A 115,343-nucleotide genomic window follows, 5' to 3' on the forward strand; every position below is an offset into this window, starting at 1 on the left:
AGCTCGTCGCTGTCGCGCGAATCGGACTCGTCACGCTGGCCCCCCTGGTTGCCCTGGTTGCCCTGGTTGCCGGAGCCGCCCTGGTTCCCGGAGCTGTTCTGACCACCCTGGTCACCGCGGTCACCACGGTCACCGCGGCCGCGCCGCTTGCGATCGCGGGAGCGGTTGCGGCTGCGCGAACGGCCCCGACGATCATCGTCGTCATCGTCGCCGTGCCCCTGGCCCTGGTCGTCGTTCTCGCCGGAGCGATCGGGCAGCTCGATGTCCTCGAGTCGGCGGCGCTGGCCGCGCCCGCCCTGCCGATCCCGTCCCTGACCGCTGCGATCGCCCTCGCGGTCGTCGTCCTGACGCTCCGAGCTGCCCCGGCGGGAGTCGTCCCGCCGGCCCGAGCCGGTGTCGTCGCGACGGCTCTCCGCACCGCGGCTCTCGTCGCGGCGGTTCTCGTCACGGTGGTCGTCCCCACCGCGGCTCTCGTCGCGGCGGCCCTCATCGCGGCGGTCGTCCCCACCGCGGCTCTGCTCACGACGGTTCTCGGCGCGACCGGTGTCGTCGCTCCGGGGACTGTCCGAGACCTGGTCTGCTCGACGGGACTCGGAGCTGCGGTCGGGCAGCTCGAGGCCGAGGTCGGGCGTGCTGCTGGCGCCCTGCTCACGGGTCGCGGCGCGGGAGCGTCCGCGGGTGCGGGTCCGCTCGCCGTCGGTGGAGGCGGACTGCGTGCGATCGGACGAGGCGCGATCAGACTGCGTGCGCTCTGCCGCAGGAGCCTGCGCTGGTGCGCTGTCCTGCTGCGGGGCCGCGTCCGGGGCCGGGGCCTGTGCCTGGGAGGTCGCCGCGGTGGGAGCCTGCGATGCTCCACCCCCGCGGATGGCCTCGATCAGCTCGCCCTTGCGCAGGCGCCGAGCGCCCTTGATGCCGAGATCGGCCGCGAGGGCCTGCAGCTCGGGAAGCTTCTTCGCCGCGAGATCCGCGCCGGAGGTGGAGTCGTTCACCCGGGTTCCTTCCTGTCGAACCGATCGGAGCCGGTTCTGTTCTGGTCTGGGTGCCGCTGGGGGCAGGGGACCTGGGTCCGGGTGCTTCAGCGGCTTTCCGAGCAAGGTGACGCCATGGTGCAGGGCACCGATGGTCGGCCTGCTGGTGTGCTTCGGGGTGCGTCAGCGTCTCTGCAAGTCCTGCTCGGCACGACGTGCGCGGAGCGCAGGGTCATACGGGACGCTGATCAGGGAGATGCATCGGGACACGGATCCTGCACACACGATCTGCTGCAGAATTCGCCATCGGACGATGTCGCCTGGACGCAGGCTCAACCTACCACAGGGGCGGCAGCGCTCTCACGCAGCGGCACCTGGGCGATCCGCCACTCCGCGGGATCGGACACGATGCGACGCACCAGCGGTGCGACCTCGGAACGTCGGCCGGAGAGCACGAGCAGCGAGGGCCCCGCGCCCGAGATGACCGCCGGGAGGCCCTCCTGGCGCAGCACGCGCATGAGCTCCACGCTCTGGGGCATGCCGGGGGCCCGCTGCTCCTGGTGCAGTCGATCCTCGGTGGCCTCCATGAGCAGCTCCGGCGAGCCGGACAGCGCGTGGACCAGCAGACCCGTCCGCGCCGCATTGAAGACGGCGTCGGCGTGCGGGACCTCCGCGGGCAGCAGGCCGCGCGCGCGGTGGGTGGACAGGGTGGTCGAGGGCAGCAGCACGAGCGGGTCCAGCACGCCGGGGGCGTGGGCGAGCGGGGCCGCGCGGGCCGCCCCGTCCGTCATCCAGGACAGCACCACTCCTCCATACAGGGCGGGCGCGGCGTTGTCCGGGTGCCCCTCGAACTCGGTGGCCAGCTGCAGCACCTGGGTGTCGTCGAGCGCCTCGGGTTCGGAGAGCAGCCCGCGGGCCAGCAGCAGGCCGGCGATCGTCGCCGCAGCGCTGGAGCCCATGCCCCGCCCGTGCGGGATGCGATTCACGGTGCGCAGGCGGATGCCTATCTGCGGTGCCCCGGCGTGATCCAGACCGCGCCGCAGCGCCCGCACCACGAGGTGGTCCTCCCCCGTCGGCACCGAGTCCGCACCCTCGCCCTCGGCGAGCACCTCGATCCCCCCGGTGGTCGCCTCGAGCTCCAGGGAGTCGCAGAGGCCGAGCGCGAGCCCGAGGGTGTCGAAGCCCGGGCCGAGGTTCGCGGACGTCGCCGGCACCTGCACCGAGACCCGGGTGTGCTGGATCCTCACAGGCCGATGGCCTCCGCGGCGGCGGCGATGTCCACGGGGATCACCGTCGGCGTCATGTCCCGCTGGGACAGGGCCGTGTCGATGTCCTTCAGACCGTTCCCGGTCACCGTGATCGAGATGGTGGCTCCGGCGGGGACCAGCCCGCGCTCGGCCTGCTGCAGCAGCCCGGCCACGCCGGCGGCGGAGGCGGGTTCGACGAAGATCCCTACCTCACCGGCGAGCAGGCGCTGGGCATCGAGGATCTGCTGATCCGAGACGGCGTCGATGAGACCGCCGGAGTCGTCGCGCGCGGAGACCGCGAGATGCCAGGAGGCGGGGGCGCCGATCCGGATCGCGGTGGCCACGGTCTCGGGCTCGCTGATCGGGTGGCCGGCCACGAACGGCGCGGCACCGGCGGCCTGGAAGCCCCACATGGCCGGCAGGGAGTCGGTGACCCCGGCCTCGTGGTATTCGCGGTAGCCCATCCAGTAGGCGGAGATGTTCCCGGCGTTGCCGACGGGCAGGATGTGGATGTCCGGTGCCCGCCCGAGGGCGTCGCACACCTCGAAGGCACCGGTCTTCTGGCCCTGCAGGCGGTACGGGTTCACCGAGTTCACGAGTTCGACGGGATGCTCCGCGTCGAGCTTGCGGGCGATCTCGAGGCAGTCGTCGAAGTTGCCCTGCACCTGGATGAGCTGGGCTCCGTGCACCACGGCCTGGGCGAGCTTGCCCGCGGCGATCTTGCCCTCGGGCAGCAGCACGGCGCAGGTCAGGCCCGCCGCGGTGGCGTATGCCGCGGCCGAGGCGCTGGTGTTCCCCGTCGACGCGCAGACCACGGCGGTCGCGCCGTCGTTGACGGCCTTGGACATGGCCGCGACCATGCCGCGGTCCTTGAACGAGCCGGTGGGGTTCTGCCCCTCGACCTTGATGTGGACCTCCGCTCCGACGCGCTCGGAGAGCGCCGGTGCGGCGACCAGCGGAGTGCCGCCCTCCCCCAGCGAGAGCAGGGTGTCGCCCTCGGCGAAGGGAAGATGATCGCGATATTCGGCGAGGACGCCGCGCCACTGATGGGCCATGGGGGTCATTCTCCTTCGATACGGAGGACGGAATCGATGCTCAGCACGGTCGCGGTCGACGAGAACACGTCCAGGGACGCGGTCATCGCGGACTCCAGCGCACGGTGGGTGCTGATGCCGATGTGCGCCAACGACTTCTCCCCACCGTCCTCGGACTGGTCGATCAGCTCCTGATGGATGGTCGAGATGGAGATGCCGTACCCGGAGAGGGTTCCGGCGATCTCGGCGAGCACACCGGGTCGGTCCTGCACGGTGAGCGAGATGTAGAAGGCGTTGCGCAGATCGTCCAGCGGGATCTGCTCCAGCTCGGCGTAGCGCGACTCCCGCGGGCCGACGCCTCCGCGCACCCGCTGGCGCGCGGCGGAGACCAGGTCGCCGAGGATCGCCGAGGCGGTGGGAGCGCCCCCGGCGCCCTGCCCGTAGAACATGAGCGATCCGGCGGCATCCGCCTCGATGAAGACCGCGTTGTAGGCCTCGGAGACCGAGGACAGCGGGTGGCTGTCCGGGATCAGCGCCGGGTAGACACGGGCCGAGATCCGCTCGCCGGTCTCGTCCCGGACGCGCTCGACGATCGAGAGCAGCTTGATCGTGCGCCCCATCCGGCCGGCGGCCGCGATGTCCTGCGCGGAGACCTCGGTGATGCCCTCGCAGTGCACGTCGCCCAGTCGCACGCGGGAGTGGAAGGCGAGGGAGGCCAGGATCGAGGCCTTCGCCGCGGCGTCGTGCCCCTGCACGTCGGCCGTCGGGTCCGCTTCCGCGTAGCCGAGCTCCTGAGCGTCGGCGAGCGCCTCGTCGAAGCTGGCCCCGGTGCGCGTCATCGCGTCGAGGATGTAGTTGGTGGTGCCGTTGACGATGCCCAGCACGCGCTGGATCCGGTCACCGGCGAGGGACTCCCGGACCGGGCGCACCAGCGGGATGGCTCCGGCGACCGCGGCTTCGAAGTACAGGTCCACGCCGTGGGTGTCGGCCGCCTCGTAGAGCGTCGGCCCGTCCTGGGCGAGCAGGGCCTTGTTGGCGGTCACGACGCTCGCGCCGTGCGCCATGGCGTCCAGCAGCAGGGTGCGCGCCGGCTCGATGCCTCCCATCACCTCGATGACCAGGTCCGCTTCGCGCACGAGCGCTGCGGGATCGGTGGTGAGCAGGTCGGCGGGGACGTGCTCGCCGCGGTCGCGGGTGAGGTCCCGGACGGAGACCCCGATCACCTCCAGACGACCGCCGATGCGGTGCGCGAGGTCCTCTCCCTGCTGAGCGATCAGCCGCAGGACCTCGGTGCCGACGGTGCCGGCGCCGAGCACGGCGACGCGCAGCACCGGAAGGTCCGGGGAGGCGGGGGGCAGCGGGCTGCCGGGTGACGACTGTGACATGTGCGAGGTGGTCCTTCCACACGGTCCGACGGGGTGGCCGGGGGCGGGCTCTCGAACTGTATCCGAGGAGCCTCCCCCTTCGTGACCGACGATGAACGTAGATGACCTGCGGTCGCTCAATGCGACGGAGGGGTCGGGCAGGGGGTCATCCCAGGTCGAGACCGAGCAGGTCCTCCTCGGTCTCACGACGCATCAGCGTGCGGATCTCCCCGCCCTGCACCGCGACGACCGGCGGCCGCGGGACGTGGTTGTAGTTCGAGGCCAGCGAGTAGCAGTAGGCACCCGTGACCGGCACCGAGATCAGGTCCCCGCGCTCCACGTCGGAGGGGAGGTACTCGTCCTTGACGACGATGTCCCCGCTCTCGCAGTGCTTGCCGACCACGCGCACCACCTCGGGCGCGGCGTCGGAGACGCGGCCGGTGAGCAGGCACGAGTAGTCCGCGTCGTAGAGCGCGGTGCGGACGTTGTCGCTCATTCCGCCGTCCACCGAGACGTAGACCCGGTGGTGGGGCCCGCCCAACCGCACGTCCTTGACGGTGCCCACGGTGTAGAGCGTCTGGGTGGAGGGGCCGGCGATCGCCCGCCCGGGCTCGAAGGAGACGTGCGGGACCTCGAGGTCGAGCTCGTGGCACTGCTTCTCGACGATGCCGGCGATGCCCGTGGCGAGCGCTTCCGGGGAGGCCGGGGTGTGCTGGGTGTTGTACATGACGCCGAACCCGCCGCCCAGGTCGAGCTGGTCGATGGTGTGGCCGAGTTCGGTCCTCACCTGGGCGACCAGGTCGAGCACACGGCGGGCCGCGACCTCGAAGCCGCCGACGTCGAAGATCTGGGAGCCGATGTGGGAGTGCAGTCCGACCAGCTCCAGGCGGGGCGCCTCGAGCACGCGGCGCACGGCCTCGAAGGCGGCGCCGCCAGTGAGCGAGAGCCCGAACTTCTGGTCCTCGTGGGCGGTGGCGATGAATTCATGGGTGTGGGCCTCGACGCCGGTGGTCACGCGCAGCATGACGGCGGCGCGGGTGCCCAGCTCGGCGGCGACGGCGTCGACCTGGCCGATCTCGTCCAGGGAGTCCACGACGATCCGGCCCACCCCGGCCTCGAGGGCACGGCGGATCTCGGCGTCGGACTTGTTGTTCCCGTGCAGGGCGATGCGCGCGGCCGGGAAGCCGGCGCGCAGGGCGACGGCGAGCTCGCCGCCGGTGCACACGTCCAGTCCGAGCCCGTCCTCCTGGACCCAGCGGGCCACCGCTCCGCAGAGGAAGGCCTTGCCGGCGTAGTAGACGTCGGCCCCCGCGAGTGGGCGGAAGGCGTCGGTGAAGGCGTCCCGGAAGGAGCGGGCACGGGAGCGGAAGTCGTCCTCGTCCAGCACGAAGGCGGGGGTGCCGACCTCCTCGGCGATGCGGCGCACGTCGACGCCGCCCACCTCGACCGCGCCATCGCTGCCGCGCCGGGTCGTGCTCGACCACAGCCCGTCGATGAGGGTGTTGACGTCCTCGGGATACGGGAGCCAGGTGGGGGCGGCGTCGTTTCCGTGGAGGGCTCCGGCCTCATGGGCGCGCATGTCTGCTCCTGGGGGTGGGTTCTCGGGTACGGCGGGGGTCCTGCAGAGTCGTGCGTCGTGCGTCGTCCGTCATGCGCAGTGCGTCGTGCGTCATGCGCAGTGCGCAGTGCGTGCAGCGGTCCTGGGACCCGCCCGGGGATCGCCTCCGGCGGACGGCGCGACCACGACGCCCCACGACCCTAGACGGGGCGCGCCGCCGGCCGGAGCGCCGTCCGCTCCGCGATCAGGGAGCCTCGGGTCCGACCGCCACCGACCGAGCGGCCCGGGCACCGTCGATACTGGTCAGACGGCCTGGTGGGCGCGATGTTCGCGCGCCGCCCCGGACAGCGGGTGATCGATCGCACTTGATAGTCTCGGGATAGTCTCGAGGCTCGGCAGGGAAGCCGTCTGCGGCTGGTCCGACCGTGGCCGGCGCCTCGCCCGACCCTGAGTCCGCCCCTCGTCAAGGAGTTCACGTGCCCGGTTCCGCTGACCGCCCCGCTCATGCCCCTCATCGCCCCGACCACGATCTCGTGGTCGTCGCCAACCGGCTGCCGGTCGATTCCCGCACGCTGCCCGACGGAGCGACCGAGTGGGTCACCAGCCCCGGCGGTCTCGTCACCGCGATGGAGTCCGTGATGAAGGGGGTCGACTCCGGCGCCTGGGTGGGGTGGGCCGGCGCACCGGGCGATGCCCCCGACCCGTTCGAGGCCGACGGGATGAGCCTGTACCCCGTCGCGCTGGATCAGGAGGACATCGAGCGGTACTACGAGGGCTTCTCCAACGGGACGCTGTGGCCGCTCTATCACGACGTCATCGTCGAACCCGCGTTCCATCGCACCTGGTGGGACTCCTACGTGAGCGCGAACCGTCGCTTCGCCCGCGCCGCGGCGGCGGTCGCGAGCCGGACCAGCACGATCTGGGTGCACGACTACCAGCTGCAGCTGGTGCCACGGATGATCCGCGACGACCGGGCCGACGTGCGCATCGGGTTCTTCAACCACATCCCGTTCCCGCCCGTCGAACTGTTCTCCCAGCTGCCCAAGCGCAATCAGATCCTGCGCGGCCTGCTGGGTGCGGACCTCATCGGGTTCCAGCGCGAGAGCGACACCCAGAACTTCCTGGCCGCGGTGCGCAAGCTGCTGGGCCATCACGTGGACGGGCAGACCATCTCGGTGCCCGGTCTGGGCGCCGCACCGATGCGTGAGGTCACCGCCCAGACCTTCCCGATCTCGATCGACTCCGCCTCGGTGTCGGCCCTCACGGAGGATCCGGAGGTGCGCGAGCACGCGGCGCAGCTGCGCCGCGATCTCGGCAACCCGCGCAAGGTCGTGGTCGGTGTGGACCGTCTGGACTACACCAAGGGCATCCGCCATCGGCTCAAGGCCTGGGGCGAGCTCCTCAACGACGGGTCGATCGACCCTCACGACACCGTGATGATCCAGGTCGCCACGCCGTCCCGTGAGCGGGTGGAGGCCTACCGGCAGCTGCGCGACGAGGTCGAGCTGACGGTGGGCCGCATCAACGGCGACCACGCCTCGATCGGGCGCGCTGCCGTCTCCTACCAGCACCGCTCCTTCGACCGGCGCTACATGACCGCGCTGTACATGGCTGCCGACGTCGTGCTCGTCACCGCCCTGCGCGACGGCATGAACCTGGTCGCGAAGGAGTACGTGGCCTCCCGCCCCGACCTGCAGGGCGTGCTCGTGCTCAGCGAGTTCGCGGGCGCGGCCGATGAGCTGCGGGCCGCCGTGATGGTCAACCCCCACGACATCGACGAGCTCAAGGCCGCGATCCTGCGCTCGCTCGCGATGCCCGAGGAGGAGCAGCAGGAGTCGATGCGCTCCCTGCGCCACCAGGTGATGGAGAACGACGTGCAGAGCTGGGCGCACGATTTCCTGGAGCGTCTGGAGCAGTCCGACGATCCCCACGGCGAGGCGAAGCCGGTGGTCCGCCTGAGCGGCGGCGACCCCACGGAGCCCGAGGTGCTCGAGGGGGCTCTGGCGGAGTTCGCGCAGACTCCGAGGATCCTGATCGCCTCGGACTTCGACGGCGTGCTCGCTCCGATCGTCAACGACCGGGACGCGGTCGAGCCCGATCCGGCGGCGCTGGACACGCTGCGGGAGCTCGCCGACATGCCGGGGGTGGCGGTCGCCCTGATCTCCGGACGGTCGCTGGAGGATCTGGACTCCCACACCGGGATGCCCAGCTCCGTGGTGCTGGTGGGATCCCACGGCGCGGAGGTCGGGGCGCTCCCGCCGTGGATGCAGGCCGAGGTGCTCGACTCCGCGGCACTGTCCATGACCCCGGAGAAGGATGAGCTGCTCCAGTCGATCACGGCGACCCTGCACAGAATCGCCCGGGCTCATCCCGGCGTCGAGGTCGAGACCAAGCCGTCGGCCGCTGTGCTGCACACCCGCAACGCCCGTGGGCGCGGCGCCGACAACGCCACCGACTCCGCGCTCGAGTACGCGGTGACGCTGCCCGAGGTCACGGTGACCCCCGGCAAGGAGGTCGTCGAGTTCTCGGTGGTGCACGCCTCCAAGGGCGACGCCATCGACGCGCTGGCCCGCGCCAGTGCGGCCGACGCCTGGCTCTACCTGGGGGACGACGTGACCGACGAGTCGGTCTTCGGACACCTCGGCGAGAGCGACTGCGGCATCAAGGTCGGCGAGGGCGACACGGCGGCGAACTACCGCATCGCCGGCACCCCGGAGGCCGCGGCGGTGCTGGCCCGGCTCAAGGCGCTGCGCCAGGACGGCTGAGCACCGCCGGGCGCCATCCGCGCACGGAGCTCACCACGGCGATCTCGTCGGCTGCGGCCAGCTCCCCGGCGGTGATGCTCCGGAGGGCCGCCTCGCCCCGTTCGAGGGCGAGGCGGCGTCCGATCCCGGGCAGGCAGCCGTCCTCGAGCGGCGGCGTGCACCACCGTCCGTCCAGTCGCACCATGAGCGTCGCGATGCTGGTCTCGGTGACGAGCCCGGTGGGTCCGACGAGCACGACATCGTCCGCCGCACCATCTCGGTCGCGGGCCCGCGCGAGCGCGGCGGTCAGGTGCTCACGGTCGGTGGTCTTGTGCCGCACGGCTGGGGAGGACGGGTCGATCGGGACCGTGTCCAGGACGAGCCGCACCGGCCCCGGCTGCGGCGCATCCAGCGCACGCGTCGTCAGCGTGAGCGTGCCGTCCAGCGCGAGGCGCAGCCGGAGGATCGCCGTGCCGTCCTCGCCCACCAGGTCGGGGATCTGCGCCAGCACCGTCTGCCGGGCGCACGCGCGATCCAGGGTGATGGCGAGCTCCTCGGCGGAGGCCTGCAGCCGATCGAGGTGCTCCTCCAGGTGACGGGGCGCGCCGCGCTCGACCGCGAGAGTCTCCAGCAGGCCGAAGTCCTCCGGGTCGGGCGGGAGATGCACGCCGCCGACCCCGCGGAGCCCTTCGAGCACCCGTGTCTTCGCGGCGAGCTCATCCCACTCCCCCGCGGCGGTCGAGGCCCAGGTGATCCCGCCGCCCACGCCGTAGGTGGCCGAGCCGTCCTGACGATCGACGAGGATCGTGCGGATCGCGACGCTGAAGCGTTCCTCGGCCGGGAGCTCGGTCCCGTCGGCCGCCGTGCGCGACGGGGCGAGCCAGCCGATCGTCCCGCAGTACACGCCGCGCGGCGCGGTCTCCAGCTCGGCGATCAGCGCCATCGTGGAGAGCTTCGGAGCGCCGGTGATCGACCCGCAGGGGAACATCGCGCCGAACCGCTCCTCGAGCGTCACCCCCGGGCGCTGGTCCGCGGTGACGGTGCTGGTCAGCTGCCACACGGTGGGGTATGCGTCGGCGCGCAGCAGATGCGGGACGTCGACGGTGCCCGGGCGGGCGATCCGGGCGAGGTCGTTGCGGATCAGGTCGACGATCATCACATTCTCCGCCCGTTCCTTCTCGCTGCGCAGCAGCGCGGCACGACGCTGCGCATCCTCGGCAGGAGTCGCGCCGCGCAGCGCAGTGCCCTTCATCGGCACCGAGGAGAGCTCCTCGCCCCTCCTGTCCAGGAACTGCTCGGGACTCGCGCTGAGCACGGCCCAGCGGCCGAGGTCGAGATGGGCGCCGAAGGCGGAGTGCTGGGCTCCGATCAGGTCGCGGTAGCAGGCCAGCAGATCGCCCTCGATCCGGCCATCCAGGCGCGTGGTGAGGTTGGCCTGGTATGTCTCGCCCTCGGCGATCGCCTCCTGGACCCGCGCGACCTTCTGCGCATGCCGCTCGCGCGTCCAGGGCATGGTCCATGACCCCACCCGGTACGAGCCGAGGTCGGTCGGGAACGAGGGGTCCTCGTCGGGAGCGCGGCTGAGACCGAACCACAGCAGCGGGAGGTCCGGGAGCGGCTCCTGCACGACGGCAACGGGATCGAGACCGGCCGCGGCTTCGTAGGTGACCATGCCGTACGCCCACCAGCCGGCGTCCACCGCGCGGCGCACCTCCGCGAGCGCCGGGAGCACCTCCACGGGCCGATGCGCGACGATCTCCCTCTCGACGTCGCTGAACTGCAGCTGCGTTCCGCCGAGCAGGTCGTCGAAGCGCGCGGATGGCTGACGAGATGCGAATGGCTGACGAGATCCGGTGGGGATGTGCGGGTCCATGGCGCTGGGCGGCCTCCGTGGGTGGTCCGGGCCCGGCGTGGCAGCGAACCGGCAGCGGCGGGAATGACAGCACCCCGGCCGATGGTCTCCAGGACCGTCGACCGGGGTGCTCTGCGGTGCCCGCGACAGGATTCGAACCTACGACCTTCTGCTCCGGAGGCAGACGCTCTATCCACTGAGCTACGCGGGCTGACCCGAGGAGTCTAGCAACACCACGAGGTGCCCGGCACCATCATCCGCCCTCGTGGACCCGGGTGTGAGGCGGACCTCACCGCGGCAGCGGGAGCTGAGCTCCGTGCAGGACCGCGGAGGGATCCGCCGCGATGCGCAGTCCACTGGGCTCGGCACCGGAGCGCACCAGGAGGTCGCCGACGGCGGCGATCATCGCTCCGTTGTCGGTGCACAGGCTGATCGGCGGGATCCGCAGCTCGATGCCGTCCGTGTCGCAGCGCTGCTGGGCAGCTTCGCGCAGGCGGCGGTTCGCCGCGACTCCGCCGACGATCACGAGGGTGCTCAGGCCCCGCTCGTGCACGGCGCGCATCGCCTTGGTGACCAGGACGTCCACGACAGCCTGCTCGAAGGAGGCCGCGATGTCCGCCACCGGGACCACCTCTCCGGCGCGCTGGATCCGCTCGACGGTGCGGGCGACAGCGGTCTTCAACCCCGAGAAGGAGAAGGTGAAGGGTGCGTCGCCGCCGCGCAGCAGGGCGCGCGGGAAGCGGTAGGCGGTGGGGTCGCCGCCGACGGCTGCACGGGAGATCGCCGGCCCGCCCGGATACCCGAGGCCCAGCAGGCGCGCGACCTTGTCGAACGCCTCACCGGCAGCATCGTCCAGCGTGTCCCCGAGATGCTCGATCGGATCACGGACCAGGTCCCCCACGGCGAGGATCGAGGTATGGCCGCCGGAGACGATCAGCACGATGCTCTGGGCCGGCAGCGGGCCATGCTCGAGGGTGTCGGCCGCGGCGTGGCCGGCGAGGTGATGGACGCCGTAGAGGGGCTTGTCCAGCGCCCAGGCGATGGACTTCGCGGCGGCGAGCCCGACGTGCACGGCGGTCGCGAGGCCGGGCCCCGAGGTGACGGCGACATGGGTGATCTCGTCGAGGCCGACGCCGGCGTCCTGCAGGGCGATCTGCAGGGTGGGGACCGCAGCGTCGAGATGCGCGCGGGCGGCGATCTCGGGGACCACTCCTCCGAACTCGGCGTGCTGGGCCGCGCTGGAGGCGAGGCCCTGGCCCAGCAGGACGCCCTCGGAGACGAGGCCGAAGCCGGTCTCGTCGCAGGAGGACTCGACCCCCAGGACGACCGGAGCGACGGAACCGGTCACCGCAGGAGCGACATCGGGTTCGAGTAGGTGCCCGCCTCGTCCATCTTCGCGAAGTGCAGGTGGCAGCCGGTAGAGCGGCCGGTCGAGCCGACGTAGCCGACGATGTCGCCCTGCTGGACGGTCGCGCCGACGGAGGTGTTGAAGCCCTGGAGGTGGTAGTAGCCGGTGATGACGCCGTCGCCGTGGTCGACCTTCACGCGGTTGCCGGAGGAGCTGTTGTACTCCACGGCCACGACCTCGCCGGCCTTCGAGGCCTTCACGGGGGTGCCGCAGGCAGCGCCGAAGTCCACGCCGTTATGGCCCTTGAAGTAGCCCAGCACCGGGTGCACGCGGCCTCCGAAGCCGGAGGTGATGGGGCCGGAGACCGGCTGGATGTAGCCGCCGGTGGAGGCGGCGGCGGTCCCGGCGTCCTCGCCCTCGGCCGCAGCGGCGTCCACCTCGGGCTCGGGCTCAGGCTCGGGCTCGGGAGCCGAGACCTCGATGCCGGTGCTCTCGGCCTCGGCGCCGTCGGACTTCTCGGAGTCCTCGGCCTTGTCGGAATCGTCGGTCTCGTCGGAGGTGGAGGCGCGCTCGGTGCTGCGGTTCGCCTCGGCGCCGGATTCGCGGGTCTCGGTCGCGGACTGCGCACTCGAGGCGACGTCTGCGACGGGCAGCGCAACGGGGGCTGCGGCGGCGGCAGCGGGCTCGGACGCGGCGTCGGGGAGCTCGGAGGCGACCGTGTCGCCCTGCGTGGCGGTCTCGTCGATGCCGGCTGCGGCGGCGGCCAGCGGGGCGGCGATCGTGGCGGTCGCGAGGACCGAGAGCACGCCGACCTTCATCGCACCGGCGGGGAGCGCTGCGTCCCGATGGGTTCCCCCGATGGCACGGTGCTTGCGCACGGTGGCGCGTCCGTCAGCGCGATGATTCGCCACGAGATGACCTGCTTCCAGTTCGACTGCGTTTCCACGTATGTACGTCTGTCCGATCGCGACGCCGGACAGGGAAGGACGCGTCGCCGAACAACCTGGAACAATCTACGGCCGCACGCGCCACCGAGACGAGCAGGTCAGCAGGGTCATTGCCAAGTTTTTGCCATAGTGGCCCAAAGCTTGCTCGGTCTTGACGACAGCGCCCCGCAACCCTCCCCCGGCCGTGCCTTATGCCACGTGCACCGGCTCCCCACACGCCCGTCGGCGGCTCCCCACACGCCCGTCGGCGACACGTCGTCGAGACATCGGCGACAGGGATGCGGCCTCGGCACGACGTCCAGGAGCACGTCGGCGCCTCCGGGAGGACAAGCCCTCGCGCTCCGCCTTCAGGGCGTGCGCATCTCGCGCGGTCTAGAGTGGCGGCATGTCGACTCCCGACCAGGCACAGTCCTCCGCCCCGCCCGTGCGCGTCGTGGTGATCGAGGACGAACCGACGATCACCCATGCCATCGCTGATCGCCTCACGGCCGAGGGATGGGAGGTCACCACCGCCTACGACGGCCCCTCGGGGGTGCGCACCGTCGCCGAGGTGCGGCCCGACGCCGTCGTGCTCGACGTGATGCTCCCGGGCTTCGACGGCCTCGAGGTCTGTCGGCGCATCCAGGCCGACGAGCCGGTCCCCGTGCTCATGCTCACCGCACGTGACGACGAGACCGACATGCTCGTCGGCCTCGGGGTCGGGGCCGACGACTACATGACCAAGCCCTTCTCGATGCGGGAGCTGGCCGCCCGTCTGAAGGCCCTGCTGCGTCGGGTCCGCCGTACCGGCGCCCCGGCACCCAGCGACGCCGAGCAGAACGTCGCCCTCCAGTTCGGCGATCTCGTGATCGACCGGGCCGGCCGCCGCGTGATGCGCGCCGGGGTGCCCGCCCACCTCACTCCCACCGAGTTCGACCTCCTGCTGTGCCTCGCCAACGCGCCCGGCACGGTCCTGACCCGCGAGCAACTCCTGGCGGATGTCTGGGACTGGATCGACGCCACCGGCACCCGGACCGTCGACTCCCACGTGAAGGCGCTGCGACGCAAGCTGGGCGCCGATCTGGTGCGCACCGTGCACGGTGTGGGCTACGCGCTGGAGATCCCCTCGGAGGACGAGGAGGCGCCGGTGGCCGACGGGCCCACCGACATCCATTCGATGCCCACGCCGAACGATCCGTCGTCGGACGCGTGACCTCGCAGCGCCCCGCGACGAGCACGGAGACCGCTCCCGTCGCGCCGGACCCGTCGGCCGCCGCCTCGTCGGCGCGCCGCCGTGTCCCCGACCGCCTCGACGTGCGCCCGCTGGACCGCTTCCGCTCCTTCAAGGTCAAGCTCGGCGTGCTGGTGGGCGTGGTCGTCACCGTCGCCGCCCTGCTCACCCAGGTGAGCATCCGCGCCGGCATCGAACCTCTGCTGGCCATCCCCCTCGTGGTGCTCGCGGCGCTCGTGTCCACCCAGCTCCTGGCCCGCGGCATGACCTCCCCGCTGCGCGAGATGACCGGCGCCGCCCAGGCCATGGCCCGCGGCGACTACACCCGGCCCATCCGCGCCACCAGCCATGACGAGGTGGGACAGCTCGCCGCCGCGTTCTCCACCATGGCCTCGGAGCTCGAGCAGACGGACAGCATGCGTCGAGACCTGGTCGCGAACGTCTCCCACGAGCTGCGGACCCCTGTCGCGGGGCTGCGCGCCCAGCTGGAGAACCTCGTGGACGGCGTCACCGAGCCCGACCCGGCCGCGCTCGAGGTGGCCCTGACGGAGACCGAGCGGCTCTCGCTGCTGGTCAGCCATCTGCTGGACCTCTCGCGGCTGGACGCCGGGGTGGTCGAGCTGGACCGCGAACCGATCGAACTCACCCCGTTCCTCCACGAGGTGGTCGACGCGGCGGCCCTCGCCGCCGGCGGTCGCCACGTGCGCTGGATCGTCGACGTCGAGCCGGCCGATCTCACGATCACCGCGGACGCGGCCCGCATCCACCAGGTCATCCACAACCTGCTCGAGAACGCCGCCCGGCACTCCCCCGCCGGCGGCAGGATCCGGATCGGCGCCGCGCGCACCGACGACGGGCAGGGGGTGCGGCTGGACGTGCACGATGAGGGACCCGGCATCGCCCTGGAGGACCGCTCGCGCGTGTTCGAGCGCTTCCAGCGCGGCGGCTATGCCGACAACTCCGGAGGCACGGGCCTCGGCCTCGCGATCGCCCGCTGGGCCGTCGGGCTCCACGGCGGGACCATCGAGGTGCTCGACGATCCCCGCAGCGAGCTCGCCCGCGACGGTCGGTCCTCGCTCATCCGAGTGGTCCTCCCGGATCCAGGCACGTCCGTGTGACGTGACGTCCCACACCACAGGGCACGCAATCGCCGCCAGAGGGCCCGAGAGGCACCGGGAGCGCGCGATGCTCCGTTAGGCTGTCGGTATCCGTATCACTCGACCGTGAGAAGGCTGGCGATCTCAGAGTGTCACAGCAGACACAGGGCTCCGAGACCTCGGAATTCGGCCCTAATCAGTGGCTCGTGGACGCGCTCCGCGAGCAGTGGCAACAGGATCCCTCGAGCGTCGACCCCAGTTGGGCGGAGTACTTCTCCGCCCACCGCGAGCAGACGCCCGCATCCCGTGCTGCCGACGACCCCACCCCGGACTCCCCTCCCGCTACGACGGAGCAGCGCGATCAGGACGATCCCGGGGCTCAGGACGCCTCGTCCGCGGCGCCCCCGCCCCAGAGCGCCCCTGACGCTCCCTCATCTCACGCCGCGTCCTCCGCGGCATCCTCTCAGCCCGTGAAGGAATCCGCCCCTGTGAACGACGACAAGGCGAAGAGCGACTCCACGAAGACGCCCACCGTCTCCACCACCTCGGACCGTCCGGCGAAGATCCCCACGACGACCTCGCAGATCCCGGTGGTCGAGCTCAGCGAGCCCGAGCGCGTCAAGCTGCGCGGCCCGGCCGCCGCCGTGGTGCGCAACATGAAGGAGTCGCTCGAGGTCCCCACCGCGACCTCGGTGCGCGACGTGCCGGTGAAGCTGCTCTTCGACAACCGCATCGTCATCAACAACCACCTCAAGCGCAATCGTGCCGGCAAGGTGTCCTTCACCCACCTCATCGGGTGGGCGATGATCGAGGCGATCACCGAGATCAACGACATGAACAACGGCTTCGACGTCGACGAGAAGGGCAAGCCGATCCTCCTCAAGCGCGAGGACATCAACTTCGGCCTCGCCATCGACATGCCGCGTCCCGACGGGTCCCGCGGCCTGGTCGTGCCCAGCATCAAGGGCGCCCAGCGCTTCGACTTCCACGGCTTCTGGAAGGCCTACGAGGAGGTTGTGCGCAAGGCCCGCGCCGGCAAGCTGACGATGGACGACTTCGCGCACACCACGGTGTCGCTGACGAACCCCGGCGGCATCGGCACCGTCCACTCGATCCCCCGCCTCATGGAGGGCCAGGGCACGATCGTGGGCGTCGGCGCGATGGACTACCCGGCGCAGTTCCAGGGCGCGAGCCCCGCGACTCTCGCCGACCTCGCGGTCTCGAAGGTCATGACGCTGACCTCGACCTACGATCACCGCATCATCCAGGGCGCGGCCTCCGGCGAGTTCCTCAAGCGCATGGGCGACAAGCTCCTGGGCAAGGAGGGCTTCTACGATCGCGTGTTCGCGTCGCTGCGGATCCCGTACCAGCCGATCCGCTGGGTGCCGGACAACCCCTTCAAGGATTCCAAGTCCGAGCGTCTCGCTCGGGTCATGGACCTGATCCACGCCTTCCGTGTGCGCGGCCACCTGATCGCGGACACCGATCCGCTGCAGTACCGCGTGCGCAACCACCCCGACCTGGACGTCGAGACCTACGGGCTCACCCTCTGGGACCTCGACCGCATCTTCCCGACGCGCGGCCTGGGCGGCAAGGATGAGATGCCGCTGCGGGACATCCTCGGGGTGCTGCGCGACTCCTACAGCCGCACCATCGGCGTGGAGTACATGCATATCTCCGATCCGGAGGAGCGGGACTGGATCCAGAATCAGATGGAGACCCCGCGCCGCCCGTTCGACAAGGTCGAGCACACGCACATCATGGATCGCCTCAACGCCGCCGAGGCGTTCGAGACCTTCCTGCAGACGAAGTTCGTCGGCCAGAAGCGCTTCTCCCTCGAGGGAGGCGAATCGGTGATCCCGATGCTCGACACCGTGCTCCACGGCGCCGCCCATGGGGGTGTCGACGAGGTCTGCATCGGCATGTCCCACCGCGGCCGCCTGAACGTCCTGTCGAACCTCGCGGGGAAGAGCTACGGGCAGATCTTCCAGGAGTTCGAGGGCAACTTCGGCAACAACCTGGGCTCGGGCGACGTCAAGTACCACCTGGGCACGGAAGGCACCTACACCTCGCACGACGGCGAGTCCACCAAGGTGTACCTCGCCGCGAACCCCTCGCATCTCGAGGCCGTGAACCCCGTCCTCGAGGGCATCACCCGCGCCAAGCAGGACCGCCTCGAGCGTCCCGAGGAGTTCCCGGTGCTGCCGGTGCTCGTGCACGGCGACGCGGCCTTCGCCGGTCAGGGCGTGGTCACCGAGACCCTCAACCTCTCGGAGCTGCGCGGCTACCGCACCGGCGGCACGATCCACGTGATCATCAACAACCAGATCGGCTTCACGACCCTGCCGGACTCCTCGCGCTCGTCGTTCTACTCGACCGACGTCGCCAAGTCGACGCAGCTGCCGATCTTCCACGTCAACGGCGACGATCCGGAGGCCTGCGTGCGGGTCGCCGAGATCGCGTTCCAGTACCGCCAGAAGTTCCGCCGCGACGTGGTCATCGACATGGTCTGCTACCGCCGCCGTGGCCACAACGAGGGCGACGACCCGTCGATGACGCAGCCGCAGATGTACTCGCTGATCAAGGACAAGCCCTCGACCCGCAAGCTGTACATGGAGGCGCTCATCGAGCGCGGCGACCTCACCGAGGACGAGACCGAGGGCCTGGTCCGCAACTTCCAGGAGCATCTCGACGAGGCCTTCGCCGCGACCCGCGACGGCAGCCCCGGCGTGGATCCGCAGTCGAGCGTCCAGGGCCTGGAGCTGCCGGCATCCCAGCGCACCGCGAACGCGGACGACTCCACCAACACCGCCGTGAGCGCCGAGGTGCTCGAGCGCATCGGTGAGGCGCACCGAGCGATCCCCGAGTCGTTCACCGTGCACCCGAAGCTCGAGGCGGTCCTGAAGCGACGTCACCAGATGTCGACCCAGGGCGGGGTGGACTGGTCCTACGGCGAGCTGCTCGCCTTCGGCTCCCTGCTGATGGAGGGCCGACGGGTGCGCCTGAGCGGTCAGGACTCCCGTCGCGGCACCTTCGTGCAGCGCCACAGCGTGATGATCGATCACGAGAACGGCGACACCTGGACCCCGCTGTCCTATCTCTCGGACGACCAGGCGCGGTTCAACGTCTACGACTCCTCGCTCTCGGAGTTCGCAGCGCTCGGCTTCGAGTACGGCTACTCGGTGGAGAACCCCGAGTCCCTCGTGCTGTGGGAGGCCCAGTTCGGCGACTTCGTCAACGGTGCGCAGACCATCATCGACGAGTTCATCTCGGCCTCCGAGCAGAAGTGGGGCCAGAACTCGAGCGTGGTGCTCCTGCTGCCCCACGGCTACGAGGGTCAGGGGCCCGACCACTCCTCCGCCCGCATCGAGCGCTTCCTGCAGCTGTGCGCCGAGGACAACATGCGGGTCGCGGCCCCCTCGACCCCGGCGAGCTACTTCCACCTGCTGCGTCGCCAGGCCAAGACCGAGCCGAAGAAGCCGCTGATCGTCTTCACCCCGAAGTCGATGCTCCGCAACAAGGCGGCGGTCAGCCCGGTCGAGGACTTCACCGGCGGCGGCTTCTTCCCGGTGCTTCCTGACACCACCGTGGACCCCTCGCAGGTGAAGCGCGTGCTGCTGACCTCCGGCAAGGTGTACTGGGATCTCGTGGCGCGCCGCGACAAGCTCGAGGCCACCGACACGGCGATCATCCGGCTCGAGCAGCTCTACCCGCTGCCCACCGAGGAGATCCTCGAGGCCCTGGAGGCCTACCCCGATGCGACCCTGACCTGGGTCCAGGAGGAGCCGCAGAACCAGGGTGCATGGACCTTCATGGCCGTGAACTTCGCCGTCGAGGTGGGGCGCACGCTGAAGGTGGTCGCGCGAGCCGCGTCGGCCTCCCCCGCCACGGGTTCCAACGCCACCCACAAGATCGAGCAGGAAGACCTGCTCGTGCGAGCTTTCGAGTCCTGAGCGCCCGGTGGGGGTCGCGGGTTCGCCCGCGACCCCCACCGTCGTTACAGTTGACGTCCCCGTCCCTGGCCCAGGAGGTCCCGGTGCAGAGTGTGTCCACGTCATCCGCTACGGATCCGGCCTCCCGGATCCGGATCATCGCGCTCGGAGACGAGCTCCTCGCCGGTGTCGGGGACGCCCGCGCCCTCGGCTGGCTCGGCCGAGCCGTCGCCAGCGAGCAGGGCGCCGAGAACCGTGTGGACGTGTTCACCTCGGCGCTTCCCGGCGAGACCTCCGGCGGCCTCGCCGAGCGGTGGGACCAGGATGTCCACCTGCGGATGGACCGCTCCGCCCAGGCCGACGGCAGCATCGACCACCGGGTCGTGCTCGCCATGGGGCGCGCGGACGTCTACACCGACATCTCCCTGGCGCGCTCCCGCCTCAATCTCGCCAAGGTGCTCGACGGGCTGGAGCGGCTGCGCATCCCCGCCTTCGTCGTCGGGCCCCCGCCCAGTCGCGATCCGGGGACCACGCAGGGTGTCCGGGAGCTCTCCGGGGCCTTCGAGGACGTCTGCTCCCGCCGGCGCATCCCGTACGTCGACACCGTCGGCGGGCTGGTCGGCCACGAGCAGTGGGAGTCCGACCTCTCCCGCTCCCCCGGCGATCATCCGGGGCAGACGGGATACGGCCTGATGGCCTGGCTCGTGCTCCACGGCGGCTTCGGCTCCTGGCTGGGCACCTCGTCCTGACAGCGCGGGACCCTGACGGCGCAGGCCGGAGGTCTGGACGACGCAGGCCGGCAGTCAGGGCAGTTCAGTCCGGCGGTCGGGATGGCGCAGACCGGCGGGCATCGTCGGCAGCACCGTCCCCGGCGGGCCCTCCGGCTCGTGCCGGGGCACGTGACCTCCACCTCAGCCCGCCGTCCGGACCGCCTGCGAAGGAGGAGCCTCCGCTTCCCTGTGGCACAATCGTCTGGTTACCGGGCGAAGGAAGGAGAACGTGATGAGCAAGCGAGGACGCAAGCGCAAGGCTCGCCGCAAGAACGGCGCCAATCACGGCAAGCGCCCCAACTGCTGACCGTGATGCCGCGATGCGCGGCATGACTGAGGGCCCCTCCCGTCTCGGGAGGGGCCCTCAGTCATGCTCAGGCGCCGGGCAGCTCGCGTCGGGAGCTCGTGGCGGAGATGTGCACGCTGGTCGTGCCGTCGACCTCGGTGGTGCGGGTGACCGACACGGACTGGCACTCCACCGTGATCCGCTCACGCAGCGACGATGGCGCACGGTCGGCGCAGCTGCGCCGTACGAGCTCCTTGATCCGCCGCACGCGCTCCCACTCCTCGGCGCACTCGGGGCAGTCCTCGGTGTGACGCTCCATGCGCTCCACCGTCTCGCGCGGCAGCTCGCCGTCGAGGGCCTCCTCGAGGCGGTAGCGCGCATCCCGGGGCGCGCTGTCCGCCGCGTCGGTGTCCCGTCGGGCCCTCATGTCGTCCTGGTTCATCGTTCCTCCTCCCGTGGCATCGAGCCGGACTTCCGCGTGGTCGTCTCCGAGGAGCCGTCGCCCGGCGGCGTCGGGTCCTCCCGCAGGAAACCGCTGCGGTAGGCGTAGTCGGAGAGCATGTCCCGCAGCTGACGACGGCCCCGGTGCAGCCGTGACATCACAGTGCCGATCGGGGTGTCCATGATCTCGGCGATCTCCTTGTACGCGAAGCCCTCGACATCCGCGTAGTAGACCGCCATGCGGTAGTCCTCGCGCAGCTGGCCCAGGGCGTCCTTGACGGCGGAATCCGGCAGCCGGTCCAGCGCCTCGGTCTCCGCGGAGCGCAGACCGGAGCTGGTGTGCGAGCCGACCTCGGCGAGCTGCCAGTCCTCGACCGTGTCGGACCACGCCTCCTTGGGCCGACGCTGCTTCTGCCGGTAGGTCGTGATGTAGCTGTTGGTCATGATCCGGTACAGCCAGGCACGCATGTTGGTGCCCGGCGTGAACCGGTCGCGGGCACGGAAGGCCTTCATGAAGGTCTCCTGGACGAGATCCTCGGCATCGTGCGGGTTGCGGGTCATCCGCAGCGCACCGCCATAGAGAGAGTCCAGGTGCGAGAGCGCTTCGGTCTCGAAGTCGAACGCGTCGCCCGAGGCGTCGTCGACCTCCGGATGGCCCGCATCGGGGCTCTGGGCAGGATCTGTCTGGGTCATTGCGGCCCAACCTACGCCAGAAGAGCGTTCCGCACCGTGCGTGAGCACCGCAGTGGCCATCAGGTCTCCTTCTCCGTGCCCTACCGATCTGTCGGCCCGGTGTGTCCTCGTGTCCCCGTCTGCCCGCGCGAGGCCGCTGAGCGCTGTCGAGCATCTCCACCGACCGCGGTCGAACGCCTCCACGCGAGGTCCGGATCCGCTCCGGATCCACGCAGTGCAACGCGTCCGGCGCTCTCCTTGTTCCCTGGGCGGTAGTCTGGACGCTGGCGACCTGTCGCACAGACGGTCGTCGGATCTGCTCGTACCCGTGAAGAACGTGAGGACACCATGGCCCTGGTCCGCCGCATCGCACGTCCGCTGCTCGCAGCCCCCTTCATCGCCGAGGGTGTGCGCACCGCTCTGCGTCCGGAGCGCGAGATCGACGTCTACCCCCAGGCTTTCGACGCCGTCGACTCCACCCTGTCGAAGTCCTCGGCCCCCGGTTTCCTCGATGCGCGCACCATCGTCCGCGCCACCGGCGTCATCGCCGCCGGAGCCGGTCTGATGTACGCCACCAACCGGCGCCCGCGCGCGGCCGCCGCGGCCCTGCTGCTGACCACGTCGGTCGGTTGGGCCGGCCGCAAGAAGGTCTGGGAGCTGCGCGGCGAGGAGCGTGCGCGTGAGATCCAGGCGATCCTCACCGACGCCGGTCTGCTCGGCGGCGTGCTGCTCGCCGTGGTCGACCACGACGGCCGCCCGTCGCTCGGCTACCAGGTGAACGACTTCGTCGAGCGCAGCCAGAAGAAGGCCGCCGCGAAGCAGCGCGAGCTCGAGAAGAAGGCCTCGAAGATCGACAAGAAGGCGCACGACGCGGTGGGCACCGCGCAGAAGCAGCTCGCCGCTCAGCGGGGCTGACGCCAGTGGTCTCCGAGGTGCTCTGGAACGCCCCCGTCGCCGACAGGCCTGTCGACGCTCTGGTGCGAGTGCCGGGATCGAAGTCCCTGACCGCTCGATGGATGCTGCTGGCCGCCGCCGCGCAGCGGCCGTCCGAGCTGCGTGGAGCATTGGTCTCCCGCGACACCCGTCTGATGCGGGACGCCCTCGAGCGTCTGGGAGCGATCCTGGAGGCGCGTGACGACGCGCTGCTCGTCACGCCGATCCCGCCCCCGCCGGAGCATCCCGCCGCACCGCTCGAGATCCATACCGGTCTGGCCGGCACGGTGATGCGCTTCGGCCCGATGCTCGCCGCCCTCCACCACGGAGACGTGCGCTTCACCGGGGACGAGCCCGCGCTGGCGCGCCCGATGGATCCCGTCATCGACGCTCTGCGGCAGCAGGGCGTCGAGGTCACCGAGCACGGCGCGCCCGGGCGTCTGCCGATCACGGTGCACGGCACCGGCCGGCTGCGCGGCGGACGGATCGAGGTCGACTCCTCGGCCTCCAGCCAGTTCATCTCCAACGTGCTGCTGGTCGCGGCCCGTGCCGACGACGCTCTCGAGCTCGTCCACGTGGGCGACAAGCTGCCGTCGCTGCCGCACATCGACATGACCGCCGAGACGCTGCGCGAGGTGGGCATCGAGTGCACGCACGACACGGATGAGCAGGGAAGGCATCGCTGGCGCGTCACGCCCGGCGAGATCCGCCCGGTGAGCATCGTCGTCGAGCCGGATCTGTCCAACGCGGGCCCCTTCCTCGCGGCCGCGGTGGCCACCGAGGGCACGATCGCGGTGGACGACTGGCCCGAGGTCACCACCCAGCCCGGCGACGCCTATCGCGAGCTGCTGACGCGGATGGGCGCCGAGGTGTGGCGCGAGGGCCGCACGCTGTGCGTGCGGGGCACGGGCCGGATCCGCGGGATCGACGCCGACCTCTCCGCCGTCGGCGAGCTGACGCCGACGATCGCCGCTCTCGCGGCGCTGGCGGATTCCCCCTCGACCCTGCGGGGCGTGGGGCATCTGCGGGGGCATGAGACGGATCGGCTGAAGGCGCTGGCCACGGAGCTCACCAAGCTCGGTGCCCGCACCCTCGAGCTCGAGGACGGGCTGGAGATCCACCCCGGCCCGCTGCACGGCGAGGTCTTCGAGACGTATGAGGACCATCGCCTGGCCACGGCCGCCGCGATCATCGGGCTGCGGGTCCCTGATCTGCAGGTGATCGACATCGGCACCACGCAGAAGACCCTCCCGGACTTCGTGGGGATGTGGCTGTCCATGCTGCACACCGACCCCCTCGAGGACGGCGAGGCGTGAGCCGGTCGCTCCGCGACTACGACGAGGCCGACGTGCGCGTCCGGCCCAACCGTCGGGGCTCGAGGCCGCGCACCAAGGACCGTCCCAAGCACGAGGACGCGATCACGGGGCGGGTGATCTCGGTGGACCGCGGCCGGTGGCGCACCGTCGTCGCGGCCGGGACCCCGCACGAGCGCACCGTCACGGCGATGCGCGCCCGGGAGCTCGGCCGCTCCCCCGTCGTGCCCGGCGACCTGGTCGGTCTGGTCGGCGACACGACGGGGCGCGACGGCTCCCTGGCCCGGATCGTCCGGATCCAGGAGCGCAGCTCCTTCCTGCGGCGCAGCGCCGACGACGACGACTCCACCGAACGCCCCCTGGTCGCGAACGTCGACCTCATGGTGATGGTGACCGCCGTCGCCGATCCGGAGCCCCGCGGCGGCATGATCGATCGCTGCCTGGTGGCGGCCTACGTGGCCGGGATCGACGCCCTGCTCGTGCTCACGAAGGCCGATCTGCGATCGCCGGAGGAGTTCCTGCGCTCGTACGCTCCACTGGGCCTGGAGCACGTGATCACCCGACAGGACGCCGACGGCAGCATCGTCGGCCTCCAGGAGCTCCAGGAGCGCCTCTCCGGCCGCGTCAGCGTGCTCATCGGGCACTCCGGGGTCGGCAAGTCGACCCTGCTCAACGCTCTCGTGCCGGGCACCGACCGCGCGATCGGCGATGTCAACGACGTCACCGGGCGCGGCCGGCACACCTCGTCCTCCGCACTGGCGATGCAGCTGCCGGACGGCGGGGGCTGGGCGATCGACACCCCGGGCGTGCGCTCCTTCGGACTCGGCCACGTCGACCCCGACGAGCTCCTCGACGCCTTCGCCGATCTCGCCGTCCTCGCAGAGTCCTGCCCGCGCGGGTGCACGCATCTCGAGGATGCTCCGGACTGCGCCTTGGACGGTCTGGTCGAGGCCGGTGAAGCCGGCAGCGCGGGCCCGGCCCGGCTGCTCTCGTACCGGCGCCTCGCCGTCACCCTGCGACGCAACGACCCCTGGGATCTCTGAGCAGTCCGGCGGAGCCGACGGGCGCTTCGAGCAGGCCGTGGCCGGTGCCCACCACTCCGGGACCAGCCTCTGACCGGCGCGAACCCTCCGCACTGTGGAGACATTCCGGCGTGGATCCGCACCGCGTCGCTGCGCGCACCGGGTCCGTGAGCGCTCTAGGGTGGGCCCATGTCCAGCCGCTATGCCGATGATCTGCGCCTCGCCCATGTTCTCGCCGACGCCGTGGATCAGCTGACCATGTCCCGGTTCAAAGCCCAGGACCTCGAGGTCTCCACGAAGCCCGATCTCACGGAGGTCACCGATGCCGACCAGGCCGCCGAGAAGATCGTGCGCTCGCAGCTGGCGCGCTCCCGCTCCCGGGACCAGGTGATCGGCGAGGAGTACGGCACCACCGGATCGGCCTCCCGGCAGTGGGTGATCGACCCGATCGACGGCACCAGCAACTTCGTGCGCGGCGTGCCCGTGTGGGCCACCCTGATCGGCCTGATCGAGGACGGCCGACCCGTCGTGGGCCTGGTCTCCGCACCGTCCCTCTCCCGCCGCTGGTGGGGCGGACTGGACGTCGGCTCCTGGACCGGTTCGCGGATCACCAACGCCAGCCGCCTGCAGGTCTCCCAGGTCGACCGGCTCGAAGAGGCCTCGCTGTCCTATTCCTCGCTGCACGGCTGGGCGGACCACGACCGGCTCCCCCAGATGCTCAACCTCATGCAGCGTTTCTGGCGCACGCGCGCCTACGGTGACTTCTGGTCGTACATGCTCGTCGCGGAGGGCGCCGTCGATGCCGCGTGCGAGCCCGAGCTGGCGCTGCACGACATGGCCGCGCTGGTCCCGATCCTCACCGAGGCCGGAGGGCGCTTCACGTCTCTGGAGGGTGAGGACGGGCCGTTCGGCGGCAGCGCGATCGCCACCAACTCCCTGCTGCACGAGGAGATCCTCACGGCGCTCGCTCTGCGCGACTCCTGATCGCCCGGGCGGAAGGCCCGCAGTGTGACAGGGTGGCAGGGCGGAAGCATGGCAGGCCGGAGACGCAGCGGAACGAGAGCGCGGCCGATCGAGAGGGCGGCGGGACGAGAGGGCGCCGGGACGGACGGCTCAGGAACGCGGCCCGGGGATCGGTAGACTCGATGCGTCGAGACCCCGAACCACGAAGGGACCCCCATCCTCATGACCGTCAAGCGCGTCGCCCTGCTGACCGCAGGTGGCTATGCCCCCTGCCTGTCCTCCGCCGTCGGCGGCCTCATCGAGCGGTACACCGAGCTGGTGCCCGACGTCGAGATCATCGCCTACAAGCACGGCTACTGGGGCCTGCTCTCCGGCGAGAAGATCGTCATCGACGACGAGGTGCGCGCAGGTGCCCACGTGCTGCACAACTACGGCGGCTCCCCCATCGGGAACTCGCGCGTGAAGCTCACCAACACCGCTGACCTCGTCGCCCGTGGTCTGATCGAGGAGGGCCAGAACGCTCTCGAGGTCGCCGCGAACAAGCTCAAGGAGGACGGTGTCGACGTCCTGCACACGATCGGCGGCGACGACACCAACACCACTGCGGCGGATCTCGCGCAGTACCTGCAGGACAACGACTACGACCTGCACGTCGTGGGCCTGCCCAAGACGATCGACAACGACATCGTGCCGATCCGCCAGTCCCTCGGCGCGATGACCGCCGCCGAGCAGACCAGCGTCTTCGCGCAGAACGTCATCGCCGAGCACGGCTCGAACCCGCGCATGCTGATCGTGCACGAGATCATGGGTCGCGCCTGCGGGTACCTCACCGCCCAGGCCGCCGAGTACTACCAGCAGTGGCATGCCCAGCAGAGCTGGCTGCCCGGCATCGGCCACTCGCCCGAGCGCTGGGACGTGCACGCGGTGTTCCTGCCCGAGCTCGCGCTGGACATCGACGCCGAGGCCGAGCGTCTCAAGAAGGTCATGGACGAAGTGGGCTGCGTGAACATCTTCCTGTCCGAGGGCGCCGGCATCCCGGAGATCATCGCCGAGATGCAGGCCCGCGGCGAGGAGCCGGAGAAGGATCCCTTCGGCCACGTGAAGATCGACAAGATCAACCCCGGCCAGTGGTTCGCCAACCAGTTCTCCGAGAAGCTGGGCGCGGAGAAGTCCATGGTCCAGAAGTCGGGTTACTTCTCGCGCTCCGCGAAGGCCAACGCCGACGATCTGCGCCTGATCAAGTCGATGACCGACCTCGCCGTGCAGGTCTCGCTCGAGGGCGCCTCCGGCGTCATCGGCCATGACGAGGAGCAGGGCGGCGTGCTGCGCGCCATCGAGTTCTCGCGCATCGCCGGCCACAAGTCCTTCGACATCTCCCAGCCCTGGTTCCATGAGGTCATGGAACGCACCGGCCAGAAGATCGTCCCCGCCGAGTCGCACTGACCCGGCACCGGACCTCAGCATGACGGCCGTCCCGGAGCGCATCGGACGACGGCCCCGCGTGCGCACCTGGCGGCGCACCCTTCGCGCGCTCGTCCCGTCGGGGCGGGCGCGCGACGTGTTCCCGGACGCGGTCGACGACACGGTGCTCGCAGACGGCACCGTGCTCGCTGACTCGGTCGCCGGTGCGGGCACCGACGCTGGCGGGTTCGACGGCTCATGGGCCGCGCAGGGCGTCCTGCAGATCTCCGCGGCCCCGGCCGGCTCCGGATGGGTCATGGACGATGGCCCCCTGCAGACGACAGGCTCTCGGCGCCCGCAGCAGGGCCGGCTCGGCGACTGCTGGGTGATCGCCGCGATGCTCGCGATCCACGAGACCGCCCCCGAGCGCCTCGGCGCGCTGCTCACGGAGCTTCCCGGCGGAGTCGTCGAGGTCGCTCTGCCTGCCCTCGCCGAACCGATCAGGGTGGATCGACAGATGCCCGTGACCGAGCGCGGGCGACCCGTGTACGCCCGCCTCGAGGGCACGAACCCGGGATGGGCCGGCGTGCTCGAGAAGGCGCTGGCCGCCCATGTCGCGGGCGGCTACGACGTTCTGGCCCGCGGATTCGCCCGTTTCGGTCTCGAGCTGCTGCTGGGCATGAGAGTGCGCACGATGCTGCGACTGCCTGATGCTCGGCAGATCGTCCGGTGGCGCGAGGAGGGACGCGCGATCGCCGCGTCCACCCATCCGCTCAGCAGGCGCGTCACCACCGCTCACGGTCCCCTGCCGTCCAGTCATGTCTTCGCCGCGGTGGGAGGAGACCCGGTCACCGGGCATGTGCACCTGCGCAACCCCACGCGGCCGAGCCGACTGCTCACGATCGACGCGCGCACCTTCCGGCGGGGCTTCCTCTCGGTCGACGTGACGCCGCCGCTGCGCTGAGCACTGCGGCTGGCCTGGTCAGGAGGTGGTCCTGGTCAACGAGTCGGGTCGGCGTCGGCGAACGTCTCGAGCCAGGCGTCGGCGATCAGCCGATGCCCGGCGATCGTCGGATGCACGCCGTCCTCGGCGAGACCTGCGGGTGAGTGCCCGACGTCCCATGCGCGCGTCAGCACCTGCTCGAGATCCACCAGCGGGTGCCCGAACTCCCGGGCGAGGTCGCGGATGATCTGCACCTTGGGGTCGAGATCCTCGTGGATGCGCGCCATCTCGTCATCGACGTCGGCGACGAACGGCACGATCATCAGCACCGGAGCAGCCGGACGGGTCGCCGAGAGCTGGTCGAGCAGGTACCGGTAGCCCTGCTCGAAGTCCTCGTCCGAGACGTGCTCTCCGCGGGTGTAGCGGTGCCAGGAGTCATTGACGCCCACGTAGATGGTGACCACCTGGGGATCCTGTTCGAGGCAGTCCGGGCCGAAGCGGGCCACGAGATCGGCGACCTTGTCGCCGCCGATGCCGCGGTTGATCACCGTCGCCGACGGCTCATGGGCGGCGAAGTGCTCGGCGAGCAGCCGCACATATCCGTATCCGAGGGCGTCGGGATCCTCGCGACGCCCGCAGTCGGTGATGGAGTCCCCGATGAAGAGCAGGGTGCGGGGTTCGGGGAGGGCAGCCGGTGTCATACCGCAATCCTGCCAGAGCAGAGGTTCCGGCCCGCGGAAGGACACATGACGATGCAGATCAGGCACGAAGCCTCCGCGCGAGGCACGGTCGCACAGGTCCTCGAGCCATAGGAGGTCTCAGGACGCAGAGCAGCTCTGGTCGATGCGCGCCGACCGCTGATCGGCCGCGGGTGCAACGGATGACGATTCGGTGGGCCGCCGACCGGAGTGTCGGCCGGACAAGGAGCCGACCGGGCGCACCAGACCGACGCGGATCTCGGCGTGTCCAAAGTCCCGCTCGATCTCCGGGGATCCCGGTAGCTTCGGGATATGAGAACAGTGAGCAAGTTGACCGTCGTCGGAGCCGGAGCTGTCGGATCGAGCGTTGCCTACGCTGCGATGATCCGTGGGACGGCACGCCAGATCGCTCTCTACGACATCGCACCCGAGAAGACTCGTGCAGAGGTTCTGGACCTCTGCCACGGCGCCACGTTCGTCGGGGCGACCGAGATCAGCGGGGGCAGCGACATCGCCGTCACCGCCGACTCCGACGTCGTGGTCATCACCGCCGGTGCCAAGCAGAAGCCCGGCCAGAACCGCATCGAGCTCGCCGCCACGAACGCCCGCATCATGAGCTCGCTGATGGTGCAGCTGCTGGAGCTCTCGCCCTATGCCATCTACGTGATCGTCTCCAACCCGTGCGATGTCCTCACCATGCTCGCCAAGGAGGCGAGCGGGTTGCCGGCCGAACGGATCTTCGCCTCCGGCACGACCCTGGATTCGTCCCGCCTGCGGTGGGAGATTGCGCGCCGTGCTCAAGTCTCCGCCTCCAGCGTGCACGCCATGATCGTCGGAGAGCACGGGGACACCGAGTTCCCCCTATGGTCCAGCGCGAGCGTCGGTACGGTTCCCCTACTGGACTGGACAGTCGGAGGGGCGCGAGTATTCGAACAGTCGACTCTCGATCAGATCGCGGTGGACGTCCGCGACGCCGCCTATACCGTCATTCAGGGAAAGGGGGCGACGAATTACGCGATCGGTCTGTCGAGCACCAGGATCGTCGAGGCGATCGTGAACGACGAGAACGCGGTTCTCCCTGTCGCACCGGTGCTCTCGGGCATCCAGGGGCTGCATGGCGTCGCTCTGTCCGTGCCCTGCGTGGTCAACCGCACGGGCGCCCATCCCATTGCGGAGACGCCGTTCTCCGACCACGAGCGGGAGCTCCTCCAGCGTTCCGCTGCGTCGTTGCACGAGGTCGCCGCCGGCCTGCGTACCTGACCGCTCAGCGGGGCGTCCGACGGTGCGCACCGGGTCGACCGGCGCTGCCGGTCACCTAGCGTGCAGTGCCCGCCGCGTCTGGACGAGAACAAGGGCCCCTGATCAGTGTTTCCACTGATCAGGGGCCCTTCGTCTCGTAGCGGGGGCAGGATTTGAACCTACGACCTCCGGGTTATGAGCCCGGCGAGCTACCGAACTGCTCCACCCCGCGTCGACATGAGTAACTCTACGGCTCCTCCACCCGCGCGTCCAACCGAACCCCCACAAACGTGCGCCATGCCACGTCAAGCACCCGTTCACCTATGTGGACGCCGGAATCTGCGCCTGCGGGCGCCATGCAGAACGCCCGTCCTCCCCGGCAGAACCAGGAGGGACGGGCGTGCTGTCAGCGACTCAGGAGCCTGACGGGTCAGCCTTCTCCGCCGTCGGACGGAGCCGGTGTGCCGGTTCCGCCGAGCTCCTCGTTGGCTGCCACGGCCCGGTTCAGCGCGTCGGCGATACGCTCCTGGGCCTCGCCGTAAGCGGCCCAGTCCCCATTGGCCATCGCCTTCTCGGAATCGGCCACGGCCTCATCCATGTCCGTGAGGGCGGAGTCGAGCTTCTCCTGCGAGGTGCCCGAGTCGTCGGCCGGAGCCTCCTCCCCGTCGTCCTCGGACTCGCCGCCTGCGGGGGTGTCCACGGAGCCCTCACCGGTCTCGGTATCCGCCGTGCCGGCGACGCCGTCGGGGTCGGTGACCGCGGCGTCACCGGCACTCGCGCCGGAGTCACCGCCGAAGACGAGGTCCAGGGCTTCGTCGAGCGTCGGTGCGAATCCGATCTTCTCGCCGAAGGAGACCAGCACCATCTGCAGCAGCGGGTACTGGGTACCGCCGCCTGATGCGGAGGACTGCAGGTAGACGGGCTGCACGTACAGCAGTCCCTCGCCCACGGGCAACGTGAGCAGGTTGCCGTTGATGACTTCGGAGTTGCCGGACTTCAGCAGGTTCAGGGCCTGCGACACGTTCGGCTCCGCGTTGAACGTCGCCTGCACCTGTCCGGGCCCGTTCACCGGGTTCGACGCCGGTAGCACCAGCAGGGTCATGTCACCGAAGGAATCGGCCGGATTGCCGGCCTTGCCCCCGGTCTCCGAGTCCACCGCGAGGAAGCCGGTGAGCACGTTCTGCCCCTGGGTGGGGATATAGCTGGAGGAGAGCGTGAACCGCGGGGATTCCATCTCCGGCACCTGCATCGTCAGGTACAACGGCGGCTGAGCCGGCTGTTCGCCGGAGGAGCCGTCCGGGTTCTCCGGCGCAGGGACCGTGGGGTCCGGGGAGACCTGCCAGAAGTCCTGCTGGCCGAAGAAGTCGTCCGCGTCAGCCACGTGGTACGTCGAGAGGATCTCACGCTGCGCCTTGAAGTAGTCCGCCGGATAGCGCAGGTGGCTCATCAGCTCGCCGCTGATCTCCGAGGCCGGCTGCACCGCGTCGGGGAACACCTCGTTCCACGCCTTGAGGATCGGATCCTCGGTGTCCCAGGCGTACAGGTTCACAGAGCCGTCGAAGGCGTTGACGGTGGCCTTGACGCCGTTGCGCATGTAGTTGGCCGAGCGCTCACGGTTGACGGCCGTGGCCGACGTGTTCGTCTGGGAGTCGTCCACGACGCTGTCCAGCTCGACGGACTGGGAGTACGGGTACTTGTCCGACGTCGTGTAGCCGTCGATCACCCACACCATCTCGCCGTCCACGACAGCCGGGTACATCTGGGAGTCCAGTGACAGGAACGGCGCCACCTCGCGCACACGCTCCTGCGGGTCGCGGTCGTAGAGGATCTGCGACTCGTCGTTGAGGTAACCCGAGATCACGATGTTCGGATCACGGAACTTGATGGCGTACAGCAGCTGGTTGATGAAGCTGCCGACGGCCGGGCCGCCATCGCCCTGGAAGGTGTTGTATACCTGGTCCCCGCCCTCTTCGTCATCGGTGCCCGACTGGTAGTCGAACTCCTCGGCGGTGTGGCCCTCGGGGGCGCCGACGATCGAGTAGTCCGGGGAGTGGCGTCCGAAGTAGACCCTCTCCTCGTAGTCGCCGAAGGCACCGTCGCCGGGCACGCCCGACTGCAGGAAGCTGGGTTCGCCGTCCGCATTGCGACGGTTGCCGTACGCGGCCGCGCTGCCATAGCCGTGCGTGTAGATGATGTGCTGATCCACCCACGAGCGATCGTTCAGCCCGAACTTATCCGGGCGGAGCTCGCGCACGCCGAGAACGGTGTCCTGGAGGTCTCCATCGATCTCGTAGCGGTCCACGCTGAGCACATCGTCGAAGCCCCAGTAGCGGCGGTTCGCCTCTCGCTGCTCGAACGTCGGCGAGATGATGTTGGGATCCATCAGACGGATCTGCGCCGTGGTCGAGGCGTCCTCGCGCAGAGCGCCCGAGGTCGCATCGGTGGTCGCCGTATAGGCGACCTCGTTGACGTCGTCGACATCGAACGCCGCACGCGTGGCGTCGATGTTGCGCTGGATGTAGGTCTGCTCGAGCGCACGCTCGTTGGGCTGGACCTTGAACTGCTGGATGGCCCACGGATACAGGTTGCCCACGGCGAGGGTGGACAGGATCATCAGGCCTGCGCCGATCGCCGGGATCCGCCAGTCCGAGCGGAAGATCCACAGCACGAACAGCGCCGCGACCACCACAGCGGCGATCGCGAGGATCGTCTGCGCCGGAAGGATCGCGTGGACGTCGGTGTACGCAGCACCCTCGAACCGGGAGTGCTCAGCGGTCAGCAGGTCATAGCGCTGGAACCAGTGGCCTGCGCCGAGCAGCAGCACGTAGATCGCGGCCAGCACGCCGAGATGACGGCGTGCGGAGCGCGTGACCTCGAGGCCCGTCTCCTGGCCCCACGCCACCCCTCCGTAGATGAAGTGGCCGATGAGCGCACCGACGATCGCCACCAGCAGGATGAACTGGCCGAAGGAGATGATCAGACTGATCGCCGGGAGCGAGAAGACGTAGAAGCCGATGTCGTTGCCGAACACCGCGTCGGTCTCCCCGAACGACTGCGAGTGCAGGAACATCTGCACGTCCTGCCAGCGCCGCGCGAGCGCGAGACCGCCGAAGGCACCGATGATCAAGGGCGCCGCGATGGTCACTCCCCTGCGCAGCGGATCGACCGCGGCACGGAACTGCTCGAGCGCCTCCTGCTCCCGAGTGACGGGCGGGTAGACGGGACGCTTGACGTACGCGATACGCAGGCTGAAGAACAGGGGCACTGCGAACAGGATGAATCCGATGACGAACAGGATGCCCTGCGTGCCCCAGCGGACTGCCAGCACGTCGGTGAAATCGAGCTGGTTCATCCACAGATACTTCGTCCACACCTCCGAGGCGATGACGAGCAGGATGACCACCGCCGCGATGACGATCGCGGTGATGGCGAGCGGGGAGATCCGTCGAGAGTCCTTTCCACTGCTGGAATCTGGTGCTGGCCGCGGTCGCGGCCGGGGTGCGTCGCCGAACGGGGCGGAGAAACTCACGGATACCTCGGGTGCCTCGGTGTCGGAGCCGACGGACCCCTGCGCCAGCGCAGATATGGTCCCCGTGTCTCCGGGTACAGTGTGGTGCCGCCACGCGACGCGGCGACACCCCTATTCTGTCAGGCCTTAGCTGCAAGGGACCTCTCGATCCGATGACGACTCCCGAAACGGACCCCCTCGACGCCCCGACGGCGGCTCTGGCCGCCGCTGTTCTCGAGATCTCCCGGCATGTCGACGGGCAGCCGCTGACCGTGCCGCGCCTGTACGCGCTGGCCCGCAGCGCCGAGCTGATGAGCGCGTCCCCGTCGCTCGCCGCCCTGCTGGGCGTCGAGGGCGAGGGCGCCGAGGCGCTCGATGAGCTGCACCTGACCCCGATCGATCTCGACGACGGCTCCTCGGCGGCCGACGCCACGGGCGACGCGGTCGATCCGTTGGCCGCGCTGCAGGTCGTGCAGTGGCCCGATCTCGCCGCCGGGGCCGCGATCGCCTGCGAGCTCGCGCCGTCGGCGTGGTCACTGCGTACAGAGGACACCGAGGCGGACCTGTCTACCGGGCGTGCGCTGCGGGTGGTCGTGGCCGCGCTGGCGGACGGCACCACCTGGTCGGCGGTGCACCGCGGCGACGAGAACGGCTATGTCCTCGGCGCCGCGCTGCTGCCCGATATCTCCGCTGCCCTGCTGCAGACGCTGCAGCCCGAGGCCTGATCCCCTCAGAACGCGGGTTCCAGCTCAGCGCCCTCGCTCTGCGCGGCCGCGAGCGATGACTCCTCCTCCTCGTCGCCGCCCGATCCCTGCACCTCACCGGTCTGCGGATCGTGATCCGGGACGTCGTCCTCCTTCAGCGGGCGCAGGAACGTCGCGGTCCCGAACGTGAGGTCAGGACCGATGGCCTCGGCCTGCAGGGTCAGCGAATGGCGTATCACGCCGCCCTCGGTCTCCCATTCGGAGCTCCCCAGCCGACCGGTGACCACCAGCGGGTTCCCCTTCTTCACCGAGCTCAGCAGATTGCGGGCCAGCGCCCGCCGTGCGAAGACCGTGATGAATTCGGTCTTCCGATCGGTGAAATCGTTCTTGGAGGAGTCGTAGTACCGCGAGGTGACGGCGATCCGCACGCTCGCGGAGAGAGTGCCGTCCTCCTGCGGGCGGGACTTCGGGTCGGCGGTCGCATTGCCCATCAAAGTGGTTTGGATGTCGCGCATGGTGTTGCCCTTCCTCAGGTGCCGGAGAGTCCGGCATCGGCTCCGTGCCGATGAGTCCAGAGTCGCCAGTCCCCGCCCCCTCCTCCAGGACCACACGGCTGCTGTGGACGACGGGGGTCTGGGGAGGAAAGGTCAACGAGTCGCCCGGCGTCGCCGGGCGGTGGGTCATGCTCGCTCTGCTGCTCCTGCGGGCCCAGCTCGGCCGGTCGGCGTCGTCGCCCCGGCGCGCGCGGTCGGCGTCGTCGCCCCGGCTCGTGCGGTGGGCGTTGTCGCCCCGCCTGGCGCTGCCGGCCCGGTTCGCCCGGTCACCCCACAGACGAAAGACGGCCGGTCCCCATTGGGGAGCCGGCCGTCCATCACTGTGTCCGTCCCGGAGGGATCAGGCCTGGGGAATGACCAGACCGGAGCCCGTCGCGCGAGCCGCCTCGAACCGTGCCTGGACATCCGCCCAGTTCACGATGTTCCAGATCGCCTTCACGTAATCGGCCTTCACGTTCTGGTAGTCCAGGTAGAACGCGTGCTCCCACATGTCCAGCTGGAACAGCGGGATCGTCGCCACCGGCACACCGTTCTGCTGATCGTAGAACTGCTCGATCACCAGGTTGCCACCGATGGGCTCGTACGCCAGCACGGCCCAGCCCGAACCCTGGATGCCCAGCGCCGCCGCGGTGAAGTGATCACGGAACGCATCGAACGACCCGAAGAACTCATCGATCGCCTGTGCCAGCTCGCCGGTGGGCTTGTCGCCACCCTCGGGCGAGAGGTTCTTCCAGAAGATCGAGTGGTTCGTGTGGCCACCGAGGTTGAACGCCAGATCCTTCGAGAACTGGTTCACCGTCGAGAAGTCACCGGCCTCACGAGCCGCCGCGAGCTTCTCCAGCGCCGTGTTCGCGCCCTTCACATAGGTCGCGTGGTGCTTGGAGTGGTGCAGCTCCATGATCTTGCCGGAGATCGAGGGATCCAGCGCGCCGTAATCGTAATCGAGATCAGGAAGCGTGAACTCCGCCATGAGGATCATCCCTTCGTCGTGTGATGCGCGGGACCAGCAGTCGCGTGTCCCGCCGTGCCTCCATCCTGCCACGATGGCTCGGGAGTTGGCAGGGGCTGCTGCCCGTCGGCGCCGATCCGGGGCCGAAGAGGCCCACTGTCGGAGCTGCGGTCCACAATGGTGCGATGGTCGCGCCCCGCCTGGACCTCCCGTCGTCCTTCTCCCCCGCCATCGCGACGTGGTTCGCGGAATCCTTCGACGCCCCCACCCCAGCGCAGGCCGGGGCCTGGAACGCCATCGAGCGCGGGGACGACACCCTGGTGGTGGCCCCCACGGGATCCGGCAAGACCCTCGCCGCCTTCCTCACGGCGATCGATCGGCTCGCGGCGAAGGAGCCCCCGGCAGATCGACCGACGGGTCGGTCGGCCGCGCGCTCGGACGGGAGCCGGGCCGCCGGGAGCGATCGCGGGGCCGTCAGCGTCCTGTACATCTCGCCGCTCAAGGCCCTCGGGGTCGATGTCGAGCGCAACCTGACCTCCCCACTGGTCGGCACGGCGCGCACCGCCGAGCGGCTCGGGCTGAGCCGTGCGCCGATCAGCGTGGGCGTGCGCACCGGAGACACTCCGCCGGCCGAGCGGCGCCGGCTCGCCACCCATCCGCCGGACATCCTCATCACCACCCCGGAATCGCTGTTCCTCCTGCTCACCTCACAGGCACGGGAGATCCTCCGCGGCGTGGAGACGGTGATCCTCGACGAGGTGCACGCCGTGGCAGGGACCAAGCGCGGCGTGCACCTGGCCCTGTCCCTGGCGCGTCTGGACGCGATGCTCGAGACGCCGGCGCAGAGGATCGGTCTCTCCGCGACCGTCGAGCCCGTGGACGAGGTCGCCGCCTTCCTCACCGGGTCGGGGCGCTCCCGGGAGGTGACCGTGGTCCAGCCCGAGTCGACCAAGGAATGGGAGATCACGGTGTCGCTCCCGGTGCCGGATCTGCAGGCCATCGAGCCGCCTCCCGATGCGATCGATGACGAGGACGTCTCGGGCACAATCTGGCCGCATGTCGAACGGGCCGTGCTCGCGAAGGTCCTCGCGCATCGCTCCACGATCGTCTTCACGAACTCCCGCAGCCAGGCCGAGCGTCTGACCGGGAAGCTGAACCGGCTGCACGCCCGTCGCCGGGCCCCTGACGCGGATCGCTCGGCGGACGGACCGTCGAGCGGATCGCCGCACGCCGAGGGCTCCGGGATCTCTGGGGGCTCCCGGGCCTCCGTGGGATCAGTGGCCTCCGTGGCCTCCGTGGGATCAGTGGCCTCCGTGGCCTCCGTGGGATCAGTGGCCTCCGAGGGCTCCGGCGAGGTGGACGAGAGCGACGGGGTCGAGGACATCGCCCGGGCCCACCACGGATCGATGTCCAAGGAGGTCCGTGCCCAGATCGAGGACCAGCTGAAGTCCGGGACCCTGCGCTGCGTGGTCGCGACCTCCTCCCTGGAGCTGGGGATCGACATGGGCGCGGTGGATCTCGTGCTGCAGGTCGCGGCACCGATGTCGGTCTCGAGCCTGCTGCAGCGGGTGGGCCGCTCGGGGCACGACGTCGGAGCCGTCTCCACGGGGTCCCTGCATCCGCTGCATGCGGCGGACGTGCTGCGCTCCGCGGTCGCCGTGCAGGAGGCGGTCGCCGGACGCATCGAACCGCTCACGGTGCCCCGCAACGCCCTCGACGTGCTCGCCCAGCACACCGTCTCCGCCGCGGCGATGGACGATCTGCAGGTCGAGGACTGGTTCGACCTGGTCCGCACCGCGCACCCCTATCGTGCTCTCCCCCGCTCGGCCTTCGACCAGACCATCGATCTGCTCGCCGGGCGCTATCCGTCCACCGCTTTCTCCGAGCTGCGACCGCGCCTGGTCCACGACCACGACACCGGCGTGCTCTCGGCCCGGCCCGGCGCGCAGCGCCTCGCGGTCACCAGCGGCGGCACGATCCCCGATCGCGGCCTCTATCCCGTGCACCTGGTCACGGGCGACGACGACACCCAGCCCCGACGGGTCGGGGAGCTCGACGAGGAGATGGTCTACGAGTCGCGTCGCGGGGACGTGATCACGCTGGGCACCAGCAGCTGGCGGATCGAGGAGATCACCGCTTCCCGGGTCACCGTCTCCCCCGCCTTCGGGCTCACCGGCCGCATCCCCTTCTGGCACGGCGACGGCGACGGTCGCCCGGCGAGCCTCGGCCGGGCGATCGCCACGGCGCAGAGCGAGCTCGCCTCCCTGGACCGCAGCGAGGCCGATTCCCGTCTCATGGGCTTAGGGCTCGAGGCCAACGCGCGCACCGTGCTGCTGGATCATCTCGCCGAGCAGCAGCAGGCCACCGGGGCGGTGCCGGGTCCGGAGCAGCTGGTCGTCGAGCGGTTCCTCGATGAGCTCGGCGATTGGCGGGTGGTGCTGCACTGCGCCTACGGCCAGCGGATCACCGGGCCCTGGGCCCTCGCGGTCGGCGCACGGGTGGAGGAGCGCTACGGTCTGGATGGTCAGGTCATGGCGGCCGATGACGGCATCGTGCTGCGGATCCCCCACGGCGAGGACCCGCCGGGCGCGGATCTCTTCGTCTTCACCCCCGAGGAGATCGACGAGGAGGTGCGGCGGCTCGTCGGATCCTCCGCCCTGTTCGCGGCGAGGTTCCGCGAGTGCTCGGCACGCGCCCTGCTGCTGCCTCGTCGTGATCCGCAGCAGCGTGCTCCCCTGTGGCAGCAGCGTCAGCGCTCCTCGAGCCTCTTGGAGGTGGCGCGTCCCTATCCGGATTTCCCGATCATGCTCGAGGCGGCGCGCGAGTGCCTGCAGGACGTCTACGACCTGCCTGCACTGATCGATCTCATGACGCAGATCGGTCGGCGCCGCGTCCAGGTGCGCGAGATCGAGACCCCCTCCCCCTCCCCGTTCGCCCGCTCGCTCCTGTTCGGCTATCTCGCCCAGTTCATCTACGACGCCGACGCCCCGCTCGCCGAACGGCGCACCGCCGCGCTCGCGCTGGACCAGTCGCTGCTCGCCGAGCTGCTGGGTGCGGTGAGCCTGCGCGAGCTGCTGGATGCCGAGGTGATCGCGGAGGTCGAGAGCCGTCTGCAAGGGCTCACCGCCGAGCGGGCCCTGCGCGGCGCCGAGCAGATCGCGGATGTGCTCCGGCGCCTGGGCCCACTGACCCCCGAGGACCTCGCACTGCGCACGGCGGAGGGGGTCGAGCTGAACACCGAGCTCGCCCGGCTCCACGACTCGCGGCGGATCCTGACCGTGCGCATCGCGGGCCGCGAGCACGTCGCCGCGATCGAGGACGCCGGGCTGCTGCGCGACGCGCTCGGGGTCGCGCTCCCGCCCGGGGTGCCGGACGCGCATCTGGCCGAAGTGGATCGGGCGGTCGCCCAGCTGCTCTCCCGTTGGGCGCGCGGACGAGGGCCGTTCCCCGCCTCCTCGCCGGTCGAGGCCTTCGGTCTCGCGCCCGGGGTCGCCCGGGGCGCGCTCGAGCAGCTCACCGCAGAACGGGTGCTTCAGCAGGGCGAGTTCACGCCGGGCCGCGAGGGCGAGGAGTGGGTCGACGCGGAGGTGCTGCGGCGCATCCGCCGCGCGAGCCTGGCCGCCTCCCGCCGCGAGATCGCCCCGGTCCCCGGCCCGGTCTACGCCCGCTTCCTCGGGCAGTGGCAGCATCTGGTGGGACGTCGCCGCGACGGCCGACGGGAACGTGCGGCGTGGACGGGACGCGACGGACTGCTGTCCGTGGTCGACCAGCTCGCCGGGGTCTCGCTGCCGCTGTCGGCCTGGGAGTCCCAGGTGCTGCCGGTCCGGCTGCCGGACCTGACCTCGGCGACCGTGGATGCGGCGTTCGCGGCCGGCGAGCTGGTCTGGACCGGTCACGGCCGGCTCGGAGCGGACGACGGCTGGATCCGGCTCCACCTCGCCGACGCCCTGCCTCTGGGGCTCGACATCGAGATGCTCGAGGAGTCCGCCGCGGCCCTGGCCGAGGGGTCGCTGCCCTCCCGGATCCTCGCCCTGCTGCGCGCGATGCCCGGAGCACTCCGGCACGGCGAGATCCTCACCGCACTCGCGGATGACGGCGGCGCGGTGCACCCACCCGACCTGCACGAGGCCTTGTGGGATCTCGCGTTCCAGGGGCTGATCACCAACGATTCCTTCGACGCCCTGCGCAGCTACGGCCGTGGTCCGGCCACCCAGCGGTCCACCCGGTCCTCCGGGCGGTCCCGCTCGCTGAGTCGGCGGGGCGCGGCACGACTGTCGGCGGCGATGATGCGCCAAGGGGTCTCGTCGGCCTCCGAGGTCGTCTCCGGGCCCGTCGGCGCGGGGCGCTGGAGCGCTGTCCGCGTCGAGGGAGTGGACCCCGCCGCCCGCGCCGCGGCGGTGGCGACGCTGCTGCTGGACCGTCACGGCGTGGTCACCCGGGGCGCCATGGACGTCGAGGACATCCCCGGGAGCTTCGCCGCCGTGTACCGGGTGCTCGCGGTGCTCGAGGAGAACGGCAGCTGCCGCCGGGGCTACTTCGTCGAGGGGCTCGGTGCCTCGCAGTTCGCCCCGGTGGAGGCCGTGGACCTCCTGCGCGACCGGGAACGGGAGGCGGACTCCGGGGACAGCACGGAGGACTCGGGCGGCACCGAAGGTCCCTCGTCGTCCACCTCCGTCGTGGCGCTCGCGGCCACGGATCCCGCGAACCCCTACGGCGCCGCGCTCCCCTGGCCCTCGTTGGAGATCACGCCTCCCGAGGGTACGACCGTGCGGCCCGCACGCCGTGCCGGAGCCCTCGTGCTGCTGAGGGACGGCCAGGTGGCCGCGGTGGTCGACAAGGGCGCCAAGCACCTGCTGTGGTGGACGGATCCGTCGGCGACAGAGCTCATCTCCCAGCAGCTCGTGCGGGCGATCGCCGAGGACTCGCGCCTGCCCCAGCTGCGCATCGAACGGGTCAACGGTCATCCGATCGACAGCGAACCGGTCGCGGCCATCAGCGAAGCGCTCGTCGCGGCCGGCTGCTATCGCTCCCCGAAGTCGATCCGTCTGCGCGCAGGAGGTCGCTGATGCCCGAGGGGGACACCGTCGCCCGGCAGTGCCGGATCCTGCACGAGGCCCTCGCCGGAGCGACCCTGACCGAGTCGGGTCTGCGCGTACCCCGCCTCGCCACCTCGGACCTCGTCGGGTGGACCGTGATCGAGGTGCGGCCCCGCGGTAAGCACCTCATGATGCGCCTGGCACCGCCGGCCGCGAGGCTCGCCCCGCTCACGCTGCACACCCACCTCATGATGGACGGGATCTGGCGGGTGAACGGCAAGGCCCTCCGCTCGAGCGACACCAGCGCCGCGCCGCGGCCTGCGGAGACGATCCGCATCGTGCTGAGAGCCCGCCACGAGGACGGCCACGAATCCCTCGCGATCGCGTACGACGTGAAGCAGGTGCGGATCGTGCGCACCGCCGACGAGAACGAGCTCGTCGGCCATCTCGGCCCCGACCTGCTGGATCCTGACTGGGGCGAGGAGCAACGCGCCCGAGCCGTGCTGAACCTCTCGGCGGAGCCGGAGCGGGCCATCGGCCTCGCCCTCCTGGACCAGCGCAATCTCGCCGGCATCGGCAACATCTACCGCAGCGAGCTGTGCTTCCTGCGCCGAGTGCACCCGGCCGCTCCGACCGCTGCCGCGGGAGATCTCGGTGAGCTCGTGGACCTCGCCCGTCGCCTGCTGGTGCTGAATCAGGACCGCACGGTGCGCGTGACCACCGGGGGAATGCTCGGGCGCGACGGTGATCTGTGGGTCTACGGCCGGGGCGGCCGACAGTGCCGTCGCTGCCGCACCCGGATCGAGCGCGACGAGATCGCCGACCCCCGCCAGGAGGGCACCGAACCGCGAGTGCTGTGGTTCTGCCCGCACTGCCAGGCCGGCGCCGGCGCCCCGTCCCGGAACGCACCGCCGCGCGGTCCACGGACATCGCGCGATGCACGCAGTCGCTGGGCAGGTCGGTAGACTCATCCGCGCCCGGGGCCGCGCCCACCGTCGGCCCGGGCCCACGCCTCCATAGCTCAATGGATAGAGCAACGGCCTTCTAATCCGTAGGTTGCAGGTTCGAGTCCTGCTGGGGGCACTGCCATCGCTCGCCCCGCCGTCGTCAGGAGCTCCACATGCTGCTGAAGGTCCTCACTCTCGGCGGCATCGCTCTGCTCCTTGTGCTGCGTCTTCTGCGGGGACGATTCGGGGCCACGCTCCTGGGCGTCTCCGTGCGGGCGCTGAACATCGTCTACCTGCTCGCGCTGGTGGTGACGGGCATCGTCGCCGGTCTGCTCGAGCAGTGGGTCCTGCTGGGGGTCGTGGCGGTGCTGCTGGCGATCAGCGGGATCGAGGAGATCCGTCGGCGTCGGTCGCAGCAGACCGCTCCCCCGCGGACGTTCAGCTGACCACACGACGTGCTCAGGACGGGACGCCCGGCGCACGCTCCGTACAGTTCCGCAGTTCCGCGCACTACCTCGCCGCTCACGTGCAGCAGGAGGCCTCGCGCCTCAGAGCTCCCGGCTGTGCTGGGAGGCGGACTCGTTCCAGTCGATGACCCACTCGGGCACCTGCACGTCCTCCGGGACAGGGCCGGCCAGGGCGAGGATCTCGTCGATGTCGACCGAGCCTCCGCTGCGCCGCAGGAAACGGGCGCGGATCACAGCGTCGGCGTAGACCTTCTCCCCTACCCGGAACACCTGCTCCATGTAGATCCAGCGCTCATCATGACCGATCACGCGTGAGGACAGCTCGAACTTCTGCCACAGCGTCAGGGAGCGACGGTAGGTGATGGACTGTCCGGCGATGACCGGGTACCAGCCCTGGTCAGTGACCTTCTTCCAGAAACCCGAGCGCAGCATCAGGTCCATCCGGCCCAGGTCCATGAGCGTGAGATACCGGCCGTTGTTCATGTGCCGCTGCACGTCGAGATCGGCCGGGTTCACCCGGAACGAGACCGTCGAGGTGTCCCACATGCTCAGGCGGCTGCGGAAGCGCACTCGGATCATGAACACCAGCAGGCGGAAGTACAGATTCACGTCGGACTCCTCGGACGGCTCACGGCGCGGTCGGCGGCGACCTCGCGATGACTACATGGTAACCACGAGGTGCGCACCTCGTCTGCGCCGACGGCTTCGGTACGAGGTGCCCGCTCGCGCTACTGTTGTCGGGTGACTTCCAGCTCCTCCCGCTCCATCAACGACCGCATCATCTGGGTCGACTGCGAGATGACCGGCCTCGACAAGCAGCGCGATGCGCTGGTCGAGATCGCCGTCCTCGTGACCGACGCCGATCTGAACATCCTCGGTGACGGCATCGACGTCGTCATCAAGCCGCCGGCCGAATCACTCACCGGCATGGACCCCTTCGTGGTGAACATGCACACCGTCTCCGGCCTGCTCGACGAGCTCGACGGCGGGATGACGCTCGAAGAGGCGCAGGCCCAGTGCCTCGCCTACGTGCAGCAGTTCTGCCCCGAGCCCGGCAAGGCGCCGCTGGCCGGCAACAGCGTGGGCACCGACCGCGTGTTCCTGGACCGCGACGTGCCGGAGTTCGCCCAGTGGCTGTCCTACCGCACCATCGACGTCTCCAGCCTCAAGGAGCTCGCCAAGCGCTGGTTCCCCCGCGTCTACTACAACATCCCCGCCAAGCACGGCGGCCACCGCGCCCTCGCGGACATCCGCGAGTCCATCCAGGAGCTCAAGTACTACCGCGAGGTCCTGCTGGTGGACGAGCCCGGACCCACGACGGCGCAGGCCCAGGTCGCCTCCCGGGCGTTCGAGCTCACCGATGCCGCGCCGCAGCCCGTCGACGCTCCACCCGCCCCGCACGTGCCGTGGATCGATCGTGCCTCGCACCGCTCCTGGCTCGAGGGCGAGGGCGATGAGCTGCTCGTGTTCGGGTCGGAGTCCGTGCGGGAGGACGGCGGCTTCGCCTGGCTGGACGAGCACGGTCAGGCAGATCTGTCACGCCCCTCGGAGCTGTGGCTGACCTGCCGCATGACCCACTGCTTCGCCCTCGGCCACCTGCTAGGACGCCCCGATTTCGGCCGCTTCGCCGATCACGGCATCGCCTCCCTGCGCGGGGTCTTCCAGGACGCCGAGCACGGCGGCTGGTTCTCGGCCGTCGCCGACGGCGAACCGGTCGACGACTCCAAGCAGGCCTACGCCCACGCCTTCGTGGTGCTCGCGGCGTCCTCCGCACTGGCCGCCGGACGACCGGGCGCCGAGGAGCTGCTCGAGGACGCCCTCGCGGTGCTCGATGCGAAGTTCTTCGACGAGGCCGCCGGCATGAGCGTGGACACCTTCGACCGGAGCTTCTCGCACTGCGAGGAGTACCGCGGGATCAACGCGAACATGCACACGGTCGAAGCCCTGCTCGCCGCGGCCGATGTCACCGGTCAGCGACGCTGGCTGGATCGCGCGGTGGGCATCATGACCCGCGCGATCGACGAGTTCGCCCGCGCCAACGACTGGGCGCTGCCCGAGCACTTCGACACGGACTGGAACCCGCTGCTGGAGTACAACCGCGACGAGCCCAATCACCCGTTCCGTCCCTACGGGGCCACGATCGGGCACTGGATCGAATGGGCCCGCCTGGTCCTGCACGCCCGGGCCGCATTGATCGCGGCCGACGGCGACGCCCCGGAGTGGATGCTCGAGGCCGCCACCGCGCTGATGGAGAAGTCCGCGGCGAGCTTCGGGATCGACGGGGCACCCGGCTTCGTGTACACCGTGGACTGGGACGGCACGCCCGTGGCCCGCGAGCGCATGCACTGGGTCGCGGCCGAGGCCGTCGGCGCCGCTGCGGCGATGCACCAGGTGACCGGCGATCGCGTGTGGGCCGAGCGTTATGAGCAGTGGTGGGAGTACATCTCCACCTACCTGCTGGATCCCGAGAACGGCTCCTGGTTCCACGAGCTCGACGGCGACAATCAGGTCCAGGGCGTGACCTGGCCGGGCAAGCCAGACGTCTACCACGCCTTCCAGGCCACGCTGATCCCGCGCCTGCCGGTGACGCCCACCCTGGCTGCTGCGCTGCGCGACGACCTGCTGGACCACGACCTGCACAGCTGAGCGCCCGCGCCGACGGCGCATCGTCCCGGAGCCCCGGCCCGACCTCCTTACGGAGACGGGGCCGGGGCTCCGTCGTGCGGGTAGCCGTGAGCGATCGCGGCGGGCCGAGCGCGATCCCGGTCTCGAGCGGCCTATGCTCCTCGGGTGCCCCGCTCCCCGTCCGCGTTCCTCGACCTGAGGCCGTTCCGCACCAGCCGCGCGTTCACGAAGCTGTGGATCGGCTCCACCCTCGCGGGACTCGGCGGTCAGCTCACGATCGTCACGGTGATGCTGCACGTGTTCACGCTGACCGGCAGCACCTTCGCGGTCTCGATGGTGGCGGTGGCGGGCCTGGTCCCGATGATCATCGCCGGGCTCTACGGCGGGATGCTCGCCGATGCCTTCGACCGCCGTCGCGTCGCGCTCGCCGCCGCGATGATCACCTTCGTCTCCACCGCGCTGCTGGCCTCCCTGACCTGGGCCGGGCTGGAGACGATCGGCTGGCTGTACCTGCTCAGCGTGCTCAACGCGGCCGCGAACTCGGTGGGCATGGCCACTCGCACCGCGATCGTGCCGCGGCTGCTGCCCACGGAGCTGCTGGCGGCAGCCTCCGCGCTCAACGGCATCACCATCGGCGTGATGGTCATGGTGGGCCCGGCGCTCGCCGGCGTCCTCGTGGCACTGACCGGCTACGGACTCACCTACAGCATCGACGTCGTGCTCATGCTGGCGATGTTCCTGGGCCTGTGGAGCCTGCCGCCCCTGCGTCCCGAGGGCGAGATCGTGCGCCCTGGGCTCGCCTCCCTCGTGGACGGCTGGCGGTACCTGCGCCGTTCGGCGAACATCCGCACCCAGTACCTCATGGACCTCATCGCGATGACCTTGGGACAGCCGCTGACGCTGTTCCCGGCGCTGGGCACGGTGCTGCTGGGCGGTGGGGCGATCACCACCGGTGCACTGACGGCCGCGGTCGCCGCCGGGACCTTCCTCTCGAGCCTGTTCTCCGGGCGGGCTGCGCGGTACCGCTGGCACGGACGCGGGATCGCCCGCGCGATCCAGGTGTACGGCGCGGCGATCGCGCTCTTCGGCGCGGTGCTGCTGGTAGCAGTGTGCTTCCCAGGGGCCGACGAGGAGAACCCTCACCTGGTGCTGATCGCGGCGGCCTGCGTGGCGCTCGCCGTCTCCGGCGGGGCGGACAACATCTCCTCGATCTATCGCAACACGATGATGCAGGCCGCAGTGCCCGATGCGATGCGCGGCCGGCTCCAGGGCGTCTTCATCGTGGTGGTCGCAGGCGGTCCACGGCTCGGCGCGCTCTACGCGGGCACCCTCGCCTCCATCACCGCGCTGTGGTTCCCGCCGCTGCTGGGCGGGATCGTGGTGATCGTGCTGATCACGCTGCTGCTGCGCCGCGTTCCGCGATTCCGCGAGTACGACGCGATGGCGCCGGTGGCCTGACGCGGTCGCACGCCCTGTCCCCGCCCCCGTCCCTGCGCACAGGAGCCGGTCGGGCTTCAGCCGTCGAGCTCGCCCAGCGCCTGCTCCATGCGGTGGATCTTCCCGTCGAGCTCTCCCTCGTGGCCAGGGCGGATGTCGGCCTTCAGCACGAGGGAGACCCGGGATCCGTAGCGCCCGGCTTCCTCCGTCGCGCGGCGGACCACGTCCATCACGTCGTCCCACTCCCCCTCGATCTCGGTGAACATCGAGCTGGTGCGGGTGGGCAGGCCCGAGTCCCGTACGACGCGCACCGCAGCGGCGACCGCGTCGTGCACGCTCGCGCCGTCGGCCCCCTCCCCGAGATGGCGGGCAAGAGCCGGGTCGGAGGGCTCACCGGTGGGCTGGACGGAGAAGGCGACGATCATTCCCCCAGTCTCCCCCTGCGCCATGGACCGTGCAACGCGCGGAGGACGCGGACGCCGTCGCGGCCCGGGGCCTGAGGCACCGGGCACGAGGCGCCGGGCACGGAACGCCAGGCACCAGGCACCAGGCACCAGGCACCAGGCACCGGGCACCGGGCACCGGGCACCGGAAACGGGATACGAGCTGCGGGATGCGAGCCGACGGCGCGTCCGCCGCTCACGGCTCACGTGCCGTCCTCCAGTAGGATCGGGCACGGCGTCCCTGGTCTGGGCCGCGCTCCGCATCGAGAAGAACGAGGACCATGACTGCACTCCGGATCGGCATCGTCGGCTACGGGAACCTGGGACGAGGTGTCGAGATCGCCGTCTCCCTCCAGGAGGACATGGAGCTGGTGGGCGTGTTCACGCGCCGTGACCCGGCCACGGTGAGCACCGTGCACGAGCAGACTCCTGTGCGGTCGATCGACGCGCTCGAATCGATGCAGGACGAGGTCGATGTGCTCCTGCTCTGCGGCGGCTCGAAGACCGACCTCCCCGAACAGACCCCGCTGCTCGCCGAGCGCTTCACCGTCGTGGACAGCTTCGACACGCACGCCCGTATCCCCGAGCACTTCGCACGGGTCGACGCCGCCGCCCGCGTGGCGGGCACCACGGCGCTCATCTCCACCGGATGGGACCCCGGCCTGTTCTCCATCAACCGCGTGTACGGGGAGGCCATCCTCGCGACGGGCTGCACCTACACCTTCTGGGGCCGCGGCCTGTCGCAGGGGCACTCCGACGCGCTGCGCCGCCTCGACGGGGTCGCCGCCGCCGTCCAGTACACGATCCCCTCCCAGGACGCGATCGCCCGAGTCCGCGCAGGCGAGCAGCCCGCCCTGAGCACCCGTGAGAAGCACACCCGTGAATGCTTCGTGGTGCTCGAGGACGGGGCCGACGCCGACGCCGTGCGCGAGGAGATCGTGACAATGCCGCACTACTTCGAGCCCTACGACACGACGGTGACCTTCCTCAGCGCCGAGGAGCTCGCCCGCGACCACCAGGGCATGCCCCACGGCGGTTTCGTGATCCGCGCCGGCGAATCCTCCCCCGGCACCAACCAGACGATCGAGTACCGCCTGCAGGAGGACTCGAACCCCGAGTTCACCGCGAGCGTGCTCGTCGCCTACGCCCGCGCCGCGGGCCGACTGGCCGCCGCCGGGGAGCACGGGGCGAGGACTCCCTTCGACGTGGCACCGGGCCTGCTCTCCCCGAAGTCCCCCGAGCAGCTGCGCGCCGAGCTGCTCTGAGCCGGGGACGCGCACCGGTTCGCTGCCGGCCCGGCACCCGATCCTCGGGCGGCCGGGGCCCGGGCAGCCGATGCAATGCGTCTCACACTCCCGGAGGGCTGTTCGAGGAGGAGAACGCTGCTGAGAGACGGTATGCTTATCTCTCGTTGCGGGTTTCGATCCGCACATGGTGGTCGTAGCTCAGTTGGTAGAGCTCCTGGTTGTGGTCCAGGCGGTCGCGGGTTCAAATCCCGTCGATCACCCCAGTTCGACCTGAGTCGCGTCATCGTTCACGAACGGTGACGCGACTCAGGTTTTTTCGTGGTTCGCGGCCCGTGGGGCCGGGGCCGCCAGCTCCGGGTGCGGACCGGTTGCATGCGCTCGTGATGGCCCGCTCGGATGACGACGACCAACGAGCTCGGCCCACAGCTGACCGGCGAGCTCTCGGCCCCGCCGACAGTGCCAGACCTGGATGTCACTGATCAGGCACGAGTGACGGTGGTCGTGACCGGGGTCGGATTCTGGAAGATGTCGAGCACGGGGCAATGCGCATCGACGGCCTCTCGCAGCTCGTCGTAGCGCTCGTTCGACTCCGGTCCCGAGAGCTCGATGTCGAGCCGCACCGCGGAGAACCCGGCGCGCACGGACTCGTCGGCGCCGAACAGTCGCGCCGCGTCCAGATCCGCCTCGGCCCTGATGACGATGTCATCGAAGGGGATGGCGAGCTGCTGCGCGTAGAGCCGGTAGACGACGACCTGGCAGCCAGCCAACGCGCTGAGAGCGTACTCGACCGGGCTGGTCCCGGTGTCGTCGCCGGCCAGCGCCGCAGGCTCGTCGACGATGAAGGAGTGCTTGCCGGCGCGCACGGTCGTAGCCACTGATCCGGCGCCGGTGCCTTCGACCGCATAGTTCAGGTGGGCGTTCGAACGATCGGCCTCGATGCGCCCGGCCCACGCGCTTCCCGCATTCGTGAGGCGAGCGGCGCGATCATCGGCGGTGATCTCGGGGACGGCGGACTGGATGCGTGCTGTGCTAGTCATGACGGCGACGATAGAAGCGCCCGCCGTGGGCACCAAGACTCAGCGACATCTTCCGTCATCGAGCGTCACGTCGTGGCATAGGTACGGCGGCGCCAGACGTCGTTGCGTCGGTGCAGAGGCGCCAGGCGTCGTTGCGTCGGTGCAGAGACGGCGGCTCGGTGCAGCCGCCACGTCGCAGACGCTCACACCCGCGAGCCGATGCCGACGTGCATGCCCGGGCGGGCGCCGCTGCTACTCCCCGCCGATGGCGTAGGTGACGACGACCGGCTTGTGGTCCGACGGCGCCAGGTCACCGCGGAAGTACTCTCCGACGTGGCTGGTCATCGCGCGGATCGGTCCGCGATGGAACTGCCAGTCCAGCACCTGCGGCGTACCGTCGGCGGTCGGACGCGCCGGGTGGGTCGGAACCAGTGGGGAGCCGCTGGCCGTGAAGCTGTCGACGAACCCTCCTGCCCGCAGGATGCGGATCGCGTTCACGGTGTCGTTCAGGTCGCCCATGAACAGGACCGGCTCGCGCTCCTCGCGCTCTCCGTCGTCGTCGGCGTCGGCGTCGGGTGCCGGGGCGAGGCGCTCGAGCGCTTCGACGGTACGGCGCGCTTCCGCCACTCGCGGGGACACGCCCTCCTCCCGCTCACGCGGATTCCCCTGCCAGGTGAAGTGCGCGGTCGACACCAGCACCGTCGATCCCGTCGGCCGATGTCTCAGCCGCACCCAGAACAGGCGCCGCTCCGGGCTGAGCTGCCCCAGATGCTCCGCGCCGTGCTCGACCAGGTCGAACAGCGCACGCCGCCAATAGATGGTCCCCTCGCAGGCCCATCCCGGCAGTTCATCCTCCACTCGGTCATGGGTGGGCAGGGCGGCGTCGATGACCTCACGACTCGCGGGTCGCAGCTCCTGGATGCACAGCACATCGGGCCCGGTCAGCTCCAGAACGGCGCGCAGGGCGTCAGCCCGCTCCGGCCACCGCGCGCTCTCCCAGACGTTGTAGGTCATGGCGACGAAGCGATGCGGCGTGCTCATGCATGCCACCGTACGTCGGCGACCGGTCCCTGCCCAGGGCCCGCGTTGACTCACGAGAAATGCCCGCGAAACGGTTTCGTTGCCTCATGAGAGGGATGCCCGCGTAGGTCGGCGTGTCCTGGGCCGTGGCAGCGTCCGGCGGGCCGAGCGTGAGGCATGGGACTGACAATGGCGCAGAGGCAGGCGGTCACCCGGCAGGTCGCGATCCGGTATCGGGCGGCGTCCAAGACCGCGAAAACGGTGATCTTGGACGAGTTGTGCGCGACGACGGGCTGGCATCGTGATCACGCCCGTAAGGCGCTGCGGCGGGCGTTGGGGCCGCGCCCTGCAGGGCGCACGAGACGGAGGCTGGCGACGCCCCGGCCGCCGAAGTACGGCCCTGACGTGATGGCAGCGCTGCGGAAGGTGTGGGCGGTGATGGGCGCTCCGGCGGGCAAGCGGATGGCGCCGTTCATGGGCGAGATCGTGGAGCGGCTGCGGGCGTGCGGCGAGCTCGACCTCAGCGACGAGACCGCTGCGCTGCTGTGTTCGATGTCGGCAGCCACGATGGATCGCCGGCTCGCCCCGGACCGGAAGAAGCTCCAGATCAGGGGCCGTTCGGGTACGAAGCCCGGCACGTTGCTGAAGTCGCAGATCCCGATCCGGACCTGGGCGGAGTGGAACGAGGCCGAGCCCGGGTTCGTCGAGATCGACTGCGTCGGCCACGAGGGCGGAGACCCCTCTGGGGACTTCTGCCAGACCCTGACGGTCACCGATATCCACACCGGCTGGACAGAGACCGCGGCAGTGCGGAACAAGGCCCAGAAGTGGGTGTTCGCGGCGCTGGTCGAGCTTTCCGCGAGGTTCCCGTTTACGGTCAAGGGGATCGACTCGGACAACGGGTCGGAGTTCATCAACAGCCATCTGCTGCGCTACTGCCAGGGGCAGAAGATCACCTTCACTCGGTCGCGGTCGGGCAACAAGAACGACGGCGCGCACGTGGAGGAGAAGAACTGGTCGGTGGTCCGCAAGACCGTCGGCTACTACCGCTACGACACCGCTGCCGAGCTCGAGCTGCTCGGGCAGATCTACGAGGTGCTGCGGTGGCAGACGAACTTCTTCTCGCCCAGCCAGAAGCTGATCTCCAAGACCAGATACGGCGCGAAAGTCACCAAGCGCTACGACCCCGCGCAGACGCCCTACCAGCGGGTTCTGTCCAGCGAGAAGGTCTCGAAGAAGTCCAAGACCACGCTGACGCGTCAGTACCGCACGCTGAACCCGGCCCAGCTGCGCCGCGATCTGCTCGACCTCCAAGACCAGCTCCTAGACCTCGTCCGCGCCAAGCACCAACCGACCCGCCTGCCGGTCACCCCGCCGACCGCTTCGCGGGCAAAAACGAGTGAGGCAACGAAGAAGACCAAGCGGGCATCTTGACATGAGGCAACAGGGGGCCCGCGCCAGCCCCGTGCCGCCCAGCCGAGCCGGGCCGAGCCAAGCCGAGAAGCATGTCGTCGGACGCCAGCAGAGCGTGCGCGACCGACCATGGTCAAACCCCGCACGCGAGGCTAGTGTGAGGGGGCCCACGGTCAGTTCGGGAGGACGCCATGGCACAGCAGCCGGACCGCGCAGACATCGTCGTCATCGGAGCGGGGGTGGTAGGCAATTCCGCCGTCAGCCACCTGGCCGAGCTCGGATGGCGCAGCATCGTGCAGATCGACAAAGGTCCCCTGCCGGATCCCGGGGGCTCGACCGGTCACGCCTCGAACTTCGTGTTCCCGGTCGATCATTCGAAGGAGATCACCGACCTCACGGTGGACTCGCTGCGCCAGTACTCCGCACTCGACGCGCTCCTCACCTGCGGCGGCATCGAGGTCGCACGCAGCCCTGAACGGATGCAGGAGCTCACGCGACGCATGAGCTCCGCCCGCGCCTGGGGCGTCGAGGCCCATCTGATCTCCCCCGCCGAGATCCAGGAGCTCGTCCCGTACTGCGACGCGAGTCTGCTGATCGGAGGCTTCCATACGCCCACGGGGGCGATCGTCGATCCGATCCGGGCGGGAGAGCTGATGCGCGAGCGCGCGGAACGGCTCGGTGCGCTCACCACGTGCCCGGAGACCGAGGTGCTCGACATCGAGGTCGAAGGTGGCCGTGTCTCCCGCGTGGTCACCGATCACGGGACGATCGAGGCAGAGATCGTGGTGGTCGCCTGCGGCGTGTGGAGCCCCCGGGTGGCCGCCCTCGTAGACGCTGCGATCCCGCTGACGCCCGCGGTGCACCAGATGATCGACGTGGGCCCGATCCCGCAGCTCGAGCAGTCCGGCGAGTGGATCAGCTTCCCGCTGCTGCGCGACATGGACTGCCTGATGTACGAGCGCCAGCGGGGGTCCGACCTCGAGATCGGCTCCTATGCGCACCGTCCCCTGCTGCACCGCCCGGAGGAGATCCCGCCGGTCGGAGACCACCCCGGACAGGCCACCCCGACCAGCTTCCCCTTCACGGAGGACGACTTCACGCTCCAGATGCAGCAGGCGGAGCAGATGTTCCCCGAGCTCCTGACCAATCCGACCCCGCCCCGCAGGACCGCGCTGAACGGACTGCTCTCCATGACTCCGGATGGCGGAGCTCTGGTGGGCGAGACGCCGGAGGCCGCCGGGCTGTGGTCCGCAGCTGCGGTGTGGATCAAGGAAGCTGCGGGAGTGGGCCGGATGCTGGCCGAGCTGATCACGGACGGGACCAGCGAGATCGATCCCCACGGCTCGGACATCGCGCGCTTCCATCCTGCCCAGCGCAGCGCCTCCCGTGTGCGGGCGCGTGCGGCCGAGGGATTCCCGAAGGTCTACGGGATCAGCCATCCGCGCGAGCAATGGCTCTCCGACCGCCCGCTGCGCACCAGTCCGTTCCATCCCCGCACCGAAGCCCTCGGGGCGCAGTACTTCGAGGCCGCCGGCTGGGAGCGCCCGCAATGGTACGAGTCCAATACCGGACTGCTCGAGGAGTACGGCGACCGCATCCCCGAACGCTCGGCCGAATGGGATCGCCGCTGGTGGTCGCCGATCATCGAGGCCGAGCACCTGGCCATGCGCGAGCGCGTCGCCCTGGTCGATCTCGGCGCATTCGCGATCTTCGACGTGCGTGGGCCAGGAGCCCTGCGCTACCTCGAGCAGCTGGCCGTGGCCCGTATCGACGTGGGCGTCGGCCGCGTGGTCTACACCCCGCTGCTGACCCCCGCCGGAACGTTCCGCTCGGATCTGACCATCGTGCGGCGCGGTCCCGACGACTTCCGGGTGATCACCGGCGGAGCCGAGGGCGCACGGGACCTGTTCTGGCTCCGCGCCCACCTGCCTGCCGACGGGTCGGTGCAGCTGGTCGACTCCACCTCCGCCGTCTCGACCCTCGGGGTCTGGGGGCCGAGAGCCCGCGACCTGGTCTCGCGCATCACGGAGCACGACCTCTCGGACGCAGCCTTCGGCTTCGGGTCCGCCCAGGACGTGCTGCTGGGCTCGGTCCCCGCCTCGCTGCTGCGGATCTCCTACGTGGGCGAGCTCGGCTGGGAGATCCATATGCCTGCCGAGTGCGGGCCGCGGGTCTGGGACGTGCTGTGGGGAAGCGGCCAGGATCTCGGCCCGGTCACCGCCGGGATCGGCGTCTACGGCACGACGGGCCGGCTCGAGAAGGGCTATCGGCTGATGGGCGCCGAGCTCACCGCCGAGTACGACCCCGTCGAGGCGGACCTCGCCCTGCCGAAGGTCAAGAAGCACGGCTTCGTGGGCAAGCAGGCCTACCTCGCCGCGCGCAGGGCGGAGCCCGCCGCTCTGCTGTGCACGCTCGCGCTCGATCCGCCCGCCGAGGGCCGCGCCGCACGCTTCCCGACCGGCGGCGAGCCGGTCCTCTCCCCCGAGGGCGCAGCGCTCATCGATGCCAAGGGGCGGCGCTCCGTCGTCACCTCCGCCGGCCCGGCGCCCTCGGTGGGGCGCTATCTGCTCATGGCGTACCTGCCCCGCGACCTGGCAGTACTGGGCACCGACGTGCTGGTGGAGTACCTCGGACAGCGACTCCCCGCGACCGTGCTGGCCACCGGGCGCACTCCGGCCTTCGATCCGCAGGACACCCGCATGAAGAGCTGACGGGCCGACGGGTCAACAGGTCAACGGGTCAACAGGTCAACAGGTCAACGAGCCGACGAGCCGACGAGCCGACGAGCCGACGGTGCGACGACTCGACCGCTCGACGTGGTGACAGGCTGTACAGCGCAGTGGGTCAACCGGTGGGGAAAGAGGGTCAGCCGGTGATGTCCGCGCGGTGCCCGAACCGACGCGAGATCTCCTCGCCGGCTCGGATCAACGCGCCGGCGGCCGTCGGCAGGTCCTCTCGGCCCAGCCGATAGGCAGGGCCGGCCACGGACAGCGCCGCGACCACTGTTCCCTCCGGGCCGCGAACCGGTGCCGCGACCGCGTTCAGCCCCTCCTCGAACTCCTCGATCGCGCTCGCCCATCCGCGCTCGCGCGCGTCGTCGAGCTCTCGCCGCAGGACCGCGGCAGCCGTCACCGTCGCGTCCGTGAACGTCTCGCGCGGCGCTGCCAGCAGGCTCTCCCGCTCCTCCGGGGGCAGATGCGCCATGAGCATCTTCCCGCTCGAGGTCGCGTGCAGAACGGTGCGGTCCCCCACCCAGTTGTGCAGAGCGACCGTCCGGGTCCCCTGCGCCTGGTAGAGGTTCACCGCCGCCCCGGAGCGGTAGACGGCCAGGTTGACGGTCTCGCCGAGCTGCTCGGCGAGCCGGTCGCACACCGGGCCGGCCTGCGCGGTCAGATCGAGGCGGGATCGGGTGGCTGCGGCCAGCCGCAGCACGCCCACGCCGAGCCGCACCGGGCCGCCGTCGCTCTGCCGTTCGAGGAGTTCATGGCGCTCCAGGGCGGCGACCAGACGTGACGCCGTGGATTGATGGACCCCCAGCTCCGCCGCGATCCGCCCCACGCCGGATTCTCCATCACGGGCGAGGATCTCGAGCACCTGCGCCGCACGGTCGACGGACTGCACCGCCCCCACTCCTGCCATCTCCAGCTCCTCTCGGCCACCACATCATCTCACCTTATGCGCACTACGCATAGTATTGCGTATAACGCATGTTCATGCCACAGTGGATCACGGACACGATTCCTGGAGGCCACGATGACCGTGAACCCGAATCCCCACATGCTGCTGTACCCCCGCATCCGCAAGTCCCCGTTCTTCTACGCCTCACGGCGTCACGGGGTGCAGATGTACAGCGTCTACAACCACACGTACCACCCCCGTCACTACGGCGACCCCATCGCGGAGTACTGGGCGCTCCTGGAGGGCGTCACCCTGTGGGACGTCGGCGTCGAGCGCCAGATCGAGATCTCCGGCCCCGACGCCTTCGACTTCACGAATCTGCTGGTCACTCGCGACCTCTCGACGTGCAAGGTCGGCCAGTGCAAATACGTCTTCCTCACCGACCAGCACGGCGGGATCCTCAACGACCCGGTCCTGCTGCGCCTCGAGGAGAACCGCTTCTGGCTCTCCCTCGCCGACAGCGACATCCTGCTGTGGGCCCGCGGGGTCGCGAGTCATGCCGGGATGGACGTGCGGATCGAGGAGGCCGACGTCGGCCCCGTCCAGGTGCAGGGCCCGAAGTCCTACGCTCTGATGCGGGACCTGCTGGGCGATTCGGTGGCGGACATCCGCTACTACTACCTGCACGACTACACGATCGACGGCATCGACATCACCGTCTCCCGCACCGGGTACACCGGCGAGATCGGCTACGAGATCTACGTCCACCACGCCTCCCGCGACGCCGAACGCCTGTGGGACCTCGTCTGGGAAGCCGGAGCACCTCACGGGCTCCAGGTGATCGGCCCCTGCCACATCCGTCGCATCGAGGGCGGCATGCTCGCCCACGGCGCGGACATCACGGTCGACACCAACCCCTTCGAGGTCGGCATGGGCTACGACTGGATGGTGGATCTCGACCAGGAGGCCGACTTCGTGGGCAAGCAGGCCCTGCGACGGATCAAGGCCGAGGGGCCGCGCCGGAAGCTCGTCGGCCTCGAGATCGGCGGTGCCCCGCTGGGCAGCTACAACGACGGCTCGATGATCGACGCGTTCCCCGTCCACCATGACGGCGACGTCGTCGGCAAGGTCACCTCGGCCTGCTGGTCCCCGCGGCTCGAGCAGAACATCGGGCTCGCGCTGGTCCCTGCGGAGCTCGCCGAGCTCGGCACGACCTTCACCGTCGACATCGGCGAGCGCCCGGGCGCCCTGCTCCCCTCGGGCCAGGAGCTCGTGAAGGCCGTCGTCGTACCGAAGCCCTTCATCGATCCGACGAAGGAGCAGCCCAAGAGCGATCCCAGGGCATTCGGAGACGCAAGCGACGGGGCCGCCGCCTCGACGCCGAGCCACTGAGATGCCTGCCGAGCGTGCGCCGTCGGCCGGAGGTGAGAACGCACCTCGACCGTGGTCCCGCGACCCGCAGTTCGAGGTGCTCCCACTGCCGGGCATCTCGGATCTGGCCGGCGCTCACCTTCCCGCCGGGGCCCGGGTGACGGTGACCGCCTCGCCGGCCCAGGGCCTGTCCGCGACGGTCACGACCGCCGGCGAGCTCGCAGGCCGCGGCTTCACGGTGATCCCTCATCTGGCGGCGCGCATGGTGCCCGACGAGCGCACCGCCGACCGAATCGTGGAGCGCCTCGGATCGGCCGGGGTGCGGGAGGTCTTCGTGATCGGCGGGGACGCGCCACAGCCGGCCGGATCCTTCTCCGACGCGCTGGACCTGCTGCGCGTTCTCCCTGCAGATCCTGCCCTCACGATCGGGATCGGCGCACACCCCGAGGGCCACCCCTTCCTGGACGACGAGAGCGCCGACCGGCTGCTGCGCACGAAGGCCGAGCATGCGTCGTACATGGTCACCCAGATGTGCTTCGATGCCACAGCTCTGCTCGACTGGGTGCGCAGGATCCGTGCCCAGGGCATCGTCCTCCCCGTGCGTCCCGGGATCGCCGCCCCGGTCGGTGCCGTCCGGCTGGCGCGCCTCGGGGCGCGCATCGGCGTGGGGAGGTCGCTGCGGCTGCTCACCTCCTCGAGCACGGGAGTGCGGCGGATGATGGGCCCGCGCACCTGGCAGCCGGATGAGCTGCTCGACCAGCTCGCCCCTGCCTACGGCGATCCGGAGCTCGGTCTGGCCGGGCCCCACGTCTACACCTTCAACGCGCTGGCGACGGTCCAGGACTGGTGGCCGACGGAGGCGCCGCACCGTCCCAGCGCCGGCTGATCATCCGGTAGGGACGATGCATCATCACCGCGCCTCCACCATGCCCCCAGTTCGTTCTGGCATGGTCGAGGGGTTCAGATCGTCCCCAGAAGGGCATTTCTCCCATGGAGCATGAGGCACCGGCCGACGGCGACACCCGTTCACGAGTGCGCGCGCTGGTCGCAGCGCAGCAGGATCAGCTCACGCGGCAGGGCGTGGACCAGGAGATGCTGGCGCGTCAGATGCGGCAGGTCTACGAGGAGTTCACACAGCTGAGGATGCACTATCAGTTCGGCATCGACGAAGTGCAGACCAAGGTGAACATCCTGCGCCAGGAGTTCGAGCAGATCCACGACTACAGCCCGATCGAGCACGTGCGCTCGAGGCTGAAGTCCACCGAGTCGCTCATCGAGAAGGCCGTGCGCACCGGAGGCGAGATGACGATCCCGGCGATCAGAGCTCGGATCCACGACATCGCCGGGGTGCGGATCACCTGCAGCTTCGTCTCGGACGTGTACTGGATCGCGGACATGCTCAGCCGCCAGCCCGATCTCGAGGTCCTCACCGTCAAGGACTACATCGCCGCACCGAAGCCCAACGGGTATCGCTCCCTGCACGTGATCGTCCAGGTGCCGGTGTTCCTCTCCCAGCACACCGAGTACGTGCCGGTCGAGTTGCAGCTGCGCACCATCGCCATGGACTTCTGGGCCAGCACCGAGCACAAGCTCAGCTACAAGTACGAGAAGAACCTTCCGGCCTCGCTGCGTGCGGAGCTGGACGATGCCGCGCGGGTGGCCGCAGACCTCGACGAGCGCATGGAGAGGATGCGCGCGGAGATCCGCCCGATGCCCGAGCACTCGGCGCCGGAACCGACCGCGAGCCCCGCCTCGCCGCCGACGACGGCCCCGTCACCGGACTCCGCCGCAGAGGCGCGAGGAGCCTGACGCCCCTGGAGAACCGGAGGAGCGACGCCGCCCCGTCGGCGAATCGACATGTTCCCCACCCGCTGCGCCGGCGCCGCCGCATAATGGCACCATGAGCAACTCGACGAAGCGTGTGCTGATCACCGGAGCGACCGGAGGCGTCGGATCCCGACTGGCCCGTTCCCTGGCGGAGGAGTACGACCTCGTTCTGCACGGCAGGAACGCGAAGAACGCGCCCGCGGGCCAGGAGCTGAAGATCGCGGATCTCGCCTCCTACGACGAGGTCCTGGCCCTGATGGACGGTGTGGACACGGTGGTCCACATGGCCGGCGCCTCCTCGCCCGAATCGACCTGGGAGCAGGTGCTGGAGGCCAACATCATCGGCCAGCGCAACGTGCTCGAAGCCGCTCGGGTGAGCGGGGTGCGCCGCGTCGTGCTCGCCTCCTCGAACCATGCGATGGGCATGTACGACCGCTACGAGCAGTGGCCCGTCTACCCCGATCAGCTCCAGCGGGCCGACTCCCTCTACGGGGTCTCGAAGATCCTCGGCGAGACGCTCGGTCGCTTCTACTTCGACGAGTACGGGCTGGACGTGATCGCCCTTCGCATCGGCTGGGTCAGCGACGATCCGCTCGAGGCCGACGAGGACATCCTGCGGGCGATGTGGCTGAGCCCTGGCGACTGCACCCAGGTGGTCCGCTGCGCGATCGAGGCCGATGTGCGATTCGGCCTGTACTACGCCATCTCCGACAATCCCAACCGTCGCTGGTCCACCACCAACACCACGCTCGAGCTCGGGTACCGCCCGCGCGATTCGTGGACGGACCTCACCGGCGCCGCGGAGACCGTCGTCGAGGGAGGGGCGGACGTGCCCGATGACTGGCCGCGCGGTTCATGACCCGACCGTCCTCCAGCACTCTCGCGAGCCCGCCGACCAGAGCTCGCCGCGGCGCGATCGTTCTGCGGATGCTGCTCGCTCTCCTGATCGTCGCCGCCCTGGTCTGGAGCGGGATCGATGCCGTCCGGGGCGGAGAGCTCTCGCAGTTCGTCTCCTACTTCACCAACCAGTCGAACCTCGCCTTCGCGATCGTGGTGGTGCTCGGCGTCGCCTGGAGCGGACACCGGGCTGCCAGGTGGGACGACCTCCGCGGTGCAGTCACCTTCTACCTGGCGATGACCGGGATCATCTATGCGCTGCTGGTGGCCCCGCTCGATGAGCTGCTGCGGTGGGACATCGGCTGGACCGGGATCGTGCTGCATCGCATCGCACCGGTGGCCGCCGTCGCGGACTGGGTGCTCTCCCCTCGCTCCGACCGTTCCTCGCCCCGCCGGATCCTGTGGTGGCAGGTCTACCCGATCGCGTATCTGCTCGTCACTTGGCTCAGGGGCGCGATCACCGGCTGGTACCCCTACGAGTTCCTCGACCCGACGGCGTCGTCCTGGCCGCAGGTGCTGGCCACCACCGTCCTCGTTCTGGTGGCCTTCCTCGCCGTCGCGACGCTCCTGCATCTGGTGGGCGGCCTCCGACGGACGACGAACGCCGACGACGTCTCGCTCTCAGCGGCCGGCTCACCCTGAGCTCGTCCCGGGCTCGTCCTCAGGTCACCCCGGGGCCACCGCTCACGCGATTCCTGCGGCGAGCAGTGCATCCAGCTCCGAGATCGCGGCACGGTCCCCGATGATCTCCACCTTCTGGTCCTCGCCGTCCAGGCCGCCCAGCGCGGCCGCTCTCCCCCAGGCCCAGAGGTCCACAGCGGCGGGAGGTCCCGAGACGACCGCCCGTGGCAGCTCTCCGACCTCGTCGAGGTCCGTCAGCGGGCGAGCGACGGTGGCACCGAGCTGCTGACCGTCGCGCGGCCGGGTGCCGGACCAGCGGGAGATGAGCAGCTGCCCGCGCTCTGCGCCGTCGAGACGGATCTCGGCGAGCGCGATAGGTCGCACCGTCGCCCATTCGGGGATCCACTCGAACGCGGCCGGCCACATCACCTGCAGCACGTGATCGACGCCTGCGTGGGCGACCTCGCTGTCGATCGGGGTGAGAGTGAGCCCGGCGGTCAGCTCGGCGTCGACGCGGTGGATCGTCGCCTCATGGAGCTGCATGCGCCGGATGACGCCGACGGTCTGCTCCGGCGAGAACCAGAACCACGCGGGCTCGTCATCACCGCGCGAGTCGAGCTGCGCGAGGAGCGCGTCCGTGGCCGCACGGCGCAGCTCCGGCGCCGCGGCAGGGTCGTCGGCAGCTGCGGTGGCGGATCCTTCGATCCGTGCCACGTCGGCCTCGGTGGTGGCCCGCTTCGCCAGGACGCTCGCCCAGAAGTCCTGGACCTCCGTGAGGTGCCGGAGCAGAGCAGCAGCGACCCAGTCCGGGCAGGTGGGGACCTTCCGCTCGGGGTCGGCAACGGCGAGCGCGGCGGCGAGACGCTCCGATTCCTCACGGATGATGTCAGCGGCATGAATGACCATGGAGGCATCAAAGCATCCCGGGTGACGCCTGTCACGCGTTGCTTCGCATACCCCTCGGGGGTATTGTCGTGGTTGCGAGCACCCCAGAGCTCGCACCAGTCGACGATGAAGGAGTTCCCTATGAGCACCACCGCCACCTTCCAGGTCACCGGGATGACCTGCGGCCACTGCGAGATGTCCGTGCGTGAGGAGGTCAGCGAGATCCCCGGGGTCCAGGTCGACGAGGTCGACCACGGGTCCGGCACACTCCGCGTCTCCTCCGAGCAGCCCGTCGACGAGGCCGCCGTGCTCGCCGCCGTGGCCGAGGCCGGTTACAGCGCGCAGCGCGCCTGACCGCTCGGCCGTCTGGCCGTCTGGCCGTCTGGCCGTCTGGCCATCAGACCGCCTGACCGCTCGCTCCCTCACCTCGTCCGTCGTGCCGCACGGCACGAGATCCCCGCCCCGTGCGAAGAAAGTCGTGATCATGTCCAGCTCCCCGTCCCCCATGCCGCCAGGAGCCGATATCGAGCTCGAGATCAGCGGGATGACCTGCGCGTCGTGCGCGAACCGGATCGAGCGCAAGCTGAACAAGCTCGACGGGGTCTCGGCGAGCGTCAACTACGCCACGGAGAAGGCACGCGTCTCGGTCCCGGTCGGATACGACTCCGAGCAGCTGCTCACCACTGTCGAGCAGGCCGGCTACTCCGCGGCCCTGCCCACTCCCCCGGAGGCGCAGAACGAGGCCTCCGAGGGCGAGCCCGCCGACCCGGAGCTCACCTCGCTGAGGCAGCGGCTGATCGGCTCCGCGGTGCTCTCGGTGCCCGTCATCCTGCTCTCGATGATCCCCGCACTGCAGTTCACCTACTGGCAGTGGGCGGTGCTCGCCCTCGCCTCCCCCGTGATCGTCTGGGCAGCATGGCCCTTCCACCGAGCGGCCTGGGTCAACCTGCGCCACGGGGCGACGACGATGGACACCCTGATCTCCGTCGGCACGTCGGCCGCCTACCTGTGGTCGCTCTATGCGCTCTTCCTGGGGCGTGCGGGCATGCCGGGCATGACCCACGAGTTCTCGCTGACGATCGGGCGCTCGGACGGCTCGGCGAACATCTATCTCGAGGTCGCGGCCGGCGTCACGATGTTCATCCTCCTGGGTCGCTATCTGGAGAAGCGTTCCAAGCGCCGAGCGGGCGCCGCCCTGCGCTCGCTGCTGGACATGGGCGCCAAGGACGTCGCCGTGATGCGCGACGGCATAGAAACCCGTCTCCCCGTCGCCGAGCTCGCGGTCGGCGAGGAGTTCGTGGTGCGGCCCGGGGAGAAGATCGCGACCGACGGGCAGATCATCTCCGGCAGCTCCGCCATCGATGCCTCGATGCTCACTGGCGAGTCCGTGCCGGTCGAGGTGGGCGCGGGAGATGCCGTCACCGGTGCGACCGTGAACGCCGGTGGCCGCCTGCTGGTGCGTGCCACACGCGTCGGCGGGGACACCCAGCTCGCCCAGATGGCTCGGATGGTCGAGGACGCCCAGTCCGGGAAGGCCGAGGTGCAGCGCCTGGCCGACCGCATCTCGGGGGTCTTCGTGCCGGTGGTCCTCGTGATCGCCGTGCTGGTGCTGGCGGCGTGGCTGCTCACCGGGCACCCGGTCGAAGCCGCCTTCACCGCCGCCGTGGCGGTGCTGATCATCGCCTGCCCGTGCGCCCTGGGTCTCGCCACGCCGACGGCCCTGCTGGTCGGCACGGGTCGCGGCGCACAGCTGGGGATCCTCATCAAGGGTCCGGAGGTCCTGGAGTCCACCCGCCGGGTCGACACCGTGGTGCTCGACAAGACCGGCACCGTCACCACCGGGACGATGACTCTCACCGGCGCGTTCCCGGCCGTCGGCGTCGACCGCGCGGACCTGCTGCGTCGTGCGGGCGCCCTGGAGGACTCGTCGGAGCACCCGATCGCGCGGGCACTCGCCCGAGGCGCGGCGGACGAGGTCGGCGCACTGCCCGGCGCCGAGGATTTCGAGAACCTCCCCGGTCAGGGCGTGCGCGGCACCGTCGAGGGGCGCGAAGTGCTCGTCGGCCGGGCGAACCTCGCCGGCGAGCAGGCGCTGCCGGAGGAGCTCAGCGCCGCCATGGCGGCGGCGGAGACTCGCGGAGAGACCGCCGTAGTGGTCCTCTGGGACGGAGCGGCGCAGGGCGTGCTCGTCGTCGCGGACACCGTCAAGCCCACCAGTGCCGAGGCCGTCGCCCAGCTCAAGGACCTGGGACTGACCCCGCTCCTGCTCACCGGAGACCATCGCGCCACGGCGCAGCAGATCGCCGCCGAGGTCGGCATCGACGAGGTCCTGGCAGAGGTCATGCCGCAGGACAAGATCGACGTGATCACTCGCCTGCAGGGCGAGGGCAGGGTGGTCGCCATGGTCGGCGACGGCGTCAACGACGCCGCCGCCCTCGCCCAGGCCGATCTGGGCCTGGCGATGGGCACCGGTACGGACGTCGCCATCGAGGCCTCGGACATCACCCTGGTGCGCGGGGACCTGCGCAGCGCGGCCGACGCGATCCGGCTCTCACGGCGCACTCTCGGCACGATCAAGGGCAATCTGTTCTGGGCCTTCGCCTACAACGTCGCGGCGATCCCGCTCGCGGCGCTCGGCCTGCTGAACCCGATGCTCGCCGGCGCCGCGATGGCCTTCTCGAGCGTCTTCGTGGTCGGCAACAGCCTGCGCCTGCGCTCCTTCCGCAGCCGCGCGCGCTGAATCCGCCGCAGCGGTGTGGTCCTGTCCGGCCGCTGAGCGCGCTCGGTCCCCCGACGATCCGAGCGCGCTCAACCTCGCCAACGGTCGACGACCTCCTGGGTCCTCGCGAGGACGGCCTGCCGGTCGGCCACCAGCAAATCGAGCACGGTCTCCTTGTGGTCCGTCCGTTCGTCGGCCACGGCATCGGTGATGATCGTGGCCCGGATGTTGTTCGCGTACGCGTCCCTGGCGGTCTGGGTGATGCACGCGTGGGCAGAGACCCCGGCGATGAGCACCCTTCCCACGGCGAGATTGTGCAGGTGCAGGAGGAGGTCCGTGCCGAACCAGGCGCTGTCACGGGTCTTCTCGATCCGGGTCATGCCCGCGGTGTCGAGCTCGTGGATGGCTGCGGAGCTCGGGTCCCCGTGGAAGAGGTAGCCCTGGTCGTCCTCGAGCATGCTGAGGGTCCAGGTGGAGCGGTCGCGACTGTGCTCCGTGCTGATCAGAAAGATCGGCACCTGCGCGCGCCGTGCGGACGCCGCGAGCGCGTTCACGGCGTCGACCACCTCCGTGCGGGCCTCGGCCAGGGCAGGGGTCTCGAAGAAGGCCTCTTGCAGATCGATCAGCAGCAGGGCCTCGGCGGGGTGCGCGGTCACGGCGTCGGGTTGCCGCCGTTCACGTGCAGGGTCTCCCCCAGCACGTAGCTGGACTCCGGGGACGTGAGGAAGACATACGCCAGGGCGAGTTCGGTGGGCTGGCCCGCACGGCCCAGCGGTGTGCTCTTCCCGAACTCAGGCAGGACCTCCTTCGGCTGGCCGTCGGAGACCTGCAGCGGGGTCCAGATCGGCCCCGGCGCGACGGCGTTCACCCGGATCCCCTTCGGCGCCAGCTGCTGGGCGAGGCCCTTGGAGAAGTTGTTGATCGCGGCCTTCGTGGAGGCGTAGTCGATCAGGGTGGTGGAGGGCTCGTAGGCCTGGATCGACGTGGTGTTGACGATGGTGGAGCCGGCTGGGAGGTGGGCGAGGGCCGCCTTCGTGATCCGGTACATCGCATGGATGTTGACCTCATAGGTCGTGGTCCACTGCTCGTCCTCGAGCTCTTCGAGGCTCTCCACCGCGATCTGCCGGCCGGCATTGTTCACCAGAGCGTCGAGACCGCCCAGCTCGCGCACCGCCTCCTCGACGAGGGAGCGGCAGAAGCTCGCGTCGGTGAGGTCCCCGGGCAGGAGGACGCCCCGTCGGCCGGTGCGACGGATGATCTTGGCGATGTGCTGGGCGTCCTTCTCCTCCTGCGGGAGGTAGTTCAGCGCGACATCCGCCCCTTCGCGGGCGAAGGCGATCGCGACAGCGGCGCCGATTCCGGAATCAGCGCCGGTGATGAGGGCCCTGCGGCCGTCGAGACGGCCGGTGCCCCGGTAGGAGTCCTCGCCGCGGTCGGTTCCGGGGATCAGCTCGGCGTCGAGACCGGGTTCGGGCTGGTCCTGCTTCGGAGGGGTGATGTCGGGGAAGCGGGTGACGGGGTCGGTGAAGGTGAGCTGGTCGTTGCTGGCCATGGGAGTTCTCCTCGGGGTGAGCGGGCTGGCGGGTCAGGTGCGCGGCAAGGACGGACCGTGCCGCGGCCGGGATCTGGGTCGGTCCGACGACGACGGCCGGGCGACGTCGGGAGATGTCGGGCGCTGTCGGGTGGTGCGGGCACTGTCGGGTGGTGCGGGCACTGTCGGGTGGTGCGGGCGCTGTCGGGTGGTGCGGGCGCTGTCGGGCACTGTCGGGCGATGCGGGCGGGCCGCGCGGGGGTCAGACGGAGGGTGCAGGGGCGATCGTGGGATCCAGGACGACCTTGATGCAGCCGTCGTGCTTCTTCTGGAACAGGTCATATCCCACGGCGGCCTCCTCGAGCGGCAGTCGGTGGGTGACGAGGTCCCCGACGCCGAGCGGGTCGGCGGGATCCTCGACCAGGGGCAGCAGGTCGTCGGTCCAGGAGCGCACATTGCACTGGCCCATGCGCAGCTGGATCTGCTTGTCGAACATGGTCAGCAGCGGCATCGGACTGGCAGCGCCGCCGTAGACCCCGGAGAGGGAGATCGTGCCGCCGCGACGGACCAGGTCGATCGCGGAATGCAGCGCTGCGAGGCGGTCGACGCCGGCATTCTCCATGAGCGGCCGGGCGATGGCGTCGGGGAGCTTGCCCGCGACGGTCTGTGCGAGGCCGGCGAACGGGCTGCCGTCGGCCTCCATGCCGACCGCGTCGACCACCGCGTCCGGGCCGCGCCCCTCGGTACGCTCGCGGATCTCGCCGACCGTGTCCTCGGCGAGATCGAACACCTCGATGCCGTGGCGCGCGGCCATCGTGCGGCGCTCGGGCACCGGGTCGATGCCGAGGACCTCCACTCCGCGATGGCGTGCGATCCGGGCGGCCAGCTGACCGACCGGGCCGAGACCGACCACGGCGAGCGTGCCCTGCGTCGGGGCGTCCGCATACTCCACGGCCTGCCACGCAGTGGGGAGGATGTCGCTGAGGAAGAGATAGTTCTCGTCGGGCAGCTCCGTGCCGACCTTGATGAGCCCGTAGTCGGCGTGCGGAACCCGGAGGTACTCGGCCTGACCGCCGGGCACCTGTCCGTAGAGCTTCGAGTAGCCCAGCAGCGCGGCGCCCGAGCCGTACTCGGTCACCTGCGTGGTCTCGCACTGCGACTGCAGGTCGTGCGAGCACATCGCGCAGTCGCCGCACGAGATGGTGAAGGGGACGACGACGCGATCGCCGGGCCGTACGTGGCTGACGCCCGCGCCCACCGCCTCGACGATGCCCATCGGTTCATGGCCGATGACGTCGCCCGCCGTCATGAACGGTCCGAGCACCTCGTACAGGTGGAGGTCGGAGCCACAGATCGCGGTGGAGGTGACGCGGATGATCGCGTCGGAGGGCTGCTGGATCGTGGGATCGGGGACGTCCTCGACGCTCACGTGCCGTGTGCCCTGCCAGGTGACCGCTCTCATGGCCCCGCCTTCCGATCGTGGGTGCGTGCGGGTCACCTCACCGTAGGCGGCCCCTCGGCCCCCGTCACCCGGATCGACCGGAAGGTCTGCGGGAGTCAGTCCAGGTCGACGACCTCGAACTCGAGGATCCCCTCGGCGCGGGAGACCGTCGTCCCGGGGTCCCGCGGCGTGCGCTGCGCCGCCCAGGCGCGGAAGCTGTCCTCGTCGGACCAGCGGGTGATCACGAAGTAGTGGGTCTCCCCGGCGACCGGTCGCAGCAGCTCGAAGCCCTCGAAGCCGGGCGCACCGTCGACGGAGTGCTTGCGGGCGGCGAAGCGCTTCTCGAGCTCTTCCTGCTGGCCGTCGGGCACGGCGAGACGGTTGATCTTGACGACGGTCATCGGGGCCTCCGAGGGCTGGTGGGGAACAGACCTTCCCATCCTCTCCCATCCGCTGAGCACCGGGACGGGACCTTGGTGCCCGCACGACGAACCCGGGTCTGTTCTGCGTCGTTCCGCGTCGTTCCGGGTCGTTCCCAGTCGTTCCCGGTCGTTCCCGGTCGTTCCGCATGTTTGCGCGTCTGTTCCACGTCGTTCCAGGTCTGCTCCGCGTCTGCCGCGGGTCATTCCGGTGGCGACCCGGACGGTCGCAGCAAGACCCCAGCACGCACCGATACTGTGCATGACGTCCCCGCCCCTCGAGAGAGAAGCCCGATGCCCCCTGCGACCATGCTGACCGCCGCCTCCCTGCACGCCGGATATCCCGGCGAGGAGGTCCTGACAGGAGTGGACCTCTCGATCAGCGCGGGGAACGCGCCGCTGGGCCTGCTCGGCCCGTCCGGCGCCGGCAAGACGACGCTCATCCAGTTGCTCAGCGGCGAGCTCCGGCCGAGCTCCGGGCAGGTGACCCTCGACGGACGCAGCGTGCACAAGCTGCGCGGCAAGGACCGCAAGTCGTTCCGTGCGACCGTGCGCTTCGTCTCGCAGTACGCGATGACCATCAGTGATCCCCGCGAGACCGCCGGCTCGCGCCTCCAGCTGGCCGCGAAGGAAGCCCGCAAGGGCGGGCGCACCCACGCCGTCTCCCCCGCCGAGATGCTCTCCGGCGTGGGCCTCGGCGAACACTTCCTCACCCGCCGGATGATGACCCTCTCCGGCGGGGAGAAGCAGCGCGTGGCCCTCGCGACCGCGCTCGCCACCCGTCCCGAGATCCTGGTGCTCGATGAGCCGCTGACCGCAGTGGATCCCGGCATGCGCGGGGAGATCTCCACGGCGCTGCGCGGACTCATCGAGCAGCTCGGTATCGGCGTGCTCATCGCTTCGCACGACACCGAGCTGCTGCAGCGGATGTGTCCGCAGGTCGCCTTTCTCGGCGGCGGGCGCATCCTGGCCCGCGGAACGCTTCCCGAGGTGCTCGCCCACACCGAGCACGACGAGATCCGGGACCTCGCCGAGAGCGCCCCGCAGGCGGTGCAGCGCTTCTTCTGACGGCGACGAGGAGCGCCGGTCACGAACGCGGTGCGACCGCCCCGTCGAACGTAGCTCGCGCCGGACCACCGCGTCTCCGGGCCGCCCGGCGAGGCCGAGGCATCCACCGCTTCTCCCGCCGATCCGGGGAGGCCGTGGCATCTACCGCGCGGCCCGTTCTGTTGCCACTGCCTACCCAGTTGGTTAGCGTGACGAACAGTCCTAGCAGGCCATCGACGTGGAGGAGCTTTCATGAACGACAAGGTCACCGTCCCCGAGCCCGCCGGCGCGAAGTGCACGGCACCGGAGAACGCAGAAGAGGGTTTCCTCGCCCCTGCCGCGCTCGCCAAGAATCTTCAGTCCGTCCTCACCGATCTCACGGCGCTGCACCTGGTGGGCAAGCAGGCGCACTGGAACATCGTCGGCCCCAACTTCCGCGACCTCCACCTGAACCTGGACGAGGTCGTCGACATCGCCCGGGCCAGCAGCGACGACATCGCCGAGCGCATGCGAGCGCTGCATGCCACTCCCGACGGCCGTCCCGCCGTGGTGGCCGAGCAGAGTTCGCTGCCCGAGTTCCCGCAGGGCGAAGTCCTCACCCACGACGCGATCGACCTGATGACCGCAGCGATCGAGCGCACCGTGGGCACTATGCGCACGGTGCACGACGAGGTCGACGAAGCGGACCCGACCTCAGCGGACATTCTGCACGGCATCATCGAGAAACTGGAGCAGCAGGCCTGGTTCATCAGCGCGGAGACCCGCACCCCGCGTCAGCACTGAGAAACCCCGTCTGCCCGGAGAAACCCTGAGCCCAGCGGCGCGGAGGGGCATCTGCCCCTCCGCGCCGCTGGTCGGGACTGCCGTACTGATAGCTGACATATTGACCTGGCCTACGGTCTGGTCTCACGGCAGTCCCGCGCGCTCTTGCGACATATTTGTCGCAAACGCTCGATGTCAAGCTGTGTGGAGTCACGCGGTCTGCTTTAGCGGCTCTTGCTCGGGCAGGTTGATGCCGACTATCTCGGCGGGGGCCGGTGTCCGTGGGCGTGCGCGGAATCGTTCCGGGTGCTTGTGGAAGTAGCGCTGCAGCGCGGTGTCACGGGTCTTCCATGCGTCACGCCAGGTGTCGTCGTGGACCTGCGCGGGTGAGAACAGCGCGATCCCGGAGTGCTTGTGCTGGTGGTTATACCAGGGCACGTAGCCGGCGATGTATTCGCGTGCGGCGGAAAGACTGGTAAACACCTTCGGGTAGCCCGGCCGGTACTTCATCGTCCGGAAACCAGCCTCGGAGAACGGGTTGTCGTTCGACGTATACGGCCGGTTGTGAGAGAGGTTCACACCCTGCTCGTGGAGGGAGTCCCTCAGCAGGTTCGAGGTCATCGCGGCCCCGGAATCGGCGTGCACCACCGTGGGCGGGCCGTGCTCGGTGAACGCGGCGGCGAACATCTCCACGGCGAGGTGGTCAGCCTCGCGATCCTCGACTCGCCAGCCGACAATCTTTCGGGAGTAGATATCGGTGATCTTGTATGCCTTGAACACCTTCCCCCGCCACGGCGAGTACAGGTCGGTAATATCCCATGACCACACTTGCCCGGGGCCAGTCGCTTTCAGCACTGGTTTGTTCCGCGGCTGCCGGCGATCCTTCCGAGTCGGGACCGTCGGCCGGAGCATCTGGTCCTCGATCCGTGCCGCGATCCGCCACCAGGAGCGTCGCGACGCGAGCATCACCCCGTCATCCCACGCGGTCGCAAACGAATGATCGACAGAGTTTTGCTGCGCCCACCCGGCGAGGATCAGGCCGCCGATCCGTTCCTCATCGGCGGTGCTGATCCGTGATTCATAGGCACGCTCAGTCTGCGGGATCGGATCAGCGATCCGCTCTCGCGGACGCTGCCGGTAATGCCACGTCGACCGTGACACGCCCGCGAATTCGAGTGCCTGCCGCTGCGATCCGGTCGCGGCGGTGAGCTCGGCGACGAGGTCGTTCTCCGCGTTCAAGAACCGGGCTGATCGGTCTTCGTCGGGGGCTCGGCGGGCTCTTCCTCGCTCATCGCGTGCAAGAGCCCGATAGCTTTTCCCAGCGCGCTGTTGGTCTCCTCCAACTCCCGCACCCGGGCGCTCAACCGCACAAGCTCGGCCTCATGAGCAGCGCGCTCGACCGCTCGTTGCTTCTCCAGCGCAGTGCGCTTGCCTGGTGGAAGGGTCATAGGACTACCGGCTCTTCAGAGTTGAGTGTGGGGTGAGGCGTCGAGCCCTCCGGTGATGAGGAGCATTCGAAGGCGGTAGTGCTCGAAGTTGCGGAACCCGCGGGCGATGCGGCGGCCGAGTTCGATGACCCCGTTGACGGCCTCCGTGCCGCCGTTGCTCGCCCCGTCGGTGTCGAAGTAGGCCAAGAACGCTGTCTTCCAGCGGCGTAGCGTCTTGCCGAGCCTGGCGATCTCGGGGATCGGGCAGGACGGCAGCTTCTGGATCAGCTGCTCGGCGAGGCGTCGGCCTTGGGCGGGGGTGGGCTGGTGGAACACGTCGCGGAGGTCTTGGGCGCACTGGTAGGCGACTTCGACCGCGACATGATCGGGGTGGGCAGCGAATGCGCTGGCCAGCCGGTTCTGCTGGCGAGACGTGAGGCGTTCGCGCCCCGCGCGGAGAACATGACGGATGCCGTAGAGAGGGTCGCCCTTGCGGCCTCGGTGGCCGAGCGTCTCCTGCTGGATTCGGCGGCGAACGTCATCGACCGCAGCGCCGGCGAGCTTGACGATGTGGAAGGCGTCCAGCACGCAGGTCGCGTCCTCGAGCTGGTCATCGATCGCGTTCTTGTAACCCTGGAACGGGTCCAGCGTCGCGATCTCGACCCGCTTGCGGAACGCCTCGCCCCGTTCGTCGAGCCAGTCTCGGTAGGCGCTGCCGGACCGGCCGGGGACGAGATCCAACAGCCTGGCGGTGGGGTGCGGACCACGGGTCAGATCGACCATCCCGGTGAGCTCCTTCGGGCCGCGCCGGCGCGGGTCACGGTGGTGCCAGATGTGCTCGTCCACGCCTAGGACCTGCACGCCCTCGAACCTGGACGGATCGCCTGCGGCCTGGGCCAGGACGGGCTGGACCTGGGTCCAGAGCGTGTTCCAGGTGGTCCCGAGCTGCCGGGCCAGACCCTGGATCGTCGCACCCTCGCGCCGGAGCTGACCGACCGCCCACCGGATCGCGCGCGTGCTCAGCAGCCCCCTCGGCGCGCAGACCCGGGGGTCCTGCTCGGCGAACGAGACCACCGCGCAAACGTCCTCGAGGCAGATCCAGCGGCGCTTGCGCCACCGGATCCGCACCGGCCTGCCAGCCCAGGGCGCATCGATCATCTCGACCATCACACGGCCGTGACCAGTCGCGACGACCCCGCAGCCAGGACAGCCCGCGACCGGATCGCAGGACTCCACCTCGAGCAACAGGCCCGATGGAGCCTGCGTCACCGCGACCAGGTGAAGCCCGGGGAAGTCGACCAGGACATCACATCGGTCGCAGCGATCAAGCGCGTCAGGGCATACACAACTATGGTTGAGCATCGTCGAGGTCCTTGAGATCAGCGGGGGTAGAAGTCCGCTCATCATCGAGGACCTCGACGTCTATCCCCAGCTATCCCGCGCCACCGGCGCGCCCACACTCAGCTCTGAAGAGCCGGACTACCCTCTCGCGGAATGAGCCCCCGGTCGAGGTCGCCCTCGAATACCGTCCCCCGCCACCGCCGGAGCCGTCTATACGGAACGCCGCGCGCGGCGAGCCACGGTCCCTTCGCCCCGTGCGGCTGCACCTGATACTCATGCACGAACTCGCGGATCTCCGCCGACGTGAATCCCGGGCTGATCGTCATCGCCCTGCTCTCCCAACTGGTCCTGAGGTGACTCACAATCAGCCTGGCAAAGAGGGACAGAGCACTTTCGGGCCCTATTGGGAACCGTAAAAGACCGTCTAGTGGCTGTCCTGCCGGGGTGCCCTAGTTGGGAACTTCCTCGGCGAGGCCGTGCTGATGCGGTTTTCCGGATGCAACGAGGCTGCGGCTGAGCTGGTGGGTCGGCTTAGTCGTCTCGTCTTTCGGTGGGGCGAAGGGTCCGGATGCTTTGGAGTCGAAGGCTGTTGTGGACGACGAACACGGATGAAAGGGACATCGCTGCGGCTGCGATGAGGGGGTTGAGTAGGCCCGCTGCAGCGATGGGGATGGCGGCGATGTTGTAGGCGAAGGCCCAGATGAGGTTGGTGCGGATGGTGCGGTTGGTGGCGCGGGCGAGCGTGATGGCATCGGCGATGGCGTAGAGGTCGTCGCGGACGAGGATGATGTCGGCGGACTTGAGCGCGACGTGTGTTCCGGTGACGATGCCGAGTCCGAGATCGGCGGCTGCGAGAGCTGGGGCGTCGTTGATGCCGTCTCCGACCATCGCGACTCGGTGGCCTTCTCGCTGGAGCTGTTCAATGACGTCGACCTTCTGGGTGGGCAGTACACCGGCGCGGACCTGGGTGATCCCAAGGGATTTTGCGACGCGCTGGGCTGCGGCGGAGGTGTCGCCGGTGAGCAGCACGGTCTGTAGGTCGAGTCTGTGCAGGGCGGCGACGGCGTCAACGGCGTCTGGCTTCATCAGATCGGCGAGTGTGATCGCTCCGATCGCTTTCGTACCTTGCGCGACGAGGACTGTGGACTGTCCGTTGCGGGTGGCAGCGTTGACGATCCCTGTGAGGTCGGGGCAGATGCGGACGCCGAGCTCGTCCATGTAGGCGGGGCTGCCGACGGCGATGATCTCACCGTTGATCGTTGCGCTGATTCCGTGACCGGGGGAGACGGTGTGGTCGGTTGCTGCGGGAATGTCAGCGACCAGAGTTGCGGCGAGGTTGCGGAGTGCTTCGGCGACGGCATGCTCGGAGGATGTTTCAACGCCCGCAGCCAGCCTTATCAGTTGCTCGGCAGTGACGCCGTGAGGGTGGATGTCGACCACGCGCGGTACGCCGAGGGTGAGGGTCCCGGTTTTGTCCAGGACAACGGTGGTGACTTTTCCGCTGGCTTCCAGGGCGTCCTGCCCTTTGACGAGCACACCGAGTAACGCGCCGCGGCCGACGCCGACCATCAGGGCAGTGGGGGTGGCGAGTCCGAGGGCGCAGGGGCAGGCGATGATCAGGACGCTGATCCCGTTAGTCACCGCGGTGGATGCACCGGCTCCTACCAGCAGCCAAATCAGTGCGACGAGCACCGTGAGAGCGAGGACGACGGGAACGAACACGCGCACGACAGCGTCGACGAGGTGCTGGACCTGGGCCTTGCGAATCTGGGCCTGCTCGGCGATGGCGGCCATCTGTGCGAGCTGCGTGTGTGCCCCCACTCGGGTCGCCTCGATGGCGAGGATCCCGTCCGCGGAGATGGAACCGCCGATGACGTCGTCCCCGGGCCCAACGGTCCGGTAGAGCGATTCACCGGTCATGGCGCCTGTGTCGAGGGAAGCAGTGCCTTCGATGACCTGGCCGTCCACGGCGATCGTCTCTCCGGGGCGAACGATGATGATGTCGCCGGCGCGAAGTTCCTCAACCGGGACGATCGCCTCGGTGTCGTCGTGACGTCTGCGGGCTTCTCGAGCTCCGAGTGCGGACAGTGCGCCGAGGACGTCGCCGGCGCGGCGCCGACTGCGGGTCTCGAAGTAGCGACCCGCGAGCTGGAACGTCGTCAACCCAGCAGCGACGTCGAGGTACAGGGCGTTGGCGCCGTCAGGCACCTCTCCGAAACCGAGCCACACGCCGCCGCTGGTCTCGATCCCGGCGGCCATCGAGATCAGGGCCCAGCTGAACGAGGTGATGATCCCGATCGAGACCAGGGTGTCCATGCTGACGGAGCGGTTCTGGAGAGTCCGCCAGGCGGCACGATGGAAAGGCCATGCCGCCCAGGTCGCCACCGGGATCGCGAGGAGCACGCACAGCAGCTCCCATCCGGGGAACCGCCATTGCTCCACGAGCGCCAGCGCGATGGTGACATCCATCAGCGGGACGGTGAGCAGGGCCGCGGTGATGAGTCTGCGCCGCAGGCTCACGATGCGCGTTTCGTTGGCGCGGCGTGCCCTCTGTGTCAGCCTTAGATGAGACACCCGGATGGTCCGGTTTGGTGTCGTAGAGGGCGGGAGGAGGTATCCCCGCGATGAACACAACGATGACAACTCCGATCGAGTCGAGGCATTCTGGGGGTATGGATGAAGTCCCTGACCCGCAGGTCCCGCCCAAGGCCCGCCGGCGTCGCTACAGCGCGAAGTACAAGGCCGAGATCCTGGCAGAGTACGAGAATGCGGACCGCGAAGGCAGAGGCGCGTTGCTGCGCCGGGAGGGCTTGTATACCTCGCTGATCAGCGCCTGGCGAGACCAGCGCGACCGCGGAGCCAAAGAGGCACTGGGTCGCTCCGGGGGCGCGGCACCGGCCACAGCAGCCCAGAATGAAGCCGCGCGGTTGCGGAAGGAAAATGAGCGGTTGCGGTCGGATCTGGACAAGGCCGAGGCGGTGATCGAGGTCCAGGGAAAACTCTCAGCGCTGCTGGACCAGTTCTCGACCAGCAGCAACGACAAGCCCGAGAAGCGATGATCGACGAGACGATCACCGAGCTCACCGAGCTGGTGGGCACCAAAGCAGCCTGCCGGGCGGTGGGACGGTCTCGGGCCACCCACTACCGCCGCCATCGCCAGTCCCCGGCACCGCCGCGTCAGCGCCGCGAGCCGGCCCGGCAGCCGCGGGCCCTGACCGAAGCCGAGGAGGCCGAGGTCTTCGCGGTCTTGTACTCGCAGCGGTTCGTGGACATGGCCCCGGCCGAGATTCACGCGGTCCTGCTCGATGAGGGTGTCTACCTGTGCTCGGTCTCGACGATGTATCGCCTGCTACGCCGCCGCGGCGAGGTCCGTGAGCGACGCCGCCAGGCCACGCACCCGCCCCGGGTCAAGCCCGAACTCGCAGCTGAGGGCCCGAATCAGGTGTGGTCGTGGGATATCACGAAGCTCCACGGTCCGGTGAAGTGGACGTACTACTACCTGTACTCGATCATCGATATCTTCTCCCGCTACACGGTGGGATGGATGGTCGCCCCCGCCGAGTCGGCGGCGCTGGCTGAAAAGCTGCTGGGCGAGACCATCGCCAAGCAGGACGTGGACCGTGATCAGCTGACCATCCACGCGGACAACGGCTCCTCGATGGCCTCGAAACCGGTCGCGTTCCTGCTGGCCGACCTGGGCGTGACCAAGACGCATTCCCGCCCCCCACTGCTCCAACGACAACCCGTACTCAGAGTCGCAGTTCAAGACGTTGAAGTATCGGCCCGAGTTCCCCGAGAAGTTCGGCTCGATCGAGGACGCCAGAGCGTTCTGCAGCGAGTTCTACCGCTGGTACAACACCGTCCACCGCCACTCCGGGATCGGCATGCACACCCCGATCGACGTCCACCACGGCTACGCCGCCGAGATCCGGGACCACCGCGCCAGCGTCCTCGAGAAGGCCTATATGGCCCACCCCGAGCGGTTCGTCCGCCACCACCCAGTCCCGCCGGCATTGCCCACCACAGCCTGGATCAACCCGCCCGACCAGGACGAGAAGACCCCGCCAGCAAACTCAACGACGAAGCTCAGCAAGTGACCCAAAAAGGTTGACAGGTTCCGCCGAGAAGACCGGCAGCTCACAGCATTTGTCGACCCCTACACCGGTGAGGTTACTGGCGTGCTGAACACCTTCGAGGAGTGGCTGCCGCTGCGGACGTGGTGCGACGACCTCCACCGCAACCTCCACCTCGGCGACGCCGGCCGGTGGTACAGCGAGGTCGCCGCCAGCTGGCTGTGGGTCCTCGCCCTCAGCGGACTCATCATCTGGATAACCCGCAAGGTCCGCACCCGCTCTGCCCGCGCCTACCTTCTGCCTCAGCACAAGGGACCACAGCGACAGCGCTCCATTAGCCTCCACGCCACCATCGGCGTCTGGGCCGCGATCGGACTGTTCTTCCTCTCCGCTACAGGACTGACCTGGTCCCAGTTCGCCGGCGGGAACTTCAGCGCGCTGCGCCAGAGCCTGGACTGGTCTACGCCGTACCTCTCCTCCGAGGCGACAACCACCACCCAGGTCGCAGAAGAAGAGGTTCCGGCCACCACGCAGAGCGTGTTCGACGTGGCCCGTGCAGAGGGACTCGGTGATCCGGTGGCGATTACTCCGAGCACTGACGGAGGAGCATGGGTCGTCTCGCAGGTGCAGCGCTCATGGCCCCTGAAACAGGACTCCATGGCGTTCGACCCCGCCTCCGGAGCGGTCGTCGAGAGCGTGCAGTTCGCCGACTGGCCGGTCGCCGGAAAGCTCGCCGAAGCCGGGATCTCCTTCCACATGGGAATCCTCTTCGGCTGGCCCAACCAGCTCCTGCTCATCGCCATCGCAGGAGCCATCATCACGCTCATTGTCATTGGATACCGCATGTGGTGGCGACGTCGCCCCAAGCCGCCGCGCACAGGACTTCCCACCGCTCTCGGTCGCCGGGTCGACACCGCAGCGGCCTACGGCATTCTCATCGCGATAGCCGCGGTCGTCGGCCTCGCCCTTCCCCTGCTCGGAGCAACACTCGTCGCCTTCGTCGCGCTCGACCTCGCCCGTCGACTGCTTGGAACACGGCACAGCACGGACTGATGAGTCACCTGCGGTGCAGCAGCGCCCCCGCGGTGCGCGAGATGATCGACGCTCTCGAGGCAAAGCACCTGTTCATCACGCCTCACTACCCCTGGCAGAACGGCAGGGTCGAGCGGTTCAACCGCACGTTGCAGGTCCAGTGGACCTACTGGCAGGTGCTCGTCTGCAACATCGAGCGCTCCCGCGCCCTTGCGCCATGGCTCGAGCTCTACAACACTCGCCGCCGCCACACCGCGCTCGGAAGACACCCGCCCATCACCCGCCTGTAATCAACCTGCTGGCCGAGTACATCTAGGTGTTGCGGGTCATGACGTTGTGGACGGCGCGTGGGGGATGAAGGAACGGGCCCCTGGACTGCACGATGGGTGGTGTCTAAGCAACCGTCTTGCAGGAGGAGGCCCGTTCCATGCACCACCGTAATGCCCCATTGACCGTCGTCGGAAGACAGCGCGCTGTCGCCCAGGTCGTCGACTCCGGTCGCCCGATCGCCCACGTCGCCGCCGAGTTCCACATCGCCCGCACCACGCTCTCGAAATGGGTCGGCCGCTACCGTGACCAAGGCGAGGGTGGGCTCCAGGATCACTCCAGCGCGCCAGCGAACCGCCCTACCCGTCTCCCGATCTGGGTGCTCGAGCTGATCGAGTCCTGGCGACGGACGAAGAAGTGGTCCGCGCGCCGTATCGCCCGCGAGCTCGCCGACGGGCACGGCTTCGCGTGCTGCGTGCGGACGGTGACGCGCTGGTTGGACCGGCTCGGACTGAATCGGATCCGCGACATCACCCCGGACGGGGAGAACCTTCGCCGACCAGGGAAGGTCATCGCCCGCTATCCCGGCCACATGGTCCACATGGACGTGAAGAAGGTCGGGAAGATCCCCGACGGCGGCGGCTGGTGGGCCCACGGCCGCGGCAGCGAACAGGCCCTCGCCGGCAAACGCGCCCACAAGCAGAAGGTCGGCTACACCTACCTCCACTCGATGGAGGACGGGTTCTCCCGCCTGGCCTACACCGAGGCGCTCGAGGACGAGAAAGCCGCCACCACCATCGCGTTCTTTCACCGCGCACTGGTGTTCTTCGCTGCCCACAACATCACCAGGATCACCCGCCTGATCACGGACAACGGCAGCAACTACACCTCGAAGGCATTCCGCCGTTCGACCTGCGCGTTCATCGGCCGTCACCAGCGCACGAGGATCTACACGCCTCGCCACAACGGGAAGATCGAGCGCTACCAGCGGATCCTTACCGACGAGTGCCTCTACGCCCGCGCCTACGCCTCCGAGAACGAACGGCGAGAGGCCATCGCGGTCTGGGTCCATCACTATGACTACCATCGCCCCCACACCGCCTGCGGCGACCAGCCCCCGGCCTCACGCCTCCACACCGGCGTCGACAACGTCATGACCAACTACATCTAGGCCTCTTCGACCACCGCTTCGTCGACCCCGACCGTGCGCAGGACATCGTAGGAAACGCAGCCTTCACCGCAGAAGGCGCTGACGCTCAGCGCCGCTCCTACACGCTCCTGACCAACCGCGACAACATCCTCCCCCTCACCCCCGGCCGGGCGCATCTACCTCGAAGGAGTCGACCCGCACCTCGCCGCCGCATACGGCACCATCGTCGCCGACCCCGCCGACCCCGCCGATGCCGACATCGCTCTCATCCGCCTCAAAGCACCCTCCGAGCCCCGCCCAGGCGGATTCGAGACCATGTTCCACGCCGGCCCGCTCGAATAGAACCCGGAAGAACGCGCATGCCAAGCTCACCTCTACACGCAGCTGCCCACCATCGTCGACATCTACCTCGACCGCCCCGCGATCATCCCCGACATCATCCACAACGCCGCCGCCGTACTAGCCAGTTACGGAAGCGACGACACCGCATTCCTCGACATCGTCTTCGGACAAGCCTCACCCCACGGAGCCCCCATTCGACCTGCCCTCCTCGACCACCGCCGTCGAGAACAGCCGTGAAGACACCCCGTTCGACACTCAAAGCCCAACCTTCCGATTCGGACACGGCCTGCGCTACGCACCCGAACGGACACCACCCTTACAACAACGCGAATGAATGGCAAGGCAAACCAGACATGAGCCGAATGTAGAAGAAGGCGAGGCGCAGGGAACCGACACACCGCTCGTGCGGGCCCCCATCCCCGTCACCGCGATCGAAAGCATTCGGACGTTGCCGATGGCGTCGTGCGGTCTTCGATTCGGCCAAATTCGTCCAGGTCATGGACGGAGAAGCGAGGGTGGAAACGGCTCTCGGCACGTATTGAACCGCCCGGGGGCTCCCGGAGGGCGCTGATCTAGCGAGGGAGAGCGTTGTCATGGCAGCACCACGGAAGTACGACCAGGAGTTCCGCAAGCGGGCGGTGCGGATGTATCGCGAACGGCTCGCAGAAGGAACAGAGTCCGAGCTCAGCGCGAGACGGCACGTCGGCTCGCTGCTGGACCTCAACCCTGCCACGCTGCGCAACTGGATCGAAGACCTGGAGCGAGAAGAGGGCACCCGTGCCCCGGCCGCATCGCCCCGATCGTCTGATAGCGAGGAGGTGCGGGCGTTGAAGAAGAGGGGCGCGGAGCTCGAACGGGATAATGAGATCCTAAAGACCGCACCCGCGTTTTTCGCGCAGGCAGAGCTCGACCGCCGACTCAAGTAATCGTGACCTTCATCGACACCTACTGGGCCAGGTTCGGCGCCGAGCCGATCTGCGCCGTGCTGTCCGAGCACGGCATCAGCATCGCGCCGTCGACCTACTACGCTCGCCGCTCGATGCCAGTCACTTCCGCGGAGCTGGAGGACACTTACCTAGCAAACTTACTGGTCACCTTGCATCGGGAGATCTGGAGCGCCTACGGGGTGCGCAAGCTGTGGCACGCAGCCCGCCGCCAGGGACTCGAGCTCGGGCGGGTCCAGGTCGACCGGCTGATGGGCATCGCCGGCGTCGTCCGCGGCCGGCACACTACGCGCACCACCCGGCGCGAGGAAAAGGCGGCTCGGCATCCCAACCTGGTCCAGCGGAGCTGGGACGCCCTCACCGGCCCGGACCAGCTGTGGGTAGCGGATTTCTCGTACGTCTGGACGCTGGCGGGGTTCGTCTACGTCGCCTTCGTCGTGGACGCCTTCTCCCGCCGAATACTGGGCTGGCGGGTCGCTACCAGCATGCGCACGTTCCTTGTCACCGACGCGCTGCGGCAGGCCATCGACACCCGCCATCGCAACGGCGCCTACTGGGAAGTCGGCAAGCTGGCCTATCACAGCGACGCCGGCGCTCAGCCAGTACACCTCGCTGGCCGTGACCGCGGAGCTCGCCGTGGCCGGCATCGCCGGCTCGATCGGCACTGTCGGCGACGCGCTGCACAACGCGCTGTGCGAGTCCACCATCCGACTGTTCAAGACCGAAGCGATCCACGACGGCGGCCCGATCTGGAAGAGCCGGGCCGAGGTCGAGTGGCAGGTCTCCGCATGGGTCCGCTGGCACAACCACCACCAGCTGCACTCCGCCGTCGGACACCTGCCGCCCCTTGAGTTCGAGCAGACCCACCGGCAGGCTAAGACCGTGGTCCCCGTCCCGGAGGCCGCGCAACCACCAACCCTCCGGGAAACCCAGGGCGGTTCACTTCGGGCTCATCCAGGCATGCGGGTCGGTTCACGCCTGCGTAGGCCCCCAAGTGATGTCGATGGCGTCGATCCCTCGGAGACCACGGTGGGGTGCATCGATCTCCTCACCGAACCGGCTCTTCGCGGTTCGTGGTGAATGACCCTGCTGTGGCGGGTATTCACGCTACGGTTCTCGCGGCGCTGGCCAGCAGGATACGGGTGCGGTAGTTCTCGGCGTTGCGGAAGCCGCGGCCGGTGCGTTTGATGTTCTTGATGCCGGTGTTCGCGGCCTCGACGCGGGCGGTGGTCGCGCCGGTGACGATGAGGATCTCGATCGCGTCCCACCAGGTCACGATCGTGTCGTAGAGCTTGGTCGCCTCGGGCATGTTCGCGATCTGGGCGAAGTAGCCCATCCGCATCCGTTCGTCCCAGGCCTGGGCGAGGGTGTCGGTGGCCAGCAGACGGCGGAGCTGCTCCTTGATGCCCCAGGCAGCGGAGAGCTCGTCGGTGGGGTCATCGGTGCGGAACACCGTCTCCAGCCGGTTCCACGCTTTCGGGGTGAGGGTGTCAGCTCCACACAGCAGCAGCATCCGGTGCGCCCAGGCCGGGTCGTCCTTCCGGCCCCGACGACCGTGGTGAGCGCGGGCGAGGCGCTGACGAACGGTGGTGACCATGTCGTTTCCGAGCTTGACGAGGTGGAACTTGTCGACCGAGACCGCGGCGCGGGGCAGGTAGGTCCGCAGTGCTTTACGGAAAGCGGCCGAGGGATCGATCGCGACGATCTCTATCCGCTCCCGCCAGGCGTCAGATCGCTGGGCGAGCCAGTGGCCGACGGCGGTGGAGTCCCGGCCGTCGACGATGCCGAGGACCTGCCCGGTGGCGAGGTCGACCAAGGTCGTCATCCATGGCTCGAACCGTTTCCAGGCACCTTCGTCGGTGCGGAACCAGCGCACCGACCGGTAGCGGTGCTCATCGATGCCCAGGCGCGTTACTGGCACGTCGTCGACGGTGGGCAGGACCACTGCGGCAGCCGCCAGCGCGGCCTGGACCAGCCACCACGAGACGCCATGAGCCCGGGCGACTTCTGAGGCTGCCCGGCCCGAGGTGATCACTGCGGAGACAACCTGATCCCGCAACCGGGTCGTCGAGCGCGCACGGTGCGGGACCTGGTCGGTCGCTTCCCAGAACGTGCGCCGGTCGCAGGCCGGCTCGAGACAGAACCAGCGCCGCTTGGCCCACACCACCTCCACAGCCCCGGCCACGGGGACGTCTCGCACCTTCTGTGACCGGCGGGAGTGGACCTTGGTCGCGCGCACCCCGCACGACGGACATCCGGGCGGGACGGTCGAGGCGATCACCACCCGCCGACCTCCGTCGAGCAGGTCGACAGCGTCTGTGACGCGGTAGTTGGGCAGGTTGAAGATCGTGCTCGCAGCATCTCGCTGCGAACCAGTATTCTCGTGCACAGGCTCGTGGTCCTCTGGGATGTGGCTGTCTAGACAACACCCATCACAGCAGGACCACGGGCCGTTCTACGCCAGCGACGCGACGCTCTCCTTCACCACGAGCCGCGAAGAGCCACCGAACCACGCCTCAAGGTTCAAGCCGTAGTCCAGGATCGGGCCGGCTTCCGAGGCCTTCCGGATGCCTCCCGGCGTCGGCTCGTGCCCATGGACCTCCGCGCCCGGCTCCGTCATCGACTCCACCACGGGATGATCGCCGGCAACGTTCTCCGCGATGTCCTCCAACACGGTGAACGTCGTCAGCACCACAGGCTTCTCCCCGTTCGTGGAACTCGCTCCGGATCCACCGGAGCATCCGGTGAGCAGCAGCGCTGCGCCCACTGCGGCTACGCCGAGCGCAGCACTCCATCGCCCTCGCACGCGCCTCGGCGACCTACCTCCTCTCACGACCACGTGCGTGACTAAGTTCGGCTCGACGAACTTTATGGTTCGGCACTGCGAATCTACGACCTCGACATGACGTACACTTGACGGTCGGCGGACCTGATATCGCCACATGTGGCACCACGGAGCTACTTAGACCCGACATCTGGTAGCTCCGGGCTGCCCCGCACACAACGACAACGAAGTAGCGGGCGGTGAAGACGACCATCAAACGTGCAACACCTAGGTTCGAGACACGCGTGCTGACGCGACAGGACTCGGCAGACCTGGCGTTCTTCTTCAGCACCTCGGCGAACACGCTTCGCTTCGCACAGCGGCTCGGGAGACCGGCGACGAGGATCCCATTACGCCCACGTCAGGACGGAAAGATCCGCGCATGCCGACCATTCGCACCGGTGGTCCCGACTTACGGCGGGCGCGAGCAAGCCGGGGCCGTTCCCAAACGGATCATCGCCTTCCTCAACGCCCCCACCAACCGGACCCTGGCGCGCGGAGGCATGACCGCGGGCAACACCAACTTCGGCGAGCACTACTGCCTTGCCGACCCCGTCATCTCGCGCAAGTGCGGCGTCCCAGACCTGTACAGGTTCGATCTGGTGGGCACCCAGTGCGACGTCGATCGGGTGAACGCAGACCTCGATCTCTCCTGGAAGAGGACAGGCGGGCCCGATCGCGTGCCGAATAAACACAGGAGGACAGCATGACCACCGCCGTACCGGCACTCGCGGCGTCCATCACCCCAACCGGATACCGCCACGACCCCACGGCTCGGCTGCGGCCGACCCACTGGAACCGCATCAGCGATGACAAAGTCCTCGAGATGTGGAGCCAGCTAACCGCGCACTTCTGGCCACGCGAAACGGTCCCACTATCCAGCGACGACCAGGAATGGCAGGCACTTGCCCCGCACGAGCGCACCCTGACCATGCGAGCGCTCACCGGGCTCGCCATGCTGGACACCGTGCAGGCAGCCGTCGGGGAGATCTGCCAGATCCAGGGGGCCCGGACAAAGCACGAGGAGGCGGTCTACTTCATGCAGTCCGTCCATGCACGCCCGCACCCTTCCGTGTTCTCGACCCTGACCAGAACCCGGGAGGTCGACGAGCCTTACCAGTGGGCGGTCAGCAACGATCTGCTTCAGCAACGATGCAAGAAGGTGCTCCAGTACTACTACGGACCCGACCCTCCGAAGCGGAAGGTCTTTTCCACCCTGCCCTACAGCCTGCAGCTCTACGCCGGCGTCTATCTGCCGTTGCACCTCTCCGTGCGCGCCTTCCTGACCAACACCGCCGACATGATCCGGCTCATCCTGGGCGACGAAGCTGTCCACGGCTACTACTCGGGTTACAAGTACGAGCGCGGACTGGAGGCCCATTCCGGGCGTCGCGACAAGATGCAAGATTTCATGTGCTGCCTACTCGGAGAGCCCCACGAGTCCCTCCGCCGCATGGAGGATGTCGCAGTCTTCGTGCGCTACAACGCGAGCAAGGACGTCATGAACCTCGGCTACCCGGCGCGATTCAACGGCGACGAGACGGCGGTGAGGCCGGAGAGCCTCGCCGCTCTGGCTCCCAGCGCCGACGAGAACCACGGCCTCTTCAGCAGAAGCGGGTCGTCATACGTCATCGGCAAGGCCGAGCACACCAGCGACGACGACTGGGACTTTTAACCCAACCGCCACTCCCACATATACGCCTCATAGAAAGAGAACAGCCCCTTGAGCAAGAACATCTCCGTCCTCGTAGGCAGCCTGCGCCGCGGCTCCTTTGCACGAAAAATCGCCCACAACGTTATCGGCTACTTTCCCGAAGGCTACAACGCACACATCGTTGAGATCCGCGACCTTCCTCTCTATGACTTCGACTACGACGACCCCGAGGTCACTGACAAACCCACCCCGCCGGAATACATGCAGTACCGAGAGGCCATCAAAGCCTCCGAAGGAGTCTTGTTCGTCACGCCGGAGAACAACCGCACCATCCCAGCCTGCCTGAAAAACGCCATCGACATCGGCTCCAAGCCCAACGGCGATGTCGCCTGGAAGAACCTCCCTGCAGGGATCATCAGCCACTCGGTCGGACGCATGGGCGGGTACAGCTCGCAGAAGAACCTTCGGCTGGCCCTGTCTTACTTCGACATGCCCACACCCGGGCAACCCGAAGTCTTCCTCGGCCGATCCCCGGCCCTGATCGATGAGAACGGGGACATCACCGCCGAGAAGACCATCGGATTCCTCCGCGACTACGTGCATCGGTTCACCCAGCTCGTCGACGCCCATCCGCGCGACTGAACGAGGAGGCCGACCCGGGATGCGCCAGCACGCACTGTCCCCGGGGCGGATTCGACTCTCCCCGACCTGGATTAATTCCCTTTTCCTTGTGGTCAGTTTTGACGTGACGATCAGCATCCCCAACGCTATCGGAAGAGTGAACATGTACGTTGACGATGCAACGACCCCTACTTCGGCTTGCCGCTGGCCGCGGGTGAGAACGCCATCCAGGGGCGGACGCGCTCGATTTCTTGCCAACCGACCCACTCGGCAACGACAATGATCATGGGGCGGAATCGGGGCCCAGCAGTCGTGCCGCGCCCTCTAGGGCCGCACTGTCACCGCCGCCGGCCCCCTTCCCGAACCGGTCCCGCTCTATTAGCTTGCAGATGCCACTTCCACGACGAGCGTAGGCACAGTAGCGGGCGACGATACGGATCCCAGCCCGAACCCGCCCCCAAGATCGACTCCAGCGACGCTTGGCGCGGGCAGGATCGGGCAAACCGCTGAAAACACCCGTTGCGCCGAGCAGCCTCCCCCCTCACTCACTTCAGGACGACACCGCTCATGCCTTTGAAAACAGACCAGATCCGCACCGCCTACCTGCATTACTTCGAGGAACGCGGTCATACCCTTATCCCCCGCGCCGGCCTGATCCCGGAGCGGGATGACACCACCCTGTTCACCGGAAGCGGCATGCAACCGTTGATGCCATACCTTCTGGGGGCGCCGCACCAGGACGGGATGCGGTTGGCGGATAGTCAACCAGCGGTGCGGGCGCAGGACATCGAGGATGTGGGCGACAACCGTCACACGACATTCTTCGAAATGCTCGGCAACTGGAGCCTCGGCGACTACTTCAAAACTGAGCAGATCCGCTGGTTCTTCGACTTCCTCACCCGCATCGTTGGGTTGGACCCGCATCGTTTGTATGTGACCGCGTTCGCCGGCGACGCGCAGGCGGGCATCCCGCGGGATGATGAGGTGGTGCAGATCTGGCAGCAGGTGTTCGCCGAACACGGCATCGATGCCCAGGTCGCGGTGATCGGCAGCCAAGCCGACGGGGACGCCCGTGGCATACAGGCGGGCGAGCGGATCTTCTTCTACGGTGATGAGGAGAACTGGTGGAGTCGTGGCAGAGGGCTGGCTGGCACCCCGATCGGGGACCCATGCGGACCGGACAGCGAAGTGTTCTACGACTTCGGACCCGAGCACCACAACCCGACCTATGGTCTCGCACATCCGGCTAGCGAAAGCGGCCGGTTCATGGAGATCGGTAACCAGGTGTTCATGCAATATCAGCGCCAACCCGGCGGCTCCTTCACCCCGCTGACTCACCGCAACGTGGATTTTGGCGGCGGCCTGGAAAGGATCGCCGCGGCCGCGAACAACGACCCTGACGTGTTCCAGGTCAGTGTGCTGCGCCCTATAATCAACCACCTGGAGAAGCTCAGCGGCCGCTCTTACCAGGACAAGACGGCGAGCATGCGCGTCATCGCCGACCACCTGCGTGCGGCGGTGTTCATGACCGTGGACGGGGTGCGGCCGGGGAACAAGGAACGCGGGTATGTGCTGCGCCGCCTGATGCGCCGGGCGATCCGGTACGCACAGGATCTTGGCATCCAGGGCAGCTTCCTACCCACCACGATCCCGGTGATCACCGCCCTCTACACCCGCGACTACCCGGAGCTCGACGAGCAGTACGAGACAATCGTGACGGTGCTCGAGAAAGAAGAACGCTCATTCCGGCGCACCCTCCGCAAAGGCCTGGAGGAACTGCACCGGCGAGGCCCTGCAGGGATGACCGGGGCAGACGTATTCACCCTGTACGACACTTTCGGGTTCCCCACCGAACTCACTGTGGAGGAAAGCCTCCGGAACGGATACATCCTGTCTCCTAGCTGGTGTGACGAATTTGGCCGGATCATGCAGCAGCAGCGCGCCCGCTCCCGCCCTACCATCACGCACCCCGGCCACACTCGGTAAATCGGCGTTGAACAGGCTGTAGGTGTTTGCCTCGGGCTTTCATCGTTGAGGTGTCCGAGGGGTGGGTCGTGATGGGTGAAGGTGCTCCTGACCTGGAAGAATAGGGCTTGTCTAAGGTCCATTTCACGCCAGTTCAGGGAGCACCTTCAGGGTGAATGCTACCGGGTTGTATCCACGTCCTCATGTTGATGTCGCGCCGGTGTCTGCGGTCGGTCAGGCCGGTGGTGTGTTGCTGACCGAGACCGTCCGCGCGACGGGCCTGGCCGTCGAGCTTTCGAGGGCGCTGGCGCCGTGGCGGAAGCCGTTCTCGCGGCATGATCCGGGGAAGATCCTCACCGATCTCGCGCTCATGTTGGCGGTCGGTGGGGATTGCCTGGCTGACGTCGCCACGCTCCGAGCGGAGCCTGATGTGTATGGGTCCGTGGCCTCGGATCCGACGATCTCTCGCCTGCTGACGACCCTCGCGGCTGACGCCCGGGCGGTCGAGAATGCGATCAGTGCCGCCCGCCGGAAAGCACGCAGTCGAGCCTGGGCCCTGGCCGGCGAGTATGCTCCCAGCGCGGGGGTCACGGCGAAGAGCCCGCTGGTCATCGACCTGGACGCTTCGCTGGTGACCTCTCACAGCGAGAAGGAGTTCGCGCGGCCGACGTTTAAGAAGGGCTTCGGATTCCATCCGTTGCTCGCGTTCGTCGACCACGGCACCGGCGGGTCCGGAGAGATGTTGGCCTGTCTCCTGCGCCCCGGGAACGCCGGCTCGAACACCGCAGCGGACCATAAGAGCGTGATCGCCGATGCGCTGGCCCAAGTCGGGATGGGATCCCGGCCGGGGCGGAAGGTGCTGGTCCGGATCGACGGGGCCGGCGGCACGAAGAAGACGCTGCAGGAGTTGGTGAAGCGGCGGGTCTCGTACTCGGTCGGGTTCACCCTGCCCGCGAATACGCCGGAGCTGTTCGGCCTGATCCCGAAGCACGTCTGGGAACCCGCCTATAACTCTGATGGCGAGGTGCGGGAGGGAGCGGACGTCGCGGAGCTGACGGGGCTGCTCGGCCTCGATGAGGACTGGCCGGACGGGATGCGTGTCATCGTCCGTCGCGAGCGCCCTCATCCCGGTGCGCAACTGCGGTTCGATGACGTCGATGGCTACCGCCTGACGGCGTTCGCGACCAACACCACGCAGGGTCAGCTCGCGGACCTCGAGTTCCGTCACCGTCGCCGTGCTCGCTGCGAGGACCGGATCCGCGTGGCGAAGGACATGGGCCTGCGGAACCTGCCCCTGACGTCGTTCGCGCAGAACCGGATCTGGTGCCAGATCGTGGCCCTGGCCAGCGAGATTACTGCTTGGATGGGGATGCTCGGCTATGCCGGCCAGCCCGCAAGGAGGTGGGAGCCTAAACGCGCCCGGCACCGCTTGTTCCAGATCCCCGCGACTATCGCGCGCCATGCTCGACAGCAGGTCCTGCACTTCTCGGAGCGGTCGATCTGGGCTCGGATCGTCCAGGCCGGCCACGCCCGCCTCGCCCAGTTGCCCGCCCCCGCTGGATAGCCCACGGCCCTGTCACTGACCGCACTCTCTGAAGGACCCACGGCCCTGGACGCCCGACCACCGCGACCGACACGCGGCGGACCGTCACACCCTCATGCCAGAATGAGTCCGCAAAGATCGGCAACGACGCCGACCGAGCGGACCTACCGACCCCATGAAAGATCGAGGTTTGTTGTGGTCGGCCCGGATGAAGCGCCCTGGGTTCCGTTCCGAGTCTCGCGAAAGAGAATCGGAATATGCCCGAAACGGGCTTTTCGCAGGTGAGGGTGTAGCGGCCGGTGGCGGGGTGGGCGCGTCGGTGCGGGGATATGTGTCGAGGTCTCCCGATGATGGAAGTTATGACGCTCGCCATCTGGAAGACCTCGACATGTTCAACGCTACCTTCTCGAGCCCTGCCCTCGATGCCTTCTGCGGCCTGGACGGGCTGGGGCTCACAGTCACCGGTCAGCGCATCGAGCCCGGCACGGCGGTCCTGGAGTGTCGGGTCCTCGAGGATGACCAGTGGTGCCATCGCTGTGGCCAGGCGGGTGTTCCTCGTGGCACAGTGACCAGGACGATCGTGCACACTCCACTGGGCTGGCGGCCAACTCTGCTGCCGGTTGGGGTGCGGCGCTATCGCTGCGTTGACTGCTGCACCATATGGCGGCAGGACACGTCGAAAACTGCAGCGGCCCGGGAGAAGCTCTCCCGGGCCGCGATCTACTGGGCGTTCAAGAGCGTGGTCATCGACCGGATGTCGACCTCCCGGGTCGCCGAGAACCTCGGCACTGCCTGGCATACCGTGAACGACGCTGTCCTCGACGCCGGCTCCGAGCTGCTGATCAATGATCCTGCCCGGCTTCACGGAGTCCGAGTGATCGGCGTCGATGAGCACGTCTGGTCGCACACCAGTGGCGGCAGCAAGTACGTCACCGTGATCATCGACCTCACTCCGATCCGCGATGGCACCGGCCCCTCGAGGCTGCTGGACATGGTCCCGGGCCGCTCGAAGAAGGTCTTCAAGACCTGGCTCCAGGAGCAGAAGCCCGTCTTCCGGGACCGGATCGAGACGGTCGCGATGGACGGGTTCACCGGATTCAAAACCGCCGCTGCGAAAGAGATCCCGCAGGCCGTCGCGGTGATGGATCCTTTCCACGTTGTGGCCCTGGCAGGTGATGCACTGGACCAGTGCCGGCAGCGGATCCAGCAGGTCACCCGCGGGCACCGCGGCCGTTCTGGGGATCCTCTCTACGGGATCCGCCGAACCCTCCGCACCGGTGCAGAGCTCCTCACAAGCCGTCAATGCGACCGCCTGAACAGCGTGTTCGCCGCCGATGAGCACGCCACGGTCACCCCACCTGTGGCATCTTCCAGCGGATCGTCCAGGCCTACCGCAACCCCGACCGCGCCGCCGCGAAGCAGCAACTCGCCGGCGCGATCACGGACCTCGCCGGCGACGTCCCTCCCTCGCTGACCGAGGTCATCACCCTCGGCCGCACCCTGAAACGCCGGGCCGAGGACGTGCTGGCCTACTTCGACCGGCCCGGCACCAGCAACGGACCCACCGAAGCGATCTGTGAGTCTGGCTCTGGCTGATCTGGGATCGGCTGGTCAGGATGGATACCGGTCGTGTCGAACCGGGTGTGACTCTCGAAGCAATTGGCCCGCAGCTTGCGGTGTCTTCCCGTTGAATTGTCCGCTCGGTGCGGCCCGGCCGGCGCCGTCCAGCCCATCTCGGTGACCTCATCAGGAGACTGCCCGACCCTCGGGTCGTGGCCCATCACAGATTCGCCCCGAAGTGACCTCTTCCCGGACCGGCGCCGGCCGTTCAGCGACCGTGACCATGTCCGTCTCGCGGAGGGGAGCGTCGATCGCCATGGCTATCGTCGCGCATGCTCGTCCATTCGTCATCGGCGTGGACACCCGCGCCCGCAACCACGCCGTCTCAATTCTCGCTTGCCCGACCGGCGAGATCGTTGATGAGGCCCAGTTTCCAGACACCGCCGCAGGCCTGTCTCGGGCCGTGTCGTGGGCCGGGCACCGCACCGGCGGTGACGTCACTGTGCTCTGGGCGATCGAGGGCACCGGTACCTACGGTGCTCGTCTGCGCGCAGTAGCCGCGGACACCGGATACACGGTCGTCGAGGCTCCGCGGATGAACGCCCGCGCGAACCGCACGATCGGCAAGTCTGACCCGCTCGATGCACGCCGTATCGCTGCCGCAGCCCTCCCGCTGCACGAGACGCAGCTGCGCGAACCGCGCGCTGACGACGGCGTCCGCGCGGCTGTCAAGGTGCTGCTCGCCGCCCGCTCACCCAGGCCCAAATCGACGCAACTGCCGCATGGCGAGCCCGCGATGAAGCCCTCGCCACAGCGACCGCACGCGGCGAGGCCACCAGGCTCGCTAAACGAGTCGCCGCGCTCGACAAGGAGCTCAAGGACATCACCAAGCGCATCACAGACCTTGTTCGCCAGAGCCCCGCTGGTGGCCTGCTCGACCAGCCCGGCATCGGCCCGGTCACCGCCGCCATCGCGTTGACGTCCTGGTCGCATCTGGGTCGGATCAGATCCGAGGCTGCGTTCGCCAGACTCGCCGGCGCCAGCCCGATCCCCGCGTCCTCGGGCAACACCGTGCGGCACCGCATCAACCGCGGCGGTGACCGCCGTCTGAACCGCGCCCTCCACATGGCCATCGTCGCTCGCATGCGCATGGACCCAAGAACTCGCGCCTACGTCGAGCGCCGCACTGCTGAAGGACGCACCCTCCGCGAAATTCGCCGCTGCCTGAAGCGCTACCCCGCCCGCGAGATCTACCGTCACCTCACCACCGCAGCCCGTGCCCGACTCACCGCTTGACAAACATAGGAGATTCAACGGCCGCCTCGAGCACCTCCGCGGCACCGCCCTCGGCTTCCACACCCTCACCCACTACATCATCCGCTCGCTTCTCGACACCGGAGGATTCAGGCCACTGCTACACCTTTAAATGCGATGAGCCCGATACACGCGCTTTGGCACTTAACCCGCGCCTCCCGCTCCGGAACGTTCCGGGACGCGAAGAAGCCCCACCGGTTGACCGGTGGGGCTTCGACTGTCGGTGCGCCATCAGGGACTCGAACCCCGGACCCGCTGATTAAGAGTCAGCTGCTCTAACCAACTGAGCTAATGGCGCCGAACAAAAAAGAACTTTACCCCTCGGGCACCGACCTGCCAACTCGAGAGCACTCTCTGTGAGCGAGCCGACAGCAGCTCCCGTATCGCGGCTTCGGACCGGGGCGGGCCTCGCGATCACATAGACTCGACGTGTTCAGGAAGGTCGACGCGCGAGGGTCCACGGATCGTCGGCGAAGGAGGTCAGGGTGAGGATCGCGGTCACCGGTGCCACAGGTGTGCTCGGCCAGGAAGCCGTCGAGGCGCTCGTCGCCGCCGGCCACGAGGTCACCGGCATCACCCGACGCGATTCCGGGGTCCCGATCATCGAGGGTCGCGGCGGCCGAGCCGTCGTGGCGGACGTCTTCGACCGCACCGATCTGGCCCGCGCCTTCCGCGGGTACGAGGTCGTCATCAACACCCTCGCCCATGTCCCCGTCGGCATGGCGGGCCTGCGCCCGCTGTCCTGGCGCGAGGACGACAAGCTCCACCTCGAGGGCTCCGTCGCCATCGCCCGCGCCGCGGCCGACGCGAACGTGCGCAAGCTGATCCAGGAGTCCACGATCTACCTGTACCCGGACAACGGGACGGACTGGATCGGCGAGGACCAGCCGCTCAGCGTGCGCAACCAGGCGTTCCGCCCACGCGTCGCCGAGATGCGTGCCGCCGTGGACTTCGCCGCGGCCGGTCGCAGCTCCGTGATCCTGCGCCTGGGCCAGCTCTTCGGCCGCGACCAGCACACCACCCATGCGCTGAAGGCCACGCGCTCGGGCGATCCCATCCTGCTGGGCAAGCCCGAGAACTATGTGACGCTGCTGCACCACACCGACGCGGGCCGGGCCTTCGTGGCGGCTCTGCGCGCGGACAGCGGCTTCTACAACGTCGGGGGCGAGCCGATCACCAAGGCCCGCTGGGCGAAGGATCTGGCCGCGGAGGCCGGTGTCGAGCACCCTGCGAAGTTCTATCCGGAGATCACCCAGGCGATCGTCGGCACCCGACTGGACACCCAGCGTCGATCGCTGCGCGTCTCCTCGGTGCGCTTCATGTCCGAGACCGGATGGCGGCCGACGGTCGGCCCGTCGACGCCGGGCTGGTCCCGCCGCTGACCTCGTACGGCCCGTGCCCGGCACGCCCCCGGCATGATCATGGGGGCCGCGGCGCAGAGCCCGGGATACTGATGCCATGACGTCTGCGACCTCTGTACCCGCTCCCCCTTCCGACGGCTCCCGCTGCCCCTGCGGCCTGGGCGACGTCTACGGCGCCTGCTGCGGGCCGGTGCTGCGCCAGGAGCGCCGCGCCGCGACCGCTGAAGCGCTCATGCGCTCGCGGTACACGGCCTTCGCCGTGCGGGACGTCGAACATCTGCTGCGGTCCTGGCATCCGCAGGAGAGGCCCCCGCGCGAAGAGCTCGACGCCTCCCTCACGGACGGCACTCGCTGGCTGCGCCTGGAGATCCTCTCCACCTCTGACGGCGGCCCCTTCGATGACGAGGGCACGGTCGAGTTCCTGGCGATCGCGCGCACGCCCGAGGGTCGGCACCGACAGCACGAGACCTCACGCTTCGTGCGGGAGGGTGGTGCGTGGCTGTACGTCAGCGCACAGGAATGAGGGACGCCCCCGGGCAATAGGCACGGGGGCGTCCGTCGGGCGTCAAGGCCGTCCGTTGGGAGGCCTGCGAGATCAGCGGCCGGACGCCGCGACCTTCTTCTCCGCGTTCTTGGCCGCATCCTGCAGGATCGAGCCGAGCTCTGCCGCGTACTTCTCGGCATCCTTCGAGCGGGGCAGGGAGGAGTTCTTCAGGGACTTCGCGCTCTTCTTCGCCGAGCGCTCGGTGGACCGGCGCGCCTCGCGCATGGTCTTCGCGAGCTTCTCGCCCCGAGTGGGCTCGCGCCGGGAGGCAGCGACCGCGACGGCGATGCCTGCTCCGAGCACGACCACGCCGATGACGCCTCCCACGACCGCTGTCAGCGGCACCGGGGAGGACTTCTCGTCACCGGCTTCGGAAAAACCCTTCACCGAACCGACGAGCTCGTTCTTCCAGCGGGTCACCGCATTCTTCGGGTTCACGCGATCGACCAGCTCGTCGATGTCCGACGCCAGGTTGTCCTGGCGTCGGTAGGCCTCGTCGCGCATGTCGTCCAGGCTGTTCTTCTTGGCCACCACTGCCTCCGGGTGTCGTCAGGGCTTGATCACGCTGATCGTATCGCGAGCAGGCGATCCGCTTCGCCTCCTCGACCGTTCTGGTCCGTTCCGTGGACCCTCGGGCCGTCGGCGCGGCCCGCCCTCACAGGCGGGCCGACCGGTTCAGCCCTGCGTGCGCGACAGGAAGTCGTCGGCGCCGCCCACCAGCTCGACGTGCCCGGTCGGCACGTCGGCCGTGGCCATAGCGGCCACCTCGGCGGCGAACTCGTCGACCGAGTAGAGCTTGCCGGCGGCCTCGCGGCGCTCCTCGAGCGCGCCGGGGCGGGCACGGTTCAGCAGGGTCGCGGTGACGGTGCCCTCGATCATGTCGCCGGAGACGACCACGAAGGAGACGCCCTTCTCGGACATCTCGCCGAGACGCTCGGTGAGCGCGTCCTCGCCAGCTCGCTTGGACCGGGCGACCTGCTCGTACTCGGGCATGGTCTCGACCTGGTCGATGAAGTGCGCCTGGTGGCTGGTCACGAACACGACGCGGCCGCCGACCGACAGGTGCTCCAGCCCTGCGGTCAGGGCGTCGGACTGTGCATCACGGTTCAGGCGCATCGCGTAGTCCTCGCCGAGGTCCGCCTCCATCCCGCCGGAGGCGTTCAGGACCAGCAGATCCAGGCTGCCGAAGGTGTCGACCGCGGCCTGGATGAGGCCCCGCACCTCGTCCGGGACCGTGAGGTCGGCGCCGACCGCGAGGGCCTTGCCGCCGGCGGCCTCGATCTCGGCGACGACCTTGTTCGCGCGGGGGGCCTTCTGTCGGTAGTTGATCACGACGTTCGCGCCCTGCTCGGCGAGCAGCTTCGCGGTGGACGCACCGACTCCTCGGGAGGATCCGGTGACGACGGCGGTCTTGCCTTCGAGGGCGCTCATGAAGGTCTCCTGTGCTGCGGGGGTTCGTGGTGTCGATGTCAGGGGCGGGCGCATGCACCGCCCGCGTCGGGCCGGGTGCGTCGCGCCACCAGGGACATCAGCCTACCGGAGCATGCCCTGCGGCCCGATAGGCTGGGCGGGCGCGCGAGTGGCGGAATCGGTAGACGCGCTGGATTTAGGTTCCAGTGCCCCCAGGGCGTGAGGGTTCGAGTCCCTTCTCGCGCACGTATCACCCCCGCGATGAGGAGACGCTCCATGACCCTGTTCGGGCTCGTCCGCCATGGGCAGACGGACTACAACCTGCAGAACCGCTTCCAGGGGTCCTCGGACATCCCGCTGAATGCGACCGGGATCGCCCAGGCGCATGCTGCGTTCGCTCAGCTGCCGCCGGTGGACTGGGACGTGATCGTCACCTCACCGCTGAAGCGGGCCGAGCAGACGGGCCGGATCATCGGCGAGGACCACGACATCCCCTTCGGCGGCACCGATCCGCGATTCGTGGAGATCGACTGGGGCATCGCCGAGGGACAGGCCGTGGAGGAGATGGAGCAGCGGTATCCCGAGCGCTCCTTTCCCGGCCGTGAGGATCATCAGGCGGTGGCCGATCGTGGCTACGACGGACTCGAGGCGCTCGAGGAGCGCTACCCGGGGCAGAAGGTCCTGGTGGTCGCGCACGGCACCCTGATCCGCTTCATCCTCTCGGGGATCATCGAGCAGCCGCTGCCCTCGATCCCCAACGCGACGCTGTCGCTGGTCGAGCTCGAGGACACGACCTGGCGCGTCCGGATGATCGCGGGCGAGGAGGTCGACCATGCCGTGAAGGTCGCCACCCGCGAGCAGAACCCGCGCTTCCATGTGGAGAAGTCCCAGCTGGCACCGTCGCAGGTCGTGGCGGCCGCCCCTGGTGAGGACAGCGACCTGACCGGACCCGACGAGGAGGTCTCCTGATGTCCAACCGCACCGCCGTCGACGCCGAGGGTTCCTGGTTCGAGCCGGAGCACATCGCCCAGCTGCGTCGCCACCTGCCCATCCCCTACCTCGACATCGTGCCGGTGCGCACCGATGTCGATGGTGCCGTCGTCGAAGTGGGGCTCCTGCTCCGGGCGTCCGGCAGCGGGCAGATCGTGCGCGCCATCGTCTCCGGGCGGATCATGATCCACGAGACGATCCGCGAGGCGATCTCCCGCCACATCGAGAAGGATCTGGGGCCGATGGCGATGCCGCGCATCCCGGTCTCCCCGGTGCCGTTCACCGTCGCGGAATACTTCCCGACGCCCGGCATCTCCCCCTTCCACGACCCGCGCCAGCATGCGATCTCGATGGCCTATGTGGTCCCCGTCGACGGGGAGACCGCGCCGCAGGAGGATGCTCTGGAGCTGACCTGGTTCGGCATCGACGAACTGCAGCAGGAGTTCACGCCGCTGGACGAGATGAGCGGCGGCCACGATCTCATCGTGCGTCGGGCGCTCGCGCACGTGGGCGCTGCCTGAGACGGCTCCTGCGTCCGACGACGAGCGCCCCTGACCCACGACGAGTCAGGGGCGCTCGCTCATTGCCCGAGTCGACAGTTCAGGGGCTCGACAGTTCAGGGTCCGACGGCGAGGGTGACGGTGAGCGGCCGCAGGGCCTCACCGCACCTCGTCGGCGGGACGACAGGACGCTCGCCGAGGGGCAGGCGTCGCCGTCGGGTCAGCCGAGGAGCCGCGCCACGTGCTGCGCGAGGGCCCGGAAGGCCTTGCCACGATGGGAGATCGCGTCCTTCTCCTCGGGAGCGAGCTCACCGGCGCTGCGTGTCTGGCCGTCGGGGAGGAACAGCGGGTCGTACCCGAACCCTCCTTCGCCGTGCCGCTCATGCAGCAGCCGCCCCACCATCTCGCCGCGCTCGACCACCTCGGTGCCGTCGGGCGCCACCAGGGCCGCGGCGCAGACGAAGCGTGCACCACGATGCTCGTCGGCGATGTCGCCGAGCTGGGCGAGCAGCAGGTCGTTGTTCGCCTCGTCGTCCCCGTGCCGGCCGCTCCAGCGGGCCGAGAAGATCCCCGGGGCCCCTCCCAGCACGTCCACCGCCAGGCCGGAATCGTCGGCGACGGCGAGCAGGCCCGTCGCCTTCGCGGCGGAGCGCGCCTTCAGCAGCGAATTGCCGTCGAAGGTGACCTGGTCCTCGACGACGTCGGGCAGGGAGATCCCGGCGGAGGAGATCACCTGCTCGGGGTCGAGACCCGGCACCGCGGCGGCGAGGATCCGCTGCAGCTCCCGCAGCTTCTTGGCGTTGTGGGATGCGAGGATCACGCGTGCCCCGGTGGGCACGTCGGCTCGGGCGGTGCTGTCGGCAGCGCTCATCGCTGCTCGGCAAGGACGTCGCGCTGGATCTGCGCGAGCTCTGCGCAGCCGCCGGTGGCGAGATCCAGCAGAGCGCCGAGCTCGGTGCGGTCGAAGGGGGCACCCTCGGCGGTGCCCTGCACTTCGACGAAGGATCCTGATCCGGTGACCACGACGTTCATGTCGGTCTGGGCCGTGACGTCCTCGCGGTACTCGAGGTCCAGCAGCGGCCGGCCCTCGACGATGCCCACGCTGATCGCGCTCACGGAATCGGTGAGGACCTGCTTCGCCGCCGGCACCGCGGCGTGCTGCTTGCCCCAGGCGATCGCGTCGGCCAGCGCCACGTAGGCGCCGGTGATCGCGGCGGTGCGGGTGCCGCCGTCGGCCTGCAGCACGTCGCAGTCCAGCTGGATCGTGTTCTCACCGAGCGCGTCCAGGTCGATGATCGCGCGCAGGGAACGCCCGATCAGGCGGGAGATCTCGTGGGTGCGGCCGCCGATCTTGCCCTTGACGCTCTCGCGGGCTCCACGGGTGTTGGTGGCGCGCGGCAGCATCGCGTACTCGGCGGTGACCCAGCCGGAGCCGGAGCCCTTCTTCCACCGCGGGACGCCCTCGGTGAAGCTGGCCGCGCACAGCACGCGGGTGCGACCGAATTCGATGAGGGCGCTGCCCTCGGCATGGTCGAGCCAGTTGCGGGTGATATGCACGTCACGCAGCTGGTCAGGGGTGCGGCCGTCGACGCGGTCGCCGGCCGGGGTGGGGTTCTGGGTGCTCATCGAGCGGGTTCTCCTCCGTGTCGCTCAGGCGTACTGATCGAGGATAGCCGTGATCGGCGAGGCGGCGCCCCGAGCCGGGCCCTGCCGGCCCCGGACACAGAGCGGTTCAGGAGGGGGACTCCGACCGGCTGGTGTCGTAGACGGCCTTGGGCGTCGCGAGCTCCAGCGGACCGGGGTACACGCTGCGCGCTTCGGCCAGCGGCACCGCCGGGTCCGTCCACGCGGCGATATGGGTGAGCACCACCCGGCCCGCCTGCGCGGTGACCGCGGCCTCACCGGCCCGCAGCCCCGTCAGGTGCACGCCGGTGAAGCGGTCGTCGCGCCCTTCGATGTATCCGGCCTCGCACAGGAAAAGGTCCGCTCCGACGGCCAGATCGTCCAGGGCCTGGCAGGTGTCGGTGTCCCCCGAGTAGGCGAGCACGTCGCCGCCTGCGGTGATGCGGAAGCCATAGGCCTCCACGGGATGGACCACCTCGCGCACCTGGATGTCGAACGGTCCGATGGAGAACTGCTGGTGGTCCCGGAGCACGTGGTAGTCGAAGGGCACGCAGTCCACACCGTCGGGCACCGGGCCCTTGCGGCCCAGCACCGCCGAGAGCCGCTCCGGGAGGGGCTCGGGAGCGTGGATCGGCAGCTGCGGCAGATCATCGCGCTCGTGGTAGGCCCAGAAGACCTCGAGACCGGTGAGGTCCAGGAAGTGATCGGGGTGCAGATGAGAGATCAGCACAGCGTCGAGATCGGCCGGATCGATGGCGGACTGCAGCGGTCCGAACGCTCCGGAGCCGAGGTCCATGAGCACGCGCCAGACGCGCCCGTTCTCGTCCTCCTGCTCGAGGAGGTAGCTGGAGGCCGCGCCTCCGGGACCGGCGAAGCTGCCGCTGCAGCCGATGACGTGGATCCTCATGACGTCACCACCGGCAGGCTCGCGGTCATGTCGAGCATCGGCCCCAGGAACCGCCGCGACAGGCGCACGAAGGAGGCGCTGCCCGGCCCCTCGGCAGTCTGCGCGAAGACGTGCCGCGGGGCGTCCGAGGACTCCCGCAGCAGGGACGCGCCGCGCAGCTGGCGGTACACGTCCAGCGCGGTCTCCTCGGCGGAGGAGACCAGCGAGACGTCGGGACCCATGACATAGCTGATGGGGCCGGCGAGCATCGGGTAGTGGGTGCAGCCGAGCACCAGGGTGTCCACGCCGGCCTCGCGCACCGGGGCCAGATACCTCTCGGCCACCTCGATGACCTCTTCGCCGGTGGTCACCCCGTTCTCGACGAACTCGACGAAGCGCGGGCAGGCCTGAGTGATGATGTCCAGCTCGGGGGCGGCGGCGAAGGCGTCCTCGTAGGCGCGCGAGGTGACCGTGCCCTCGGTGGCGATCACGCCCACCCTGTGGTTGCGGGTCGAGGCCACGGCGCGGCGCACCGCCGGCTGGATGACCTCGATGACGGGCACGTCGTAGCGCTCACGGGCGTCGCGCAGCACAGCCGCGGAGGCGGTGTTGCAGGCGATGACGAGCATCTTCACGCCGTGCTCGACCAGGTTGTCCATGATGTCCAGCGTCAGGGAGCGCACCTCGGCGATCGACCGTGGGCCGTACGGCCCGTGCTCGGTGTCGCCGATGTAGACCAGCTCCTCCTGAGGCAGCTGGTCGAGGATGGCTCGGGCGACGGTGAGCCCGCCCACCCCGGAGTCGAAGATCCCGATCGGCGCGTTGTTCATCTCGGCAAGGCTAGTGTCGTTACTGCTCAAGAGCAGTGATGCCTCGCGCACTGGGTGCAGTTTCACAGTCTGGTCACAGGACGGCAACGATCAGTCGAGCGCCCGCAGCAGGCTCTCCTGCAGCCAGGACAGCAGCTCGTACACGGCGATGACGATGTCCGAGCCCACCTGGTCGCTGTCCTCCGAGCTCGCCTCCTCCACGCGCTCGCCGATCTGCTGCAGCATCCGCACCGTGTCGAAATCACCGTCGCGCTGGAGATCCAGACGGTCCGCCAGGACGATCCGCACGTCGTTGAGCGCGCGGAGCATCGACAGGGCCTGCTCGTCGTCCAGCACCACCTCGCCGTGGCCCGGCCCGCTCGCGTCCAGCAGCGAGATCACGGCGGTGAGGTCGGTGAGCTTGCCGTCGGCGAGCTCCTGCTGGCCGAAGCGACGGAACTCGCCGGCCAGGGTCTCGTCCTCGGACGCGGCGGGGAACAGGCGCTTGACGGCGGAGTCGGCGGGTTCGCGAGCGTCCTGCCCGGCGAACTCGGCCTCCAGGCGGCGCAGCGGATCCTCGCTCGCCGCGGCCTTGCGCAGCACCTCCGGGTCCCGGTCGATGCCCAGGTCAGCACGGATGAGGTCCGCCGTCTCCTGCGCGACCTGGGAGATGATCGCCTTCTCCTCGCTGTCGAGCCGGCAGGCGAGGCTGCCGTCGGCACGACGCCTGAACGCGTGCGCCATCAGCCCTCCCCCACTCTCTCCAAGGTCGCCTGCAGGCCGAACGAATGCATCGCCTGCACGTCGGTCTCCATCCGCTCGCGCGAGCCGCGCGAGACCGTCGCACGGCCCTCCTCGTGCACCTGCATCATCAGCTGCTCGGCGACGAGGCGGGAGTAGCCGAAGTGGCGGCGCAGGACGAACACGACATAGCTCATGAGGTTCACGGGGTCGTTCCAGACGACGGTGCACCAGGGACCGTCCGTCTCGGCGTCCACCTGGGTGCTGCGGTCGAGGTCTGTCAGCGAGCTCGTCCCGGAACCGGCCCGCCGCTGCTCCACCGGCATTCGTGCTCCTTCTCTGTTCCACCGCGCCCCGGTCCGTGAGATCGTCCGCCGGGAAGCGGCTCGGACGAGTCTACGGGGCGTCCCCGTCAGCCGGTCGGCCCGGCACGCATTACGGTGGACACTGTGACTTCTGCCCTGCTCACCGACCTCTACGAGCTGACGATGCTCCAGGCTGCCCGCCAGGCGGGCACCGCCTCGCGCCGCAGCGTGTTCGAGGTGTTCACCCGCTCCCTCCCCGAGGGCCGCCGCTACGGCGTGCTCGCCGGCACCGGGCGCGTGCTCGACGCCATCGCGGACTTCCGCTTCGACGAGGCCGACCTGCGCTATCTGCGCCGCACCGGCGTGCTCGACGAGGAGACCCTCGCGCACCTCGCCGACTATCGCTTCACCGGCGACGTGCACGGCTACGAGGAGGGCGAGCTCTTCTTCCCCAACTCCCCCGTGATGCGCCTCGAGGGCACCTTCGAGGACGCGGTGATGCTGGAGACGGTCATCCTGTCGATCCTCAACCACGACAGCGCCGTGGCCTCCGTCGGATCGCGGATGATCACCGCCGCTCGGGGCAGGCCCTGCATCGAGATGGGCGGGCGACGCGTCCACGAGGACGCCGCCATCGCCGCTGCCCGCGCCGCCTACATCGTGGGGTTCGCGTCCACCTCGAACCTCGCCGCCGGAGCCCATTACCGGGTCCCTGCCGCCGGCACCTCCGCGCATGCCTTCACCCTGCTGTTCGACTCCGAGGAGGAGGCGTTCCGTGCTCAGATCGCCTCGCAGGGGGTGGGGACCACTCTGCTGGTGGACACCTACGACGTCGACGCCGCCGTGCGCCTGGCCGTCGAGATCGCGGGGCCGGAGCTGGGCGCGGTGCGCCTGGACTCCGGGGACCTCGGTGCCCAGTCCATCCGGGTGCGTGCCCTGCTCGACTCCCTCGGTGCGACCTCCACCAAGATCACGGCCACCGGCGATCTCGACGAGTTCCGTGTCGAGGAGCTCGCGCAGGCCCCGCTGGACGGCTACGGCATCGGGACCCGCCTGGTCACCGGCGGCGGGCATCCCGCCCCCGGCTTCGTCTACAAGCTGGTCGAGCGCGAGGGCGCCGACGGGCAGATGCACCCGGTGGGCAAGCGGTCCCAGGACAAGGCCACCCTCGGCGCCGGCAAACGTGCCTTCCGCATGCTCGTCGGCGACCGCGCCCATGCGGAGCTGGTGCTGCCCGGCGAGGCCGAGATCGCCGAGTTCGAGCGGGAGCTGACCGCGGAGCTGATCTCCGCAGAGGCCTCCCCCGAGTGGCGCCGCACGAACCTGCGGCCGCTGCAGGTGCCGATGATCCGCGGCGGTGAGCCCGTGCAGTCCCTGCGCGCACCGCAGCAGGTCGAGGCCGCGCGGGCGCGCCATGCGGCCTCGGTCGCGGAGCTCGCGCTGGACGTCGAGGACGGCCCCGACGGTCCGATCGCGATCCCGACCGTCACCGACGGCATCGAGGCGGCCCGCGTCCTGCGCTGACCGAGCAGCGATCAGTCTGCGAGCGATCGCGACCGCTCAGCGTCGGCTGCGAGCGATCAGCGTCGCCTGCGAGCGCTCAGCGTCGGCCGACGAACCAGCCGCGCACGATGCTGATCCGCTCTTGGATCTGCTCGGCGTCGGCCTGCGCGACCGCCGGGCCGCCGCTGCGGCTGCGCAGCGTGTTGTGCACGGACCCGTGCGGGGTGCCGGACTTGCGGGCCCACGCGGAGACCAGGGTGCTGAGCTCCTTGCGCAGCTCCATCAGCTTGCGGTGATCCACCACGCCGGTCGGCGGGGCGCTGTCCGCGCCGCCGCTCTTCTGGCGTCGTGCCTGCTGCTGGGCCTGCTGCTGCTGGAGGACCGTGCGCATCTGATCGGCGTCGAGCAGGCCGGGGATCCCCAGGAACTCCTGCTCGTCCTCGCTGCCCGCGATGCCGCCGGCGCCGTACTCGCCACCGTCGAACAGCACGCGGTCGAAGGACGCCTCGGATTCGAGCGCCTCGAAGCTCATCTCGAGCTGGTCACTGGCCTGTTCGGAGCGGTTCGCCTCCTCCAGGAGGCTCTCGTCCAGGCCCGTCTCCTCGTCCCCGGTCGCCGGGCGCAGGTCCAGCACGTGATCGCGCTCGGCCTCCAGCTCGGCGGCGTGGGCCATGAGGATCGGCACCGTGGGCAGGAAGATGCTCGCGGTCTCGCCGCGGGTCCGCGACCGCACGAAGCGGCCCACGGCCTGGGCGAAGAACATGGGCGTGGCGGTCGAGGTGGCGTAGACCCCGACCGACAGGCGGGGCACGTCGACACCCTCGGACACCATGCGCACCGCGACCATCCAGCGATCGTCGGAGGCGGAGAAGTCGTCGATGCGCCGGCCCGAGCCGGCATCGTCGGAGAGCACCACCGTGGGCGCCTGCCCGCAGATCCGCTGCAGCGTCGCGGCATAGGCGCGGGCCGCCTTCTGATCCGTCGCGATCACGAGGCCGCCGGCGTCGGGCACGTGCCGCCGCACCTCGGTGAGGCGACGATCCGCTGCCGAGAGCACCGACTGCATCCATTCGCCGTCGGGGTCCAGGGCGGTGCGCCACGCCTGCTGGGTGATGTCCTTGGTCTCCAGCGCTCCGAGCTGCGCGGAGACCTCGTCCCCCGTCTTGGTGCGCCAGTGCATGCGGCCCGAGTAGGTCATGAACAGCACGGGGCGCACGACGTGGTCGCGCAGCGCCTCGCCATAGCCGTAGGTGTAGTCGGCCTTCGAGCGGGAGAAGCCCTCGCCGTCCTCCTCGTAGACCACGAAGGGGATCTGGGAGGAGTCGGAACGGAACGGGGTGCCGGTCAGCGACAGCCTTCGCACCGCCGGATCGAAGGCATCGCGCACGCCGTCGCCCCAGGTCAGCGAGTCACCGGCGTGGTGGATCTCATCGAGGATCACCAGCGTACGGTCCGCCTCGGTGCGTGCTCGGTGCAGCGCCGGGTGCATGCCGACCTGCGCGTAGGTCAGCGCGACGCCCTGGTAGTGGGCACCGTGGGTCCCCTGGGCGTTCGTGAAGTTCGGGTCCAGCGAGATGCCCACGCGCGCCGCGGAATCGGCCCACTGGGTCTTCAGGTGCTCGGTGGGCGCGACGACGGTGATCCGGCGGACTGTGCCCTCGGCGAGCAGGGACGCCGCGATCTGCAGCGCGAAGGTGGTCTTGCCGGCGCCGGGGGTCGCGACGGCCAGGAAGTCCTTCGGTGCGCGGCTGCGGTACAGCTCGAGGGCCTCGGACTGCCAGGCACGCAGCTTGGGGACGGTGCCCCAGGCGGCACGTTCGGGGTAGGCCGGCGGCAACGATCGCGCGGCCGCCTCGGAGGGCTGACGGGGATCGTTCGTGGAGAACAGGGAGGGGGTGGTATTCACGGCGTGGACCACCGTACCGCTGCGGTGCGACGACCCGCCGACAGATCCGATGTGAGGAAGCCCCCGCGCGTGTCGTGCCCCCTCCGCCGAGGGCGGCGACCTGCCCTCGCGAGGCCGTGACCAGCCCACGCGGCGGTCTCCAGCACATCGGGGGCGGCGCAGGCGGGCACGACGAGAGGGTGGCCCGGGCACGAGCCCGGACCACCCTGGATCATCTCCGCACGACGAACGGGTCGCTCTGCGGCCCGGAGACGTGGGGTCAGCGCCGACCGCCGAAGAAGCCGCGGAATCCGCCGCCGCGGCCCGAGCCTCCGCCCTTGCCGCCGTCGCCGTCCTGCGGCTCGCGCAGGCCCTGGTAGATCTCCTTGCACTCCGGACACACCGGATACTTCTCCGGATCCCTGCCCGGCACCCAGACCTTGCCGCACAGGGCGATCACCGGGGTGCCGCCGAGGGCGGCCTGGGTGATCTTGTCCTTGCGGACGTAATGGGCGTACCGATCGTGGTCGCCGTCGTCGGTGCTCTGCTCCTGCTCCTGCAGCTGGCGATCGAGCACCGCGGTGCTGCCGGGGGCGGCACCGGGGTCGTCGCTGTAGGGGTCCATCCGGGACGGGTCGGAGGTGGAGGACATGGCTGCTCCCTCTGTCGTGATCGTTGCCGTGAGCCTAGCGGCCCTGCCTCCACGGTGATAGCCGCCCGCGCTGGAACACTGGCCACATGGACGCTGTCGCCGAATTCCTCCGTCGAATACCGCACGAGATCGCCGGCGCGGGCGGTTCCCTCGCAGGGCGCGTCGGCGCACTGGTGCTGGCGCTCGTCCTGAACCTCGGCTTCTACCTGCCCTCGCTCCCCTCGGGCCTGCCCGGTGCGGGGGTTCCCGGTCTGGACAAGGTGGTCCACCTCGTGGTGTTCGCCCTGACCGTGTGGGCGGCCGGCCGTCTGCTGGCGCCACGGCGACGGTTCCCCATGGGGTGGATCGTGATCATCGCGTTCGTCCACGCCGTGTTCATCGAGCTGGTGCAGCTCGCACTGCTGCCGGAGCGGGGCGCCGAATCCGCCGATGTGCTCTTCGACGTCATCGGCATCGCACTGGGTCTCGGGCTGTGGATCGGCGAGCGCCTGCGCAGCCGCGGTATCGCGTCGGGGGCGGACCTCGACGATGATCGGTACGTCGACGGGCTGCCAGCGGACGCAGTGCAGGACGGCGAGCCGCTGGACGACGGCGTTCCGGAGAACCGGGACGCATGACCGCCAGCGGCGAGGCTGACCACCGCCTGCTCGAGGAGCTCGTCGCGGGCCTGACCCGGTCGGCGGCAAGCGCTCCTGCCGCTGGCGAGCCCCGCGAGGGCGCTGCGGCGGCCGTCGCCGGGGTGGACCGTCCAGGACATCACCGCGCCACCGCTCTCGCGGGGTCCACCGCGCTGTGCGCGGAGGATGGTTCCGTCCTCCCGGAGGGGTCGCCGGAGGTCACCTCCGTGGAGGCCGGGACCCTGTTCGACATGGCGTCCGTGACGAAGGTCGTCACGGCACTCACCGCCGCCACCCTGATCGAAGACGGCATGCTGGATCCGGAGACCCCGGTCGCGGAGTATCTCCCCTCTCCGCATCCGGCGATCACGGTGCGACACCTGCTCACGCACACGTCGGGCCTGCCTCCGGTCATGCCGCTGTGGACGATCGACGGGGATCGCGACACACGCCTTGCCGCAGTGACCCGAGCACAGCTCGACGCGGAGCCGGGCACGGCCCACTCCTACTCCTGCATCGGCTTCATCCTGCTGGGCAGCTTGCTCGAGGGACTCACCGACACTCCCCTGCCCGAACTCGCCCGCACCCGGGTGCTCGACCCCGCAGGCGCCATGACGGCCGGGTGGTCCCCGTCGGAGCTCGACGCCTCCCGAGCGGCGGCGACCGAGTATCAGGACGATCCACCGCGCGGGCTGGTGCGGGGCTCCACGCACGACGAGACCGCCTGGTCCCTGGGCGGCGCCGGGAATGCCGGACTGTTCGCGACCCTCGACGACGCCCTGGCGCTCGGACGGGTGCTGGCGGGTCGCGGCCCGGGGCCGACGCTCTCCGCGCCGGTGCGGGCCCTGCTCACGAGCGATCAGCTGCCTGCTGAGGTCGGCACGGGTGCCCCGTGGCGGCAGGCCTTCGGGCTGCGCGTCGGCCAGGAGACGGCCCCGGGGGCCGTGCTCCCCCGCGTCGTGGGGCATCCGGGCTTCACCGGCACCTCGATCCTCGCGGATCCGGGCACCGGGACCGTCGCCACGCTGCTCACCAACCGGGTCCATCCCCACCGGACGCGCTTCACGGTCGACCGCGCCCGGCGGGAGCTCGCCCTGATCGCCTTCGCCTGACCGGGCCCGGGCGGGAGCCGTCGCGCCGGCGCCTGCCCGTGGCCCCTCAGCGCAGGCGGGCCGCCGGGTTCGGAGCGGCAGCCAGCAGGCGCTTCGTGTACTCCTCCTGAGGATCATCGATCACGGAGCGGCTCTCTCCCGCCTCGACCACCCGGCCGTGGTGCATGACCATGACCTCGTCGGAGTAGCGGCGGGCGCTGCCCAGGTCGTGGGTGATGTAGAGGACCGCGAGGTCCTCGTCCCGCCGCAGCGAGTCGATCAGGTCGAGCATCTCCTTGCGGATCGTCACGTCGAGCATGGAGACCGGCTCGTCCGCGATCAGCACCTTCGGGGACGCCGCGAGGGCACGCGCGAAGGAGACGCGCTGGCGCTCCCCTCCCGAGAGCTCGTGAGGGAAACGGTCCAGGTACCTGTCGGCCGGGGTGAGGCCCACCCGCTCCAGCAGCCGGAGGCAGCGATCGTGGACCGCCGCCTCCTCGCGCGCGTCCTGATGGATCCGCACCGCACGGCCCAGGGTGTAGGCGATCCGGCGCAGCGGGTTCAGTGAGGCGAAGGGATCCTGCAGGGTGAGCTGCACATCCCCCACGTAGGCCCGATGCCCGGCGCTGCCCGTCGTCGGCACGTCACGGCCCTCCAGCAGGATCTGCCCGGAGGTGGCCGGGATGAGACGGGCGAGCATCCGGCCCAGCGTCGATTTGCCCGAGCCGCTCTGTCCCACCAGGGAGGTGGTCCGGCCCTGGGCGAGGGCGATCGAGACGTCGTCGACCGCGCGCATCCTCTGCTGGCGGCGCAGCAGACCGCTGCGCGACCCGACCGGGTACTCCTTGACGAGGTTCCGGCCCTCCAGCACCGCACGGGCCTCGGGCTTCCCAGCGGAATCGTTCGTGGTGTCGGTGATGGTCATGCGAGGCTCCCCAGTTCTGCGAGCGAGGACAGCAGGTTCTTGGTGTACGGATGCCGCGGATCGCGGTAGATGTCGACAGCGGGCCCGTATTCGACGAGCTCGCCGTGGCGCATCACCGCGATCGAGTCGGAGATCTCCAGCAGCAGGGCGAGGTCGTGAGTGGTGAACACGATCGCGAACCCGTACTCGTCCCGGAGCCGCATGATCTGATCGAGCACGTCCCGCTGCACCAGGAGATCCAGCGCGGTCGTCGGCTCGTCCATGAAGATCACGTCGGGCTCGAGCACCAGGGCGATCGCGATCGCCACGCGCTGCTTCATGCCGCCGGAGAGCTCATGGGGATAGGCGTCGATGCGCTCGGCATCGATCCCGACCCGCTCCAGGTGCTCCCTCGCGATCGCGCTGCGCTCGGCGGGCGGCAGACCCGGCCGGTGCACGCGGATCACATCGTCGAACTGGGCATGGATCGAGGTGACGGGGTTCAGGGCGTTCATCGCGCTCTGGAAGACCACGGCGATCTCGTTCCAGCGCAGGGCCCGCAGCTCGCGGTCCTCCAGGTGCAGGAGGTCCGTGGCCGTGCCGTCCTCGGCGCGATACGTGATCGCCCCTCCAGCGACATCCGCCGGGGGCCGCAGCAGGCGGGTGACGGCGTTGGTCAGCGTCGATTTCCCGGATCCGGACTCTCCGGCCAGGCCCAGGACCTCGCCGCGGCGCAGCGTGAGCGAGACGTCCTGGACCGCATGCACTGTGCCGAAAGCCGTCGGATAGTCGATCCGCAGGGAGTCGACCTCGATGATCGGCGCGCCCGGCATCGGGGACGGACGCACATGCGGGACGAGCTCGGGATCGGCCTCAGCGGCGCGCTCCTCGGTGAGGGCCACGTGCTCGGCCGTCGCTCCCGTCGCGCCACCCGGTGCGGGGGTCGCGCTGGATCCGATGCCCGACACCTGGGCGTTCGCGGACGTCGCATCACCACCGGCGGCACGGCTGCTCGTCGTCCCCTTCGTGGCCGAGCCCGTGCGCAGGCGCGGGTTGGAGTACTCGTCGATCGCGAAGTTGATCAGCGCCAGCCCGGCGCCGATCACGGCGATCGCGAGACCCGGCGGCACGTACCACCACCAGGCGCCGGCCAGCAGCGCCTGGGAGTTCTGAGCGAAGTAGAGCATCGAGCCCCAGCTCGTGGTGGTCAGCGAGCCCAGTCCGAGGAAGGCGAGGCCCGCCTCGGAGAGGATGCCCCCGATCACCGAGAACAGGAAGCCGGAGGCGACCAGCGGCAGCATGTTGGGCAGCACCTCGAAGAACATGATCCGCATGCGGCTCTCGCCGGTGGCGCGGGCGGCCTCGATGAACTCCCGGTTGCGCAGGGAGAGGGTCTGCGCCCGGATCACGCGAGCCGAACCGGCCCAAGAGGTGATCGCGATGACGATAGCGATCGAGAGCAGCCCGCGGGAGGGCAGGTAGCCCGTGAGGACGATCAGCAGCGGCATCCCGGGGATCACGAGGAACACCGCGGTGAGGATGTACAGCAGGTCGTCGGCGACACCGCGGAGGTATCCGCCCAGCAGGCCGACGGCCACGGACGCCACCTGGGAGACGACACCGGCGAGCAGACCCACCAGGAGCGAGGTGCGCGCGCCGGTCATGAACTGGGCGAAGACGTCCTGACCGGTCTGAGTGGTGCCGAGCCAGTGCCGGCCCGACGGCGGCTCGAGCATGTCGAAGGAGGTCGCGTTGGGGTCGTGACGGGAGATGAGCGGCCCGAACGCTGCGAGCACGACGAAGATGATCACGATGACGAGTCCGACGCGGACCTTCCCGCTGCGCGGGATCAGTGAGGAGATGGACATGGCTCAGGCCCCCTGCCGGGTACGCGGATCGAGGAACACGTAGGCGGCGTCGGCGATCAGGTTCGCGACGATCACCGCGAGCGAGATGATCAGGAACAGTCCCTGCATGAGCGGGAAGTCCTGTGCCGACACTGCCTGGAACAGCGTGTATCCCAGTCCTGGATAGTTGAAGATCACCTCGGTGAGCATCGAGCCGCCGACGACCGCACCGAGGGCCAGGGCGAAGCCGGTGATGCTCGGCAGGATGGCGTTGCGGGCGGCATACCCGAACAGCACCATCCGGCTGGGCAGGCCCTTCGCCTCGGCCATCGACACGTAGTCCTCGCCGAGGATCGTCACGGTCATGTTCCGCATCTGCAGCACCCAGCCGGCGAAGGACCCGATCACGATCGTCAGCGCCGGGAGCGCGGCGTGGAAGATCACCGAGCCGATGAACGGCGCGGACAGCTCCGGGAACATGGTGCGGTCGTAGGCGCCCGCGTACGGGAACCAGCCGAGGGTCACGGCGAGGATCAGGACCAGGATCAGGGCCATCCAGAAGTACGGGATGGCATTGAGGAAGGTCAGGGCGGGCAGCACGTGGTCGGACCAGGTGCCGCGCCGCCAGGCGAGCAGCACACCCAGTGCGGTGCCCAGCAGGAAGCTGACCACGGTCGAGACGCCGACCAGGATCACGGTCCAGGGCATCGCACCGGTGATGATGTCGATGACGGGCACCGGATAGTTGCTCAGCGAGACGCCCAGGTCGAAGCGGGCGAGATCCGCGAGGTACCGGCCGTACTGAATGATCAGCGGGTCGTCGGAGATGCCGAACTGGGCGGCGATCGCCTCGGCGGCCTCCGGTTCGATCTGCCCCTCGGAGCCGGCGATGAGCACGCGCACGGGGTCACCGGGCATCAGCCGGGGGATCAGGAAATTCAGGGTGAGGGCGGCCCAGGCGATGAACGCGTACAGGCCGAGCTTCTTCAGCAGATATCTCATCGGTCTCTCCTCCGCCTCAGTTCGTGGTCCTGGTCAGGTTGCGCAGCACCATGACCCGGTCGGCGTTCTGCACGGGTGCCCCGAGCGCGTACGGGTCGGACTCGTCCGGGAACCCGGTCCAGAGCTCGGTGTTGAAGTTGAACCAGTTAGGCGCGGTGACGATCGGCAGCGTGGGCATCTGCTCGATCATGATCCGCTGCAGCCCCTCGACGGCGGCACGCTGCTCCTGCTCGTCGTCGGTGTCGGCGTAGGAGCTCAGCAGCTCGTCCGTCTCCTCGTCGTACCAACGCTGGAAGTTCGCCACCACCGGTTCGTCGCCCTCGGTGCGGTACTCCGACGACAGCATCGAGCGATACAGGTACCAGGGGTTCTGGCCTGCTCCGGCCGTCGAGATCGTGACGAAGAAGTTGCCGGTGTCGCGGGCTTCGAGCCACTGCTCGAAGGAGATGCCGCGAGGGGTCAGCGCGATGCCCACCTTCGACAGCTGGGAGCCGAGGATCTGGCTCGTCGTCACCCAGTCGTTGTAGCTCGAGGGGATCGGCAGCTCGAAGACGAGCGGGGTGCCATCGGGGGCCACGCGGATGCCGTCGCCCCCGCGCTCGTACCCGGCCTCGTCGAGCACCCTCTCGGCCTCCTCGAGATCCACCTCGAACTCGAGGTCGCGATACTCCTCCGCGATGAACTCCTCGAAGGTGGGGCGAGGAAGGCCGGTGGGGTGGGGTGGACCGAAGTACTGCTGGTACGCGATCTCCGCGATCTCGCGGCGGTCCACGGCCAGGCTGATCCCCCGTCGCAGCTCCAGGTCCTGGAAGAGCTCCTTCTCGAGGTTGAACGTGAGGTTGACAGTGCCGTTGCCCGGATACCAGTAGCCACGGTGCTCGGGGTCGTGGTCCACGAAGATCTGGTCGATGTTGGCGATAAACCCGCCGGACCAGTCGATCTCCCCGGCCTGCAGAGCGGTGTTCATGGTCTGCGTCGTGAAGGACGGCCAGGCGAGCTCACGCGGCTCGAACTCCTCGGCCGCCCAGTGCCCGTCGTTCTTCACGAAGGTGTACAGCTGATCGGAGAATCGCTCGAGCTGGTAGGGGCCGCTGCCCACCGGGTCGGCGACCTGCTCGGTGGAGGGGTCCTCGAAAGCGGAGAACACGTGCTCGGGCACGATCGGCCGCGTGCAGATGTCCGCCTCCTGCGCGAAGGACGTTCCGTCGAACTCGATCTGCACCGTGCGGGAATCCAGCGCGATGGCGTCCGCGATGCCCAGGGCCACTGTGTTGGTGGCCGGGACATCACGGTGCATCAGGAACGTGAACACCACGTCCTCGGCGTCCAGGCGCTCTCCGTCGGTGAACTCGACATCCTCGCGCAGCGTCACCGTGAGCACCGTGCCGTCCTCGTTCCACTCCAGCTCGGTCGCGAGCCACGGCTCCGATTCGCCCGGCGACATCGCTGTCGCGAGCCGAAGGTTCTCGTAGATCAATCCGCTCGCGCCCTGGAGCGGAACACCCCCATAGGGGTTGAAGTTCGGCTGGAACGTCGTGGAGTCATTGGCGTGGATGCGCAACGGCTGGTCCTGATCTGCCGGACCGCCCCGGGAGCATCCGGAGAGGGCCGCGGTGCCGGCAGCGCCTGCGGTGCCGAGCATCAGCGCACGGCGGGTGACCTCTGGTGTCATCGAGCGATTCCTTCCTGACTGCGGTCCACGTCGACGTGTCCCGTGGGCAGCGTGTAGGGGGTGAAGGTGCGCAGCGGGACGAAGCCCCGCGAGGTGTAGAGGCGGTGCGCCGGGGAATCTCTGCCGGTCCACTGGAACCAGGCGTGCGCGAGACCCTCTCCGGCCATCCGCAGCAGAGCGGCGTCCAGCAGCGCCCCGCCGGCCCCGTGGCCGCGGGCCCAGGGGGCCACGCCGAAGGGCCCGAAACGGGACGGGTCCCGGCCGACGACTCCCCAGCATGCGAAGCCCAGCAGCTCCTGCGATGCGTCGCGCGCCACGAGGATCCGCTCCGGTGGTCCGCCGCGCTGCACGAAGGCCCGCAGCGTCTCCGCCCAGTCCGCAGCGAGATGCTCCAGGACGAGCTCGTGCAGCACATCGCGCTCCCCCGGCTCACAGGGTCCGACGTCGATCGCCGTCGGGACCGCGCGGTCGAGGTCGTGCAGCGTGCGGTGCATCGCGAGCGCGGAGCCGGCCGGCCGGGCGCCGTGGGAGACCAGGAACGCCGCCGTCGCCGGATCACCCTCCGGGTCGACCCCCGGAGCGGCATAGCCGTGCGGGCGGCCGCTGATCCGCAGGACGGGGACCCCGCGCTCCCTCGCCATTTGCACTGCCGCGTCCAGGAGCGCGGTGCCCACCCCCTGGCGACGGCATTCCGGATCGACAGCGCCGCTGACCAGCCATCCCTCCGCGGCGTGCCACGGGATGTCGAGGTGGACGAAGCCCAGCGGGACGTCGTCGCGCTCGGCGACGATCACGACCGTGTCCTCGTCCCGGCCTGCCTCCACAAGGTCCTGCAGCAGCCCCGGACCGAGCACAGCCGTGCCGGAGGTCCGGGTCAACGCGCTGAGCGCGGCGAGGTCACCCGCCCGCAGACCGGTGCGCAGGTGGAGATCTCCCGTTCCTGCGGGGCGGGTCGTCGAGGCGACGGAGCCCTGCAGTGCGGACCGGTCCATGGGGACGTCCCGGCTCATCGCTGCAGTCCGATCGGGGCAGGAGAGGCGGCGCAGATCTCCTCGTAGCTCGCCCTGTCAGCGATGCCCGTGCGCAGCACATCCGATCCCCACAGCAGGTCGATGAACTCCGGCCTGTCCGGAGCGCTCTCGCGCCAGAGGGGTTGATCGGGGTACAGCTCGGCGACCACGCTGAGGATCATGTGACCGACCCTCAGGGGATCGAACGCCCCCGCATCCGCCGCAGCCGCATGGGGACCCTCCATGAGGTGCACCTGTGCGCCCTGCACCCGCTCCCCGGCGAAGGAGCTGTGGGTGGGACGGTAGTTCGCCTCCCGGAAGCACACCCCGGGAAGGGCGCGCTCCCGGAGCGCCGCGGTGAGCTCGGGGCCGCACCAGGGGGCGCCGAAGACCTCGAAGGGCATGGTGGTGCCTCGGCCCTCGCTCAGGGTCGCTCCCTCGAGCAGTCCGATGCCGGGATAGAGCGCCACGGTCGTCAGCGTGGGCATGTTCGGCGAGGGCGCGATCCATGGCGCCGAGCCGTCCTCGCCGGGGGCGTCGACGACCTGGAGGTCCAACGGCTTCTCGAGATGGTCGGCCGCGATGGTGCGAGCGACGCCGCCCAGTCTGGCCCCGTGGCGAAGCGGCACACCGAGGCGGCCCACGAAGCTCGCGCAGCGCGGATCGAGCCCGGGCCCCAGCGCGGTGGTGGCCAGCGGAGCCGGCCGGTCGAGCACCGTGACCGGCAGGCCGAGGCCCGCGCAGGCCGCCATGACGTCCGCCATGCTCCACATGTACGTGTAGAACCGGCATCCGATGTCCTGAAGATCCACGACCACCCGGTCGATGCCTGCACTGGCGAGCAGCTCCTCCAGCGGTCGCCCCTGCAGACCGTAGGCGTCGAGCACGGGGAGCCCGGTGGCAGGGTCCTGGTCCTCGTCGTTGCCCGTGCCCGCCTGACCCGTCCCCCAGTACCCGTGCTCCGGGGAGATCAGGCAACGCACGTCGACGCCCGCCGCGATCAGGGCGTCGACTCCTCTGGCCAGATCACTGGTGACAGCGGCGAAATGAGTGAGCAGGCCGACCCTGCTCGGGGCGAGGAGATCCGGGTCGGTGCGCACACGATCCAGACCGGTACGGAGCTGTGACTCACATGACATAGACCGAAGCTACCGAAAGAAACCCGTTTACGTAACCCGGTTGCGCATGCCGGCGTGGCGCGTCGTCCGCTGACCGAGGGCACCCAGAGGCGGCGCGCACGGAAGCATGCGCGCCACCTCTGGGTGCCGTCGGGGCGAGGGTCCGGCGAGGCGTGTCAGCGCCCCGTGCCCGGATTCAGCCCTCCAGGGTGATCTCGTCGGCGTAGACCGCGCCGATCATCCCGGTGATCGTGTCCACCGTGCCGGCCTCCTCGCGAGCGACCTGCTCCACGGCGGTCGCCACGGCCTTGGTCACGCCGTCGTGGAAGACGCTGGGCACGATATAGGTCGGGTTGAGCTCGTCGGCCGAGACCACATCGGCCAGTGCCTTCGAGGCCGCGAGCAGCATCCGGTCGGAGACGCGCGTGGCGTGGGCGTCCAGCAGCCCGCGGAACACGCCGGGGAAGGCGAGCACGTTGTTGATCTGGTTCGCGAAGTCGCTGCGTCCGGTCGCGACGACCTCGGCATGCTGGGCGGCGATGGCCGGGTCGATCTCCGGGGTCGGGTTGGCCATCGCGAACACGATGGACCGGTCGGCCATGGTCCGGACGTCCTCGCCGGTGAGGATGTCCCCGGCGCTGACCCCGATGAAGACATCCGCGCCCGCGACCGCATCGTGCAGGCTGCCCGTGAGCTCCCGAGGATTGGTGACCTCCGCGATCCAGGGCAGGCGGCCCGCGAGGCTCTCCCGTCCCTCGTGGACGATGCCGTCGATGTCGGTGACGACCACGTCGCGCGCACCGGCGGCGCGCAGCAGACGCAGGATCGCGGTACCGGCCGCGCCCGCTCCGGAGAGCACGATCCGGGCGGTGGAGATGTCCTTCTCCACCACGCGCAGCGCGTTGCGCAGTGCCGCGACCACGACGATCGCGGTGCCGTGCTGATCATCGTGGAAGACGGGGATGTCCAACTCCGCGCGCAGGCGATCCTCGATCTCGAAGCAGCGCGGGGCGGAGATGTCCTCGAGGTTGATCCCCGCGAAGACCGGGGCGATGGCCTTCACGTGGGAGACGATCTCGTCGACCGAGTGCGCGTCCAGGCAGATCGGGAAGGCGTCGATGTTGGCGAAGCGCTTGAACAGGGCGGCCTTCCCCTCCATGACGGGCATCGCCGCCAGCGGCCCGAGATCGCCCAGCCCGAGGATCGCGGATCCGTCGGAGACCACGGCGACGGTGTTGCGCTTGATGGTCAGACGACGAGCGTCCTCGGGGTTCTCGGCGATCGCTTTGACGACCCTGGCCACCCCGGGGGTGTAGATCATCGAGAGGTCGTCGCGGTGGCGGATCGGCAGCTTCGATTCGACGGTCAGCTTGCCGCCGAGGTGAGCGAGGAAGGTGCGGTCCGAGACCTTGCCGAGTTCCACCCCCTCGAGCTCCTTGAGGTCATCGACGACCTCCATGGCGTGGTCGTGGCCCGCGGTCAGGACGGTGATGTCGGCTCGCATCCGCTCCGGCCCGGAGGCGGAGACGTCGAGTGCGGTGACAGTCGCGCCGCGTTTCTCGATACGGCCGGTGATGTCGCTGACTGCAGCGGATCGCGCCGCGAATTCGAGTCGGATCGTGATGGAGTAGCTCACGGATGGCAACGGTGACATGAGGCACAGCCTAACGAGGTCGGCGCCCTCGTAGCGACAGGACGCGGCGGGGCGGCTCGGGTCCGAGCTGAAGTCCGGCGCGCAGCACCGGGTCACGGCCCCGCCGCGGTCAACGGATCAGTCGGTGTACGGCTCGACGTCGTCGGCGTAGCGCTCCCAGATCAGCTGCGCGGCAGCGACCTGCTCGGCGTAGCGCTCGGGGTGCGCCGAGGCCTGCACGGCCTGGGCGGCAGCGCCGGGCTCCCAGTCGTCGTAGTCCGGGACGGCCTGGAGCAGGCCGGGCGCCGAGGAGTGGTCGCCGAGCCCGAGGAAGGCGTCGACGGCGCGCTTCTTGTGGCGCACCTCGTCGTAGGTTCCCCAGCCCATCGACGGACGCTGCTGGAAGAGCCCGCCGGAATCGGCGTCGACGGCCGGCTCGTAGTTGTACAGCCAGGCCTCGACGATCGCCGTGATGAGCACGATCGTGGCGGCGTCCTTCCCGAGGTCGTGCCCCTTGACCGCGGCGATGAGGAACTTCGCGTTCTCGATCTGCCAGTCGTCCATGTCGTCGACCACGAAGCCCTCCCGGGTCTCCGAGCGCGTCAGGAACTCCTCGGTCCAGTCCTTGTCCGCCGCGCTGGCCGGAGCGATCGTGGACAGCGACGCGACGGAGGCGAGGCCGAGGGCGCCGGCGATG

Annotated in this window: 90 protein-coding genes, 6 tRNA genes, 7 pseudogenes and 1 other annotated feature (2 of these 104 cut by a window edge); of the genes and pseudogenes, 52 read left to right on the top strand and 51 right to left on the bottom strand. The window is 69.4% G+C overall.

Annotated features, from left to right (window positions below):
- The 5 genes from rho to lysA form a co-directional block, all read right to left on the bottom strand.
- A protein-coding gene (gene rho / locus CIK81_RS09270; protein ID WP_096165693.1) for a transcription termination factor Rho crosses the window boundary here: on the bottom strand, nucleotides 1–989 show its 5' end (the start). It extends 1,204 nt beyond the left edge of the window; 989 of the gene's 2,193 nt are visible here — the first part of the coding sequence; its start codon is at nucleotides 987–989; its stop codon lies off the left edge, out of view.
- A gap of 311 nt (nucleotides 990–1,300) precedes the next feature.
- The gene (gene thrB, locus CIK81_RS09275) at nucleotides 1,301–2,215 is read right to left on the bottom strand and encodes a homoserine kinase (RefSeq protein ID WP_096165694.1); all 915 of its coding nucleotides are present in this window, start codon (nucleotides 2,213–2,215) and stop codon (nucleotides 1,301–1,303) included.
- Nucleotides 2,212–3,270 carry a threonine synthase gene (gene thrC / locus CIK81_RS09280; protein ID WP_096165695.1) on the bottom strand — a complete coding sequence of 353 codons (1,059 nt, stop codon included), beginning with the start codon at nucleotides 3,268–3,270 and terminating at the stop codon, nucleotides 2,212–2,214. The genes thrB and thrC overlap by 4 nt, the downstream gene beginning before the upstream one ends.
- A gap of 5 nt (nucleotides 3,271–3,275) precedes the next feature.
- The gene (locus CIK81_RS09285; RefSeq protein WP_096165696.1) at nucleotides 3,276–4,634 is read right to left on the bottom strand and encodes a homoserine dehydrogenase; all 1,359 of its coding nucleotides are present in this window, start codon (nucleotides 4,632–4,634) and stop codon (nucleotides 3,276–3,278) included.
- A gap of 145 nt (nucleotides 4,635–4,779) precedes the next feature.
- Nucleotides 4,780–6,192, bottom strand: a complete 1,413-nt coding sequence (gene lysA, locus CIK81_RS09290; RefSeq protein WP_096165697.1) for a diaminopimelate decarboxylase — start codon at nucleotides 6,190–6,192, stop codon at nucleotides 4,780–4,782.
- 455 nt (nucleotides 6,193–6,647) lie between these two features.
- Between lysA and CIK81_RS09295 the strand changes: the two genes are divergently transcribed.
- Nucleotides 6,648–8,936 (top strand): bifunctional alpha,alpha-trehalose-phosphate synthase (UDP-forming)/trehalose-phosphatase, encoded by a 2,289-nt coding sequence (locus CIK81_RS09295; protein ID WP_096165698.1) that lies wholly within the window; start codon nucleotides 6,648–6,650, stop codon nucleotides 8,934–8,936.
- On the opposite strand, the gene pabB is transcribed toward CIK81_RS09295, so the two are convergent.
- The 4 genes from pabB to CIK81_RS09315 form a co-directional block, all read right to left on the bottom strand.
- The gene (gene pabB, locus CIK81_RS09300) at nucleotides 8,911–10,788 is read right to left on the bottom strand and encodes an aminodeoxychorismate synthase component I (protein ID WP_096165699.1); all 1,878 of its coding nucleotides are present in this window, start codon (nucleotides 10,786–10,788) and stop codon (nucleotides 8,911–8,913) included. The two genes, CIK81_RS09295 and pabB, sit on opposite strands and share 26 nt — an antisense overlap.
- A 117-nt stretch (nucleotides 10,789–10,905) precedes the next feature.
- Nucleotides 10,906–10,978: transfer RNA gene (locus CIK81_RS09305), tRNA-Arg, on the bottom strand.
- 78 nt (nucleotides 10,979–11,056) lie between these two features.
- On the bottom strand, nucleotides 11,057–12,115 hold the full coding sequence (tsaD, locus tag CIK81_RS09310; RefSeq protein ID WP_114305152.1) for a tRNA (adenosine(37)-N6)-threonylcarbamoyltransferase complex transferase subunit TsaD: 1,059 nt from the start codon (nucleotides 12,113–12,115) through the stop codon (nucleotides 11,057–11,059).
- Nucleotides 12,112–13,026, bottom strand: a complete 915-nt coding sequence (locus CIK81_RS09315; RefSeq protein WP_241964098.1) for a M23 family metallopeptidase — start codon at nucleotides 13,024–13,026, stop codon at nucleotides 12,112–12,114. The genes tsaD and CIK81_RS09315 overlap by 4 nt, the downstream gene beginning before the upstream one ends.
- Nucleotides 13,027–13,447: 421 nt before the next feature.
- Between CIK81_RS09315 and CIK81_RS09320 the strand changes: the two genes are divergently transcribed.
- From CIK81_RS09320 to CIK81_RS09335, 4 genes are all read left to right on the top strand, one after another.
- Entirely contained in the window at nucleotides 13,448–14,254 is an 807-nt protein-coding gene (locus tag CIK81_RS09320) for a response regulator transcription factor (RefSeq protein ID WP_114305151.1), read from the top strand.
- 101 nt (nucleotides 14,255–14,355) lie between these two features.
- Entirely contained in the window at nucleotides 14,356–15,390 is a 1,035-nt protein-coding gene (locus CIK81_RS09325) for an ATP-binding protein (protein ID WP_158541985.1), read from the top strand.
- A 128-nt stretch (nucleotides 15,391–15,518) separates the two neighbouring features.
- On the top strand, nucleotides 15,519–19,322 hold the full coding sequence (locus CIK81_RS09330) for a multifunctional oxoglutarate decarboxylase/oxoglutarate dehydrogenase thiamine pyrophosphate-binding subunit/dihydrolipoyllysine-residue succinyltransferase subunit (protein WP_114355637.1): 3,804 nt from the start codon (nucleotides 15,519–15,521) through the stop codon (nucleotides 19,320–19,322).
- 83 nt (nucleotides 19,323–19,405) lie between these two features.
- Entirely contained in the window at nucleotides 19,406–20,050 is a 645-nt protein-coding gene (locus CIK81_RS09335) for a GDSL-type esterase/lipase family protein (RefSeq protein ID WP_096165704.1), read from the top strand.
- 395 nt (nucleotides 20,051–20,445) lie between these two features.
- Here the strand turns inward: CIK81_RS09335 and rsrA are convergent, their stop codons facing one another.
- Nucleotides 20,446–20,799, bottom strand: a complete 354-nt coding sequence (gene rsrA / locus CIK81_RS09340; protein WP_096165705.1) for a mycothiol system anti-sigma-R factor — start codon at nucleotides 20,797–20,799, stop codon at nucleotides 20,446–20,448.
- Nucleotides 20,796–21,491 carry a sigma-70 family RNA polymerase sigma factor gene (locus CIK81_RS09345; RefSeq protein ID WP_096165706.1) on the bottom strand — a complete coding sequence of 232 codons (696 nt, stop codon included), beginning with the start codon at nucleotides 21,489–21,491 and terminating at the stop codon, nucleotides 20,796–20,798. The genes rsrA and CIK81_RS09345 overlap by 4 nt, the downstream gene beginning before the upstream one ends.
- Nucleotides 21,492–21,818: 327 nt before the next feature.
- Between CIK81_RS09345 and CIK81_RS09350 the strand changes: the two genes are divergently transcribed.
- The 6 genes from CIK81_RS09350 to CIK81_RS09375 all read left to right on the top strand — a co-directional run bounded on the left by CIK81_RS09350 (nucleotide 21,819) and on the right by CIK81_RS09375 (nucleotide 28,066).
- Nucleotides 21,819–22,385 carry a hypothetical protein gene (locus CIK81_RS09350; protein ID WP_096165707.1) on the top strand — a complete coding sequence of 189 codons (567 nt, stop codon included), beginning with the start codon at nucleotides 21,819–21,821 and terminating at the stop codon, nucleotides 22,383–22,385.
- Between the two features lie 5 nt (nucleotides 22,386–22,390).
- Nucleotides 22,391–23,719: a 3-phosphoshikimate 1-carboxyvinyltransferase gene (aroA, locus tag CIK81_RS09355; RefSeq protein WP_114355638.1), complete on the top strand. Its 1,329-nt coding sequence runs from the start codon at nucleotides 22,391–22,393 to the stop codon at nucleotides 23,717–23,719.
- Complete coding sequence (rsgA, locus tag CIK81_RS09360; RefSeq protein ID WP_096165709.1) at nucleotides 23,716–24,759, top strand: ribosome small subunit-dependent GTPase A; 1,044 nt, start codon at nucleotides 23,716–23,718, stop codon at nucleotides 24,757–24,759. The genes aroA and rsgA overlap by 4 nt, the downstream gene beginning before the upstream one ends.
- A 168-nt stretch (nucleotides 24,760–24,927) precedes the next feature.
- A complete protein-coding gene (locus CIK81_RS09365; protein ID WP_096165710.1) occupies nucleotides 24,928–25,722 on the top strand; it encodes an inositol monophosphatase family protein in 795 nt (264 codons plus the stop codon).
- 201 nt (nucleotides 25,723–25,923) lie between these two features.
- Complete coding sequence (locus tag CIK81_RS09370; RefSeq protein WP_114355639.1) at nucleotides 25,924–27,144, top strand: pyrophosphate--fructose-6-phosphate 1-phosphotransferase; 1,221 nt, start codon at nucleotides 25,924–25,926, stop codon at nucleotides 27,142–27,144.
- A 19-nt stretch (nucleotides 27,145–27,163) separates the two neighbouring features.
- Nucleotides 27,164–28,066, top strand: coding sequence for a C2 family cysteine protease (locus CIK81_RS09375; protein ID WP_114355640.1), 903 nt, complete (start codon nucleotides 27,164–27,166; stop codon nucleotides 28,064–28,066).
- A gap of 35 nt (nucleotides 28,067–28,101) precedes the next feature.
- On the opposite strand, the gene CIK81_RS09380 is transcribed toward CIK81_RS09375, so the two are convergent.
- The gene (locus CIK81_RS09380; RefSeq protein ID WP_096165713.1) at nucleotides 28,102–28,746 is read right to left on the bottom strand and encodes an SGNH/GDSL hydrolase family protein; all 645 of its coding nucleotides are present in this window, start codon (nucleotides 28,744–28,746) and stop codon (nucleotides 28,102–28,104) included.
- 309 nt (nucleotides 28,747–29,055) lie between these two features.
- Between CIK81_RS09380 and CIK81_RS09385 the strand changes: the two genes are divergently transcribed.
- On the top strand, nucleotides 29,056–30,003 hold the full coding sequence (locus CIK81_RS09385) for an L-lactate dehydrogenase (protein WP_096165714.1): 948 nt from the start codon (nucleotides 29,056–29,058) through the stop codon (nucleotides 30,001–30,003).
- Nucleotides 30,004–30,140: 137 nt separating this feature from the next.
- On the opposite strand, the gene CIK81_RS09390 is transcribed toward CIK81_RS09385, so the two are convergent.
- Nucleotides 30,141–30,214, bottom strand: a tRNA-Met gene (locus CIK81_RS09390).
- 198 nt (nucleotides 30,215–30,412) lie between these two features.
- Nucleotides 30,413–33,511 carry a UPF0182 family protein gene (locus tag CIK81_RS09395; RefSeq protein WP_096165715.1) on the bottom strand — a complete coding sequence of 1,033 codons (3,099 nt, stop codon included), beginning with the start codon at nucleotides 33,509–33,511 and terminating at the stop codon, nucleotides 30,413–30,415.
- 152 nt (nucleotides 33,512–33,663) lie between these two features.
- Here CIK81_RS09395 and CIK81_RS09400 point away from each other — a divergent pair, with 152 nt between their 5' ends.
- Nucleotides 33,664–34,215, top strand: a complete 552-nt coding sequence (locus tag CIK81_RS09400) for a PPA1309 family protein (protein ID WP_096165716.1) — start codon at nucleotides 33,664–33,666, stop codon at nucleotides 34,213–34,215.
- A 5-nt stretch (nucleotides 34,216–34,220) separates the two neighbouring features.
- Here CIK81_RS09400 and CIK81_RS09405 read toward each other — a convergent pair whose 3' ends face one another.
- A complete protein-coding gene (locus CIK81_RS09405; protein ID WP_096165717.1) occupies nucleotides 34,221–34,709 on the bottom strand; it encodes a single-stranded DNA-binding protein in 489 nt (162 codons plus the stop codon).
- A gap of 379 nt (nucleotides 34,710–35,088) precedes the next feature.
- Nucleotides 35,089–35,718 (bottom strand): superoxide dismutase, encoded by a 630-nt coding sequence (locus CIK81_RS09410; RefSeq protein WP_114307424.1) that lies wholly within the window; start codon nucleotides 35,716–35,718, stop codon nucleotides 35,089–35,091.
- 164 nt (nucleotides 35,719–35,882) lie between these two features.
- Between CIK81_RS09410 and CIK81_RS09415 the strand changes: the two genes are divergently transcribed.
- The 4 genes from CIK81_RS09415 to CIK81_RS09430 all read left to right on the top strand — a co-directional run bounded on the left by CIK81_RS09415 (nucleotide 35,883) and on the right by CIK81_RS09430 (nucleotide 42,126).
- A complete protein-coding gene (locus CIK81_RS09415; protein ID WP_114355641.1) occupies nucleotides 35,883–40,763 on the top strand; it encodes an ATP-dependent helicase in 4,881 nt (1,626 codons plus the stop codon).
- Complete coding sequence (locus CIK81_RS09420; RefSeq protein WP_114329299.1) at nucleotides 40,763–41,698, top strand: DNA-formamidopyrimidine glycosylase family protein; 936 nt, start codon at nucleotides 40,763–40,765, stop codon at nucleotides 41,696–41,698. Before CIK81_RS09415 ends, CIK81_RS09420 begins: the two co-directional genes overlap by 1 nt.
- Before the next feature lie 45 nt (nucleotides 41,699–41,743).
- Nucleotides 41,744–41,816, top strand: a tRNA-Arg gene (locus CIK81_RS09425).
- Between the two features lie 37 nt (nucleotides 41,817–41,853).
- Nucleotides 41,854–42,126, top strand: a complete 273-nt coding sequence (locus tag CIK81_RS09430) for a hypothetical protein (protein WP_114329300.1) — start codon at nucleotides 41,854–41,856, stop codon at nucleotides 42,124–42,126.
- 102 nt (nucleotides 42,127–42,228) lie between these two features.
- Here the strand turns inward: CIK81_RS09430 and CIK81_RS09435 are convergent, their stop codons facing one another.
- Nucleotides 42,229–42,756 (bottom strand): thioesterase family protein, encoded by a 528-nt coding sequence (locus CIK81_RS09435; protein ID WP_114305698.1) that lies wholly within the window; start codon nucleotides 42,754–42,756, stop codon nucleotides 42,229–42,231.
- Between the two features lie 132 nt (nucleotides 42,757–42,888).
- Here CIK81_RS09435 and orn point away from each other — a divergent pair, with 132 nt between their 5' ends.
- Nucleotides 42,889–44,793: an oligoribonuclease gene (orn, locus tag CIK81_RS09440; protein ID WP_096164932.1), complete on the top strand. Its 1,905-nt coding sequence runs from the start codon at nucleotides 42,889–42,891 to the stop codon at nucleotides 44,791–44,793.
- Between the two features lie 144 nt (nucleotides 44,794–44,937).
- On the top strand, nucleotides 44,938–46,230 hold the full coding sequence (locus tag CIK81_RS09445) for an MFS transporter (RefSeq protein ID WP_096164934.1): 1,293 nt from the start codon (nucleotides 44,938–44,940) through the stop codon (nucleotides 46,228–46,230).
- A gap of 56 nt (nucleotides 46,231–46,286) precedes the next feature.
- On the opposite strand, the gene CIK81_RS09450 is transcribed toward CIK81_RS09445, so the two are convergent.
- The gene (locus tag CIK81_RS09450) at nucleotides 46,287–46,634 is read right to left on the bottom strand and encodes a thiamine-binding protein (RefSeq protein WP_096164938.1); all 348 of its coding nucleotides are present in this window, start codon (nucleotides 46,632–46,634) and stop codon (nucleotides 46,287–46,289) included.
- A gap of 299 nt (nucleotides 46,635–46,933) precedes the next feature.
- Here CIK81_RS09450 and CIK81_RS09455 point away from each other — a divergent pair, with 299 nt between their 5' ends.
- Both CIK81_RS09455 and CIK81_RS09460 read left to right on the top strand, forming a co-directional pair.
- Nucleotides 46,934–47,917, top strand: coding sequence for a diaminopimelate dehydrogenase (locus tag CIK81_RS09455; RefSeq protein ID WP_096164941.1), 984 nt, complete (start codon nucleotides 46,934–46,936; stop codon nucleotides 47,915–47,917).
- A gap of 169 nt (nucleotides 47,918–48,086) precedes the next feature.
- Nucleotides 48,087–48,162, top strand: a tRNA-His gene (locus CIK81_RS09460).
- 216 nt (nucleotides 48,163–48,378) lie between these two features.
- Here CIK81_RS09460 and CIK81_RS09465 read toward each other — a convergent pair.
- Together CIK81_RS09465 and CIK81_RS09470 are read right to left on the bottom strand one after the other, a co-directional pair.
- Complete coding sequence (locus tag CIK81_RS09465; protein WP_096164943.1) at nucleotides 48,379–48,936, bottom strand: OsmC family protein; 558 nt, start codon at nucleotides 48,934–48,936, stop codon at nucleotides 48,379–48,381.
- Between the two features lie 231 nt (nucleotides 48,937–49,167).
- On the bottom strand, nucleotides 49,168–49,956 hold the full coding sequence (locus tag CIK81_RS09470) for an endonuclease/exonuclease/phosphatase family protein (protein WP_096164946.1): 789 nt from the start codon (nucleotides 49,954–49,956) through the stop codon (nucleotides 49,168–49,170).
- Nucleotides 49,957–50,343: 387 nt separating this feature from the next.
- On the opposite strand from CIK81_RS09470, the gene CIK81_RS09475 reads away from it, so the two are divergent.
- Together CIK81_RS09475 and CIK81_RS09480 are read left to right on the top strand one after the other, a co-directional pair.
- Nucleotides 50,344–51,369, top strand: coding sequence for a transposase family protein (locus tag CIK81_RS09475; RefSeq protein WP_241964108.1), 1,026 nt, complete (start codon nucleotides 50,344–50,346; stop codon nucleotides 51,367–51,369).
- A gap of 170 nt (nucleotides 51,370–51,539) precedes the next feature.
- On the top strand, nucleotides 51,540–54,059 hold the full coding sequence (locus tag CIK81_RS09480) for an FAD-dependent oxidoreductase (protein ID WP_114355642.1): 2,520 nt from the start codon (nucleotides 51,540–51,542) through the stop codon (nucleotides 54,057–54,059).
- Nucleotides 54,060–54,213: 154 nt separating this feature from the next.
- Here the strand turns inward: CIK81_RS09480 and CIK81_RS09485 are convergent, their stop codons facing one another.
- Nucleotides 54,214–54,987 (bottom strand): IclR family transcriptional regulator, encoded by a 774-nt coding sequence (locus tag CIK81_RS09485; RefSeq protein WP_096164954.1) that lies wholly within the window; start codon nucleotides 54,985–54,987, stop codon nucleotides 54,214–54,216.
- A 114-nt stretch (nucleotides 54,988–55,101) separates the two neighbouring features.
- Here CIK81_RS09485 and CIK81_RS09490 point away from each other — a divergent pair, with 114 nt between their 5' ends.
- The 5 genes from CIK81_RS09490 (at nucleotide 55,102) to CIK81_RS09510 (ending at nucleotide 59,703) form a co-directional block, all read left to right on the top strand.
- Nucleotides 55,102–56,358 (top strand): glycine cleavage T C-terminal barrel domain-containing protein, encoded by a 1,257-nt coding sequence (locus CIK81_RS09490; RefSeq protein ID WP_096164957.1) that lies wholly within the window; start codon nucleotides 55,102–55,104, stop codon nucleotides 56,356–56,358.
- Nucleotide 56,359: 1 nt separating this feature from the next.
- Nucleotides 56,360–57,223, top strand: coding sequence for a methylenetetrahydrofolate reductase (locus CIK81_RS09495; protein ID WP_096164959.1), 864 nt, complete (start codon nucleotides 56,360–56,362; stop codon nucleotides 57,221–57,223).
- 104 nt (nucleotides 57,224–57,327) lie between these two features.
- Nucleotides 57,328–58,146, top strand: a complete 819-nt coding sequence (locus tag CIK81_RS09500) for a GTP pyrophosphokinase family protein (protein ID WP_096164962.1) — start codon at nucleotides 57,328–57,330, stop codon at nucleotides 58,144–58,146.
- 91 nt (nucleotides 58,147–58,237) lie between these two features.
- A complete protein-coding gene (locus tag CIK81_RS09505) occupies nucleotides 58,238–59,023 on the top strand; it encodes an NAD(P)-dependent oxidoreductase (RefSeq protein ID WP_096164965.1) in 786 nt (261 codons plus the stop codon).
- 68 nt (nucleotides 59,024–59,091) lie between these two features.
- Nucleotides 59,092–59,703, top strand: a complete 612-nt coding sequence (locus CIK81_RS09510) for a Pr6Pr family membrane protein (RefSeq protein ID WP_114355667.1) — start codon at nucleotides 59,092–59,094, stop codon at nucleotides 59,701–59,703.
- Between the two features lie 42 nt (nucleotides 59,704–59,745).
- On the opposite strand, the gene CIK81_RS09515 is transcribed toward CIK81_RS09510, so the two are convergent.
- Nucleotides 59,746–60,588 carry a maleylpyruvate isomerase N-terminal domain-containing protein gene (locus CIK81_RS09515; RefSeq protein ID WP_096164968.1) on the bottom strand — a complete coding sequence of 281 codons (843 nt, stop codon included), beginning with the start codon at nucleotides 60,586–60,588 and terminating at the stop codon, nucleotides 59,746–59,748.
- A 120-nt stretch (nucleotides 60,589–60,708) separates the two neighbouring features.
- On the opposite strand from CIK81_RS09515, the gene CIK81_RS09520 reads away from it, so the two are divergent.
- Nucleotides 60,709–60,921, top strand: a complete 213-nt coding sequence (locus tag CIK81_RS09520; protein WP_096164970.1) for a heavy-metal-associated domain-containing protein — start codon at nucleotides 60,709–60,711, stop codon at nucleotides 60,919–60,921.
- A 130-nt stretch (nucleotides 60,922–61,051) separates the two neighbouring features.
- Nucleotides 61,052–63,307 carry a cation-translocating P-type ATPase gene (locus tag CIK81_RS09525; RefSeq protein WP_096197983.1) on the top strand — a complete coding sequence of 752 codons (2,256 nt, stop codon included), beginning with the start codon at nucleotides 61,052–61,054 and terminating at the stop codon, nucleotides 63,305–63,307.
- Between the two features lie 68 nt (nucleotides 63,308–63,375).
- Here CIK81_RS09525 and CIK81_RS09530 read toward each other — a convergent pair whose 3' ends face one another.
- The 4 genes from CIK81_RS09530 to CIK81_RS09545 all read right to left on the bottom strand — a co-directional run bounded on the left by CIK81_RS09530 (nucleotide 63,376) and on the right by CIK81_RS09545 (nucleotide 66,659).
- Nucleotides 63,376–63,942, bottom strand: coding sequence for a cysteine hydrolase family protein (locus tag CIK81_RS09530; protein ID WP_096164972.1), 567 nt, complete (start codon nucleotides 63,940–63,942; stop codon nucleotides 63,376–63,378).
- Complete coding sequence (locus tag CIK81_RS09535; protein WP_096164975.1) at nucleotides 63,939–64,838, bottom strand: SDR family oxidoreductase; 900 nt, start codon at nucleotides 64,836–64,838, stop codon at nucleotides 63,939–63,941. The genes CIK81_RS09530 and CIK81_RS09535 overlap by 4 nt, the downstream gene beginning before the upstream one ends.
- A gap of 241 nt (nucleotides 64,839–65,079) precedes the next feature.
- Nucleotides 65,080–66,279, bottom strand: coding sequence for an alcohol dehydrogenase catalytic domain-containing protein (locus CIK81_RS09540; RefSeq protein WP_096164977.1), 1,200 nt, complete (start codon nucleotides 66,277–66,279; stop codon nucleotides 65,080–65,082).
- Between the two features lie 95 nt (nucleotides 66,280–66,374).
- Nucleotides 66,375–66,659, bottom strand: a complete 285-nt coding sequence (locus CIK81_RS09545; RefSeq protein ID WP_096164980.1) for an antibiotic biosynthesis monooxygenase — start codon at nucleotides 66,657–66,659, stop codon at nucleotides 66,375–66,377.
- 312 nt (nucleotides 66,660–66,971) lie between these two features.
- Between CIK81_RS09545 and CIK81_RS09550 the strand changes: the two genes are divergently transcribed.
- Both CIK81_RS09550 and CIK81_RS09555 read left to right on the top strand, forming a co-directional pair.
- Nucleotides 66,972–67,745, top strand: a complete 774-nt coding sequence (locus CIK81_RS09550; protein WP_096164987.1) for an ABC transporter ATP-binding protein — start codon at nucleotides 66,972–66,974, stop codon at nucleotides 67,743–67,745.
- Nucleotides 67,746–67,976: 231 nt separating this feature from the next.
- Nucleotides 67,977–68,507 (top strand): Dps family protein, encoded by a 531-nt coding sequence (locus tag CIK81_RS09555; protein WP_114312340.1) that lies wholly within the window; start codon nucleotides 67,977–67,979, stop codon nucleotides 68,505–68,507.
- A gap of 189 nt (nucleotides 68,508–68,696) precedes the next feature.
- On the opposite strand, the gene CIK81_RS09560 is transcribed toward CIK81_RS09555, so the two are convergent.
- The 4 genes from CIK81_RS09560 to CIK81_RS09575 all read right to left on the bottom strand — a co-directional run bounded on the left by CIK81_RS09560 (nucleotide 68,697) and on the right by CIK81_RS09575 (nucleotide 73,657).
- Nucleotides 68,697–69,725: a DDE-type integrase/transposase/recombinase gene (locus CIK81_RS09560; RefSeq protein WP_114355643.1), complete on the bottom strand. Its 1,029-nt coding sequence runs from the start codon at nucleotides 69,723–69,725 to the stop codon at nucleotides 68,697–68,699.
- Nucleotides 69,722–69,934: a hypothetical protein gene (locus CIK81_RS18010; protein WP_147272350.1), complete on the bottom strand. Its 213-nt coding sequence runs from the start codon at nucleotides 69,932–69,934 to the stop codon at nucleotides 69,722–69,724. Before CIK81_RS18010 ends, CIK81_RS09560 begins: the two co-directional genes overlap by 4 nt.
- Nucleotides 69,935–69,949: 15 nt before the next feature.
- The gene (locus CIK81_RS09565; protein ID WP_114328941.1) at nucleotides 69,950–71,275 is read right to left on the bottom strand and encodes an ISL3 family transposase; all 1,326 of its coding nucleotides are present in this window, start codon (nucleotides 71,273–71,275) and stop codon (nucleotides 69,950–69,952) included.
- Nucleotides 71,276–71,785: 510 nt separating this feature from the next.
- The gene (locus CIK81_RS09575) at nucleotides 71,786–73,657 is read right to left on the bottom strand and encodes a cation-translocating P-type ATPase (RefSeq protein WP_241964099.1); all 1,872 of its coding nucleotides are present in this window, start codon (nucleotides 73,655–73,657) and stop codon (nucleotides 71,786–71,788) included.
- Between the two features lie 233 nt (nucleotides 73,658–73,890).
- Between CIK81_RS09575 and CIK81_RS09585 the strand changes: the two are divergent.
- From CIK81_RS09585 to CIK81_RS09610, 5 genes and pseudogenes are all read left to right on the top strand, one after another.
- Nucleotides 73,891–75,351, top strand: a pseudogene (locus tag CIK81_RS09585) (IS3 family transposase).
- Nucleotides 75,352–75,387: 36 nt separating this feature from the next.
- Nucleotides 75,388–76,380: pseudogene (locus CIK81_RS09590) on the top strand (PepSY-associated TM helix domain-containing protein); the annotation flags it as partial.
- 53 nt (nucleotides 76,381–76,433) lie between these two features.
- A pseudogene (locus CIK81_RS09595) lies at nucleotides 76,434–76,649 on the top strand (integrase core domain-containing protein); the annotation flags it as partial.
- Nucleotides 76,650–76,786: 137 nt separating this feature from the next.
- Nucleotides 76,787–77,797, top strand: coding sequence for an IS481 family transposase (locus tag CIK81_RS09600; RefSeq protein WP_114355645.1), 1,011 nt, complete (start codon nucleotides 76,787–76,789; stop codon nucleotides 77,795–77,797).
- A 914-nt stretch (nucleotides 77,798–78,711) separates the two neighbouring features.
- A pseudogene (locus tag CIK81_RS09610) lies at nucleotides 78,712–79,932 on the top strand (IS3 family transposase); the annotation flags it as partial.
- Nucleotides 79,002–79,133: a sequence feature (AL1L pseudoknot), on the top strand. (Overlaps the previous pseudogene by 132 nt.)
- A 232-nt stretch (nucleotides 79,933–80,164) precedes the next feature.
- Here CIK81_RS09610 and CIK81_RS09615 read toward each other — a convergent pair.
- Together CIK81_RS09615 and CIK81_RS18555 are read right to left on the bottom strand one after the other, a co-directional pair.
- Nucleotides 80,165–81,451, bottom strand: coding sequence for an ISL3 family transposase (locus CIK81_RS09615; RefSeq protein WP_114355297.1), 1,287 nt, complete (start codon nucleotides 81,449–81,451; stop codon nucleotides 80,165–80,167).
- A gap of 117 nt (nucleotides 81,452–81,568) precedes the next feature.
- Nucleotides 81,569–81,868 (bottom strand): annotated as a pseudogene (locus CIK81_RS18555) (metal ABC transporter solute-binding protein, Zn/Mn family); the annotation flags it as partial.
- 230 nt (nucleotides 81,869–82,098) lie between these two features.
- On the opposite strand from CIK81_RS18555, the gene nrdI reads away from it, so the two are divergent.
- From nrdI to CIK81_RS09655, 7 genes and pseudogenes are all read left to right on the top strand, one after another.
- Nucleotides 82,099–82,596: a class Ib ribonucleoside-diphosphate reductase assembly flavoprotein NrdI gene (nrdI, locus tag CIK81_RS09625; protein ID WP_096163553.1), complete on the top strand. Its 498-nt coding sequence runs from the start codon at nucleotides 82,099–82,101 to the stop codon at nucleotides 82,594–82,596.
- Nucleotides 82,593–83,561, top strand: coding sequence for a ribonucleotide-diphosphate reductase subunit beta (locus CIK81_RS09630; protein ID WP_096163537.1), 969 nt, complete (start codon nucleotides 82,593–82,595; stop codon nucleotides 83,559–83,561). Before nrdI ends, CIK81_RS09630 begins: the two co-directional genes overlap by 4 nt.
- A gap of 48 nt (nucleotides 83,562–83,609) precedes the next feature.
- Nucleotides 83,610–84,182 carry an NADPH-dependent FMN reductase gene (locus CIK81_RS09635; RefSeq protein WP_096163536.1) on the top strand — a complete coding sequence of 191 codons (573 nt, stop codon included), beginning with the start codon at nucleotides 83,610–83,612 and terminating at the stop codon, nucleotides 84,180–84,182.
- A 546-nt stretch (nucleotides 84,183–84,728) separates the two neighbouring features.
- Complete coding sequence (locus CIK81_RS09640) at nucleotides 84,729–86,147, top strand: alanine--tRNA ligase-related protein (RefSeq protein WP_096163535.1); 1,419 nt, start codon at nucleotides 84,729–84,731, stop codon at nucleotides 86,145–86,147.
- A 151-nt stretch (nucleotides 86,148–86,298) separates the two neighbouring features.
- Nucleotides 86,299–87,690 carry an IS1380 family transposase gene (locus tag CIK81_RS09645; RefSeq protein ID WP_114355359.1) on the top strand — a complete coding sequence of 464 codons (1,392 nt, stop codon included), beginning with the start codon at nucleotides 86,299–86,301 and terminating at the stop codon, nucleotides 87,688–87,690.
- A 367-nt stretch (nucleotides 87,691–88,057) separates the two neighbouring features.
- Nucleotides 88,058–89,244: pseudogene (locus CIK81_RS09650) on the top strand (ISL3 family transposase); the annotation flags it as partial.
- Between the two features lie 301 nt (nucleotides 89,245–89,545).
- Nucleotides 89,546–90,486, top strand: a pseudogene (locus CIK81_RS09655) (IS110 family transposase); the annotation flags it as partial.
- A gap of 281 nt (nucleotides 90,487–90,767) precedes the next feature.
- Here the strand turns inward: CIK81_RS09655 and CIK81_RS09660 are convergent.
- Nucleotides 90,768–90,841, bottom strand: a tRNA-Lys gene (locus CIK81_RS09660).
- A 187-nt stretch (nucleotides 90,842–91,028) separates the two neighbouring features.
- Here CIK81_RS09660 and CIK81_RS09665 point away from each other — a divergent pair.
- Together CIK81_RS09665 and CIK81_RS09670 are read left to right on the top strand one after the other, a co-directional pair.
- Entirely contained in the window at nucleotides 91,029–91,925 is an 897-nt protein-coding gene (locus tag CIK81_RS09665; protein WP_114355646.1) for an NAD(P)-dependent oxidoreductase, read from the top strand.
- A gap of 76 nt (nucleotides 91,926–92,001) precedes the next feature.
- Nucleotides 92,002–92,427: a YchJ family protein gene (locus CIK81_RS09670; protein WP_096163533.1), complete on the top strand. Its 426-nt coding sequence runs from the start codon at nucleotides 92,002–92,004 to the stop codon at nucleotides 92,425–92,427.
- 72 nt (nucleotides 92,428–92,499) lie between these two features.
- Here the strand turns inward: CIK81_RS09670 and CIK81_RS09675 are convergent, their stop codons facing one another.
- Nucleotides 92,500–92,979, bottom strand: coding sequence for a hypothetical protein (locus CIK81_RS09675; protein ID WP_096163532.1), 480 nt, complete (start codon nucleotides 92,977–92,979; stop codon nucleotides 92,500–92,502).
- 144 nt (nucleotides 92,980–93,123) lie between these two features.
- The gene (locus CIK81_RS09680; protein ID WP_114355647.1) at nucleotides 93,124–93,879 is read right to left on the bottom strand and encodes an SDR family oxidoreductase; all 756 of its coding nucleotides are present in this window, start codon (nucleotides 93,877–93,879) and stop codon (nucleotides 93,124–93,126) included.
- A 142-nt stretch (nucleotides 93,880–94,021) separates the two neighbouring features.
- Here CIK81_RS09680 and CIK81_RS09685 point away from each other — a divergent pair.
- From CIK81_RS09685 to CIK81_RS09695, 3 genes are all read left to right on the top strand, one after another.
- Nucleotides 94,022–94,104: transfer RNA gene (locus tag CIK81_RS09685), tRNA-Leu, on the top strand.
- Between the two features lie 30 nt (nucleotides 94,105–94,134).
- Nucleotides 94,135–94,827: a histidine phosphatase family protein gene (locus CIK81_RS09690; protein WP_096163530.1), complete on the top strand. Its 693-nt coding sequence runs from the start codon at nucleotides 94,135–94,137 to the stop codon at nucleotides 94,825–94,827.
- On the top strand, nucleotides 94,827–95,369 hold the full coding sequence (locus CIK81_RS09695; protein WP_096163529.1) for an NUDIX hydrolase family protein: 543 nt from the start codon (nucleotides 94,827–94,829) through the stop codon (nucleotides 95,367–95,369). Before CIK81_RS09690 ends, CIK81_RS09695 begins: the two co-directional genes overlap by 1 nt.
- A 199-nt stretch (nucleotides 95,370–95,568) precedes the next feature.
- On the opposite strand, the gene rdgB is transcribed toward CIK81_RS09695, so the two are convergent.
- From rdgB to clpS, 6 genes are all read right to left on the bottom strand, one after another.
- Complete coding sequence (gene rdgB, locus CIK81_RS09700; RefSeq protein WP_096163528.1) at nucleotides 95,569–96,219, bottom strand: RdgB/HAM1 family non-canonical purine NTP pyrophosphatase; 651 nt, start codon at nucleotides 96,217–96,219, stop codon at nucleotides 95,569–95,571.
- Nucleotides 96,216–96,974 carry a ribonuclease PH gene (gene rph, locus CIK81_RS09705; RefSeq protein WP_096163527.1) on the bottom strand — a complete coding sequence of 253 codons (759 nt, stop codon included), beginning with the start codon at nucleotides 96,972–96,974 and terminating at the stop codon, nucleotides 96,216–96,218. Before rph ends, rdgB begins: the two co-directional genes overlap by 4 nt.
- A gap of 106 nt (nucleotides 96,975–97,080) precedes the next feature.
- Nucleotides 97,081–97,878, bottom strand: a complete 798-nt coding sequence (locus CIK81_RS09710) for an MBL fold metallo-hydrolase (protein WP_096163526.1) — start codon at nucleotides 97,876–97,878, stop codon at nucleotides 97,081–97,083.
- Complete coding sequence (gene murI / locus CIK81_RS09715; protein WP_096163525.1) at nucleotides 97,875–98,687, bottom strand: glutamate racemase; 813 nt, start codon at nucleotides 98,685–98,687, stop codon at nucleotides 97,875–97,877. The genes CIK81_RS09710 and murI overlap by 4 nt, the downstream gene beginning before the upstream one ends.
- Nucleotides 98,688–98,777: 90 nt before the next feature.
- The gene (locus tag CIK81_RS09720; RefSeq protein ID WP_096163524.1) at nucleotides 98,778–99,410 is read right to left on the bottom strand and encodes a DUF2017 family protein; all 633 of its coding nucleotides are present in this window, start codon (nucleotides 99,408–99,410) and stop codon (nucleotides 98,778–98,780) included.
- Nucleotides 99,410–99,733: an ATP-dependent Clp protease adapter ClpS gene (gene clpS / locus CIK81_RS09725; RefSeq protein WP_096163523.1), complete on the bottom strand. Its 324-nt coding sequence runs from the start codon at nucleotides 99,731–99,733 to the stop codon at nucleotides 99,410–99,412. Before clpS ends, CIK81_RS09720 begins: the two co-directional genes overlap by 1 nt.
- 123 nt (nucleotides 99,734–99,856) lie before the next feature.
- Between clpS and CIK81_RS09730 the strand changes: the two genes are divergently transcribed.
- A complete protein-coding gene (locus CIK81_RS09730; protein WP_158541982.1) occupies nucleotides 99,857–101,236 on the top strand; it encodes a nicotinate phosphoribosyltransferase in 1,380 nt (459 codons plus the stop codon).
- A 76-nt stretch (nucleotides 101,237–101,312) separates the two neighbouring features.
- Here CIK81_RS09730 and CIK81_RS09735 read toward each other — a convergent pair whose 3' ends face one another.
- Both CIK81_RS09735 and CIK81_RS09740 read right to left on the bottom strand, forming a co-directional pair.
- Nucleotides 101,313–103,121 (bottom strand): DEAD/DEAH box helicase, encoded by a 1,809-nt coding sequence (locus CIK81_RS09735; protein ID WP_241964100.1) that lies wholly within the window; start codon nucleotides 103,119–103,121, stop codon nucleotides 101,313–101,315.
- Between the two features lie 259 nt (nucleotides 103,122–103,380).
- Nucleotides 103,381–103,752, bottom strand: a complete 372-nt coding sequence (locus CIK81_RS09740; protein ID WP_096163520.1) for a DUF3039 domain-containing protein — start codon at nucleotides 103,750–103,752, stop codon at nucleotides 103,381–103,383.
- Nucleotides 103,753–103,838: 86 nt separating this feature from the next.
- Between CIK81_RS09740 and CIK81_RS09745 the strand changes: the two genes are divergently transcribed.
- Together CIK81_RS09745 and CIK81_RS09750 are read left to right on the top strand one after the other, a co-directional pair.
- The gene (locus CIK81_RS09745) at nucleotides 103,839–104,369 is read left to right on the top strand and encodes a VanZ family protein (RefSeq protein WP_096197180.1); all 531 of its coding nucleotides are present in this window, start codon (nucleotides 103,839–103,841) and stop codon (nucleotides 104,367–104,369) included.
- On the top strand, nucleotides 104,366–105,481 hold the full coding sequence (locus CIK81_RS09750; protein WP_096197179.1) for a serine hydrolase: 1,116 nt from the start codon (nucleotides 104,366–104,368) through the stop codon (nucleotides 105,479–105,481). The genes CIK81_RS09745 and CIK81_RS09750 overlap by 4 nt, the downstream gene beginning before the upstream one ends.
- Before the next feature lie 46 nt (nucleotides 105,482–105,527).
- Here the strand turns inward: CIK81_RS09750 and CIK81_RS09755 are convergent, their stop codons facing one another.
- The 8 genes from CIK81_RS09755 to CIK81_RS09790 form a co-directional block, all read right to left on the bottom strand.
- Nucleotides 105,528–106,385 carry an ABC transporter ATP-binding protein gene (locus CIK81_RS09755; RefSeq protein ID WP_096163517.1) on the bottom strand — a complete coding sequence of 286 codons (858 nt, stop codon included), beginning with the start codon at nucleotides 106,383–106,385 and terminating at the stop codon, nucleotides 105,528–105,530.
- On the bottom strand, nucleotides 106,382–108,232 hold the full coding sequence (locus CIK81_RS09760) for a dipeptide/oligopeptide/nickel ABC transporter permease/ATP-binding protein (RefSeq protein ID WP_096197177.1): 1,851 nt from the start codon (nucleotides 108,230–108,232) through the stop codon (nucleotides 106,382–106,384). The genes CIK81_RS09755 and CIK81_RS09760 overlap by 4 nt, the downstream gene beginning before the upstream one ends.
- Nucleotides 108,233–108,235: 3 nt before the next feature.
- Nucleotides 108,236–109,213, bottom strand: a complete 978-nt coding sequence (locus tag CIK81_RS09765; protein ID WP_096163515.1) for an ABC transporter permease — start codon at nucleotides 109,211–109,213, stop codon at nucleotides 108,236–108,238.
- 16 nt (nucleotides 109,214–109,229) lie between these two features.
- A complete protein-coding gene (locus tag CIK81_RS09770) occupies nucleotides 109,230–110,885 on the bottom strand; it encodes an ABC transporter substrate-binding protein (protein ID WP_096163514.1) in 1,656 nt (551 codons plus the stop codon).
- Nucleotides 110,882–111,877, bottom strand: coding sequence for a GNAT family N-acetyltransferase (locus CIK81_RS09775; protein ID WP_096197176.1), 996 nt, complete (start codon nucleotides 111,875–111,877; stop codon nucleotides 110,882–110,884). The genes CIK81_RS09770 and CIK81_RS09775 overlap by 4 nt, the downstream gene beginning before the upstream one ends.
- Nucleotides 111,878–111,891: 14 nt before the next feature.
- On the bottom strand, nucleotides 111,892–113,034 hold the full coding sequence (locus tag CIK81_RS09780; protein ID WP_114355648.1) for an exo-beta-N-acetylmuramidase NamZ domain-containing protein: 1,143 nt from the start codon (nucleotides 113,032–113,034) through the stop codon (nucleotides 111,892–111,894).
- 175 nt (nucleotides 113,035–113,209) lie between these two features.
- Entirely contained in the window at nucleotides 113,210–114,667 is a 1,458-nt protein-coding gene (locus tag CIK81_RS09785) for an NAD-dependent malic enzyme (protein WP_096163511.1), read from the bottom strand.
- Between the two features lie 117 nt (nucleotides 114,668–114,784).
- Nucleotides 114,785–115,343, bottom strand: the 3' portion of a protein-coding gene (locus tag CIK81_RS09790) for a hypothetical protein (protein WP_096163510.1). Its footprint extends 44 nt past the window's final position; the window shows 559 of its 603 coding nt (coding positions 45–603); its start codon lies off the right edge, out of view; the stop codon is at nucleotides 114,785–114,787.

Origin of the sequence: Brachybacterium sp. JB7, assembly GCF_003335205.1 — a bacterium.
Taxonomy (GTDB): domain Bacteria; phylum Actinomycetota; class Actinomycetes; order Actinomycetales; family Dermabacteraceae; genus Brachybacterium; species Brachybacterium alimentarium.

Bases quoted from the DNA above. Each gene is read 5' to 3' on its own strand.
- thrC (WP_096165695.1), bottom strand. From the start codon at position 3,270: ATGGCCCATCAGTGGCGCGGCGTCCTCGCCGAATATCGCGATCATCTT.
- CIK81_RS09285 (WP_096165696.1), bottom strand. From the start codon at position 4,634: ATGTCACAGTCGTCACCCGGCAGCCCGCTGCCCCCCGCCTCCCCGGAC.
- lysA (WP_096165697.1), bottom strand. From the start codon at position 6,192: ATGCGCGCCCATGAGGCCGGAGCCCTCCACGGAAACGACGCCGCCCCC.
- pabB (WP_096165699.1), bottom strand. From the start codon at position 10,788: ATGGACCCGCACATCCCCACCGGATCTCGTCAGCCATTCGCATCTCGT.
- CIK81_RS09320 (WP_114305151.1), top strand. From the start codon at position 13,448: ATGTCGACTCCCGACCAGGCACAGTCCTCCGCCCCGCCCGTGCGCGTC.
- rsrA (WP_096165705.1), bottom strand. From the start codon at position 20,799: ATGAACCAGGACGACATGAGGGCCCGACGGGACACCGACGCGGCGGAC.
- CIK81_RS09345 (WP_096165706.1), bottom strand. From the start codon at position 21,491: ATGACCCAGACAGATCCTGCCCAGAGCCCCGATGCGGGCCATCCGGAG.
- CIK81_RS09350 (WP_096165707.1), top strand. From the start codon at position 21,819: ATGGCCCTGGTCCGCCGCATCGCACGTCCGCTGCTCGCAGCCCCCTTC.
- CIK81_RS09365 (WP_096165710.1), top strand. From the start codon at position 24,928: ATGTCCAGCCGCTATGCCGATGATCTGCGCCTCGCCCATGTTCTCGCC.
- CIK81_RS09370 (WP_114355639.1), top strand. From the start codon at position 25,924: ATGACCGTCAAGCGCGTCGCCCTGCTGACCGCAGGTGGCTATGCCCCC.
- CIK81_RS09375 (WP_114355640.1), top strand. From the start codon at position 27,164: ATGACGGCCGTCCCGGAGCGCATCGGACGACGGCCCCGCGTGCGCACC.
- CIK81_RS09380 (WP_096165713.1), bottom strand. From the start codon at position 28,746: ATGACACCGGCTGCCCTCCCCGAACCCCGCACCCTGCTCTTCATCGGG.
- CIK81_RS09385 (WP_096165714.1), top strand. From the start codon at position 29,056: ATGAGAACAGTGAGCAAGTTGACCGTCGTCGGAGCCGGAGCTGTCGGA.
- CIK81_RS09400 (WP_096165716.1), top strand. From the start codon at position 33,664: ATGACGACTCCCGAAACGGACCCCCTCGACGCCCCGACGGCGGCTCTG.
- CIK81_RS09405 (WP_096165717.1), bottom strand. From the start codon at position 34,709: ATGCGCGACATCCAAACCACTTTGATGGGCAATGCGACCGCCGACCCG.
- CIK81_RS09410 (WP_114307424.1), bottom strand. From the start codon at position 35,718: ATGGCGGAGTTCACGCTTCCTGATCTCGATTACGATTACGGCGCGCTG.
- CIK81_RS09415 (WP_114355641.1), top strand. From the start codon at position 35,883: ATGGTCGCGCCCCGCCTGGACCTCCCGTCGTCCTTCTCCCCCGCCATC.
- CIK81_RS09420 (WP_114329299.1), top strand. From the start codon at position 40,763: ATGCCCGAGGGGGACACCGTCGCCCGGCAGTGCCGGATCCTGCACGAG.
- CIK81_RS09430 (WP_114329300.1), top strand. From the start codon at position 41,854: ATGCTGCTGAAGGTCCTCACTCTCGGCGGCATCGCTCTGCTCCTTGTG.
- CIK81_RS09450 (WP_096164938.1), bottom strand. From the start codon at position 46,634: ATGATCGTCGCCTTCTCCGTCCAGCCCACCGGTGAGCCCTCCGACCCG.
- CIK81_RS09455 (WP_096164941.1), top strand. From the start codon at position 46,934: ATGACTGCACTCCGGATCGGCATCGTCGGCTACGGGAACCTGGGACGA.
- CIK81_RS09465 (WP_096164943.1), bottom strand. From the start codon at position 48,936: ATGACTAGCACAGCACGCATCCAGTCCGCCGTCCCCGAGATCACCGCC.
- CIK81_RS09470 (WP_096164946.1), bottom strand. From the start codon at position 49,956: ATGAGCACGCCGCATCGCTTCGTCGCCATGACCTACAACGTCTGGGAG.
- CIK81_RS09475 (WP_241964108.1), top strand. From the start codon at position 50,344: ATGGCAGCGCTGCGGAAGGTGTGGGCGGTGATGGGCGCTCCGGCGGGC.
- CIK81_RS09480 (WP_114355642.1), top strand. From the start codon at position 51,540: ATGGCACAGCAGCCGGACCGCGCAGACATCGTCGTCATCGGAGCGGGG.
- CIK81_RS09485 (WP_096164954.1), bottom strand. From the start codon at position 54,987: ATGGCAGGAGTGGGGGCGGTGCAGTCCGTCGACCGTGCGGCGCAGGTG.
- CIK81_RS09490 (WP_096164957.1), top strand. From the start codon at position 55,102: ATGACCGTGAACCCGAATCCCCACATGCTGCTGTACCCCCGCATCCGC.
- CIK81_RS09495 (WP_096164959.1), top strand. From the start codon at position 56,360: ATGCCTGCCGAGCGTGCGCCGTCGGCCGGAGGTGAGAACGCACCTCGA.
- CIK81_RS09500 (WP_096164962.1), top strand. From the start codon at position 57,328: ATGGAGCATGAGGCACCGGCCGACGGCGACACCCGTTCACGAGTGCGC.
- CIK81_RS09505 (WP_096164965.1), top strand. From the start codon at position 58,238: ATGAGCAACTCGACGAAGCGTGTGCTGATCACCGGAGCGACCGGAGGC.
- CIK81_RS09510 (WP_114355667.1), top strand. From the start codon at position 59,092: ATGCTGCTCGCTCTCCTGATCGTCGCCGCCCTGGTCTGGAGCGGGATC.
- CIK81_RS09515 (WP_096164968.1), bottom strand. From the start codon at position 60,588: ATGGTCATTCATGCCGCTGACATCATCCGTGAGGAATCGGAGCGTCTC.
- CIK81_RS09520 (WP_096164970.1), top strand. From the start codon at position 60,709: ATGAGCACCACCGCCACCTTCCAGGTCACCGGGATGACCTGCGGCCAC.
- CIK81_RS09525 (WP_096197983.1), top strand. From the start codon at position 61,052: ATGTCCAGCTCCCCGTCCCCCATGCCGCCAGGAGCCGATATCGAGCTC.
- CIK81_RS09535 (WP_096164975.1), bottom strand. From the start codon at position 64,838: ATGGCCAGCAACGACCAGCTCACCTTCACCGACCCCGTCACCCGCTTC.
- CIK81_RS09540 (WP_096164977.1), bottom strand. From the start codon at position 66,279: ATGAGAGCGGTCACCTGGCAGGGCACACGGCACGTGAGCGTCGAGGAC.
- CIK81_RS09545 (WP_096164980.1), bottom strand. From the start codon at position 66,659: ATGACCGTCGTCAAGATCAACCGTCTCGCCGTGCCCGACGGCCAGCAG.
- CIK81_RS09550 (WP_096164987.1), top strand. From the start codon at position 66,972: ATGCCCCCTGCGACCATGCTGACCGCCGCCTCCCTGCACGCCGGATAT.
- CIK81_RS09555 (WP_114312340.1), top strand. From the start codon at position 67,977: ATGAACGACAAGGTCACCGTCCCCGAGCCCGCCGGCGCGAAGTGCACG.
- CIK81_RS18010 (WP_147272350.1), bottom strand. From the start codon at position 69,934: ATGACCCTTCCACCAGGCAAGCGCACTGCGCTGGAGAAGCAACGAGCG.
- CIK81_RS09565 (WP_114328941.1), bottom strand. From the start codon at position 71,275: ATGCTCAACCATAGTTGTGTATGCCCTGACGCGCTTGATCGCTGCGAC.
- CIK81_RS09600 (WP_114355645.1), top strand. From the start codon at position 76,787: ATGCACCACCGTAATGCCCCATTGACCGTCGTCGGAAGACAGCGCGCT.
- CIK81_RS09630 (WP_096163537.1), top strand. From the start codon at position 82,593: ATGACCACCGCCGTACCGGCACTCGCGGCGTCCATCACCCCAACCGGA.
- CIK81_RS09640 (WP_096163535.1), top strand. From the start codon at position 84,729: ATGCCTTTGAAAACAGACCAGATCCGCACCGCCTACCTGCATTACTTC.
- CIK81_RS09670 (WP_096163533.1), top strand. From the start codon at position 92,002: ATGACGTCTGCGACCTCTGTACCCGCTCCCCCTTCCGACGGCTCCCGC.
- CIK81_RS09680 (WP_114355647.1), bottom strand. From the start codon at position 93,879: ATGAGCGCCCTCGAAGGCAAGACCGCCGTCGTCACCGGATCCTCCCGA.
- CIK81_RS09690 (WP_096163530.1), top strand. From the start codon at position 94,135: ATGACCCTGTTCGGGCTCGTCCGCCATGGGCAGACGGACTACAACCTG.
- CIK81_RS09695 (WP_096163529.1), top strand. From the start codon at position 94,827: ATGTCCAACCGCACCGCCGTCGACGCCGAGGGTTCCTGGTTCGAGCCG.
- rdgB (WP_096163528.1), bottom strand. From the start codon at position 96,219: ATGAGCGCTGCCGACAGCACCGCCCGAGCCGACGTGCCCACCGGGGCA.
- rph (WP_096163527.1), bottom strand. From the start codon at position 96,974: ATGAGCACCCAGAACCCCACCCCGGCCGGCGACCGCGTCGACGGCCGC.
- CIK81_RS09710 (WP_096163526.1), bottom strand. From the start codon at position 97,878: ATGAGGATCCACGTCATCGGCTGCAGCGGCAGCTTCGCCGGTCCCGGA.
- murI (WP_096163525.1), bottom strand. From the start codon at position 98,687: ATGAACAACGCGCCGATCGGGATCTTCGACTCCGGGGTGGGCGGGCTC.
- CIK81_RS09720 (WP_096163524.1), bottom strand. From the start codon at position 99,410: ATGGCGCACGCGTTCAGGCGTCGTGCCGACGGCAGCCTCGCCTGCCGG.
- clpS (WP_096163523.1), bottom strand. From the start codon at position 99,733: ATGCCGGTGGAGCAGCGGCGGGCCGGTTCCGGGACGAGCTCGCTGACA.
- CIK81_RS09740 (WP_096163520.1), bottom strand. From the start codon at position 103,752: ATGTCCTCCACCTCCGACCCGTCCCGGATGGACCCCTACAGCGACGAC.
- CIK81_RS09745 (WP_096197180.1), top strand. From the start codon at position 103,839: ATGGACGCTGTCGCCGAATTCCTCCGTCGAATACCGCACGAGATCGCC.
- CIK81_RS09750 (WP_096197179.1), top strand. From the start codon at position 104,366: ATGACCGCCAGCGGCGAGGCTGACCACCGCCTGCTCGAGGAGCTCGTC.
- CIK81_RS09755 (WP_096163517.1), bottom strand. From the start codon at position 106,385: ATGACCATCACCGACACCACGAACGATTCCGCTGGGAAGCCCGAGGCC.
- CIK81_RS09760 (WP_096197177.1), bottom strand. From the start codon at position 108,232: ATGTCCATCTCCTCACTGATCCCGCGCAGCGGGAAGGTCCGCGTCGGA.
- CIK81_RS09765 (WP_096163515.1), bottom strand. From the start codon at position 109,213: ATGAGATATCTGCTGAAGAAGCTCGGCCTGTACGCGTTCATCGCCTGG.
- CIK81_RS09770 (WP_096163514.1), bottom strand. From the start codon at position 110,885: ATGACACCAGAGGTCACCCGCCGTGCGCTGATGCTCGGCACCGCAGGC.
- CIK81_RS09775 (WP_096197176.1), bottom strand. From the start codon at position 111,877: ATGGACCGGTCCGCACTGCAGGGCTCCGTCGCCTCGACGACCCGCCCC.
- CIK81_RS09780 (WP_114355648.1), bottom strand. From the start codon at position 113,034: ATGTCATGTGAGTCACAGCTCCGTACCGGTCTGGATCGTGTGCGCACC.
- CIK81_RS09785 (WP_096163511.1), bottom strand. From the start codon at position 114,667: ATGTCACCGTTGCCATCCGTGAGCTACTCCATCACGATCCGACTCGAA.